Here is a 115,343-nt window from a genome sequence, read left to right as displayed (position 1 = left end):
CAATCGCCGCCAGCAGTTCTTCCAGATCGTTAAAGTTGTAACGCGGCAGTAGCTGTTTTTCCGCCTCTTTCAGGCTGATACCGAGATGTGCCAGTTCGTCATCAAGGATCTGACGACCTGCGAGGACGTTTTTATCCCGATCCTGCTTACGGAACCAGGCGTGGATTTTGGAACGGCCACGGCTGGTAGTAACGTACCCCAGGTTCGGGTTCAGCCAGTCACGACTCGGGTTCGGCTGCTTCTGGGTGATGATTTCTATCTGATCGCCCATCTGCAACTGGTAGGTGAACGGTACGATACGTCCGCTGATTTTCGCCCCAATGCAACGGTGCCCCACATCGCTGTGGATATGGTAAGCGAAGTCGAGCGGCGTGGAGCCGGCAGGCAAGTCCACCACATCGCCTTTCGGCGTAAACACATAGACCCGATCATCGAACACCTGGCTGCGTACCTCGTCGAGCATTTCGCCCGAATCGGCCATCTCTTCTTGCCAGGCAATCAGTTTACGCAGCCACGCGATGCGGTCTTCATAACCACGCCCGCCGCTGTTGGTGCCTGTCGTTGCGCCCTCTTTGTACTTCCAGTGCGCGGCCACGCCCAGCTCGGCGTCTTCATGCATCTGCCGGGTACGAATCTGGATTTCTACGGTTTTGCCCCCCGGCCCTAAAACTACCGTGTGGATAGACTGGTAGCCGTTCGGTTTCGGATTCGCGACATAATCATCGAACTCATCCGGCAGGTGGCGATAATGGGTGTGGACGATACCGAGCGCGGCATAGCAATCCTGCAGACGCTCGGCAACGATGCGCACCGCCCGGACATCAAACAGTTCATCGAAGGCGAGATGCTTCTTCTGCATTTTGCGCCAGATGCTGTAAATATGCTTAGGACGGCCATAAACCTCAGCTTTTACGCCCTCTTCTTTCATTTCTGAACGCAGGTGCCCAACAAACTCTTCGATGTAGTGTTCGCGGTCGATACGGCGTTCATGCAGCAATTTGGCGATGCGTTTGTATTCCGCCGGATGCAGATAGCGGAAGCAGTAATCTTCCAGTTCCCATTTGAGCTGACCGATCCCTAAGCGGTTCGCCAGCGGCGCGTAGATGTTTGTACACTCTTTCGCCGCCAGCACGCGTTCGTCTTCCGGCGCTTCTTTCACTTCACGCAGATGGGCAATACGTTCGGCAATCTTGATGACGACACAGCGGAAATCGTCCACCATCGCCAGCAGCATACGCCGCACGTTATCCACCTGCTCAGAGGAGACGGAATCGGTATGGGTGGCTTTCAACTGCCGAATAGCCGCCATATCCCGGACGCCATGAATAAGCTCGACAATCGATTTGCCCACGCTTTCACGCAGGGTATCTTCACTGACGACATCGGCATCTGCCAGCGGGAACAGCAGCGCCGCTCGCAGCGTATCGAGATCCATACTAAGCATGGAGAGAATTTCCACCATCTCAACACCGCGCCATAACAGCAGATCGGCGTGAGGATGTCCCTGTGTTTGTCGCAGACAATATTCCCAGGTTTCGGCTAAGCGTTCACACGACGGCTGGCTGGAGATACCCAGACTGGCGATCCACTTCTTAGGATCGAATTCACCCGCTTTGTTCAAATGCGCACTTCTTACCGCAACCATTGTCCTCTCCTTTAAGGGACCGAGCCTGTCGAACTCGACAAGCCGAAATTAATCACTTGTGCTCGAATAACACCATGGATTCCAGATGCCCAGTGTGCGGGAACATATCCAGCATCGCCAGCCGCTTAATCTGGTAACCCGCATTGACTAACGCTTCGCTGTCACGCGCGAGCGTCGCCGGATTACAGGAAACATACACTACTTTGCCGGGCGCTAATTTTACAATGTATTGCATAACACCAGCGGCACCCGCACGCGCGGGATCAAGAAGTATTTTATCAAAACCCTGACGCGCCCACGGCTGCTTTGTGACATCTTCTTCCAGATTTTCGTGAAAAAAGGTCACGTTCTGCAAACCATTTTGTCGGGCATTTTCACGCCCTTTCGCGACCAGTTCGCCAACCCCTTCAACGCCCACCACGCTTGCCGCCCTTTTTGCCAACGGCAAGGTAAAGTTGCCCATTCCACAGAAAAGATCCAGTACGCGATCGTCCGGCTGCACATCCAGCCATGCCAGCGCACGGGCAACCATTTGCTGATTTACGCCGTCATTGACCTGAATAAAATCCCGCGGGCTGAACGTTAAGCGTAGCCCGTCAGAGTTATACCAGGGAGATTCTCCTGTAACCTGTTCAAGTATCTCGCTTTCGGGCGCCAGAAAAAGCGCCAGTCCCTCGGAATGCGAAAAGCGTTCCAGTTTTTCCCGGTCAGCAGCACTCAGCGGCGCGGTATGGCGCAAAACCATCAGCGGACCATTATCCGCCAACACCAGTTCAACATGCCCCAAATGGCGCACCGCTTTCAGGCTCGCCAGACAGGTGTGCAGGGGCGCAAGTAATGCCTCAAGACGGGGCACCAGGACCGGGCAACGTGAGACGTTAATGATGTCGCTGGCATTTGCCTTACGAAACCCCATCTCCAGACGCTGAGTTTTAGGCTGCCAGCTTAGACTCAGGCGCGCCCGACGCCGATAGGCCCAGGGCGACGCGCAGATAACCTCTTCGACATCGTGCTTCATTAAACGGGCAAGGGCGGCGCTTTTGCTGCGCTGTTGCAGGGCCACGCTCGCATGCTGCTGCTGGCAGCCGCCGCAGACCCCGAAATGAGGACATACCGGCGCAACACGGTCAGGACTGTCGTTCAGACGACGTTTTACTTCACCGCGTGCAAACTGTCGCTTGTCTTCAATCAGAGTAATTTCCGCCGTTTCTTGCGGCAACAATCCGGGGATAAACAACGCCTTACCATTATGTCGCGCAACCCCCTGCCCAAAGGGATCGAGGTCGTTTACTGTGACAGTTATGATCTGACGCGTCGTCACGCGCCGTTTTGCAGAGTAGAATTGCGCCATTGCCGAGAATTTTCTCAATTACAGATAATGACCACATTCTCCCATAACGGAACCCCATGACCAACTACAGCCTGCGTGCGCGCATGATGATCCTGATCCTCGCCCCGACCGTATTGATCGGTGTGCTGTTGAGTATCTTCTTCGTCGTTCACCGCTATAACGACTTACAGCGTCAACTGGAAGACGCAGGTGCCAGTATCATTGAACCGCTCGCCGTCTCCAGCGAATACAGCATGACGTTGCAGGACCGTGAGGCTATTGGGCAACTGATTAGCGTATTGCACCGTCGCCATTCCGAAATCGTGCGCGGCATTTCCATTTACGATGAGCAAAATCATCTGTTCGTCACCTCAAATTTTCAGCTCGATCCGGGTGAGTTACGCCTCGCAGACGGGTCTGCACTCCCCCGGCGATTAAGCGTAACGCGTAAGGGAGACCTGATGATCCTGCGCACGCCAATCATCTCGGAGGGTTACTCGCCGGATGAGTCCGCCATATCCGACGCCAAGCCCGCCGGTAATATGCTGGGGTATGTGGCACTGGAACTGGATCTCAAATCCGTTCGTCTGCAACAGTACAAAGAAATTTTCATCTCAAGCCTGATGATTTTGTTCTGTATCGGTATTGCGCTCATTTTCGGCTGGCGACTCATGCGCGATGTCACCGGGCCGATTCGCAATATGGTTAACACGGTTGACCGTATCCGCCGCGGCCAACTGGACAGCCGGGTGGAGGGGTTTATGCTCGGCGAGCTGGACATGCTTAAGAACGGTATTAATTCGATGGCAATGTCGCTGGCGGCCTATCACGAAGAGATGCAGCACAATATCGATCAGTCCACCTCGGATCTGCGCGAAACCCTGGAGCAGATGGAGATCCAGAACGTTGAACTGGACCTGGCGAAAAAGCGCGCCCAGGAAGCGGCGCGTATTAAATCTGAGTTTCTGGCTAATATGTCGCACGAGCTGCGTACGCCGCTTAACGGGGTTATCGGTTTTACCCGCCTGACGCTGAAATCGGAGCTGAATCCCACACAGCGCGACCACATGCTGACCATTGAACGCTCGGCCAACAACCTGCTGGCTATCATCAACGATGTGCTCGATTTTTCGAAACTTGAAGCCGGGAAACTGATTCTGGAGAGTATCCCGTTCCCGTTACGCAGCGCGCTGGATGATGTGGTGACGTTGCTGGCGCACTCCGCCCATGATAAGGGACTGGAGCTGACGCTAAATATCAAAAATGATGTGCCGGATAACGTCATTGGCGACCCGCTGCGCCTGCAACAGGTGATCACCAATCTGGTGGGCAATGCCATCAAATTCACCGAAAACGGTAATATCGATATCCACGTTGAACGGCGCTCGATTAGTAACAATAAAGTGCAAATTGAGGTGCAAATCCGCGATACCGGGATTGGTATTCCGGAGCGGGATCAGTCGCGCCTGTTCCAGGCATTCCGCCAGGCCGATGCCAGTATTTCACGTCGCCACGGCGGTACCGGCCTGGGGCTGGTTATCACCCAACGGCTGGTCAACGAAATGGGCGGCGACATCTCCTTCCACAGCCAGCCTAATCGCGGCTCCACCTTCTGGTTCCACATCAACCTGGACCTGAACCCGAATGCGGTTTCCGAAGGCCCTGTTACCGGTTGTCTGGCGGGTAAACGCCTTGCCTATATCGAACCGAACGCCGCCGCGGCACAAAGCACGCTGGATGTACTGAGCACCACACCGCTCGAGGTGATTTACAGTCCGTCGTTCTCAGCGCTGCCGCCGGATCACTATGACATTCTGCTGTTGTCTGTTCCGGTCACCTTCCATGAACCGCTGACCATGCAGCATGAGAAACTCGCTGCCGCCGCGGCGATGACCGATCATCTGCTGCTGGCGCTGCCCTGCCACGCCCAGATTAACGCCGAAGCGCTGAAACAAGATGGCGCGGCGGCTTGTCTGCTCAAACCGTTAACCTCAACGCGACTGCTGCCCGCCCTGACAGAGTATTGCTGTTCAACCCGTCAGATGGACTCGATAGATATGAGCAAGCTGCCGATGACGGTGATGGCGGTGGATGACAACCCTGCCAACCTGAAATTGATCGGCGCGCTGCTGGAAGACCAGGTGCAACAGGTTGAATTGTGTGACAGCGGACCTCAGGCGGTGGAAAGGGCCAGGCAGATGCAGTTCGATCTCATTTTGATGGATATTCAGATGCCAGGCATGGACGGTATCCGCGCCTGTGAGTTGATTCACCAGCTTCCGCATCAACAGCAAACGCCGGTGATTGCGGTGACCGCCCATGCTATGGCGGGGCAGAAAGAGAAGCTGCTGAGCGCAGGCATGAATGACTATTTGGCAAAGCCGATTGAAGAAGACAAGCTTTACAATTTGCTGCTGCGCTACAAGCCCGGCGCGCTGGCCAGTAATGTTGTTGCAGCGCCGGAGCCTGTCGAACCCGACGTGCCGGCGAACGTGACGCTGGACTGGCAACTGGCGCTGCGTCAGGCGGCGGGAAAACCGGATCTGGCGCGCGAGATGCTGCAAATGCTGGTGGCTTTCCTGCCTGAGATTCGCAACAAAGTGGAAGAACAACTGGTTGGCGAGGCGCCAGAAGGGTTGCTGGATCTGATTCACAAGCTACACGGAAGCTGTGGTTACAGCGGCGTACCGCGGCTGAAAAACCTCTGTCAGCTTATTGAGCATCAGTTACGCAGCGGTGTGCCTGCTGAGGAACTGGAACCGGAGTTTCTGGAACTGCTTGATGAGATGGACAACGTCACCCGCGATGCCCGTAAAATGATGGGATAATCCTGATACCCTCTCCCACAAGAGAGGGTAATAACCAGGACAAAGCGTTTTATCTGCCCTGCCCAATTTTCAGTACAGCCGCCACGTTACGCGCGGTCATACGCACGTTTTCACCGGCGTTGGCCAGCGCATCTTCCAGCGTACAAATCTTATAAATCACGCTGAAAACCGCATCAATACCGTGATCGTGCACAACACCCACATCCGCCGTCAAACTACCCGCAATGCCAATAACCGGCACGTTATAGCGTTTCGCCACTTTCGCAACGCCGACCGGCACTTTGCCGTGCACCGTCTGGCTATCAATACGACCTTCGCCAGTGATCACCAGGTCGGCATCAGCAACATGTTTATCCAGCGCTAACGCATCGGTCACGATTTCAATGCCCTGACGCAGTTCCGCGCCGCAGAATGCGTACAGCGCAGCACCCATTCCCCCTGCCGCGCCACCACCTGCAAGGTTCAGCACATCCTGATCCAGATCGCGGGCAATGATCTTCGCATAGTGCCCCAGCGCCTGATCCAGCCGGGCGATCATTTTCGGTGTCGCGCCTTTTTGCGGACCGAAGATTGCCGAAGCACCCTCTTTACCCGTCAGCGGGTTCGTCACATCGCAGGCCACTTCAATGCGGCACTGCGCAAGACGTTTGTCCAGCTCACGAATATCGATCCTGGCGAGCGTTTCCAGTGCCGCACCGCCCGGGCCAATCTGCTGGTCTTCGTTATCCAGCAATTTCGCCCCCAGCGCCTGCACCATCCCCGCTCCACCGTCGTTGGTGGCGCTGCCGCCAATCCCGATGATGATATGCTTTACGCCTGCGTCCAGCGCATGGCGAATCAGCTCGCCGGTTCCCCATGAGGTGGTGACAAGCGGATCGCGTTGCGCGGGTGGCACCAGTTCAAGGCCGCTGGCCGCCGCCATCTCGATAAATGCACATTTTTCGTCGCCTGACAGGCCATAAAATCCGTCGACGTGTTCGCCAAGCGGGCCTTTGACTGTAACCGAAACGATGCGCCCGCAGGTCGCGGCAACCATGGCTTCAACCGTCCCTTCTCCGCCATCCGCAACCGGCAATTTTACATATTCAGCCGTCGGGAAAATTTCGCGAAACCCGCTTTCAATCGCGGTCGCCACATCCAGAGCACTCAAACTTTCTTTATAAGAGTCAGGTGCGATAACTATTTTCATAAGCCATCCTTACGCATATTCACTGCCGCAAGCATATACCCGGAAGCTTCTGGAAAATGCCAGCCCGGGCATGGGCTGGCAATTCCATTAACGCACCATGCAAGGACGTTTGTTGTCGAACGTCCAGCCGGGGATAAGGTACTGCATCCCCATTGCATCGTCGCGCGCGCCCAGACCGTGTTTCTGATACAGCTCGTGCGCCTTCATCACCTGATCCATATCCAGCTCCACGCCCAGACCCGGCGTTGTCGGCACCTGCACCATCCCGCCTTTAATCTCAAACGGCTCTCGGGTCAGACGCTGGTTGCCCTCCTGCCAGATCCAGTGGGTGTCGATGGCGGTGATTTTACCCGGCGCCGCGGCCGCCACGTGGGTGAACATCGCCAGCGAGATGTCGAAGTGGTTGTTGGAGTGGGAGCCCCAGGTCAGGCCGAACTCGTGGCACATCTGCGCCACACGCACGGAGCCCTGCATGGTCCAGAAGTGCGGGTCCGCCAGCGGGATATCCACCGACTGCAGGGAGAGGGTGTGCCCCATCTGACGCCAGTCGGTGGCAATCATGTTGGTGGCGGTCGGCAGGCCGGTGGCACGGCGGAACTCCGCCATCACTTCACGCCCGGAGAAGCCCTGCTCCGCGCCACACGGGTCTTCCGCATAGGCCAGCGAGCCTTTCAGGTACTTACCGATGCTGATGGCTTCGTTCAGGGACCAGGCGCCGTTCGGGTCGAGGGTGACGCGGGCCTGCGGGAAGCGCTTCGCCAGGGCGACAATGGATTCCGCCTCTTCTTCACCGGCCAGCACGCCGCCTTTCAGTTTGAAGTCATTGAAGCCGTATTTTTCATACGCGGCTTCCGCCAGACGTACCACGGCATCCGGGGTCATCGCCTCGTCATGACGCAGACGGTACCAGTCGCATTTGTCATCCGGCTGGCTCTGATAAGGCAGCGGCGTCGCCTTACGGTTGCCGACGAAGAACAGGTAGCCGAGCATTTCCACTTCGCTGCGCTGCTGGCCGTCACCAAGCAGGGAGGCGACGTTGACGCCCAGGTGTTTGCCCAGCAGGTCGAGCATCGCGGCTTCAATGGCGGTAACCACGTGGATGGTGGTGCGCAGGTCAAAAGTCTGCAGGCCGCGGCCCGCGGCGTCGCGGTCAGCAAAGGCGCTGCGCACCTCATTGAGGACATTTTTGTAGGCGCCGAGGGTTTTGCCGATAATCAGCGGCGTCGCGTCTTCCAGAGTCTGGCGGATTTTTTCGCCGCCGGGGACTTCGCCGACGCCGGTGTTGCCGGCGTTGTCGGTGATGATAACGATGTTACGGGTGAAGAACGGCGCATGCGCACCGCTCAGGTTCATCAGCATGCTGTCATGCCCGGCGACCGGGATGACCTTCACTGACGTAACAACAGGAGTCGAACTTTGAGCGCTCATATTTTATCCTTTTACTCTGTCACTGACGTCCAAATACCGGGCGTTTTCTGTCAAATTTCCAGCCGGGGATCAGGTACTGCATCGGACCTGCGTCGTTACGCGCACCGCCTGGCAGGCTTTTGTAGATGGCATGGGCTTTTTCAATCTGCGCCCAGTCAATCTCCACGCCGAGCCCCGGGGCATCCGGTACCGCAATCTGCCCGCCTTTGATTTCCAGCGGCTGTTTCGTCAGGCGCGCCTCGCCTTCCTGCCAGATCCAGTGGGTGTCGATGGCCGTCGGATTACCCGGCGCCGCCGCGCCAACGTGGGTGAACATCGCCAGTGAAATATCGAAGTGGTTATTGGAGTGGCAACCCCAGGTCAGACCCCAGTCATCACACAGTTGCGCCACACGTACCGCCCCGGAGAGCGTCCAGAAGTGCGGGTCCGCAAGAGGGATGTCTACCGCATTCAGCATTACAGAGTGGCCCATTTCACGCCAGTTAGTGGCGATCATATTGGTGGCAACGGGCAGACCGGTGGCGCGACGGAATTCCGCCATCACTTCACGCCCGGAGAAGCCCTGCTCTGCGCCACACGGATCTTCCGCGTAGGTCAATACATCCTGGAGGTCTTTGCACAGTTCAATGGCTTCATCAAGCAGCCATGCGCCATTCGGGTCCACGGTGATACGCGCATCCGGGAAGCGTTTTTTCAGGGCGCGGGCCGCGTCAATTTCCTGCTCGCCCGGCAGCACGCCGCCTTTCAGTTTGAAGTCTTTAAAACCGTAACGGTCCTGAGACGCCTCGGCCAGACGCACAACCGCGTCGCTGTTCATCGCTTCCTGATGACGCAGACGGTACCAGTCGTGATTGCCATCGGTTTTATCAAGGTATGGCAGGTCGGTTTTGGTGCGGTCACCGATATAGAACAGATACCCCAGGACGGTTACGGCATCACGCTGTTTGCCCGGCCCCAGCAGCTCGCAGACCGGCACGTTCAGCGCTTTACCTAACAGATCGAGCAGTGCGGCTTCAAGTGCGGCCACGGCATTAACGCGCAGTTCAAACGTCCATGCGCCTTTGCCAAAATTATCGAAATCGCTCGCCTGATTACCCTTATGAACGCGCTGAACCACTTTGTTCAGCCGCGCCACCTCCTGCCCCAGCACCATCGGAATAGCATCCACCAGCGTCTGGTAAATCACTTCCCCACCCGGTGCTTCGCCAACGCCGGTGTTACCGGCGTTGTCTGTCAGTACCACGATGTTACGTGTGAAATAAGCGTTATGCGCACCGCCAATGTTCAATAACATGCTGTCATGACCGGCAACCGGAATGACTTTCATATCTGTAATGACGGGGCTTGCTTGCGTACTCATAATTATCGTCCTGTGACAGGTTTCAATTCGATACGTTTGATATCTCCCACCAATACCAGGTAGCTCAGTACTGCCACCAGGGCATGGATACCAACGTAGATCAGCGCGCCGTTAAACGAGCCTGTAGTCCCAACGATGTAACCGATAGCAATCGGGGTAACGATACCGGAGATGTTACCGAACATATTGAACAGACCACCGCTCAGACCGCTGATTTCCTTCGGCGCCGTGTCGGCCATAACAGCCCAGCCCAACGCACCGATGCCTTTACCGAAGAACGCCATGGACATGAAACCGATAATCATCCATTCAACGTCGGTGTAGTTACAGAACACCATCACCATAGAGAGCAACATGCCAAGTACGATGGGGGTTTTACGTGCAATATTCAGAGAGCCCGTACGACGCATTAACCAGTCAGAGATAATCCCGCCGAGCACACCACCCGCAAATCCACAAATTGCCGGGATGGACGCGATAAAACCCGCTTTCAAAATAGACATACCGCGAGCCTGAACCAGGTAAACCGGGAACCAGGTGATAAAGAAGTATGTCAGGGCATTGATGCAATACTGACCCAGGTAAACACCAATCATCATACGGGAGCCAAGCAGTTGCTTGATTTGACCCCATTTTTCGCTGAACGGGACTTTCGCTTTCCCGCTTTTCTGATCCATGTTGATCAGTGCGCCGCCTTCTGCGATGTATTCGAGCTCTTTCTTGTTCACCTTCGGATGCTGGTTCGGTTCGTAAATCACTTTCAGCCAAATGAAGCTGATAACGATACCCAGACCACCCATAAAGAAGAACACGTGCGACCAACCCACCTCATGGGTTAACCAACCCATAATCGGGGCGAAAATTACCGTTGCGAAGTACTGTGCGGAGTTGAAAATCGCGACTGCCGTCCCCCTTTCCTGTGCCGGGAACCAGGCCGCGACGATGCGACTGTTACCAGGGAAGGATGGCGATTCGGCCAGCCCTACCAGGAAGCGCAGGGTGAACAGCGCAACGATGATACCGAAGCCACTGAATACATCGACAAACCCTTGCAGCAGGGTAAACAGGGACCAAATGAAAATGGACCAGAAATAAACACGTTTGGAACCGAAGCGGTCAAGCAGCCAGCCACCCGGAATCTGCCCTATAACATAGGCCCAGGAAAACGCGGAGAAAACATAACCCATACCGATTGGATCAAGGCCGATATCTTTGGCCATTTCTGACCCGGCGATTGACAGCGTGGCGCGGTCACCGTAGTTGAAGGATGTGACGATAAACAACATCACCACTATCCAGTAGCGAGCATTGGTACGCTTTTCAGCGCTGCTCGCTGCTTGGCTTAATGTACTCATTGTTGTACTCCCGAAGCATAAATGTTCATGTACATTCATCCGGAACAGGACAACCTGTAGGGGTGAACCGAATGATGTATTTGTGTTTTTTGCAGTTTTACTGCCGGGTCGCTATTCCCTGCGTACTGCGTTTTTTTAACTTGCGGGAAAAGTATAAAAAGGGGTACCTGAACACTCACCGTGCAACAACACAACATTGTGTGGTCACGGCATGAAGGTTTCTTGCAAAAGCCCAGGGGGATGGGGACTAACTCACGGAAATGAAAAGTTGAGGCGCTAACATTTGGTTAAAAGTCAGCCTGTTTTGAATAATGTGAAACGCATCGCTTGACGCAGTGTAAATGCACTTTTTACCCCTCAGGAGAAGAGGGTTTTTACTGGCAAACGCCCAATGCTTACTCGATTCAGTTGCCGCATAATGTGCCGCGTCGCTATTTTACCGCTTACCGCCAGATAAGGGGGTTGCCCTCCTGTAGGGGGAGGGCAAAACCTCATTTTAACAATGTCGCCCAGTGTTCCACCCACGGGTTAGAAACCGACTCAGGCTCGGGATCCTCGCTGGCATCGATCAGCAAAACGTCTCCCACGCGCTGCGCACTTTGTTCCTGCAATAACGCGTCAAACTGTTTTCCGCCACCGCAGAAATTTGTATAGGTGCTGTCGCCCAGGGCAATCACACAATAACGCAGCGCTGGCTGATAGCCGATTTTGTCACGAATGTACTGAAACAACGGCACAATACTGTCCGGCAAATCACCCTGCCCGGTCGTTGATGTCACCACCAGCGCATACTTATCTTTATAAGCATCCCAGTCCGCAGGTTCCGGATCTTCAAATACCGTAGCGCTGTGCCCATGTTCGCCCAGAATCGTTTGTGCCTCTTCGGCCACCAGCAACGCATTGCCGTACATGGTGCCAACGAAAATTCCGACTTCCGCCATGGTGCTCACTCCTTGCGTTAAATGTGAATCCCGCCATCCTGACCGCACGGCGAGACAAACTCAACCCTTTCATTGTCAGGGAGAAGCCCCTGCCAGCCAAACTGCGACAACGCCCGCATCCAGACATCATCCAGCCCGGCATGCAGCGTCAGCGGTTCGCCGGTAAAGGGGTGAGTGAGCGTTAACTGACTGGCATGGAGCATCAGTCGGTTACAGCCAAAATGTTCTGCCGCACTGCGGTTCTGACGCAAATCACCGTGTTTGCTGTCGCCGATAATCGGATGGCGTAAATGGGCGAGATGGCGACGGAGCTGATGCTTACGCCCGGTTTGTGGGAGCAGTTCCACCAGGCCGTAACGTGTGGTCGGAAATTTACTGGTCGCCACCGGCATTTCGGTCGCCGCCATCCCGCGATAATGCGTCACCGCTGGCTGAGGGCCTTTATCTTCCCGGGCAAATTTGTCCGCGATTTTATCCAGCTCTTCAACCAGCGGATAATCCAGCACCGCCTCGTCCATCAGCCAGCCGCGCACGATCGCATGGTAGCGCTTCTGAATTTGGTGCTGCTCAAATTGCTGCGCCAGAAGACGCCCCGCCTCGCTCGACAGCCCCATCAGCAATACACCGGAGGTTGGTCTGTCGAGACGATGCGCAGTAAAGACATGCTGGCCTATCTGGTCGCGGACGGTTTGCATCACCACCACTTTTTCATCCCGATCAAGCCAGCTTCGATGTACCAACCAGCCTGAGGGTTTATTCACCGCAACCAGCCATTCGTCCTGATAGATAATCTCAAGCATCAGGCATCATCATTTGAGAAGAGCGCGTCGAGCTCTTGCAATTGCACAAGAATGACATCACGCGCGGGATGCGTCGCCTCGAGCGCAATTTCATAGTAAGGCGCAATGGCGAAGGATTCAGGCAGCGGATGCTCACCGTCCAGCAAGGCGTGCATGCGGGGAATCAACACCCATTGCAGCCACTCGTACGGTTCGAGGGTATCCATACAGAAAGGTTGAGTACTGTTGAACACGCTGGCATCCGGCGCAACGGACTGCCATTGGTTATGCTCACGTAACAGCGCCTCGATAAGCTGTAATTGCTGGCGCACGCGGGAAGGAAGCGTCATGAAAACCTCGATAACAAACGAACTGGCGCGCAGGATAGCATCTGTAGCGAGAAATAAAAAAAGGGAGCACTGTAAAAACAGTGCTCCCGGTTCGTTTCGCAGCAATCCAGCTACTTTTCGTGCTCCCTGCTCATCCTTGACAACTTTTCCTGCGGGTCTCCTGACCCTTGTTCATCCTTAAACTAGCGCATCCTGCCCACACCACCCCGATGTGGATTAGCCTCATCCGTAAAGCGTGTCCTTGATCTTCCTGATCCACCGAACATCCTGACCGGCTCTCGTTCTCCCTCCTGGAGGTGTCCTTTAATGCGTTCCTGCATTTTCCCTTTTACTTCATCCAGAAGCCTGTCCGTGAAGCACCATCCTGGTGTATCCCGTCTCGAAACAACATCATCCTGATGTTCGTTTCAGTGTGCGACTCCTTGTCGACGCAGATAGAATTACCCATTCCTCTTCGTCTTACAAGTGCGCCTAAGGCAAATATTTCCCCTGCTAACTATAATTTAACTAAGGTTATTATTTTCAATTTATTGATTTTATTATCAAAAACTAACAAAGAGACGTAGACCATAGGAAAGCAAGCAGGCGATCTCTCACAAGCTTTGTAAGAGATCTCTCACAAGAGGAATAGCAATAAAGATTACAGAACAGGCTCAAGTTGATTGAGGAAGTCCGCAAGATCTGAGGAAAGAACCGTACGCTGGCGGGTGCCCAATGTTTCTTTAATGACTTCACCGCTCAAGTTACACAGCGAAATCACATCAATGTCGCTGTCCAGAGTAGCAATAAAAAGTGTAGGCGAAAGCTTAAGTCTTTTCTGGGTGACCAGGTGGCCAATCAGGTTCTCCTGAACTCGCTGGAAATCGTCAGCGCTCCAGGTTTGCAGTAGTGTAAGCGTTTCCCCACGGAATGTCGCTTGCATATCCCCGGCAAATTGTGTGGTGTAAAACACGCGAAGCGCAGGTTGTACCATAATATCCAGCGCGCGTTCAATCGCGTTTACATTTTGCTCCGGTAAAAACGGCTGCGGCTGCCACGTGACGAGGGTATCGGTCGAGGAGATAATGCACGGTGAAGGCACGCCATACAGCTCTTCACTTTGCGGCCAGGTACCGTATGACTGCTGCCATGCATCGCAATAGCGCGTAGTAAACGCTTTCAGGGCAAGGGCTATCTCTTTTTCCACCGCTTTCTCTCTTTATCTAAGCCAGGATACACTTTGCCTATTAGTGTACCCGTAAATATGGCGATGAAACATGTCTTCCTATGATAACCACCAGGCGCTGTCTGGCCTGACGCTTGGCAAAACCACCGACTACCGCGATCGCTACGACGCCAGCCTGCTGCAAGGTGTTCCCCGCAGCCTGAACCGCGATCCGCTGGGATTAAAAGCAGAGAATCTCCCCTTCCAGGGCGCAGATATCTGGACGCTCTATGAACTCTCCTGGCTTAACGCCAACGGTCTGCCGCAGGTGGCGGTCGGCCATGTGGAGTTAAACTACGCCAGCATCAATCTGGTGGAGTCAAAAAGCTTTAAGCTTTACCTTAACAGTTTTAATCAGACCCGCTTCGCGAGCTGGGATGAGGTACGTGAGACGCTTGAGCGCGATCTTAGCGCCTGCGCGCAAGGCGAGGTTTCCGTCGCGCTATACCGGCTCGATGAAATTGAAGGCCAGCCTATTGCCCACTTCCACGGCACCTGCATCGATGACCAGGATATCGTGATTGATAACTACGACTTCGACGCGGCACTGTTGACTGACGCGGCGAGCGGCAAAGTGGTGGAAGAGACGCTGGTTAGCCATCTGCTCAAATCGAACTGTCTTATCACCCACCAACCCGACTGGGGCTCCGTGCAAATCCAGTATCGTGGTCCGAAAATCGACCGGGAAAAGCTGCTGCGTTATCTGGTCTCCTTCCGTCATCATAATGAATTTCATGAGCAGTGCGTCGAGCGCATCTTTACCGACATTCAGCGTTTTTGTCAGCCAGAAAGCTTAAGCGTTTACGCCCGTTACACCCGACGTGGTGGGCTGGATATCAACCCGTGGCGCACAAATACCCGGTTTATTCCCGCAACCGGGCGTCTGGTTCGCCAGTAAACACACAATTTTTTGCTATCTGCGAGGGAGATTCATCGCGGCAGGTTGTTAAACGTCATAACCCGAGGCTATTGTAATCATCAGGGAAGATACAATTTTCATCCCGTAAGGAGTTCACTTGATTACACATATTAGCCCGCTTGGCTCGATGGATATGTTGTCGCAACTGGAAGTCGACATGCTGAAACGCACGGCCAGTAGCGACCTGTATCAACTGTTTCGTAACTGTTCACTCGCAGTACTTAACTCCGGAAGTCTGACTGATAACAGCAAAGAGCTGCTCTCTCGTTATGAAAGTTTTGATATCAACGTCTTACGCCGTGAACGCGGCGTAAAACTGGAGCTTATTAACCCGCCAGAAGATGCGTTTGTCGACGGGCGTATTATTCGCGCGTTGCAGGCAAACCTCTTCGCCGTCCTGCGCGATATTTTGTTTGTGAATGGACAAATTCACAGCGCCGGGCGACTCCAGCATCTGAATCTTGAAGATTCAATTCATATAACCAACCTGGTCTTCTCCATTTTGCGCAATGCCCGCGCGCTGCACGTTGGTGAAGCGCCGAACATGGTCGTGTGCTGGGGCGGTCACTCCATCAACGAAACGGAATACCTGTATGCGCGCCGCGTCGGCACCCAGTTGGGCTTGCGCGAACTGAACATCTGCACCGGTTGCGGTCCAGGTGCGATGGAAGCGCCGATGAAAGGCGCGGCGGTGGGGCACGCGCAGCAACGCTATAAAGATGGGCGTTTTATCGGGATGACCGAACCCTCGATCATTGCTGCTGAGCCGCCTAACCCGCTGGTCAACGAACTGATCATCATGCCGGACATTGAAAAACGTCTGGAAGCCTTTGTCCGCATCGCCCACGGCATCATTATCTTCCCGGGTGGGGTGGGTACAGCAGAAGAGCTGCTTTATCTGCTGGGTATTTTGATGAACCCGGCCAACAAAGATCAGGTGTTGCCGCTGATCCTTACCGGGCCGAAAGAAAGCGCAGACTATTTCCGCGTGCTGGATGAGTTTATCGTCAATACGCTGGGAGAAAGCGCACGTCGCCACTATCGCATCGTCATTAACGACGCTGCCGAAGTAGCCCGCCTGATGAAAAAAGCCATGCCGCAGGTGAAAGAGAATCGTCGCGAAACCGGCGATGCTTACAGCTTCAACTGGTCAATTCGTATTGCGCCGGATCTGCAGGTACCGTTCGAACCGACGCACGAAAACATGGCGAACCTGAAACTGTATCCTGACCAACCCGTGGAAGTTCTGGCAGCCGATCTGCGCAGGGCCTTCTCGGGCATCGTCACCGGTAACGTGAAGGAAATGGGTATCCAGGCCATTGAAAAATACGGACCGTACAAAATTCATGGCGACCGCGACATGATGCGTCGTATGGATGATTTACTGCAAGGCTTCGTCGCTCAGCACCGTATGAAGCTGCCGGGCTCGGCCTACATTCCTTGCTACGAAATCTGCACCTGAACCATAAGGGCGGCCTATGTCGCCCTCTCTTTTTCCTGGCCAGCCAATCGTTTGCGTCGCTCTGACGCCACATATAAATATTCATAAAACCTATATTAATGCTGATAAAACGCTAAAACACGCAAATCAGGCAGGCCTTTTATCGCGTTTTAACTTACATACTTTGCTTGTGAATCCCGCCAATGATAGCCTTCGCGCCCATAAATTTCATGCGGCGATCTGTTCGCAGAGCTTTACCCCAACAATAACCGTATAAAAAGTGGATTATTGCATTTGCGATCGGGATCACTGATCCATCCATAACATAAATGTATCGTGCCGCCCGCCAATAGTTACGAGATGAAATTATAAAAAAACCGTAAAAGCGCAGAATTTCGTATTACCGCCGTGTTCTTTGGCATTGGATTTGACCAAAAAGCGGCATTTACTTTCCCTGGAGATATTAGATGGAAACGACTCAAACCGGCACCGTTGCTTCAATCGAGACCCGAAGCGCATGGCGTAAAACGGACACCATGTGGATGCTCGGACTGTATGGCACCGCCATTGGCGCAGGGGTTCTGTTCCTGCCGATTAACGCGGGCGTAGGTGGGATGATCCCGCTGATTATTATGGCGATTCTCGCCTTCCCAATGACCTTCTTCGCCCACCGCGGCCTGACCCGTTTCGTCCTCTCAGGTAAAAACCCAGGGGAAGACATCACCGAAGTTGTAGAAGAACATTTCGGTAAAGGCGCCGGTAAGCTGATTACCCTGCTCTATTTCTTTGCTATCTACCCAATCCTGTTGGTCTACAGCGTGGCGATTACCAATACGGTGGAAAGCTTTATGACCCACCAGTTGGCCTTAACCCCGCCGCCGCGCGCAATCCTGTCGCTGATTCTGATCGTCGGCATGATGACCATCGTACGTTTCGGTGAGCAAATGATCGTCAAAGCGATGAGTATTCTGGTGTTCCCGTTCGTGGTGGCACTGATGATGCTGGCGCTGTACCTGATTCCACAGTGGAGCACCAGCGCGCTGGATACTCTCTCTTTGAGCAGCGCAAGTGCATCAGGCAATGGGCTGTGGATGACGCTGTGGCTGGCGATTCCGGTGATGGTCTTCTCCTTTAACCATTCGCCGATTATCTCCTCTTTCGCAGTCGCAAAACGCGAAGAGTATGGCGTGGAAGCCGAACGTAAATGTTCGCGCATTCTCTCTTACGCGCACATCATGATGGTACTGACCGTGATGTTCTTCGTGTTCAGTTGTGTACTGAGCCTCTCCCCGGCAGACCTGGCGGCGGCAAAAGCACAGAACATCTCCATTCTGTCGTACCTGGCAAACCACTTTAACGCACCGATCATCGCCTGGATGGCACCGATTATCGCGATTATCGCCATTACCAAATCCTTCCTCGGCCACTATCTGGGTGCGCGTGAAGGCTTTAACGGGATGGTGATTAAATCCCTGCGCGGTAAAGGTAAATCCATCGAAATCAACAAACTGAACAAAATTACCGCGCTGTTTATGCTGGTAACCACCTGGGCCGTTGCGACGCTGAACCCGAGCATTCTCGGCATGATCGAAACCCTGGGCGGCCCGATTATCGCGATGATTCTGTTCCTGATGCCGATGTACGCCATTCATAAAGTACCGGCCATGCGTAAATACAGCGGCCATATCAGCAACATCTTTGTTGTTGTAATGGGTCTTATCGCTATCTCCGCCATCTTCTTCTCTCTGTTCAGCTAATCCCTTAGCGCCGTCAGCACGGCGGCGCTTTTCCCTGATCTTTTTAGCCATGGATACTGCATCATGATCAGCGTATTCGATATTTTTAAAATCGGTATTGGCCCTTCCAGCTCCCACACCGTTGGGCCAATGAAAGCCGGTAAGCAGTTCACGGACGACCTGATCGCACGCGACATGCTGCAAAACGTCACCCGCGTTGTGGTGGATGTTTACGGTTCCCTCTCACTGACCGGGAAAGGTCACCATACGGATATCGCCATCATTATGGGGCTGGCGGGAAATCTGCCGGACACGGTGGATATCGACGCCATTCCTGACTTTATTCAGGACGTTAATACCCACGGACGGCTGCTACTGGCAAACGGCGCCCATGAAGTGGAGTTCCCGGTTGATAAGTGCATGAATTTCCATGCAGATAATTTATCGTTGCATGAAAACGGGATGCGCATCACCGCCCTGAACGGTGAAAACGTGCTGTACAGCCAGACTTATTACTCTATCGGCGGCGGCTTTATTGTTGATGAAACTCACTTTGGTCAGAGCAGTGACGCCCCTGTCGCCGTACCTTACCCGTACAAATCGGCTGCGGACCTCCAACAACACTGCCGCGAAAGCGGACTCTCTCTTTCCGGCCTGATGATGCAAAACGAGCTGGCGCTGCACGGCAAGGCAGAGCTGGAGGCGCATCTTTCCGCCGTCTGGGACGTCATGCGCGGTGGAATTGAACGCGGCATCACCACCGAAGGTGTGCTGCCAGGCAAACTGCGTGTTCCGCGCCGGGCGGCGGCATTGCGCCGTCTGCTGGTAAGCAGCGATAAAACCACCAGCGACCCGATGGCGGTGGTCGACTGGATTAACATGTTCGCGCTGGCTGTTAATGAAGAAAACGCGGCAGGCGGGCGCGTGGTGACGGCCCCAACCAACGGTGCCTGCGGCATTGTCCCGGCGGTACTGGCCTACTACGACAAGTTTATCCGTGAGGTCAACGCCAATTCGCTGGCGCGCTATCTGCTGACCGCCAGTGCCATTGGCTCGCTCTATAAAATGAACGCCTCAATTTCCGGCGCGGAAGTGGGTTGCCAGGGCGAAGTTGGCGTCGCCTGCTCCATGGCCGCCGCCGGGCTGGCTGAACTGCTCGGTGGAAGCCCTGCCCAGGTATGTATCGCCGCAGAAATCGGCATGGAGCATAACCTTGGCCTGACCTGCGATCCTGTGGCCGGACAAGTGCAGGTGCCCTGCATCGAGCGTAACGCCATCGCCTCGGTAAAAGCGGTCAACGCCGCGCGGATGGCGCTACGCCGGACCAGCGAGCCGCGTGTTTGCCTGGATAAAGTTATCGAGACAATGTACGAAACGGGCAAGGATATGAATGCCAAATATCGCGAAACCTCGCGTGGTGGTCTGGCGATGAAAATCGTCGCCTGCGATTAATCATCCGGCGCCTCGTTTTGCGAGGCGTCTTCCCGAATCCCCTGCTGCGGATAGTCTCCCGGCCCCGTCAATGTTACCCTGAACGCCTGTATCATGGCCTGGAGGGAACGGTGGCTATCCATCTGCTTATTGTTGACGCACTCAACCTTATTCGACGTATTCACGCGGTTCAGGGTTCGCCCTGCGTCAACACCTGCCAGCACGCGCTGGATCAGCTGATACTCCACAGCCAGCCTACCCACGCGGTCGCCGTGTTTGACGATGAGGCCCGCAACCAAAGCTGGCGGCACCAGATGCTGCCCGATTACAAAGCCGGAAGGCCGCCAATGCCGGAAACCCTGCATGATGAGATGCCGGACCTGCGTGCCGCTTTTGCTCAGCGCGGCGTACAAAGTTGGGTGTCGCCGGGTAACGAAGCCGACGATCTGGCCGCTACGCTCGCCTGCAAAGTAGCAAATGCAGGACATCAGGCCACCATTGTCTCCACGGATAAAGGCTACTGCCAGCTTCTGGAGCCGGGCATCCGCATTCGCGATTACTTTCAGAAACGCTGGCTGGATGCCCCCTTTATCGCCAGCGAGTTCGGCGTTTCACCCCAACAACTCCCCGACTACTGGGGCCTTGCGGGTATCAGCAGTTCAAAAATACCGGGGGTCGCGGGGATTGGCCCGAAAAGCGCGGCACAATTGCTGACCGACTTTCAGGATCTGGAGGGTCTGTATGCCCGTCTGGATGAGGTGCCAGAGAAGTGGCGCAAGAAGCTCGAAGAGCATAAAGAGATGGCCTTTGTCTGCCGCGATATCTCGCGCTTGCAAACGGATATTCATATTGATGGCAATTTACAGCAGTTGCGTCTTTCCCGGTAGCCACCAACCGGCGTTTAGTCTGTAAAAGCGGGAAAGTAAACTGACCTGCCAGGCAGGTCAGTTATATGGGAAACGCTTAGCGCTCGTCGCGACGCCCACCCACCGCAGCCCACCAGCGACGGACGTGAACCGTCACCTCTTCGCGGTCATGGTAAAGCTGGCGCGCCTGGATCTCGGCATTGATGCCGTGCGCCTGAAGCTGTTCCTGAATATACGCCAGGTTCTGCTGCACCTCTTCGTAGCGCTTTTTCATCGGCAACTTGAGGTTAAAAATGGTTTCACGACACCAGCCGTTAACCAGCCATTGCGCCATCAGCGCGGCCACTTTAGCTGGTTTTTCCACCATGTCGCAGACCATCCACGAAATGTTATTGCGGTTTGGACGGTAGCGGAAGCCATCTTCCGGCAGCCAGGTCACCTGGCCGGTATCCATCAGGCTTTGCGCCATCGGACCATTATCCACGGAGACAACCCACATATTGCGTTTGACCAGTTGATAGGTCCAGCCGCCAGGGCAAGCCCCCAGATCCACAGCGTGCATACCGTTCGCCAGGCGCTCGTCCCACTCATCGGCCGGGATAAACACATGGAAAGCTTCTTCCAGTTTCAGCGTTGAGCGGCTCGGCGCATCAGAAGGGAACTTGAGACGCGGGATGCCCATATAAAACGGTGAATTATTGGTGGTGTAAGAGTACCCGGTATAGCAACAGCCCGGCGCGATAAAGAACACATGCACCACCGGGCGCTTCGGCGTCTCGTAGTTCACCAGAATGCCCGCCTCACGCAGCGCCGCACGCAGCGGCACGGTGAATTTGCGGCAGAACTTCATCAGCTCTTTGCTTTCGTTGGTGTCAGCCACTTCAACGCGTAAGTCACCGCCTTTCTCCACGACACCCTGCAACATCCCCACGATCGGAGTAATGCGATCTTCTGGCGGCAGATTCTGTAATAACTCGCCGACCACAAACATCTGACGGGCGAAGATGAGCGAGCTGAACGGCAGTTCACGCGCCAGCTTGTCTGCGTCTTCAGGCTGATAACATTCGAAAATGACATAGCCCGCGTTCTCTTTGACGCGGGCAAAACCAAACACCTCGCGGCGCCCGGCTTTGTCGGTAATTTCTGCGGCACACTCTTTCTCGAAACCAGGGCGGCACAGTAAAACAACTTTATTCATGAACAACGCCCTTACGTTTCAGACGGATTGCACCAATAAACATTAACACCCATCCTGCCAGGAAGCAGACGCCGCCAACAGGGGTGACAAACGCCCACAGGCGCAGATGCGAAAGCGCCAGGCAATACAGACTGCCGCTAAATAACACCGTGCCCAGGGCCAGAAATACACTACTCCAGTAAAACCAGATGCTGATACGACGCTGCATCGCCACCGCCAGCCCCAGAACCGCCAGCGTATGGAATGCCTGATAGTTGAGGCCGGTTTGGATCCAGCCCATCTCAACAACGCCCATCGATTTACTTAAAACATGTGCGCCGAATGCTCCCAGCGCAACATAAACAAAACCGCTCACTGCGGCGAAAATCAACATGAAACGGCTGGTCATGTGCGTACCCTAAAGTCATGCGCTTACCGCGCGTACAATTATTGTTCGTAGCGGAAACGAAATTTTTCCTGCTCGCTTGCCGCTTTTGCCAGGATCCACTGTCGAAAGGCGGCTATTTTACCCAGTTCTGCCTGGCTGTCATGACAAACCAGATAAAACGCGTTCTTACTGACCAGAACATCATTAAAAGGGCAGACCAGACGGCCTGCTTCAATTTCGGACTGTGCCATCACATTGTTGGCCAGTGCGATCCCCTGTCCATGGATTGCCGCCTGTAGCACCATCGCGCTATGGCTAAAAATAGGTCCCTGCTGAACGTTAAGATTAAGACCCAATTGCCGCGTATAAGTTTGCCAGTCCCGGCGAGACGCATCGTGCAACAGGGTGTGCTGAGCCAAATCCGCTGGCGTTTTCAAGGGCTTATCACCGGTTAATAATAACGGTGAACAGACCGGCAACAGATATTCCGCGTACAATTTTTCAACACGCAATCCCGGCCAGTTGCCGCGACCATAAAAAATGGCCACGTCGACGTCATCCGCCAGTTTGTCTTCCTGGCGATCTACAGCCTGGATTCGAACGTCGATTCCCGGATAAGCTGAGTTAAAGCTAGAGAGGCGGGGTACCATCCATTGAATGGCAAAACTGGGCAGCAAACTGACCGTCAACGCCCCTTTAGCACTGCGGGCCTGGAGTTTACGCGTCGCTTCGGTCAGTTGGGAAAATATCTCTTTAATATCCTGAAAATAACTCTGCCCTTCCTCGGTTAATAGCAGAGAACGATTACGCCGACGAAACAATTTGAGCCCCAGAAAATCCTCGAGAGACTTGATTTGGTGGCTTACTGCGGCCTGCGTCACAAATAACTCATCTGCCGCGCGCGTGAAACTTAAATGGCGCGCCGCAGCATCAAAAACACGTAATGCATTAAGGGGTGGTAATCGCTTGGACATGGTTATCAGGCTTAGATGTTAAGGCGTTTTAACAAACAGGAAACAATGCGTAACCTATTAGTTTTTTTTATCTGAGCCATTATAATTTGTCCGTTGAGCTTCTACCAGCAAATACCTATAGTGGCGGCACTTCCTGAGCCGGAACGAGAAGCTTTTTTTGGAATGCGTGTTCTGAAGGGCTTTTGGCTTACGGTTGTGATGTTGTGTTGTTGTGTTTGCAATTGGTCTGAAATTCAGGCCACGGTAGCGAGACTACCCTTTTTCACTTCCTGTACATTTACCCTGTCTGTCCATAGTGATTAATGTAGCACCGCAAGATTGCGGTGCTTTTTTTTGCCCGAAAAACGGCGTTATTTCTTCTCCAGCGCAACCATCTCTTTCACATCGCTACGGTTGATTTGCTGTTCATTGCCGTTGGCATCTTTATACGAAATCATACCGGTTTGATCGTCAGTTTTCGGTTTCCCGTCGGAGACAATCGTACGCCCGTCATTGGTATGTAAGGCGTAGTTAGGACCGGAACAGGCGCTCAGTGCAAAAGTAAACAAACAGGCAGAAATAATTGCAGCAGTCTTTTTCATCTTCTTTCTCCTCATAGCAATTAATGCTAAATAAACCTCAATAACTGACAGGCTTAAACATCCATCTAACAGTAATTAGCATAACCTGCTTACAGAAGGTTGCCTGGACAAACAGACAATTCCGATGGTTATCAACCTCCTTGCTCCGGGGATGAATTTGCGCGACGATCAACAGATTGATACGAGGAATACCATGAACGCTTTCAACCCGGCGCAGTTTCGCGCCCAGTTTCCCGCGCTCGCCGATGCCGGTATTTATCTGGACAGCGCCGCCACAGCGTTAAAACCGCAGGCGGTCATCGATGCAACGCAGCAATTTTATAGCCTGAGCGCCGGTAACGTTCACCGCAGCCAGTTTGCCGAAGCGCAAAAACTGACAGCGCGTTACGAGTCTGCCCGCGATCAGGTGGCGACGCTGCTTAATGCTCCGTCGGGTAAGAACATCGTCTGGACGCGCGGCACCACCGAAGCCATCAATATGGTGGCGCAAAGCTATGCACGCCCTCGCCTGAATGCCGGGGATGAAATCATCGTCAGCGAAGCCGAGCATCATGCCAACCTGGTTCCGTGGCTGATGGTCGCAGAACAGACCGGCGCACGCGTGATTAAGCTGCCGCTGGGAGTGGATAACCTGCCGGATATCAGTCAATTACTACAGCTTATTACTCCACGAAGCCGCATTCTCGCTCTGGGGCAGATGTCGAACGTCACCGGCGGGTGTCCGAACCTGGAGCAGGCTATCGCTATTGCGCATGAGGCTGGCATGGTCGTGGTGGTGGATGGCGCACAGGGGGTCGTGCATTTCCCGGCTGATGTTCAGCGTCTGGACATCGACTTTTATGCCTTTTCCGGCCATAAGCTGTATGGCCCAACGGGCATCGGCGTGCTGTACGGTAAATCGCATCTGCTGGATGTCATGTCACCGTGGTTAGGCGGCGGCAAAATGATTACCGAAGTGACATTTGACGGTTTTCAGACGCAGCCTGTGCCGTACAAACTTGAGGCGGGTACGCCAAACGTGGCCGGGGTGATTGGCCTCGGCGCGGCGCTGGAGTGGCTTAACGGTGTTGATATCGCCCAGGCGGAAAGCTACAGCCGTGGCCTGGCGACGCTTGCCGAAGACGCGCTCGCAAAACGGGCGGGCTTTCGCTCTTTCCGCTGCCAGGATTCCAGCCTGCTGGCCTTCGATTTTGAAGGTGTACACCACAGCGATATGGTCACTCTGTTGGCGGGTTATGGCATTGCCCTGCGGGCCGGGCAACATTGCGCACAACCGCTGCTGGCGGCGCTTGGGGTAAAAGGGACGCTTCGCGCCTCTTTTGCACCCTATAATACCCAACATGATGTGGACGCGCTGGTTGACGCCGTTGACCGCGCCTTAGATTTACTGGTGGATTGATGATTAATGCCGCATTTGCCGGGCATCCCTTTGGCCATTCCATTACCGAAGAGACGCTACGCCAGACCTTTCTTCCTCTTAAACAGTGGGAAGATAAATACCGTCAGCTAATTTTGCTGGGCAAACAGTTACCCTCGCTTTCCGACGAACTGAAAGCGCAGGCGCGAGAAATCGCAGGCTGTGAAAACCGTGTCTGGCTGGGGTGTACAGCCGCAGAAAACGGCGCGCTGCACTTTTTTGGCGACAGCGAGGGTCGAATCGTTCGCGGTATGCTGGCCGTGCTGCTGACGGCCATCGAAGGCAAGCTGCCACAGGTCTTGCTGGCAGGCGATCCGCTGGCACTCTTTGACGAACTGGGATTGCGCGCGGAGCTAAGTGCTTCACGTAATCAGGGGCTGGCGGCCCTGGCGGCCGCCGTGCAGGATGCCGCACGTCAGGCGCTTGCCTGACGCTCCGCTTTTGCCATCATTTTTTTCAGTGCATGGGACACCGCCACAAAACCAAAGGTGGCGGTCACCATGGTCGCGGCGCCAAAACCTGACGCACAATCCATCCGTTTTGGCCCTTCTGCCGTGCTTTTCATCGCGCACACTGAGCCATCTGCCTGCGGGTAAACCAGCGCTTCGGTGGAAAAAACACAATCCACGCCCAGTTTGCCTTTGCTGTTTTTGACCACGCCAAAATCGCTTTTGAGGCGCTCACGCAGTTTTGCCGCCAGCGGATCCTGAATGGTTTTTGCCAGATCGGCCACCTGGATTTGCGTCGGATCGATCTGTCCGCCTGCACCGCCTGTGGTCACCAACGGGATTTTATTGCGGCGGCACCAGGCGATCAGCGCCGCTTTCGGGCGCACGCTGTCGATGGCGTCAATCACGTAGCTGTAACCGGCCGCCATGTACTGGGCGACGTTATCGGCCGTCACGAAATCGTCAATCACGGTGACGCGACACTCCGGGTTAATCAGCGAAATACGCTGCGCCATCACTTCCGCTTTTGCCAGACCAACGTTGTCACGCAGGGCGTGAATCTGCCGGTTGGTATTGGTCACGCAGACATCATCCATATCGATCAATGTAATAGCGCCAATTCCTGTTCGCGCCAGCGCTTCGGCAACCCATGAACCGACTCCGCCGATGCCAACGACGCAGATATGCGAATCGGCAAACAGTTGTAGCACTTTTTCACCGTATAAACGCGCCGTGCCGCCAAAACGCTGGCGCCAGGCATCGCTGATTACCACAGACATAAGACCTCAGATGTAAAAAGGGTGAGGTTTATCCCTCACCCATGATGTTGCTGACAACCCTGGAGCGATGAAGTTAAGGGAACTCCCGGTGGCGCTTCGCTTACCGGGGCTACGTCATGCCATAAATCCGTTATTCTTGAAAACCAATTTTAGCGTATCACACTCAACCGCTAAAGACGTTACCCGTCCCCGGCGCGGTTTTCAGCACCCACACGCGACCATAATGGTTGTACCACCCGGCACGGTGACCGGCATCCGGGCCAATCCCCTGATAGATATCGAAGTGCTGCCCTTTAATGGCGCCCCCAACATCCAGCGCCACCATCAGCCGTAACTCATACTGACCGGTAAATTTGCCATTCGCATCAAGCAGCGGCACTTCTGCCAACAGCGTGGTGCCCGCCGGGATAATACTGCGGTCAGACGCAACGGATGCGCGGCCAATCAGCGGTACCGCACTCGCCCCTTTCACCGGTGCGTAGGATTGCGGTTTAAAGAAGACAAATGACGGGTTTTCTTCCAGTAAGGCACGCACTTCCGCTTCACTGTGTGTTTCACCCCAGTGGCGGATTGCCTGCATCGACATGTCTTCTTTTTTATACTCGCCCCGGTCGATCAGCACTTTACCGATACTGCGATAGGGATGACCATTTTTGCCAGCGTAGCTAAAGAAGTTCAGCGGGCTACCGTCGCCAAAATCAATATAGCCGCTCCCCTGAACGTCCATGATGAAGTTATCCATCAGCGAGTTGCTATAGGCCAGCACGTAGCTGTCGCTCAATGCGCCCGCGTAAATCTCGGCGCGGGAAGGCAGACGCCCACGTTTGGGCGGCATGCGATAAATCGGATACTGGAACTCGCCCTGGCGGGTATGGCGCGCCTGCACAACCGGCGTGTAATAACCGGTGAACTGGACGTTACCGTAGTTATCCGCCCCTTCCATCTGCCAGGCATCAATACCGTACTGGCGCATCGTGCGGGTATCGCCTCCGGCACGCAGCCACTGCTGTACCGCGTTATAAACGTTGCTCTGTCCTGAATAGAGGCGCGGAGAAGCGCTGCGGATTTGATTTACCTGCTCGGCAAAGTCGCCCGCGTTAATCGGCGCGCCAGTCGCATCAGGCTGGTTTACCAGAGAGAAAGGCTGGGAGAATTTCCCGTCCTTATATTGTTGACCGCGATCGGTCGGCTTTGAAGTACAGGCGGCGAGAAGTGCTGCCATTGCGCCTGCGAGTAGATATTTTGCCCAACGTCCTTTCATTTCTCTCATCTTCTGGTTAATCCGGAGCGTGATGAAGATAACAAACCGCCCCTGCGAATGAAATGCGATTGCGCAACCTGCCGCAAATGCAGTACAAAAAACACCCTTATCGTACTGTTTTTATACAAATGTCGCGCTAATAAGCTATTCCGTTAAAAAAGGGTTGCATCAAAATGTTAGCGGAGTATAGTGCGCATCCACGGACGCGGGGTGGAGCAGCCTGGTAGCTCGTCGGGCTCATAACCCGAAGGTCGTCGGTTCAAATCCGGCCCCCGCAACCAACATCATAAGCACCCTCAAGGGTGTTTTTTTGTTTTTATTCTTCACCCTTCAGGCTGTGCCATTGTTGGCTGCCCTCATTCACCCCAGTCACGTACCCTTGTACGCTCCGGGGGATTCATTCCGTTGCCGCCTCGAATAAAATACTGACTAAAACACTAGCCTCTTCTTGCCAGCGTTGCGCCATCGGCAAAGTACGCCTTAATCCCTGCAAGAATCGACTCCGCCACCTCTTGCTGGAATTTCGCCGTCTTAAGCTTACGCTCTTCTTCCACGTTACTGATAAACGCCGTTTCGACCAGAATCGACGGAATATCCGGTGCTTTCAGTACCGCGAACCCGGCCTGCTCGACACTGTTTTTATGCAGGTTGTTAACATTACCCAGCTTGTTAAGCACCGCTTTGCCAAATTTCAGGCTGTCGTTAATGGTTAGTGACTGCACCATATCGAACATCGTATGGTCGAGATAACGATCGCCGCTCTTGCTAACCCCACCGATTAAGTCGGAGGCATTCTGCGTTTCCGCAAGGTATTTCGCCGCCGTACTGGTCGCCCCTTTGGTTGAGAGGGCAAAGACCGACGAACCGCTAGGCTGGCGGCTGCTAAAGGCATCCGCATGAATGGAAACAAACAGGTCGGCGCGCTGCTTTTGCGCTTTGGCGACACGCACTTTCAAGGGGATAAACACATCCTCATTGCGCGTCATGTAAGCTTTCATATTGCCTTCCTGCTCAATCAGCGCGCGCAGGCGACGGGCGATTTGCAGCACCACATCTTTTTCGCGGGTCCGGTATTTCCCGATGGCGCCCGGATCCTCACCGCCATGGCCAGGATCCAGCATAATAACGATCGGCCGATCCCGCCCCGCTTTGCCCGGTTGTGGCCCGCTTTGCGCTGGCGGCACCTGTTTTTCCAGGTCGCCCTGGTTGTACTCTTCCAGAAGCGCGAGCAGCGGATCCTGAACATCTTTCGCATTCGCCGGATAAAGATCCATTACCAGACGTTCTTTAAACCCTGCCACCGGCGCAAGGGCGAAGAGCTGCGGTTTAATATCCTGCTTAAGCTCAAACACCATACGCACCGTTTTTGGATCAAACTGCCCAACGCGCGCAGATTTGATAAAAGGATCATCGCCGCGAATTTGACTCCCCATCCCTTTCAAAACGGAGTTCAGGTTAACGTCTTCAATATCAACAACCAGCCGATCCGGATTGCTGAGCGCAAACTGGCGATATTTCAGCACACGGTTAGACTCAACGGTCACGCGAGTATAGGTTGACGCAGGCCAGACGCGCACCGCCACCACCTGACTGACGGCGGCAAGACCGACCTGACTCACGCTCAATAACCACATAGCGCCCGCCCCTTGTAACAATCGGCGGCGGCTCAGCCTTGATTGACTTCCCGACATGCTTCTCCCGAGCAAAAAAGATGAAATACTAAGTAAACGTCAGATTTGACCGAAAACTTTAACGAATGACGCATAAACTGTCATCTATAAAAGGGTAAACATACACAATCCATGCAATGGCACGCAGGAATTATTCTTTGTCTAAGGCGAATTTATGGCTTGCACCCAGCGCCATAAAAGAATAAAAATACACAATTTACGAATAATCATGCAGTGAGGGTTGGCCGTGGTAAAGGAACGCAGAACCGAACTGGTACAGGGATTTCGCCATTCTGTTCCCTATATTAATACCCATCGGGGAAAAACGTTTGTCATCATGTTGGGTGGCGAAGCCATTGAACATGAAAACTTTTCCAGCATTGTCAGCGACATAGGCTTACTCCACAGCCTCGGCATTCGCCTGGTGGTGGTGTATGGCGCACGTCCGCAGATTGATGCCAATCTTGCTGCGCATAATCACGAACCGGTGTATCACAAACATACCCGTGTGACCGATGCCAAAACGCTTGAACTGGTGAAACAGGCCGCCGGTCTGCTGCAACTGGATATTACCGCTCGCCTCTCCATGAGTCTGAACAATACGCCATTGCAGGGCGCGCACATTAACGTGGTGAGCGGCAACTTCATCATCGCCCAGCCGCTGGGCGTGGACGATGGCGTTGACTATTGCCATAGCGGACGTATCCGTCGTATCGATGAAGAAGCCATCCACCGCCAGTTAGACAGCGGCGCTATTGTGCTGCTCGGCCCCGTTGCGGTGTCTGTCACTGGCGAAAGCTTTAACCTCACCTCGGAAGAGATTGCGACACAACTGGCCATCAAACTGAAAGCAGAAAAGATGATTGGCTTTTGTTCATCGCAGGGTGTCTACAACGAAGATGGACAGATTGTCTCCGAGATGTTCCCGAACGAAGCCCAGTCGCGGGTCGAATCGCTGGAAGAGCAAGGCGATTACCACTCCGGAACAGTACGTTTCCTGCGTGGCGCGATGAAAGCCTGTCGCAGTGGCGTTCGCCGCAGCCACCTGATCAGTTATCAGGAAGATGGCGCCTTATTGCAGGAGCTATTCTCTCGCGACGGTATCGGTACGCAGATTGTAATGGAGAGCGCGGAACAGATCCGTCGTGCCACCATTAACGATATCGGCGGCATTCTTGAGCTGATTCGTCCACTGGAGCAGCAAGGTATCCTGGTGCGTCGTTCGCGTGAACAACTGGAGATGGAGATCGATAAATTCACTATCATTCAGCGCGATAACCTGACCATCGCTTGTGCGGCGCTCTATCCGTTCCAGGAAGAAAAAATCGGCGAAATGGCCTGCGTAGCGGTACATCCGGACTATCGCAGTTCATCGCGCGGCGAGGTGTTGCTTGAGCGCATTGCGGCCCAGGCAAGACAGATGGGTCTGAGCAAACTCTTTGTCCTCACCACCCGCAGCATCCACTGGTTCCAGGAACGCGGCTTTACCCCGGTGGATATCGATTCCCTGCCGGAAAGTAAAAAAGAGATGTACAACTATCAGCGGCGTTCAAAAGTGCTGATGGCAGATTTGGGCTAAGTTGCCCCACAGCCCTCACCGCCGGGTGAGGGCTATGTTCTACAGCGTTTCAAAAATGGCGTTTAGCCCGCTTCGCCGTTCGGTACGCGTGGCAATGGCCTGCGCCAGTATGCGTTCATCGGCATACAGCGACAGGCGTTTTTTCGCACGGGTAATCGCGGTATAAACCAACTCTCTTGTTACCACTGGCACAATCTGGCCTGGCAAAATCAGTGCCGCATGATCAAACTCCGAGCCCTGCGATTTATGCACCGTCATCGCCCAGGCGGTATCATGTTCCGGTAAACGACTGGGCTGTACCGATTTCAGACTACCGTCAGGTAACGGGAACCAGACACGAATGCCCTGCCCCTGATCGAGCGCAATACCAATATCGCCGTTAAACAACCCCAGCGAGGCGTCATTACGCGTGATCATGACCGGCCTGCCGTGATACCAGCGCGCATGCGCCGGGCGGGTAATCCGTCGCTGCCGGACCAGCGCCTGCTCAACACGATCGTTCAGCCCACTCACGCCAAATGGCCCTTCACGCAATGCGCACAGCAGTTGATATTCGCCAAAAGCGGCGAGGACCTCTTGCGGCTGCGCGCCATCGCGTACCAGCCCAAGAAAATGACCATAGCCTGCCAGCGCATCATCAATCATGCTCTGATAGTCTTCTGCGCTTTGCAGGTGCTTGTTTTCGATATCGCTAAAGCCCTGGCTCAGCACCGCGCTTGCCGCCGTTTTATCACCACGGTTAACCGCCGCCGCCAGTTGCCCGATACCCGAATCGCTGCCGAAGCGGTAACTTTTTTGCAGCAGGCACAGGCTGTCACGTAGCGCACTGGCCGAAGTGCCTTCTCCTGCGGGTACGGTTGTTCCTGTTATCCGCGAGAGCTGCGCGGCACGCTCTGGCGTAAACCCTTTATTGACCCAGGCGCAAATGTCTCCGAGTACCGCACCGGCTTCTACGGACGCCAACTGGTCTCGGTCCCCGAGGAATATCACCCGGGCATGTTGCGGCAGTGCATCAATCAGCCGCGACATCATCGGCAGGTCAATCATCGAAGCTTCATCCACCACCAGCACATCCAGATGCAGTGGATTGCCAGCGTGATAACGCAGCCGTTGGCTACCGGGCAGCGCGCCCAGAAGACGATGCAGGGTACTGGCTTCATCAGGTAGCGTCGCCTTTTGTTTGTCAGTCAACGGCAACTGGCGAAGCGCCGCTCCCAAAGATTCCGTCAGGCGAGCGGCTGCTTTTCCGGTTGGTGCGGCAAGACAAATGCGACAGCGTGCGCCATCAGCCATTTGCACCAGCGCGGCAAGCAGCTTCGCCACCGTCGTGGTTTTCCCGGTGCCAGGGCCGCCCGAGATCACCGATACGCGGCGGGTAAGCGCAACCGCCGCTGCCACCTTCTGCCAGTTAATGTCATCCGAAGGCTGAAACAGGTCGTCCAGCGCCTGCCGCAGACGGTTTTCATCTACCTCCAACGGTTGATTAACCCTGGCAAAAAAGTCGGCAATACTGCATTCGTTGCACCACATACGGTTCAGATACAGTCGCTCACCCACGAGGATCATCGGCGTTGCCACCTCCCCCTCACTCACCGCAGGCGAGGCCAGTAACGTTTTTCGCCAGTCCGCCGGATAACCGGCTTCTTCATAAAGAGAAGCCAACAGCGGATGCGCTCTGGCGGGCAGGTTTTCCGGCGCTAAACGGGAAAGAGGCAGGCAGACATGCCCTTCTCCGGCATCAAAGCTCAGCATTGCCGCTGCCAGCATTACCGCCGGTTCATCATCGCTTGCCACGGTCAGGGCGAATTGCACATCCAGCGGACGCAAGATTTTTAGCTCTACGGCGTGTTGCAGTAACGTACGCAGTCTCATTGCGCCACCTCCAGTGTTTCCCCGGCAAACAGGGCATCCATCTGGCTTATCAGTGCCGCGTCAGGCCGGGTGGTAAAGATCCCCTGCTGCGAATTATCGGCCTCGACGCCACGCAGGAAGAGGTAAATAACACCACCAAAGTGGCGCTCATAATCGTACCCGGCGATGCGGTGGCGCAGGTAACGATGAAGGGCAAGTGTATAAAGTTGATACTGCAAATCGTAACGGTGAGATTGCATGGCGGTAGCCATTGCCTCACGGGTATAGGCCTCGGCGGATTCTCCCAGCCAGTTCGATTTATAATCCAACAGGTAGTAACGCCCTTCGTGGCGGAATACCAGGTCAATAAACCCTTTTAGCATGCCGCGCACCTCGCGAAAATCCAGCGGCGGACAGCCGGCAGACAACGGATCGTACTGGCGTATCAGCGCATCGAGCGTCCCGGCGCGCAGATTTTGGGCAATCGGGATATAGAACTCCATCTCTACCTGCTTTTCCTTTGCCGTTAACTGATGCAACGACGCCCCCGTATCGGCCAGGGGAACGTGAAGGATCGTGTCGATCCATTCGCTAATAACCGGCTGCCAGTGCTCTTCAAAACCGCCGCGCTGGAGTTTCTCTGCCACCCAGGCTGGGGCAATCGGCTGGGTGAAATCCAGATCTTCAAACAGGCTGTGTAAGAACGTCCCCGGCGAGGCACCACGTGGGAACTGATGCGGCGTCAGCATTGGCTCAGCCAGCAGATCTCGCTCCCCGGCGGCATCAAGGTCCAGACGCGGCAATAAATCCTGCGCAATGCCATGCGCACGCTGTTGCAGCCCGGAATAACTGGTCACGCGCCAGTCATCACGTATGGTTCGCGTCATCTGGCGGGCTGTTAACGCCTGCACGACGTCTTGCGGCGCCTGCCAGCGAACGTTGTCCGGCACATCGGGCATACAAAGGGCGATATTATCGTTACACAGCGCCTCGACGCAGGCCCGAAGCCCCTGCGCATCGCGAGGTTGTCCCTGCTGAATAAGCCGCCCCAATGCGTTGAGATGGAAATCGCTGTCACCCGTTTTCTCGCCGCGACGACGAGAAATAGGGGCAATTCCCAGACTGCAATGCCAGACCGAGCGCGTCAGCGCCACATACAGCAGACGCAGATCTTCCGCCAGGCGTTCCGTCTCCGCCAGTTCAATGCTCTCCTCGGCTTTGCTGAGGTCCAGCACTGGCGCAAACGACGTGCGGTCGTGGTAAAACGCCTGATCCTGAACGCGGAAATTGGCGATAAAAGGCAGCCAGACCAGCGGGTATTCCAGCCCTTTCGATTTATGGATGGTGACGATTTTCACCAGATGTTTGTCGCTTTCCAGACGCAACTGTTCACTCGACGAATTCGCATCCGGTTCGGCGATATGCTGTGCCAGCCAACGCACCAGCGCATGTTCGCTCTCTACCTGTGTGCCTGCTTCCTGCAGTAATTCACTCAAGTGCAAAATGTCCGTCAGACGGCGTTCGCCACCCGGCGTCGCCAGCAGGTTTTCCGCCACGTGGCGCGCACTCATCAATGCATGCAGCATTGGCATAACGCCGCGCTTAAGCCACATGTCCCGCCAGCCAGCAAACTCTTCTACTATCGCATCCCAGGCGGCTTCGTCCTGGTTAAGCGTTTCGATATCCAGCGCACTCAAACCGAGCATGGAGGTCGCCAGCGCGCTACGTAACGTGTTTTCACGTTCCGGCGCCAGCACCGCCTGTAATAGCCAGAGCAGCTCCTGCGCCTCCGGGGTATCAAACACGCTGTCACGGTTAGAAAGATAAACCGAGGGAATATTAAGAAGACCCAACGCATCGCGAATCAGTGACGCCTCATGGCGGCTACGAATCAGCACGGTAATATCAGAAGCTTTTACAGGACGAGTCGTTTTTCCCTCATGCAGCAACGCCTCCCCCTTCTGCCCGGCTATCAGCCAGTCGCGGATTTGCGTCGCGCAGAGTTCAGCCATAAAGGTTTGATAATCCCCGACGCCGACACCCTCGCTTTTCATCAGCCACATCGCCATTGCTGGCTGTTTTTCTCCTTTTATCGTAAACCGCAGCGACTGGTTCTTCGCCGCTGATTTCACTGGCTGGAAAGGGATTTGCCGAAACATAAAGGCGTTGTCGGTCTGGCTGAAAAGCTGATTAACACTCTCCACCATTCCCGGCGCGGAACGCCAGTTGGTATCAAGCGTATAGCGGGCGTTTACTTCATCGCGCGCTTTCATGTAGGTAAAAATATCGGCCCCGCGAAACGCGTAAATAGCCTGTTTCGGATCGCCTATCAGAAGTAGCCCGCTTTCCGGCTGGTGGTGCCAGATACGACGGAAAATACGATACTGCTGGGGGTCGGTATCCTGAAATTCATCAATCATGGCGACCGGGAAACGGGTGCGGATCGCCGTTGCCAGCGCCTCGCCACTCGCGCTTTGCAAGGCGCTGTCCAGCCGACTCAACATGTCGTCAAAACCGAGTTCGCCACGGCGACGCTTTTCTCTGGCCACCGCTTCACGGATTTCGCGCATCGCGCTTGTTAGCATCAAATCGTTGAGCGTCAGCGGTGCATTCAGTAAGGTTTCAATCGCCTCGAAAACCGCATGTTCCGGTACCACACCGCCCTCTTTGGTCCGCTCACGCAGGAACGATTGCGCAAACTTTTCCAGCGCTTCCGGTAACTGATAACTACAGGTCGTCTCATTGGCCCAGGCGCTGATCTTCTCGATCCAGCGGGCCTGGTTGGTACGATTGAATTTTTGCCGCATGATCCCGGAGCCTTCAATTAGCGGCCCCAGTTCGTCCACGGACGCAACCCACTGCTGCTTAACGCTATCGATCTGCTCAATGATTTTCTGATGGCGACTCTCCAGCGTTTCATCCGCTGGCGGTGCGGCTTTGATTTGCGGCGCTTCACCCTGCAAATAGCGGTCGATGGCTTTGAGCAAATCATGCGGGCCTTTCCACGACTCGTGAACCACCTGCGCCAGATCACGCGGCAAGGGGTAACAGTGGCGACGCCAGAAGTCTGCGCAGGCCTGGTAGCGCAGCAGTGACTCGTCTTCGATCAGTTGCTGTTCAAACAGCATGCCGGATTCAAAGGCGTTGAGGCTAAGCATGCGCTGGCAAAAACCGTGGATAGTAAAGACGGCCGCTTCATCCATCTGCCGTTCAGCGAGCATTAGCCACTGCGCGGCCTGTTGCTTATCGGTGATCTCGCGCAACAGGCTGGCATATAACGGGTTGTCCGTTGTTTCGCGCAAACAGGCGATGCGAAGTTCATGGATATTGCTGCGAATGCGACCGCGAAGTTCTTCGGTGGCGGCCTCGGTAAAGGTCACCACCAACAGCTCTTCGACGTTTAAAGGGCGTGGAAAGGCGGCATTGCCGCCTAAACCAAGTAACAGCCGCAGGTAAAGTGCGGCGATGGTGAAGGTCTTACCGGTGCCCGCAGAGGCTTCAATCAGGCGCTCGCCGGTTAGCGGCAAGCGGAGTGGATCAAGGGTCTCAGCGGTTTCACTCATTTTTCTCGCTCATCAGGGGTAAAGATTGCTGCAACGCGCTGACGCTGTCCCAGACTTTCCACCCTTCGGGCTGCGCATACTCCGCTTTCCCACTTTGGCTTCCGGAAATCTGTGACAATACCGCCATGCCCTGCGGCTCAACCACCGCCTGATGGAAGAAATCGGCAAGTTTCTGCGGCGTCAGCAGTTTTATCTGAGCCACTACTTTATCACGTGAATCGAAGCGCATATTGCCCCGATCAAAATCTTTACTGAGTTTTGAGGCTTCTTCGCCCAGCGTCTGCGGCGCCTGCTGGATTTGCGCGATAACCCCTTGTTGGATTTGCGCAAATTCTTCCGGCTTCATGGCACGCAGCTTCGCTTCCGCAGTTGGGAAGAAGGCCTTATAACGCTCCCACAACCAGGCAGGCTGCTTGCTGTTGCTCTGTAATAAGAAACCCATCCCCCACTGACGGCCAATGCTCATTGGGAAGGCGAAAACCGCATAACCAAGCTGCTCTTCGGTACGCAATTGGTTATAAAACCACGGCTGGATGATCTGCCCGAGCATTGCGCTATAAGCCGAGCTGGTATACTCATCGACCCCTGACGGAACAAACACGGCGGCCAACGCGGAATCGGTGCTGTTGCCTGCTTTTTCGAATATCACCGACTGCGGTTTGTCGATCAGTACCTCTTTGTTGCGACACCATTCGCTACCTTTCGCGCTCAATTGCTCCTGAACGCCGTGCGCCAGGTCTTTAGCCTGCTGGTCGGTAAGGTTCCCCACTACCAGAAATTCAGGACGCGCATTGGTTTTCAGTGCATCACGATAAGCAAGAATGTCATCCAGTGTGATTGACGGCAGCAGCGCACGACGGTCTTCTCGCTGGAAGTAAGGCACCTGAGAGAGCATCTGGACTGGCATGATAGCCTGATCAAATGCTTTGCCTTTATCCGCGGAGTCCATCATTTGCGCATACCAGGATTTCGCCTGTTCAAGTTGCTCTGCGGTCGGCGTATAGCTGAAATATCCCGCCAGCAACGCCTGGAACAACTGTGGCAAACGCTGGGTATACCCGTTGGCGTTGAGCATCAGACCATTATTGGCATTGGTCGAGAAACTGATGCCGCCTGCCGCCGCCTGATTACTTAACTGGTCCAGCGCGATCCCCGCCAGATAGTCGTTCAGGGCGAACATTACCTGGTTTTTCGCGCTATCCATCGCTTTTGGATTACGCAGCACCACGCTCACATCCGCTTTCGGTTCGTTCGCGAAATAGCGGCTCGGCATGTAGACCACCCGCAGATTTGGCTCGTCAACGATCAGCTCCGGATTAGTGTACTCTTTCGCCGGTTTGATCAGCGTAAAGTCATCCGGAATATACGGATTAAGTTCGGGAGTTTTCAGCGTAATTTCGGCCGACTGCTGCTGCCACTGTGCAAACAGTTGTGGGGTGATTTTATTCACCTGATACGGCGCGTCGACAAAATATGCTGTTTTGTCATGTGGCTCAGTAGGGCTGATATACCAGATACGGGCATTTTGCGGCGTCATTTCATCCAGACGTGCCTGCACGGCTTTGGCGTCGTACTGGTCGGCAATATTTACCGAATCCAGCGTATGCGCCACCGGCACGCGGATCATGGTGTCCGCCAGCCATTCAACGTATCCCATATCACGCGTAATCGACGGGTAGCGAAAATCGAGATCCAGAATGTGCGCCAGTTCGTCAAAATAGCGCTTATCCACGCCCTTCTCGCGCAGCATGGTGAGATAGCTAAAAATAGCCGCCACCACCTTATCACGGTTGGCCTGGCCTTTATCCGTCAGAGTGGCAGAGATAGCCAGCACACCGCTATTTCCGTTCACGACCGGGTCAGAATCTGCCCGGATACCTTCTGCCAGCCCCTGTTTTTGCAGCCAGTCAGAAAGCGTTCCCGGGCTACGGTTACCGATAAGATAGGTGATCAGCTCATCCGTTTTGCTACGAAATTGCGCGGTGTTGTTATCAATGCGAAATTCAACGCGCAGCACCTTGCGCGGCACCGCCGGAACGTAGTGAATAATGATGCCTTTTTGCGCATCGGTAACTACCGGAACGTCGATAGCTGGACGTTCAATGTTTTTATTCGGCACCCGGCCAAAGGTATCAACCGCAATTTTCGCCAGCTCAGGCAAAGGGCGATTACTGTAAATCACCGCTTTCATCAGATTGGCAGAATAGTATTTTTCGTGAAACGCGAGCAGCGCTTCGTGCACCGGACTACCGGGCTTATCACTCAGCGTTTCGAGGTTACCACCAGAGAAGCGTGCGCCAGGGTGCGCCGGGTTGATGGTCTCCGCGCTCACCTGCGCCATACGCATCCCGTCACGGGTACGCGCCATGGTCAACTCTGCATTGACAGCGTTACGCTCGCGATCGGCATATTTTTTCTCAAGCAACGGTGCGGCAATCGCATCAGCCAGTCGGTCAACGGCCCCTTCCAGCGCGTTGTTTTCCACTTCCAGATAAAACGCGGTGCGATAGGGCGCGGTGCTGGCGTTATGGCTACCACCGTGCATTTTCAGAAATTCGGAGAGGCTATCCGGCTGCGGGTATTTTTTCGAGCCCATCAGAGACATATGCTCAAGATAATGGGCAAGGCCGGGATGCGCGGCAGGGTCTTCAAGGGAACCTACCGGGACGACAATTGCAGAAAGGGATTTTACCGCCTGGGAATCGGAAACCAGCAGTACTACCATGCCGTTGTCGAGACGAATCGCCTGATACTGGCGGGTATCTTTATCGCTCTTACGGATAGTTTCTTGTATCGGCTGCCAACCATTATCTGCCTGACTGTACGACGCCCAGAGGGCAAAGAACACAACGAAAGCTTTTAACCAGGTGCTGCGGGGCATTCACGAACCTCATCATTAACAATCCCCTCGCTTTCCAGCCTTGCTGAAACTTTCGGGGCAAAACGTGCGTCGGCAGCATGCCGAACTCTTGGTATATCAGTCCGTGACCCGTCGCGCATAATAAAGGATGGCTCTTATTTGCGCAATTTTTATACAGTCATTTGGACTGATTAAATCGATACAGCGGTAACAGGTAACGCTGCGAAAGTGTCGTTATCTGCAGGTAATGCTCAGGGGTGAGGGTTCTCCACAGCCTCTGATACCAGATATCTTCACCTTCGCCGCTTGAAAACAAACCGCCTTCATACGCTTGCAAGAATTTACTTTGCGCTTTTTGCAGCGTTGTCTCATCCGATAACATGGCATCAATTGCTGCGTCGTAACAGGCTTTTATCCATGCGCCACCGCTTTCTGGTAGCAGCAGCAATGGTTTTGCCATCCCTTCGCGATAGCCTTCAATCATGAGCGCCAAATGTTGCAATGCGTCGTCCGGCTTCATCGCAGGGAAACGCCATTCGCCACCACTGCGGACAAATAAACGACTCTCCCCAACCCCGCCGCTAGCACAGTAGACAAGATGCTCAAGCCAAAGTTGCAAGCCCTGGGTAACGCTGAGTTTCGATGGTCGCCAGCGTAACAGGCCATCGGACTGTACATGCGCCAGCCATCCGCTCAGATGCACGCCTGCGCATTCCAGATCGACCTCCATGCTTTGACCGGGCTGGCGCTGCGCGATCACCCGGTCTGCCAACTCCTGCATTTCAAGCTGCTGGGCTTCCCAGATAATCTCGCCAAACGCGCCATAGGGCAATGCTCCTGCCGCACGATAGTGACGAAAAAGCTTTTCAACGTCCTGTTGGTCCACCAGCGCATTGAGCAGTTCCTGGTTGAGCTGGTAGCGACTTAGCCCTTCCAGAATAAAAGGTTCGGCATCGGGGATATCGCTCTCTTCCGCACGGAAATTGACGCGCAGTCGCATCTGGAAGAAGGCGCGTACCGGGTGTGCCCAGAAACGCAACAGTTGCTCAAGCGTCAGCGATTCCAGCGCAAGCGGGGAAAGTTGCTGAATAAATTCAGGGTGCGCCGCGCCCTGTTGGCTTGCCGCGGGCAACCAGTCGCTGGCAAAACTTTGCCATTCGCCAGGGCGGAAATTGGCAGCATCAAACGGCATACGAGGGTGTAGATAGCAAATATGTTCTTTAACGCGCTTTTCACTCTCATCGCAATTTAGCGCTTCATCACCCGGCAGGCAGTGGCTTTGCCCAATATAATCAAGTAACTCCTGCACGAGCACAGACGGAAAACGTTCGCTGTTATCCTGAATCGAGCGACCGATATAGCTGATGTAGAGTTTTTCCTGCGCGGAAATCAACGCCTCAAGGAACAGGTAGCGGTCATCATCACGACGGCTACGGTCGCCGCGCTGGGATTGATGGCTCATCAGGTCGAACCCCAGCGGTGCAAGGGTTCGCGGGTAGACGCCGTCATTCATACCCAACAGGCATACCACTTTAAAAGGGATAGAACGCATTGGCATCAGGGTACAGATATTCACCGGACCGGCCAGAAAGCGCTGGCTGATGCGCTCCTGATCGAGACGCTGCGCCAGTTCGTCGCGTAAGACGGAAAGTGGGATATCTTCGCCGTACGCTGCATCAATACCCTGTGCAATTATCGCCTGCCACTGCTGTTCGATGAGCGCCAGCGCGGCTTCTGTGTCCTGATCGGGCAGGAAAAAGTCATTGAGCATCTCCCGACAGACCGGCAGCCACTCTTCAAGCGGACGCGCCTGCGCCAGTCCCTGCCGCCAGGTATTAAGCTGCATGAGCAAGGAAGCGAGATGACCGACCAGCTCAGCAATCAGCCCGCTGGATTCATCATAAGGCAGAATGGATTGCCATTCCCCCTGACGACTTTCCATCGCGTATCCCAGCAGCATGCGGGTTAAACCAAATTGCCAGGTATGTTGTCCGGTCGCCGGGAGTTCCAGTTCACGGACATTATCGTCATCCATTCCCCAGCGAATGCCCGACTCATTGACCCACTGGCGCAGGTAACGCAATCCCTCTTCATCAATATTGAAACGCGCCGCCAGCACGGGGACATCCAGCAGCGCCAGTACGTCTTCCGAAACAAAGCGGCTATCGGGTAACGACAGCAAACTAATAAATGCCTGTAGCGCCGGATGCGCCTGACGTGCACGGCGGTCAGAAATGGCGTAAGGAATGTAACGCTCACCCACAGCGCTACCAAAAACAGACTGGATATACGGACTGTAGCTGTCGATATCAGCCACCATCACCACAATGTCTCTTGGCGTTAGCGACGGATCGGCCTCCAGCATCGCCAGCAGATTGTCATGTAATACTTCAACTTCCCGCTGTGGGCTATGACAGATATGAACCGTCACACTACGGTCGTCGGGCTCAAGCAGGCGCTTTTTATCGCTGCGCTCATACTCTTCGGCATTCACTCCTGCGACGGCGCTATTTTGCAGTTCCAACATGTCGTATTGCAGGTTCTGTAAAATGTGCCCAGGCGTAACATCGACAAACGCATCCAGGTCCTGGTAATTCTCCAGCCCGGCAAGCAGGTGCACATAATCGCGCCCCAGTTTGCCCCATGAGGCAAGCAGTGGGTTCGGTAAATTTTGCTCACCATCGCTGTTAAACAAGCCTTGTACAGCACTCGCATCACGAAAAAGAGGCAGCGTTCGCTCGTCGCGATGATGTCGGCGCTGGCGGGTCAGCAGTTTGGCTAAAAATGCCGGGTCTTTAATATCACCCCAGTAGTAGCGGCAAGGGTTGGTAAAGAGCAGGTGTACATCAATATGCTTACCCAGCGCCTGTAACGCCTGTAGGTAGACTGGCGGCAGCGCTGAAATGCCACATATAAATACACGCGACGGTAACCCAGGCGGGCACTGCTCAGCCGATTCAAGCACATTGATAAAGCGCTGATAAAGATTGGCACGGTGCCAGTGCGGCTGTCCAAGCTCGGCTGTATGCTCCACCAGACGACGCCATAGCGGCGCCTGCCAGATTTGCGCCTCATCAAGACCATCCACTTTTTTCCCGGCTTCCCAGAGGGTGAGCCACTCCGGGCGATAGACAAGGTATTGGTCGAAAAGATCCGCAATACGGGAGGAAAGCTGAAACAGCTTGCGCTTGTCGTCGTCATCGCTCAGGTAGTGGCGCAACATGACAAATTCGTCCTGCTCCAGCATCTCTGGTAGCAGCGACATCAGTTTCCAGCTCATACTCTGTTTATTAAATGCGCTCTCTTTTGGGATGTCCGGCAGGACACGCACAAACATATCCCAGATAAAACTGGCAGGGAGCGGAAAGTCGATATTGGCGGCAATGCCAAACTTCTGCGCCAGCGTCATTTGCAGCCATTGCGCCATACCCGTGCTCTGAACCAGCACCACTTCGGGTTCAAAAGGATCGCTGAGGTGGTCGCGTTCAACGATAAACTCCATCAATGCTTCCAGCACATCCAAATGATTGGAGTGATAAACCCTTAGCATACGTGCTCCTGACTACTGGCTGTTTGGGCAAAATGTTCGCGTCATTTGCCCTTTTCTGCCCACTGGCGAAATGATAATAACCCTGATGCTGACACATCCCTGGTCGCTTGTCTGCTCCTTCTGTACCTGCCACCCTGCGGGTAGCGGCGGCGGATACATTTGCGCCTGCTGCCAGGCGTGGCGCCACAAAAGTCGGTACTGGCTCCATGCGTGAAAACCGGAGGCAAGCGCCCGATGATAGCCTCCCAGCGCGGTAACCACCATCACCAGCAAAACCATAGCCAGCAGCACTTCGGGCAGGCTAAATCCGCGCTGTCTTATGGAATCTGACATAGCGCCGTTTCCTTACGTGGGCAAAAATCACTCCAGCCGTGTGCGGAAAACACCACATTGTTACGCTCAATATACCCGCCTCGCCATAAACGCTGTTTGCCACTTTCCACGGTTAATAACACAGCCTGGTCTGTGAACACACGCAGGCATGCCTGCCAGGGTTCAGTGGGGTGTTGCAGACATTGCAATGCGGGCTCCCTGAGCCAGGGGTGCCTTTGCGCCCACATCATCGCCGACTGCACCTGCGCATACTGGCGAAGGTGCTCGCTCTCCGTGCTCACCCGGCGTATATGGGTCTTCAATTGCTGATTTAACCCATTAAGCATCAGGCTACCGAGTATGAGCATAAGCAGCACCAGTGCCAGTGAAGACATCCCGCGCTCACGGTTCACAAGTTAAAACCACTCACGCTAAAGGCAGCCGAAATATGTTGCGTGTTCTGCTCTTTGATTTGGCCTGCAAGACTGATGGTAAAGACAGGCGCCAAGCCAGTGGTTTGCTGCCGGGTTACCGTAAACAGGGTGATATCTACCGTATTGGGATCCGTCATTTTATCCCAGCCCTTTCCCTCGCAGGATGTTGCGCCGCGCAAGGTTTCCAGCACGCCGTTTTGCAGACGAAACCCCGTCTGGTCGGCATCGCTGGCCGGCGATGTTTCCCATCGTCCGTTGCTGTTAGCATCCCATTGCACCACCACGCAACTCCCATTACGCCCGATAGTCAACGCTTGCCCCACACATTCACCGTTGCAATATCCGGCACGCTGAATGTGCCTGGCAACGGTATACAGGCGCTGCCAGAGTTCATCTTCAAGCATCTGATGACGAGTCTGTTGCAGCACAGCAAACTGTAACGCGGGAAGAAAGCGCGCCGCCGCCAGCAGAATAACGCTCCCTATCGCCATCGCCAGCAAGGTCTCCAGCAAGGAAAACCCCTGTTGCCGGTCTAACATGATTCGTCCGCCGCACGTTGACACATCCGTATCCTCCCCCAGCCCGACACCACGATCCGCCACTCACCCGCATCACTTGCGACCCGAATATGCCCTCCCCATGCCGTATTACGCAGGCCATAGAAACCTAATGAAGGTGTAATTTCCACGAGGTTAACCTCAGGCCACACAGGGCGAATAAGATACGGGGAATCGATCGAGCAGCCTGTTTGCAGCTCCTGGGTATGCAGGCACCAGGCATCCTCAGAACGGGATGCCAGAATAAGCCGCTCCTGGTTATGCCAGTTGGCATCATCGCGCAGCATCTCCAGGAAATGCCGCACCTGTAACGCGGTTTGCCATAAGCGCTGCTGGGCCTGCCAGGTACGCCAGCCGGTAATCCCGATGCCGCTCAGAATAACGATCAGCGCCACCGCAACCATCGTCTCAATCAGAGTAAATCCGTGTTCGTTTTTCATGGCGGCAGTCTGGCGCAGCATCGTCATAATGGCGAGCGGCCGGTACCCGTTTTACGAGACGTCACGAAACAAACTGGCGGGTTTGCAGCGGGTTACAAACGGTCTGGAAGATATGCCGAAGAATACGTAATGAGGATAAAAAAACCGGCGCTCTGTGGCGCCGGTTATGCGATGCTGCGTTCGGTCAGATAGCGACCGGGGCTTTAATCGCCGGGTGCGGATCGTAGCCTTCGATTTCAAAATCATCGAAGCGGTAATCAAACAGCGATGCGGGCTTACGCTTGATTTTGAGCGTAGGCAGCGCACGCGGTTCGCGGCTCAGTTGCAGGCGCGTTTGCTCCAGGTGGTTGCTGTACAGGTGAGTATCGCCACCGGTCCAGACAAAATCTCCAGGTTCCAGGTCACACTGTTGCGCCATCATATGCACCAGTAATGCGTAGCTGGCGATATTAAAAGGCAGACCAAGGAAGATATCGCAAGAGCGCTGGTAGAGCTGGCAGGAGAGCTTGCCGTCCGCGACATAGAACTGGAAAAACGCGTGGCACGGCGCAAGAGCCATTTTATCCAGTTCGCCCACGTTCCAGGCTGACACGATGATACGGCGTGAATCCGGATCGTTTTTCAACTGGTTCAGTACGGTCGAGATCTGGTCAATATGACGACCATCCGGCGTTGGCCAGGCGCGCCACTGTTTGCCATAAACCGGCCCGAGGTTGCCCTGCTCATCAGCCCATTCATCCCAGATAGAGACCTTGTTCTCTTTCAGGTAAGCGATGTTGGTATCGCCCTGCAGGAACCACAGCAGCTCATGAATAATGGAGCGCAAATGGCAACGCTTGGTGGTCACCAGCGGAAAACCGTCCTGCAGATTAAAGCGCATCTGATGGCCAAAAATAGAGAGCGTGCCCGTCCCTGTACGGTCGTTTTTCGGGGTGCCCTCATTGAGCACCTTTTGCATCAGTTCTAAATACTGTTTCATGGTTCCTCAGGAAACGTGTTGCGGCGCACGACGACGATACGCCCAAACCATCATGATAATACCCGCAACAATCATCGGGATGGAGAGGATCTGCCCCATGCTGATGTATTGCACCCACGTCCCCGTAAATTGTGCATCCGGCTGGCGGAAGAACTCAACGATGATACGGAACGCGCCATAGCCAATCAGGAACAGGCCAGACACAGCCCCCATCGGGCGAGGTTTGCGGATATAGAGATTCAGGATAATGAATAACACGATGCCTTCCAGCACCAGCTCATACAACTGGGAAGGATGACGAGGCAGAACGCCGTAAGTGTCAAAAATGGATTGCCACTGCGGATGAGACGGCAGTAATGCGGCATCTTCTGCGCGCGACCCCGGGAAGAGCATTGCCAGCGGGAAGCTCGGATCGACACGGCCCCACAGTTCGCCGTTGATAAAGTTACCCAGACGTCCGGCCCCCAGACCAAAAGGAATCAGCGGGGCAATAAAATCTGCAACCTGGAAAAAGTTACGTTTGGTGCGTTTGGCAAAGACGATCATCACGACGATAACGCCGATCAAGCCGCCGTGGAAAGACATGCCGCCGTCCCAGACGCGGAACAAATACAGCGGATCGTTGAGGAAGATCGGGAAATTATAGAACAGAACGTAGCCAATACGCCCGCCCAGGAACACCCCAAGAAAGCCTGCGTAGAGCAGATTTTCAACTTCATTTTTCGTCCAGCCACTGCCTGGACGGCCAGCACGACGGGTTGCGAGCCACATGGCAAAGACAAAGCCAACAAGGTACATCAACCCGTACCAGTGAAGAGAAACCGGCCCAATGGAAAAAATTACTGGATCAAATTCAGGAAAACGCAGATAGCCACTATTCATCTGTCACCACAACATGTTGTTATTCCGCCGAAAGTGGACAGCGGTATAGATGCGCGCCCGTTCTGGCGGGCGCTCCAAAGGCGCGAATGATAGCATAAGGAGGTCAGGCTGGATGCGGCGAAGTTGTAAAAGATATGTATACCCGTCATCCTTTACGCCGCAGGTGCGTTGGCTTCCTGCAACGCAAATGATTTAGGGTATTACCCGCCATCCTTCACGCCGCAGACACGCTAGCTCCCCCACCGCGCCCCGGTCACAGAGTTGTCTGTGCTCCCGGGAACTTGCCTCTACAACCCACCGCGAATAAGACCACCCAGACCGCGTCGCTCCATAAATGCCGCGACCTGATGTCGTACTTCGGTCGCCAGTTGCGCCTCAAGCGTACGGTTGGCCAGCGTTTGCGCCTCAGCAAAATCAATACGCCGTAGCAGATATTTAATACGCGCTACCGACTTACCGTTCATCGACAGATGGCTAAAGCCAAGGCCAATCAGCACCGCCACACACATGGGATCTCCCGCCATTTCACCGCACAGACGCAGATCGACGCCCGCCTGTTCGGCTTCTCTGGCAATCATCGCCAGCGCGCGCAACACGGCAGGATGCAGGCTGTCATACATACTGGCCACACGCGTATTGTTACGATCAACCGCCAGAATATACTGAGTAAGGTCATTAGTGCCGATAGAGATAAAGTCGACCCGATTCGCCAGGTGCGAGAGCATAAACACCATTGATGGTACTTCAATCATCACGCCAATACGCGGTTTCGGAATGGCGTAACCAATCATCTCTTCGACTTCACGCCCGGCACGTTCAATCAGCCGTTTTGCTTCATCCACCTCATCAATACTGGTGATCATCGGCAGCAGGATGCTGAGATTTCCGGTAGCCGCGTTCGCACGCAGCATTGCGCGTACCTGCACAAGGAAGATTTCCGGCTGATCGAGTGTAATCCGGATGCCACGCCAGCCCAGGCACGGGTTCTCTTCGCTTATCGGCATATACGGCAACTGTTTATCCGCGCCGATATCCAGCGTACGCAGGGTCACCGGCTTATCGTTAAACATCTGCAGCATGCCCTGATACTGCGCAACCTGCTCTTCCTCCGACGGAAAACCACTTTGCAACATAAAGGGAATTTCGGTGCGATAAAGCCCGATGCCGTCAATACGACTACCGAGCTTCTCTTCATGCTCCGGACTGAGCCCCGCGTTGAGCATCACCCTGATGCGCTCACCGCTTTTAAGCTGCGCGGCGAGGTTCACATCATCTTCGGCAAGCCGGGTTAATTCATTCTCTTCGGTGATAAGTCGCTGGTATTCCTGCAACAGAACGGGCTCTGGATCCACCAGCAGCTCACCGCGATAGCCGTCCACCACCAGCGTGCGACGATGCAGCACAGAAGGCTGAATATCCGCCCCCATAACCGTCGGGATCCCGAGCGCACGAACCATGATTGCCGCATGGGAGTTGGATGCGCCATCGCGGACTACAACACCCGCGAGCCTGTCATGCGGAAGCTCCGCCAGCGTTGTCGCAGATAATTCATCGGCAACAAGAATAAAGCGTTCCGGCCAGGTATTGGGGCCTTGAATATTATCATCGAGATGGAACAGTAAGCGCTGGCCGAGCGTGCGTAAATCGCCAGAGCGTTCTTTCAGATAACCGTCACTCAATGCCGCAAACTGCTCGGCGAATCGTTCAATAACCGTTTTGACCGCCCATTCAGCGACCAGACCTTTATCTACCTCGGCAAACAGCTCACGACGCAGACGCGCATCGGAAAGCAGATGCGAGTAAAGATCGAAAATCGCCGCCGTCTCTTTTTGCGCACCCGCAGAAAAGCGCTTGCTATAACGACGAAACTCGCCCGCCGCCTCTTCCAGCGCGCTGGTCAGCCTTTCCCGTTCAAGCGTTGTGTTGAGGGTCGAGGCTTCATAAACCTGTTCCATCAACGGCAGCGTTTCATCCATCCAGCCTTCGGCAATGGCCACGCCGGATGACGCAGGAAGCGCGCGAATACGTGTCTGGCGATACTGACCAAACAGCGCGGTTAGTTGCGACTGAGAGAGAATGGCCGCCATTTGGGTAGCCAGCGTCACCAGGAAGGATTCTTCGCTTTCATCGTACTGGCGCAGTTCACGTTGCTGAACAACCAAAACACCGAGAAGCTGACGACGCTGAATAATCGGCACGCCGAGAAAAGCGCGAAAACGCTCTTCTTTTACGGCAGGGATGTATTTAAAACTGGGGTGTTTTTGCGCATCAGCAAGGTTAATAGGTTCCGCCAGCCTGCCTACCAGGCCGACGATACCTTGATCAAATGCGAGAGTGACCGTACGCCCGCGCGGCTTTTTTAAACCGCGAGTCGCCATTAAGTAATAACAACGCCGGTCATGGTCTGCGAGGTAGACGGAGCAAACTTCCGTCTCCATCGCCTCGCAAATATCTGTGACCAGTATTTCCAGCGCTTCATTCAGTCGCGGCGCGCTGGCAACTTTTTCAACGATTTCTCGCAAGCGGGTGAGCATAATGTGCGTGGCTTAACCTCTTTTACGTCGCCAGGCAGGTGCACTTTGTGGCTTAGGCGGAATCTCCTGAAGCGCCATCACGGCCCCTGCAAACTCTTTCATCACCCGTCGGTAGACATCGCGTTTGAACGACACTACCTGACGAACAGGATACCAGTAGCTCACCCAGCGCCAGCCATCAAACTCAGGGGTACTACTGGTTTGCATATTGACATCAGCATCACTGCTGACCAATTGCAGAAGAAACCATTTTTGTTTCTGGCCGATACAGACCGGCTTTGTATCCCAACGCACCAAACGTTTCGGTAACTTGTAACGCAACCAGTTACGGGTAGAAGCAAGGATTCGAACATCTTTACGATTTAAGCCTACTTCCTCGAACAGCTCCCTGAACATCGCCTGCTCCGGAGACTCGCCTGGGTTGATTCCCCCCTGGGGAAACTGCCAGGAGTGCTGCCCGAAGCGTCTGGCCCACATGACCTGGCCCTGTCGATTACAGATTACGATACCCACATTTGGGCGGTAGCCATCGTCATCAATCACCGGACTACCTCAAAATAAACCTGAATTAATCGATTGTTTCACACTCGTGGAAAACGGTAAACCACTCAATTACGACGGAACAAACGGATAACATTTGAATAACTCACAATTATCGGCAAAGTTATAAACAGACGCCCCCTCGCCTGCCCGGTTTTATTCACCTTTTCTGTGGATAGACTTGTGAAGAACCGGAGATTTAACATTGGAAAACCCGGAGTAGTCTGAATATGCAAATAATCGACCCAGTGAATAATTACCTTAAATTCATTGAGTTAATAGGTTTATTTCTGTATTTGCATCACATAATGTGATGATCGTCACTATAGTGATCCTTGTACTGATGAAAGATCGAACAACGTCGTTTTTATCCACAGATTATGCCAATAACTTAGGCACATTTTGTGCAGAAATTCGATTTTCGTCGCACGTCAAGGCTGTAAATCGAAACAGTAGTGACACTTTTACCCAGTTATCCCATTTTTCTGTGGATAACATGGTGTAAGATCCTGTTCATTGTCAGTGACCAGATTTGAACAACCGCGTAGCGAGTTGCGCAACACCACCTTTTTCACGGAAAATTATCTTATGAATCAGTCCTTTTACCAGGGCGGGTGGAAAAAGATCGCAGCCAGCGACGGTGTGCATAATTGCAGTTCATTTTTTAATCAAGGTTTTAGCATGTCCGCCATACAACCTTTACTAACGTCTCCTGAGTCTGAAATTCAGTTGCTTACCCAGGCGCAACATCTCGCAGGCTACACCCTGGGTGAACTTGCCCGGCTTGCCGGATTACCCATTCCTCGCGATCTGAAACGCGATAAAGGCTGGACGGGTATCCTGCTGGAGCAGTGGCTCGGCGCCAGTGCAGGCAGTAAACCGGAGCAGGATTTCGCAGCGCTGGGCGTAGAGCTGAAAACGATCCCCATCGATAGCGCGGGCCGGCCGCTGGAGACGACGTTTGTCTGCGTCGCCCCGCTAACAGGCAATACAGGGGTGGTGTGGGAAACCAGTCATGTACGTCATAAATTGCGCCGCGTGTTATGGATCCCCATCGAAGGTTCGCGCGACATTCCCCTTGCCGAGCGCCGCGTAGGCTCGCCGCTGCTCTGGAGTCCCAGTGAAGAGGAAGAAACCCAGTTGCGCATGGACTGGGAAGAGTTGATGGACTTGATTGTGCTTGGCCAGGTTGAGCGTATTACAGCGCGTCACGGGGAGGTGTTGCAGTTGCGCCCGAAAGCGGCAAACAGCAAAGCGCTGACCGAAGCCGTCGGCGCACATGGAGAACCTATCCTGACGCTGCCGCGTGGTTTCTATCTGAAAAAGAATTTCACCGGCGCGCTGCTCGCCCGCCATTTCCTGGTGCCAGGGGATTAACTTTTACCTCCGCGCGGCTGGCGCTTATAATCAGCCTTTCTTTTTTGGCAGGACTTTATAGATGTTATTTGCATGGATTACCGATCCCAATGCCTGGCTTGCCCTTGGCACGCTAACGCTGTTGGAGATTGTGCTTGGGATCGACAATATTATTTTCCTCTCACTGGTTGTGGCGAAGCTGCCCACCGCGCAGCGTAACCACGCCCGAAGGCTCGGTCTGGCTGCCGCGATGGTCATGCGATTGCTGCTGCTGGCTTCAATCGCCTGGCTGACAAAACTGACCACCCCGCTGTTTAGCGTATTGGATCATGCGGTATCTGCGCGCGATCTGATCCTGTTTTGTGGCGGTGTGTTCTTAATATGGAAAGCCAGTAAAGAGATCCACGAAACGATCGAAGGTGATGAAGAGGATCTGAAAACCAATGTCCACTCGTTTCTCGGGGCAATCGTACAGATTATGCTGCTGGACATTATTTTCAGTCTCGATTCCGTCATTACTGCAGTTGGCCTGTCCGACCATTTGTTTATTATGATGGCGGCAGTGGTGATTTCGGTTGGCGTGATGATGTTTGCCGCACGCCCTATTGGTGAGTTTGTGAATCGCCATCCTTCGGTGAAAATGCTGGCGTTATCCTTCCTGATTCTGGTGGGCTTTACCCTGATTTTGGAAAGCGTCTCGATTCATGTACCGAAAGGGTATATCTACTTCGCGATGTTCTTCTCTATCACAGTTGAGACGCTCAACTTGATGCGCGGTAAGAAAAACCCGTCGTAATACAAGGCTTCCCCGCAAGGGGAAGCTATTTTCCCCGTCTTTTTGTCCCTACCCACACTTTAAGATTTTCCCCCTTTTTTGCACTGATACATCAGGTTATTACTAGAATGATGTGAGACACGAGCCAAATGAGGACAGAACGATGAAAAAATGGGCAGTGATTATCTCTGCAGTTGGATTGGCATTTGCAGTTTCAGGTTGTAGTAGTGATTACGTTATGGCAACCAAAGATGGCAGGATGATCCTGACTGACGGTAAGCCAGAAATTGACGATGAAACCGGCCTGGTTAGTTACCATGACCAGCAAGGCAATAAGATGCAGATCAACCGTGATGATGTTTCTCAGATCCTCGAGCGCTAAAAATCTTTAAAAAGGTCAGTCACCTGCTGACCTTTTTTGGTCTCCCCTCTTTCCCTTTGTTCTGCCCTCTGCCATGTTTATATTCCTTTGTCAGGACAACTGACGCAGTAAAGTAAGTTAAAGGAAGCCGGCTATGCACTATCACCGTATCCCCCACAGTTCACTTGAGATAAGTACCCTGGGGCTGGGCACAATGACGTTTGGTGAACAGAACAGCGAAGCCGACGCCCACGCACAGCTTGATTACGCCATCAGCCAGGGGATCAACCTGATTGATGTCGCAGAGATGTATCCCGTCCCACCGCGCCCGGAAACACAAGGGCTGACGGAGACCTATGTCGGTAACTGGCTGGCGAAGCGCGGCAATCGTGAGAAAGTGGTCCTCGCCTCGAAGGTTAGCGGCCCCTCGCGCAATAATGACAATAGCATTCGACCAAACCAGGCGCTGGATCGTAAAAATATCCGCCTCGCGCTTGAAGCGAGCCTGAAACGCCTGCAAACCGATCATCTCGATCTCTATCAGGTGCACTGGCCGCAGCGTCCTACCAACTGTTTTGGCACACTGGGCTATAAGTGGACGGAATCCGCCCCTGTCGTCACGCTACTGGAAACGCTGGAGGCGCTGACCGAGTTCCAGCGCGCGGGCAAAATTCGCTATATCGGCGTGTCGAATGAAACGGCCTTTGGCGTGATGCGCTATCTGCAACTGGCGGAAAAACACGAATTACCGCGCATCGTCACCATTCAAAACCCCTACAGCCTGCTTAACCGTAGCTATGAAGTGGGTCTGGCTGAGGTGACGCAATATGAAGGGGTTGAGCTGCTGGCTTACTCCTGCCTGGCGTTCGGCACCCTCACCGGGAAATACCTGAACGGTGCGAAACCCGCAGGTGCCCGCAACACCCTGTTCAGCCGCTTTACCCGTTACAGTGGCGAGCAGGCGCAAAAAGCGGTTGCTGCCTACGTGGATATCGCCAAACGCCACAATCTGGATCCGGCGCAGATGGCGCTGGCATTTGTGCGTCGTCAGCCGTTCGTTGCCAGCACCCTTCTGGGCGCAACAACAATGGAACAGCTAAAAACGAATGTGGAAAGTCTGCATCTTACGCTCAGCGAAGAGGTGCTCGCCGAAATTGAAGCGGTGCATCAGGTCTATACCTACCCGGCACCCTAATATGAATCAGGCCGGGTAACCCGGCCTGTCTCTTAGCGGCGGCGTTGCCAAATCCACAGTGCCGCGATTGCCAGCGCAAACAGTACGCCGAACCCGACACCGACACCAACCACCGGCACACCCACTTTGACCGCCAGGGAGTAGAGTCCCAGCATCAACAGCATGGCGGTGTTCTCGCCGAGATTCTGTACCGCAATAGCGTTTCCTGCGCCAACAGAACGCTTACCCCGCTCCTGCAACAGCGCATTAAGTGGCACTACGAAAAAACCACCCAGCATGCCGATAAGCATTAAGATTCCATAAGCCGGAAGTACTGCATGTTGTAACGAAAAGAAGGTTACTGCCACGCCAATCAAAATCCCGGCAGGCATACAACGCGCCACCGTCTCAAGCGTAACCAGTTTTGCGGCAAGCCCGGCTCCCACCACAATGCCCACCGCCACCATGGCATTGAGATAAGTCGGCGTGGCGTTATCCGTAATGCCCAGCGCAACGGGCACCCACAGTACCAGCAGAAAACGCAGCGTTACACCCGCGCCCCAGAACAGGCTGGTACCAACCAGTGAAAAACGCGTCTCGCCATTGCGCCACAACAATGAACAGGCAGAGAAAAAACTGCGCGTCATCGGGGTGAAACGCCAGGACTGTCCCGGACGCGCAGCCACCAGGAGTGGAATCATCAGGTTTGCCGCCACCGCGCCTGCGTAGACCAGCGCACAGACGCCCAGCGAAGCCAGCACGTGCCAGTCAGCCAGAATACCGCCCGCCATGGAACCCAACAGGATTGCGGCAATCGTTGAGGACTCCATCAGTCCGTTCGCTTTGACCAGTTTGTCGCCGGTTGTCAGTTCACCCAGGATACCGTATTTCGCCGGGGAATAGGCCGCCGCTCCCACGCCCACCAGGGTATAGCCGATGAAAGGGTTGATGCCGATGCAAATGCTGGCCGCCCCCAACAGCTTGAGGCCGTTGGCGACCATCATCACGCGCCCTTTGGGGAAGCTGTCGGCGATCTGCCCGACAAAGGGGGCAAAAAGGATGTAAGCGCCCACAAACACCATCTGCAGGATCGGTTGACTCCAGTCGGGGTAGAACTCCGCTTTCAACAGCGCCAGGGTGGCAAACAGCAGCGCATTATCACCAAAGGCCGACAGGAACTGGGCGACAATGACCGCTTTCATCCCCTTCGACCACAGTGAAGTGTTAGTGGGTACTGACTCATGCATTTTGGGTTTCCGCCTCTTCAACCATGCCTTTTAACGTCACAAAGTCAGGCTTCCCGCTGCCCAGTAACGGCAACTGTTTGAGGAAGCGTATATCGCGCGGAACCGCCAGTTCCGGCACGCCTTGCGCACGCGCCTGTTGCTGGAGTTTCTCGCGCGTCAGTTGTTCATCGGTGGTGAACAGGACCAGCGCCTCGCCTTTGCTGGCGTCGGATTTGATCGCCGTGGCATGCATCTTCTCAGGCGATACTGCCAGCGCCAGTTGCTCCACCATCTCCAGCGAAATCATCTCACCGGCAATTTTGGCAAAGCGTTTGGCACGGCCCTGAATCTGCACGAAGCCTTGCTCATCAAAGCGCACAATATCGCCCGTATCATACCAGCCGCTTTCCAGCTCACCCTGGGCATTTTCTGCCGCAGGCGCTTCCAGCACGCCGGGGTTCTCCACGCGCAGATAACCGTTCATGATGTTCGGTCCTTTCAGTTGCAGCCGGCCACCGTCATCAATACCCGGCACTTCAAGCAGGCGCGCGTCCATACCGGGCAGAATACGCCCAACGGTACCGGGCTTCGCCGCCATCGGCACGTTGATTGACACCACTGGCGCGCACTCTGTTACCCCGTAGCCCTCCAGAATGCGCAGACCAAATTTGTCCTGCCAAAGCTGACGGGTGCTGTCCTGGAGCTTTTCAGCCCCTGCTACCACATAACGCAGGCGGAAAAAGTCATACGGATTGGCGAAGCGGGCGTAATTCCCCAGGAATGTCGATGTGCCGAACAGCACGGTACAGTTCCGGTCGTACACCAGCTCCGGCACAATGCGATAGTGCAGCGGGCTTGGGTAGAGGAACACTTCTGCCCCGGTCAACAGTGGCGTAAACAGCCCCACCGTCAGACCAAAAGAGTGGAACAGCGGCAGCGCCGACATAAAGCGATCATTGGCGGTGAAATCGGCAATGGTGCGGATTTGCTCGACGTTCGCCAGAATACTTTTATGACTATGGACAACCCCTTTCGGATTGCCCTCAGAACCGGAGGTAAAAAGTATGATCGCCGCATCTTCGGGTTTTTGCGGCACCTGCGCCAGACGTGGCATCAGCACGCGGCTAAAGATCCACAGCTTATCTTCCAGCGTGACGCTGCCTTTTAAATCTTCCAGATAGACCCAGCGCACCTGGGTTAGCTGTTCCGGCAGATGCCAGAGCTTCCCTTTGTCCATAAAGGTACGCGAGGTAAATACCGTTTTGATTTCCGCCGCGGTAATGGCGCTGGTCAGCCCTTTAACACCGGCGGTGTAGTTCATCATCGCCGGAACGCGCCCGCGGGCGATGGCGCCAAAAATCACCGCGGCGCTGATACCGGCGTTCGGCAACATCAGGCCGATTTTCTCACCCTGTGCCGTGTATTTGTCGAGAATACGGGCGACAAAGAGTGTCTTGGTCAGCAGCTTACGGTAAGTGTCCGGGGTGAAATTAATGTCTTCTACGCAGTGCTTGCCTGCGCCGTAACGATATTGTGCGGCAAGGAAGGCGTCGAATAAGGTTTCGCGCGGACGCACCGCCATGCGGGCTTCCATCATAATCTGATGCAGCATCTCACCGGCAATTTTACGGCGGTCGCGGGCGCGCGGCGCTTCCGGCATTGGCAGTTGCGTTGGCGGCAGAACATGCAGATGAATCTGTGGGAATAACCGCTGTTTAACCAGCCCTTTCAGACGGCTGAAAAAGGTCAGCTCCGCCCCCTCTATACGCAGCGGTACGACGGTTGCCGCCGACTTCGCCGCCACAAATCCCGCACCATCGTAGATTTTCATCAGCGAGCCGGACACCGAAATGCGCCCTTCCGGGAAAATCACTACCGGACGCCCTTCGCCAATCAGGCGGACAAGGTGTTTGACGGACATCGGCTTCGTCGGATCCAGCGGCACAAAATCGATGATCGGTTTAAGCCAGCGCATGTACCACTGCTGGCTAATGGAGGTATAAACCGCAAAGACCGGGCGAACAGGAAGAAAAAGCGCCAGCAAAATCCCATCGATAAAGGAGACATGGTTGGGGACAATCAGCACGCGCTCGCCGTGCAACGCCTGTGTATTGCCCGTGAGTCGCACACGGAACAGGACGCGAAAAAGGCCACGAAAAAAGCCAAATAACATTTCAACTCCTTTTGTTAGTCAATTCGACAGGTTATGAATAAATTGTGGCAGATTACACGAGAAGTGGGGGACGGCGAAATGCGGGCGAAAAAAAACCTGCGCATCCGCGCAGGTTGGTGCAAGAAATTAAGTACGAAATGCGTACCGAAATAATCACCAATCAATACCTCTGGGATCTTGATTGTGGCTGGCGGCGCGTTAGCTCGCCAGCAGTAAAAAGCAAGCGAATGAGCCTAAGTGCAACGAGGTGTTTCTAATCATCCAGCTTGTTACACATTGACTTAATGGCAAAAAAAAACCTGCACATCTGCGCAGGTTGGTGTAATTCAAGTGTTCAACCCTCAGGTTGACTTCACCTATCAATACCTCTGGGATTGCTACTGTAGCAATCCGGCCAAATGCTCCTCCAGCAGACAATAGAAACAGCCTTTCGCAAAGTGTAACTAAAGGTTCGAACTGTATATTTCCGGATATATTTTCCATGTAACGTTTTCACGTCATTTCGCCGCGTCAGTTCACGTTTGCGGAAAGTGCCCTGGCGACAACCTTGATTAGCCAGCGCATTCCCGTAACATAAGTGGGTGTGTAAACGCTTACCCCTAAATGAAGGTGCTCAATGGCGACAATAAAAGATGTAGCCCGGCTTGCAGGTGTCTCTGTCGCTACAGTCTCTCGCGTAATTAACGACTCCCCAAAAGCCAGCGAAGCCTCACGGCTGGCGGTCCAGACCGCCATGGAGAGTCTGAGCTATCACCCCAACGCCAATGCCCGAGCGCTGGCGCAGCAGTCGACGGAAACGGTCGGTCTGGTGGTCGGAGATGTCTCTGACCCTTTTTTTGGCGCCATGGTAAAAGCGGTTGAACAGGTCGCCTCCAGCACTGGCAACTTCCTGCTCATTGGCAACGGTTATCACAATGAGCAAAAAGAACGTAATGCGATTGAACAACTGATTCGCCACCGCTGTGCGGCACTGGTTGTCCACGCCAAAATGGTGCCGGATGCTGAACTCATTGCGTTGATGAAACAGATCCCCGGCATGGTACTGATTAACCGCATTCTGCCCGGTTTCGAACAGCGCTGCGTGTCGCTGGATGACCGCTACGGTGCCTGGCTGGCAACGCGCCACCTCATACAACAGGGCCATACCCGGATAGGCTATTTGTGTTCCAACCACGCGATTTCCGATGCCGAAGACCGCCTGCAGGGTTATTACGACGCCCTCAAAGAAAACGGCCTGCCGTGTAATGAGCGTCTGGTCACCTTCGGCGAACCGGACGAGAGCGGCGGTGAACAGGCAATGACCGAACTGCTCGGGCGCGGCAAGAATTTTACGGCGATCGCCTGCTATAACGACTCGATGGCAGCGGGCGCAATGGGAGTGCTTAACGATAATGGCATTGCTGTGCCAGATGAGATCTCGCTGATTGGCTTTGACGATGTGCTGATATCACGCTATGTCCGCCCGCGTCTGACCACGGTGCGCTATCCCATCGTGACGATGGCGACACAGGCAGCGGAACTGGCACTGGCGTTGGCAGAAAACCGTCCGCTCCCGGATGTCACGCATGTGTTTAACCCGACGCTGGTAAGACGCCACTCGGTCGTGACGCCGCAGGACAACTAGAGGGTAAAGCGATAGAGGTGGACGGTCGTGTCCGGGTAATCGAGGCCGTCGCCGATATACTGCCAGCCAAAGCGCTCATAAAAATCACGGCAGGCGGAGTAAAGATGAAGCTCGCTAAACCCCATTTCCCGTGCAGACTCAATCACATGCTGCTGTAAAGTACGCGCCAGCCCCTGCCCGCGTACGGACTCATCAACATAGAGCGCCGCCAGCCAGGGGAACAGATCCTGGCGGCTTATCAAATCGCAACGCCACAACCCTACGGTGCCAAGCAGTGTATCGTCATCCACCAGCACAAAGGTCAGCGGCAGATTGCCCGGCGTCTGGCTGTGGTCAATAATGCTTTCGAAGAACGCGCGCGGCAGCGAGTCACCAAACTCGCGCCAGAGCCACTCGGTCACCTGTTCGGCATGCTGTGGCGCGTCGTATAACGGAACCACTTTCACATTAATTTCCCCTGAAAAATCGGTACGGATTCAAACAGATAGCCGTCAAAATCCGGGGCATCCTCGTCCGAGAGCTCCAGCAAACTCTTTTTTACGTTTTCAAGATGCTGCCACATGGCCTGCCAGGCGCCCATCACATCGCGACGACGCAGGGCAGCGAGCAGTGTCTGCCTGTCGCCAAGCCATTTCAGGCGATAAGGACGGCTGGTAATGTGCACGTTGAACTGCTGCCACAGCGGGCTGCTGTCCATGTGGTGCCAGACGCTTTCTACTGTTGCCAGTAGCATCTGGTTTTGCGAAGCGCCCGCCAGAACCAGATGAAACATTTTGCTGTTGTCCTGGCTGGTGTCGTTCAGGGCAATCGCGCGCTGTTCCTGTTCGAGGATGCGGCGCAGGTTATCGATATCCGCCCGCGTCGCCATTTTAGCGGCAAAGGCGGCGATGTTGCTCTCCAGCAACTGACGAGCCTGCAATATTTCAAACGGGCCGACATCACTGCTGAGAAAGCGCTCTTCTTCGTTTTCATGCTCCTGAGGAATACGCATCACATAGACGCCGGAGCCCTGGCGAATATCGACAGTGCCCTGGAGTTCAAGCATTAAGAGAGCTTCACGGACAATAGTACGGCTGACGCCATACTTTTCGGCAATATTGCGCTCAGGCGGAAGGCGGGATCCCACGGGGTAATGCCCCTGGATTATTTGCGCGCGTAAATCTTCGCCAATCTCCTGGTACTGTTTTTTTTCCGGCGGGATTACAGCTTTTTCCACAATATCACCATCACCTGTACAGACCTTTAGTTGAAGCTCAGGCCGGAGAACCCCGGCCTTTGGGCGCGCTATCTTACCAAATTTAGTGCCTGATCGAGAACTTTCGCGCCATTTAAGGTGCCATATGCCACCGGATCGATCACATCAATAGGGATAGCGTATTGGTCGGTAAGTTTCTTATTTTCCGCGAGCTTAAAGCGCACCTGCGGCCCCAACAGTACAGCGATAATCTCGCCGCTGTGGTTGTCTAATTCATCGCGTAACGCCTGCTCAGCGATGGCATAGATTTTCAGTTCAAGACCGCGCTCGGCGGCGTTTTTTTCCATCTTAGTGACCACCAGTGATGTAGACATCCCGGCAGAACAACACAGGACAATACGTTTCATCACAGCTCCTTATTTCCATTCATCATCAAAAGAGATCGTAAGCTGGCGCTCGTCGCTTAACCGGCGATACCAGGAGAGCGACTTTTTCGGCCGCCGGTCACGGTTGTGGTCCAAATCGATCTCCACCAGCCCGTAGCGATTTTTAAAGGCATTCATTGGCGATACGTTGTCCGTAAACGCCCAGAGCATATAACCGTGACAGTTGGCGCCATCCTCCCGCGCGCGCAACGTCTGGTACAGATGCTCACCAATAAATGCAATGCGGTAATCGTCTTCAATCACCCCATCGGCATTGCGGAACTGCCCTTCGTTCTCAACCCCCATCCCGCTTTCCGCCACAAACCAGGGGATGTTGCCGTACTCGTTTTTAATCCGCATCGCCATGTCATAAATGATAAACGGCCCAATTTCCCAGCCGCGCGACTTATTCATGCGCCGCCCCGGTAGCTCAAAGGGTTCGTAGTAATAAGCCGGGTGGAACGGCGTGTCGGGGTGCCAGGCGCGGGAAGGAGCTTTTACCCGATGCGGGTAATAGAGGTTAATGCCTAATTCATCCACGGTATTTTCACGAATGATCGTCAGTTCGTCGTCGGTGTAGTCCCAGCTCACCTGATGCTTCTCAAGCAGGGTAAACAGCTCTGGCGGGTATGCCCCTTTTACCATTGGGTCGAGGAAGACACGGTTATAAAAGAGATCATACATGGCTGCCGCATGGACATCGTGCGGCGCACGGGAGCGCGGATAGGTCACTTCCGGGTTCAGAATGCACCCCACCGTTCCCGCGTACCCTTTCTCGCGAAACAGTTTCACCACTTTCGCCGTGGCTAGATTTTTATGGTGATTCCACTGCATCCAGGTGCTGGTGTTCTGCTCATACGGCCAGCGCAGCGCATCCAGATAGACTCTGGTTTGCACCACGATGGGCTCGTTAAAAGTGAACCAGCGCGTCACTTTTTGGTGAAAACGTTCAAAGACCTTTTCGACGTAAAGCAGATAGAGTTCGACCACTTTTTTCGATGCCCAGCCGCCGTAGGTTTCCAGCAGGTAACCGGGCAATTCGTAATGTTCAAGGCAGATCATCGGCACAATGCGGTTACGCGCCATCTCGTCAAAGAGCTGGTCGTAATAGGCCGCATACTCTTCATCCACGACGCCATTTTCATAGTCGGTCAGAAAGCGCGACCAGTTAATGGAGGTGCGGTAGTGGGTCAGGCCAGCCTGCTTCATCAACTGTACGTCTTCGCGAAAACGGTGATAAAAGTCAGTCGCCACCGCCGGGCCATAGCCCTCATGCCAGACCTGCCTGTCGTTTTTGTACCAAAGATCGGGCCATGAATCCTGCCCCTCTTTTTTGCCGCTCCAGCCCTCGGTCTGCCAGGCTGACGCCGCCGCACCAAGCATAAACGACGGCGGGATGGTGAGTGTTTTCGTGCTCACGTCAGGCTCCTTTAGGCATTTTTCGCCATGTCAGTGGATTCAGCCTGCAGTTGCGCCTGCTCCGCGCGGCGGGATGCAATCTTCACAAAAGGCAGGTAAATAAGGATCGAGGCCAGGATACACACCAGTTGTGTCACTACCGCCCCCATCGAACCGGCGGTGGAAAGCCAGGCGTTAATCAGCGGCGGCGTGGTCCAGGGCACCATCACCACGGCCTTGCCCGCAAAGCCGGTAACCGTAGCAAAGTAACCGATTGAGCCGGTCACCAGCGGGGTGATGATAAAGGGGATCGCGAGGATCGGATTGAGCATGATCGGCATGCCGAATATCACCGGTTCATTGATATTGAAGATGCCAGGGCCGATGGAGAGCTTGGCGATCTCTTTCATCTCTTTGCGTTTGGTGGCAATCATCACCGCGATCAGCAGGCCAATGGTCAGACCGGAGCCGCCGATACTCATATACACATCCCAGAACGGCATGGTGATGATATTCGGTACCTCTTTACCCTGCTCAAATGCGCTCATGTTGACCGTGATCGCACCGAGCAGCAGGGGTTCGCGGATCGGCTTGATCATCTGGTTGCCATGAATGCCGATAACCCAAAACAACTGAGCGACAAACATCAACAGCAGGATACCCGGCAGGCTTTGCACCACGCGCTCTAACGGCTGTTGCACCACCTGATAAACGGCATCATAGAGGTACATGCCGGTGATCTGATGGAAGACAAAACCAAAAGTCGCGATAACCGTGGTGGTGATAATGGCGGGGATCAATGCAGAGAACGAGGCCGAGACGTTAGGTGGCACTGTATCCGGCATTTTGATTTTCAGCCCTTCACGGTTTTCCAGCCAGCAGTAAATCTCAACGGAGAGAATCGCGATAAACATGCCGAGGAACAGGCTCCGGGTATCCGAGAACTGGCGCAGCAGCACATCTTTCACCACGTGCATTTGGCCATCGACCAGCATTTCCACCGTGGTTGGCGTCACGCAAATAAAGCAGATGACCGCCAGCAAACCGGGGAACAGGGTTTTGATGCCGTTAATACGCCCAAGCTCAATACCAATCAGGAATACCGCGCCGATATTCAAAAAGTTGAGCGTGGCGTAGTTGATAGCGCTGGTAATTGGCTTGAGCGCGGCCAGGAACGATAGCGCGTCAAAGCTGGCGAGGCCGTTTTTCGGATCCAGCACCATATTGGAGATAAGCACGGAGAAGGCGCCGACGATGATGACCGGCATCAAGGTAATAAACGAAGCCTTGATCGCCATAATGTAGCGATAGCTGTTGAATTTGGTCGCGAAGCTACCCAGAGAATCGATTAACTTTTCCTGTAGAGCCATTAGAGGTACCTCAGTAAAAGGGCTTTTTATCGTGTCAGGTATACAGCTCAATACCTTTTGGCATACCAAAAATAGCTATCGCTGGAAAATAGTTCTGTGATTAAGGTCGCAACGCGGCATCTGGTATTCCAGATTTGCCATATTTAGCAAATTTGGCATACCACCCTAAATAAACCAAGGTTTTCTTCCCGTTGCATCAAAAGCGTGATCGGCCCGGTTATTGTCTCTCCCTTGCCCCGCTGCGCTTTGATGAATGTGATAAAATAGCGGCCTTCATGTGATACAGGATCAGGTCATGGCGACAATGCTGGATGTCTCACTGCGCGCGGGTGTCTCCAAGGCTACGGTATCGCGCGTGTTGAACGACACAGGTCAGGTAAAAGAGAGCACCCGTAAACGGGTTTTTCAGGCGATGGAAGAGCTGGGCTATCGGCCTAATTTTCTTGCCCAGTCGCTGGCAACCCGCACCAGTAATAACATTGGCCTGGTGGTTTCCAGTTTTAACGGTTTCTATTTTGGCCGCCTGTTACAGCAGGCATCGCGCCAGGCGGAAGCCTATGGCAAACAGCTCATTGTGACTGACGGGCACGATGCCCCGGAACGCGAAGAGTTAGCGGTGCAAATGCTGGCCGACAGACGCTGCGACGCCATTATTCTTTACACCCGCTTTATGAGCGAGAAAGCGATCATCCGCCTGATCGATACCACCCCAATGCCGCTTATCGTCATTAACCGCGAAGTGTTTCAGGCCCACGATAAATGCGTTTTTTTTGAACAGCAGGATGCGGCGTTTCAGGCGGTGGATTATCTGATAAATCAGGGTCATCACGATATTGCCTGTATCACCGCCCCTATCCACACGCCAACCGGCAAAGCCCGCCTGATGGGATATCGCAAGGCGCTGGAAAAACACGGTATTCGCTGGGATCCGGACAAAGTGAAATACGGCGATTCAACCATGTCGCGCGGCTATGAACTGTGCCAGGAGATCTTACAAGAGGGCATTAAAGTCAGCGCGCTGTTTGCCTGTAATGACGATATGGCGCTGGGTGCGTCTAAGGCGCTGCATCAGGCGGGGTTACGTATTCCGCAGGATATTTCACTGTTTGGCTTCGATGATGCCCCCAGTGCCCGTTGGCTGGAGCCGGGTCTGTCGACGGTCTATCTACCGATTGACACCATGATCACCACCGCCATCGATCAGGCTATGCGGCTGGCGAATAAAGAATCGATCGAAGCGATCCCGCCGTTTACCGGCACCCTGGTGCTGCGCGATTCAGTCGCCCCCGGACCCTTTTTCCCGGATGCCGCGGTGCCTGATCCGGGCGACCGATCGCACCAACCGTAGCCCCGGTAAGCGTCCGCGCCACCGGGGTTATTCCCGGATGCGCCTTATTCGGGTTACGTTTTTGAAAACCGTTGACACCCTCGCCCCTCGGGGCGAGGCAGGACTTATACCTGCTCCAGCGCCAGCAGTTCTTCAATGGTCTGACGGCGACGAATCAGCCGTGCAACGCCCTTATCAAACAGCACCTCCGGCAGCAGCGGACGACTATTATAGTTCGACGACATCGAGGCACCATAAGCCCCGGTATCATGCAGCACAAGGTAATCCCCTGGTGTCACGGCAGGCAGTGCGCGGGTTTCGACTTTACCGCCCTCCTGCTGGGTAAACACATCGCCAGACTCGCACAGCGGCCCAGCCACCACGGTATCGATACGCGGCACGGTGGTTAAATCACGCCCGTCCGCCGCCAGTGCGGTAATGTGGTGATAGCTGCCGTACATGGACGGGCGCATCAGATCGTTAAAACCAGCGTCAATCAGTACAAAGTGGCGGCTGCCCATCTCTTTCACGCTGCGCACCTGTGCCACCAGCACCCCGGATTCCGCCACCAGGAAGCGTCCCGGTTCGATCTCCAGTTTTACCGGATGACCCAGATGTTTCGCCACCTGTTCACGTGCGGCATTCCACAGGCTGTAATAGTGGTCCGTATCCACCCCTTCCTCCCCTTCATGATAAGGAATGGAGAGACCGCCGCCTGCCGAAATAGCCTGCAGATCCTGGCCAAATTCCACCACCTGGCGCACCATCGCACCGCACACCTGTTCAAGGTGGCCGTAATCCACCCCGGAACCAATATGCATATGAATGCCGATCAGTTTGAGGTTAAAACGCTGCATCACTTCCAGCGCGGCAGGCAGGTCGCTATACCAGATGCCGTGCTTGCTGTTTTCGCCACCGGTATTGGTTTTCTGGCTATGGCCATGACCGAAGCCGGGGTTAACGCGCAGCCAGACCGGGTGACCGGGCGAAACCTGCCCCAGTTGTGCCAGCATATCCACTGACCCGGCATTAACCGGAATGCGCAGCTCGCTCACGCGGACCAGCGTCGCGTCATCAATCACGTCCGCCGTGAAAACAATATCCTCCGGATGCGTTTTCGGGTCGTAACCTGCGGCCAGCGCACGTTCAATTTCCCCTAACGACACGGAATCCACCTTCACACCCTGCTCACGCATCAGGCGCAGGATATGAATGTTCGAGCAGGCTTTTTGCGCGAAACGGATCACATCAAACTGCGTCAGGCGGGCAATCTGATCGCGAATAATTTGCGCGTCATAAACCCAGACCGGGCAGCCAAATTCAGCAGGCAACCGAAGAAGATTAGCGGCATTAAGGTCGGTTGTGGTTTGTGTCAGTGGGCGTGGCATAACAGACTCCGAAAACGTTTTTTTATGATTACGCCACAGGCCAGTAGGAATAAAAAATATCGTTTTATCGTGAGTCTATGCAAAAATGATATGGATTCTCTTACCAGGATGCCGCCATGCCCGCCGTAAACTTACGCCACATTGAAATTTTTCATGCCGTGATGACCACCGGGAATCTGACGGAAGCCGCTCAGTTGCTGCATACCTCGCAGCCTACCGTCAGCCGGGAGCTGGCGCGCTTTGAAAAAGTACTGGGGTTGAAGTTATTTGAACGCACGCGCGGGCGTCTGCATCCTACGGTGCAAGGGTTACGTCTTTTTGAGGAAGTACAGCGCTCCTGGTACGGGCTGGATCGCATTGTCAGCGCCGCCGAAAGCCTGCGTGAATTCCGCCAGGGTGAGCTGTCGATTGCCTGCCTGCCAGTCTTTTCCCAGTCATTTTTACCGCTACTGTTGCAGCCTTTTCTGGCCCGCTACCCGGACGTTAGCCTCAATATCGTGCCGCAAGAGTCGCCGCTGCTGGAAGAGTGGCTCTCCGCCCAGCGTCATGACCTGGGACTTACGGAAACAATCAGCACGCCTGCGGGGACGGAGCGCACGCCACTGCTGACTTTTAACGAAGTGTGTGTCCTGCCGGAAAACCACCGACTGGCGCATAAAGCACAGCTTACGCCAGGAGATTTTCATGGCGAGAATTACATTAGCCTGTCGCGCACCGACAGCTACCGGCAATTACTCGATGCTTTGTTCAACGAACATCAGGTGAAACGCCGTATGGTGCTGGAAACGCACAGCGCGGCGTCAGTCTGCGCGATGGTTCGCGCCGGGGTGGGAATTTCGGTGGTCAACCCGCTGACCGCGCTCGATTACGCCGCCAGCGGGGTGGTAGTGCGCCGTTTTAGTATTGATGTTCCCTTCACGGTGAGCCTGATCCGCCCGTTGCATCGCCCCTCTTCGGCGCTGGTCGAGGCATTCAGTCGCCATTTACAAGAGGCGATGCCGTTGATTACCGGTCCACTGAACGCAGTGCTGAACGCCGTTTAAGAGAGCATAAACGTTACGGCATCGGCGGCATGCAGGGCAGCCGTATCAAATACCGGGATCGGCGACTGATCTTGTGAAACCAGCAGGCCAATTTCAGTGCAACCGAAAATCACCCCCTGCGCCCCCTGCTCCGCCAGTTGTGCAATCAGACTGACATAATAGGCACGCGAAACATCGCTAAACGTACCGAGGCAAAGTTCGTCAAAAATAACCTGATTGACCCGCACGCGGTCTGACTCCCCTGGAATCAGCGTTTCAATACCAAACGCGTCACTCAGACGACCACGATAAAAATCCTGCTCCATGGTGTAGCGGGTGCCAAGCAGCGCCACTTTGGATTGTTTCTGCGCCACGATCGCCCGCCCGGTGGCATCGGCAATATGTAAGAAAGGCACATCGCAGCGTGCTTCAATCTGCCCGGCGATTTTGTGCATCGTGTTCGTACACAGCACAATACCCTGCGCACCGGCGTTTTGTAGCCCGACGGCCGCATCGGCCAGGATATCCCCGGCCTTTTCCCATTCGCCGCTGCGCTGGCACTCTTCAATCTCATGAAAATCTACGCTGTGCAGCAGCAGGCTGGCAGAGTGCAGACCACCCAATTGCGCCTTCACCCCTTCATTAATCAGGCGGTAATACGGAATGGTAGATTCCCAGCTCATGCCACCCAACAGTCCAATCGTTTTCATCATTCATCTCCCTCTGAGTAAGCACACAGTCAAGCAAACTCAGGGGGGAGTTTCAACCTGTCATGTCGAATTGCCGTCATGCCGCAACCAGACACTCATTCTTTATGAACTCTTAGTTTTCCTTTGTTGCACATCAAATCTCTTCCTGGGCACAGCGCAATCTGTAATCATCAATTTTTTAGTAAAAATTTTCGTATTTAAAACATTATCAGCCCCGACATCATTTTGTTATTTATAATAAGGATATTTTTAATGCCACAGCTTGAAAATTTTACAGTCGCAAAACCAAAACGTATAAAAGAAGGCGAAGAACCCTATGTTCATCATGTAATAATAAGTAGAACAAAAAGATATGATGCGATGATTGCCTACGGCGGACATGGCGGCGCGGAAATGCTGAAAGCCGCAGAGTTTAAAAGAAAGCGACTTCTGGAGAAAGACCCTGAGAGTGTGATCCCGGCACCTAAGATATTCAGAAGCCAACAGGAATTTAAAGATATCTGGACAAGTATCTTTAATGACCTGCAATTACGGAATAAATCGGGAATGTACACCTATGAGCTGTATGAAATCCATATTTTTGCGCATAGTAATTCTGATTTCATCATCATCAAAGAGGGCGAACATATTACAGAAGAAGTAGTAAAAACACTGGAGAAACTTAGGTGGCATCCACAAAATGGTTACCTGGTACTGCATAGCTGCCGGTCCGGGCGTTTTGAAGATGATGATATCATCGAACGAAATAGCAAAGAATGTATCGCCCGCTCGTTCTCCAAATTCCATGAAACTAACGTTATTGGACAAATGGTGTTTGCTTCTTACAATTCCATCATCCATTCGAGTGAAATCAGATATAGAGAGATGGCCAATGATTATGTCGAAGTCGACATTCTGGGAAGTAAAAACCTTGTACTTTGGGGGTATAAATCAGGAAACAAAATCAAAAAGCATTATTCGAAACAAGAAGAGTTCTCAGCATTAAACGATGGGCAAATCTGGCCGTGTAGGAAATTTCGCAATGGAGAAGAGTATAATCGTCATGTTGCACCAGAAAAGTTTAACTTTGATGATTTAACCTTTATATAAAATGAAGTTTCAATAACAGGCCGCAATCCATGACATTAATACGTTCATTATTTCTGATGGTTATGACGCTACTTACTAACTCTGCGCATGATGGTACAATTGATATGGCTTTTTCTATAACACCATCACTACTTCCCAAGTCTGAGTTATGGACAGTGAAACAGTCATGGGTAATGCAACGAAAAGCCATAACGCCAGAAACGCATATAATTGAAAGTGATGAAAATCTGATAAACCTCATTATACATGCCTGGCAGGGTGATAAAAATGCGATGATTCAATATGCACGCATTCAGTTTCTCGTTGACGACAACGTTTTTCTTGAAGATTTTTATAAAAAAAATGCGCACCGTATTGTCAATCGCTATGGGCATCGTCTTAAACGCCCTGACGTATTTAATATGGATTACAGCGAATTTATTACTACACTGGCTGAAATGCGTTATCCGCTGGCTGCCAGACTAGCTACCGGAAGACTTAAATGGACAGCAGGTACAACCTACACAAAATTTAATCCATTAACACATGAAAACCGAAATAAGCTTATCCGGTATATGCGATATGCCATTGAGGGTGGGTATCATGAATATTCATCATTAGCAGATTATATACTCTTCCCATCAGGATTCGCATTCAAGAACAGCTACTTTAGCGAAGTAAATTCACTATTAGACAGAATTACCAACTTGTCTAAAGAAGAACTGATGGAAAGTTTTTCTGCCTATAAAATGAGCGCGCTCCATGGTTCACAATATGCCCAGATAAGAATAAGTGAATTTTATCTTTATGGTGCTGGTATAGAACAGAATCTGGAACAGGCATATGCATGGTCTTTAGTCGCTCAAATGAATTATCGTAATTATCAACAGAAATACGCTGACCAATACCGTTCTGAATCAGAAAATGAAGAAATCTTCGACAATTTTAATAAAACTATACGTGTCAAACTCAAAGAAAAAGGGCTTAGCCCCGAACAAAAAGAAAAAGGCTTGAAGATTGCTCTACAAATTAAAGATAACATATTAGAATGGAATTACTATACGTGGCGATCCGAGCATGATCCTATAATGCCAGAACCTTGAATTATCGATGTTTAAGTGATAAACAAAAAAACGCTGAATATAATACGCTATTTGGCGGTCAACTCTGGCCATGTAAAAAGTACAGAAATGGAAAGAAGACAAACAGAAAAGTGGCTTAGGATCAGTTTAATGACGATGTTCTTAATTTTATGTGAGAGAACAAGCATAAAATCGTTGACCTGCATGGCAGGCATCTCAGACGGCCGGATATCCTGGATTTACATTACCAAGATCTTATTCTCAAACTGGCAGATATGCAGTATCCCATGGCAGCGGCGTTGGTTTTAGGACGATTCCGGTGGAGTGCTGAGAGAACAGGTTTAATTCATAATCCATTGACACAGGAAAATCGTAAAAAGTTAATACACTATACTCGTTATACCATAAAAGGCGGGTTTCCTTATCATTTATCACTTGCCAGTGCGCTACTTTTTGCCAGTGGTTTTGACTATTAAAGACAATAATCACATACAGATTAATATCTTACAGGAAAGAATTCCCAACCTATCACCAATAGTGCTGGAGGAGAGTTTCCTTGCATATAAAAAGTGTGCACTACAAGACTCGCTTTATACCCAGATTAAAATGATTGAATACCACTACCATGGTTTTAGCGTAGCCCGGGACGTGGTGCAGGCTGGGCCTGGTCATTAATAGCCAGAAAAAACTTTCTCAATTTCATCAAAATCAATCACCACCTCCCCAGGAGGTGGTTTAGGGGTGACAATAAAAAGCCAGTCAGCTTACCACTGACTAGCTTTTTTATTACCCTTCAAAGAAGAACGGTATCAGGCGAATTAACGCGCCAGCCAGCCGCCGTCGACCGCGATGGTATAGCCGTTAATGTAATCAGATGCACTGGAGGAGAGGAAAACAATCGGCCCCATCAGGTCACTCGGTAAACCCCAGCGCCCCGCCGGAATACGGTCGAGAATAGCCGCGCTACGCTCTTCGTCAGCACGTAATTGCTGGGTGTTATTGGTCGCCATATAGCCCGGCGCGATGGCGTTGACGTTGATGTTGTGTTTCGCCCATTCGTTCGCCAGCAGACGGGTCACGCCCATCACGCCGCTTTTAGAAGCGGTATAAGACGGCACGCGGATACCGCCCTGGAACGAGAGCATAGAGGCGATATTAATGATCTTGCCGCCATTGCCCTGAGCGATGAAGTGTTTCGCCGCTGCCTGGGACATAAAAAAGACGCTTTTAATATTCAGGTTCATCACGTCATCCCAGTCCTGCTCGCTGAAATTGATCGCGTCTTCGCGACGGATCAGGCCAGCGTTATTGACAAGAATGTCGATTTTGCCGAACTCGGCCACCGCACGATCCAGCAGTGCCGGGATACCGTCGATTTTACGCAGGTCAGCCGTCAGGCTCAGGAAACGACGGCCCAGCGCCGTAACGCGCTCGATGGTTTCGGTCGGTTCAACAATGTTGATACCCACGATATCGCAACCCGCTTCCGCCAGACCCAGCGCCATGCCCTGGCCCAGACCTGTATCACACCCGGAAACGACAGCCACTTTACCTTGAAGAGAGAATGCATCCAGAATCATGTTGGTTCCTTAATCTTTCAACGCCTGCACCCGCAGGCATATTTTTGTTATGCCTTTGGTGCTTAGCGCAGATCTTTAACCGCGACGTGGTCCATATCATCAAAGACCTGGTTTTCACCGACCATACCCCAGATAAAGGTATACGCCTTCGTCCCCACACCTGAGTGAATAGACCAGCTCGGCGAAATCACCGCTTGTTCGTTATGCATCACAATATGGCGGGTCTCCTGCGGCTGCCCCATCATGTGGAACACGCATGCGTCCTCATCCATATTGAAGTAGAAGTAGACTTCCATGCGGCGCTCGTGGGTATGGCACGGCATAGTGTTCCACAGGTTACCCGGTGCGAGTTCGGTCAGCCCCATGCTCAACTGGCAGGTTTCCAGCACGTCCGGCACGAAGTATTTATTGATGGTGCGACGGTTGCTGGTGAGGTTGTCACCCAGCGTGACCGGAGAAACATCCGCAGGCGTCACTTTTTTGGTCGGGTAAGTGGTATGTGCCGGTGCGCAGTTGTAGTAGAACTTCGCGGGTGTCGCGGTATCGACGCTGGCGAACACCACTTCTTTCGCCCCTTTGCCGACATATAACGCGTCGCGATGGCCGATTTCATAGCACTGACCATCAACGGTAATGGTGCCCGGGCCGCCGATATTGATAACGCCCAATTCACGGCGTTCCAGGAAGTAGCTTACGCCCAGTTGTTTGCCCACTTCGCCGCCAACAGAGACGGTTTTGGCGACCGGCTTAATGCCACCGACGATAATACGGTCGATGTGGCTATAGACCATGGTGTATTCGTCATCCACGAATACCTCTTCAACCAAAAATTCATTGCGCAGTCCCTGGGTATCCAGCGTTTTCGCATGCGCACTGTGGATGCTTTGTCTTACGTCCACATTTACCTCCGCAGTCAATGTTTCATTCGAATCGCACGTAACGGAGCGAATAAAAAACGTTCCGTTTTGCAGTATGGGCACATCTTATCCCGGCTAAAACACGTTTTCAATGTTATATAAAACAACGTTTCATTTTTTTCGTAATATATTTCTAAAACTGTAGTTGCGATCACGAACGTCTGGCATTTACACGAAGAAGAGGTGCGGTTCATTGGGCATGAGAACAGAATTTAATGATAACAAACAAATAGTTAATAACATCTTGAAGTTTTAACAGTCTGCAGGCATTTTTACTGCGCGAAATCTAAGATCCTTTTTGATATCGCAACGTTATCGCGTTTTTCAGGATGCGAAGCGCTACGTTTTCTTTTAAACTGCGCAGGTTGTCACACAAAGTAAAACGATGTTTTGATAAATTAACACCGAATTTTTGAAATGTTGATGGCGTGTATAGCGGCACAAAAATGAATGCGTATACACCAGGGAAGTATCGACAAAGAAACAACAGGGTAGCGCGGCGCGTTGCCCGGGGACGTTTGAGTTAGTGTTTCTGTAACTGGCCTTGCCCTCCTTAACGGAGGGCTTTTTTTTTAGGGGGAAAGGACGTTATCTGCAAGAAGGACTCAGTCGCGCTCTATCGCCAGCGCCACACCCTGCCCGCCACCGATACATAAGGTTGCCAGCCCTTTACGGGCATTACGTTTTTTCATTTCATGCACCAGCGAGACCAGAATACGGCAGCCGGATGCACCGATAGGATGGCCAAGCGCAATGGCGCCGCCGTTCACATTTACCCGCTTTTCATCCCACTCCAGCACTTTACCGACAGACAACGCCTGGGCGGCATAGGCTTCATTGGCCTCAATCAGATCGACGTCATCCAGGTGCCAGCCCACGCGCTCAAGGCAGCGACGGGTGGCATAAACCGGTGCGATGCCCATCAGTGCAGGATCGACGCCTACGCTGGCAAAAGCACGAATACGGGCCATCACCGGTAAATTCAGCTCCTGCGCTTTGGCTTCACTCATCATCATCACAGCGGCGGCGCCGTCATTAATGGACGAGGCGTTACCCGCCGTAACCGACCCCGTCAGTTCAAATGCCGGGGAGAGTTTCGCAAGCCCTTCTGCGCTGGCGTCGGTGCGCGGTTGCTCATCGGTATCAACCAGTAATGGTCGCCCGTCGGTGGACAGCGCTTTCACCGGCACGATTTCATCGCGAAAACGTCCGGAATCAATAGCGGCGCGCGCTTTTTGCTGCGAACGGAGCGCCCAGTCATCCTGGTTGGCACGGCTGATGCCGTACTCCCGCGCGAGGTTTTCTGCGGTTACGCCCATATGGTAATCGTTGAAGGCATCCCATAATCCGTCATGAACCAGGCTGTCGATAAGTTGGCTATTACCCAGTCGCGCCCCGGTACGGCTGTCAGTCAGCACATGGGGGGCACGGCTCATATTCTCCTGGCCGCCCGCAATGACCACATCGGCTTCACCGCACTGAATCGCCTGCGACGCCAGATGCAGCGCTTTCAGCCCTGACCCGCACACATCATTAATAGTGATAGCCGAAACCGTCATGGGCAGCCCGCCTTTAATCGCCGACTGGCGGGCAGGGTTTTGCCCGGCGCCTGCGGTAAGCACCTGGCCTAAAATGACTTCATCAACGGTCTGGGGGTGAATCCCGCTGCGATCGAGAAGCGCCTGAACGACATAACTTCCCAGCTCAACGGCAGAATGGTGCGATAGCGCCCCCTGAAAACAGCCGATAGGCGTGCGAACCGCAGCCACGATAACGACATCTTTCATTTCTACCTCAGCGCAAATTGACCCAGGCAATAGTAGTACGTTGTTATCAAGTATTATCGCAATTGTTTAAAATCGGTGAGATTCATCACACAGGCGGGCAGGAACAGGTTCGGGAAAGGAGGTGCGACGGGCAAGCCCGTCGCACAGAAGCAGCAGTAATCAGTTGTTTACCGGGATTACCGCACCTTTGTATTTGGTGCGGATCCAATCCTGAATCTCTTTAGAGTGCAGCACGTTTACCAGCGCTACGATGTCTTTTTTCTTCTCATCGCCACGGTGTACGGTAATGATGTTGGCGTACGGGTTGTTTTCGCCGCTTTCAACCGCGATCGGATCGTGTACCGGGTCCAGGCCTGCGTCAATGGCGTAGTTGGCGTTGATCACCACCGCGTCACCTTCGTCGTTGTTATACATCTGCGGCAGCAGCGCCGCTTCTACGTTCGGCTGGAACTGCAGTTTTTTCGGGTTTTCAACGATATCGCTGATACGCGCAGAGACTTTATCCACGCCCGGTTTCAGCTTGATCACGCCCTCTTTTTCAAAGATAGAGAGGATACGGCCTTCTTCGGATACCGCATCACGCATGATGATTTTGCCACCCTGCGGCAGGTCTTTCAGCGACTTGTATTTTTTGGAGTAGATACCAATCGGCTCAATGTGGATTGCGCCTGCGCTGACGAAATCATAGGTTTTATCGCCCGCGTGATCTTTCAGTACGCTGTTCAGGTACGGAATGTGCTGGAAGTAGTTGGCGTCGATTTCACGGCCAGCCAGCGCGGTGTTCGGCAGAATGTAATCCTGGAACGGTTTGATCTCCAGATCGATACCTTGTTTTGCGAGAATCGGTTTCGCCTGCTCCAGAATTTCAGCGTGCGGCACGTTAGAAGCGCCCACGGTCAGTTTGTCGGCCCAGGAGGAGAAGCTCATTGCACCCAAAGTCATGGCGGCAATCAGTGTCAGTGTTTTTTTCATGATGTGTTTCCCTAATTTTATTAGCGTTTATCTAACAGAGAAGTCAGTGCGTCGCCACAGAACTGGATGATGAAGACAATAATCAAAATGGTCACTGTCGCCACCAGCGTGACGTCGCCATGGTTGCGCTGGAATCCTTCCAGATAAGCCAGATTTCCTAAGCCACCCGCACCGATAACCCCGGCCATAGCGCTGTAGCTCACCAGAGCAATCAGCGTCACCGTGATACCGGAAACCAGTGCAGGCGATGATTCAGGCAGTAAAACCCGAAAAATCAGTGTGCTAAGGCGTGCCCCCATCGAACGGGTCGCCTCGATAACCCCTTTGTCCACCTCACGCAGGGCGATCTCCACCAGGCGGGCATAAAACGGCGCGGCACCGACAATCAGCGCGGGCAGCGCGGCGTTCGCCCCGAGGATGGTGCCGACAATCGTTTTGGTAAACGGAATCAACAGAACAATCAGAATGATGAACGGGATCGAGCGGAACACGTTCACCACAATCGAAATCAGGCTATAGAGCACGCGGTTTTGAAATAATCCGCCGCGGGCGGTCAAAAACAGCGCCAGTCCAAGAATGATCCCCAGCACAAAAGTCGCCGCGCCAGAGAGTGCCGTCATGTAGAGCGTCTCCTGCGTGGCCGCCCACAGTTGGGCCAGTTTCAGGTGCGGAAATAGTGTCTCAAGCATGTTTAATCACCTCGCCTTCAATATCGCTATGGCGTAAATCCGCGAGGATATTGTTTACCTGTTCCTCTGTGGCGACGACATGCACCCACAGTTGACCAAACACGCCATGAGCGGTTTGGGTCATTTTTCCATGCAAAATGTTGAAAGGCAGGCCGTAGCGCAACGTCAGTTCACCGACGACAGGCTGATGCGTGTTATGCCCGGTAAAGGTCAGCTTGATAACCGTACCGTCGAGACCCGCATTCAGCTCAGGGTTAAACTCTGCTTCTTCATACTGACTAATCTGGCGCACAAACTGGCGGGTGATCGGCTGCTGAGGATGCGTAAAGACGCTGATCACATCCCCCTCTTCCACCACGCTGCCGTTTTCCATCACCGCCACGCGGTCACAGATTTTGCGCACCACATGCATTTCATGGGTGATGAGCACAATCGTCAGTTGGAAACGACGGTTAATGTCCAGCAACAGATCGAGGATCTGATCGGTGGTTTGCGGATCCAGCGCCGATGTCGCCTCATCACACAGCAGCACATCCGGGTTGTTTGCCAGCGCACGGGCAATCCCCACGCGCTGCTTTTGTCCACCGCTCAATTGCGACGGGTAAGCATTTTCACGGCCTTTCAGCCCCACCAGCTCAATCAACTCCGCCACGCGGGCATTGATTTTCGCTTTTGGCGCACCGGCAATCTGCATGGAAAAGGCGATGTTTTCTGCCACCGTGCGTGACCACAACAGGTTGAAGTGCTGGAAGACCATGCTGATTTTCAGCCGGGCCTGGCGCAACTGCTCGCCCTTTGCCGCAGAGATGTCCTGACCGTTTATCACTACGCTGCCGGAGGTCGGCTTTTCCAGACCGTTCAGCAGACGAATCAGCGTACTTTTTCCGGCGCCGCTGTAGCCGATAATCCCGTAAATTTGCCCCTGCTCAACCGACAGATTGACGCTGTCTACGGCGGTAATCGACGCCTTTCCCTGGTCGAAAATCTTAGAAATATTCCTGAGAACGATCATTGCATTACTTTTCCGTTTGGCGGTTTAGCAGTATGGAAGTCCAAACGATAATAATCAGTCATGAATATAATTCAAATAACTAAATAGACATTAGATATAACTTTCGGCGCTAAGAGGCGGCGATTCTCGCTATTCTGTCTAATGACTAAATTCAGCAATGGTTATCTGCTAAACGCATAATACGCAGGAAGATTGCTGGCAAAGTGGCTAAAAACACAGCAAAAATGCCAAATTCTGGCAATCGACACATCCGGACGGCTAACCACCTTTCCCTCCTGATGTCTAAATAGCACTTCATATTTCTTTTTGTTCTAATCGCCGGATAAACGTTCTTTAAACAGGCAAATTGACAGACCTATCATCCGCTCATCACGTTTATCTGTGGGTGATTAACCATGTCAGTATTGCATTCGATTAGTGAACTTATCGGCCAGACTCCGCTCCTCCAGTTGCATAAGCTGGAGACTGGCCCCTGCAGCCTGTTTCTGAAGCTGGAAAACCAGAACCCTGGCGGTTCTATCAAAGACCGCGTTGCGCTGTCGATGATTAACGAAGCCGAACGGCTGGGCCATTTACAGCCAGGCGGAACGATCATAGAGGCGACGGCGGGCAATACTGGCCTTGGTCTGGCGCTGATTGCCGCGCAAAAAGGCTATTCATTGATTCTGGTGGTGCCAGACAAAATGAGCCGGGAGAAGATCTTCCACCTGCGGGCGTTGGGGGCGAAAGTGGTTTTAACGCGCTCTGATGTCAACAAAGGGCACCCGGCCTATTATCAGGATTATGCCCGCCGCCTGGCGCAAGAGACGCCGGGTGCGTTTTACATTGACCAGTTTAATAACGAAGCCAATCCGCTGGCGCACTTTAGTACCACCGCGCCGGAAATTTACGCCCAGCTTGACGGTGATATCGACGCGATTGTCGTTGGCGTCGGTTCCGGCGGCACGCTGGGGGGGTTGCAGGCATGGTTTGCCGAACACTCGCCGAAAACCGAATTTATCCTCGCCGACCCGGCAGGTTCCATTCTGGCCGATCAGGTTGAAACCGGGCAATACGGTGAGCCCGGCTCCTGGCTGGTCGAAGGCATCGGTGAGGATTTTATCCCACCGCTGGCGCATATCGACGGCGTGCATAAGGCCTACCGGGTTACCGATGCTGAAGCGTTTGCCGCCGCGCGAGCTCTGCTACAAACCGAAGGCGTGCTGGCCGGTTCTTCAACCGGTACGCTGCTCAGCGCCGCGCTGCGTTATTGCCAGACGCAGACCACCGCCAAACGTGTGGTAACGCTCGCCTGCGACAGCGGCAATAAGTACCTCTCCAAAATGTTTAATGATGACTGGATGCGCCAGCAAGGCTTGTTAAGCCGCCCGACGCGCGGCGACCTGACCGATTTCATTGCCCTGCGCCACGACGAAGGGGCCACCGTCACCGCCGCGCCGGATGACACCCTGGCCGCCGTGCTGGCGCGCATGCGTCTGTATGATTTCTCGCAGCTTCCCGTGCTGGAAAACGGCCGGGTCGTCGGCATTGTCGATGAGTGGGATCTGATAAGCCACGTACAGGGTGATAGCGCGCGTTTTTCATCACCGGTGAAAGAGGCGATGACCCGCAACGTGGAAACCCTCGACAAGCACGCGCCGGAAAGTGCGCTGAAAGCCATTTTTGACCGGGGCCTGGTGGCTGTGATTGCCGACAATGACCGCTTTCTTGGCCTGATTACCCGCAGCGATGTTCTGACCACCTGGCGTAACCGCCTGGAACAATAAAGGAGTACAGATGAAAACGTTGAATACGTTGAGCGTGCACAGTGGCACCTTTACCGACCAGCACGGCGCGGTGATGCCGCCGATTTATGCCACGTCCACCTTTGCACAGCCTGCGCCCGGTCAGCATACCGGTTATGAATATTCCCGTAGCGGTAACCCGACTCGTCACGCGCTGGAAACCGCGATTGCCGAACTCGAAGGCGGCACACGTGGTTATGCCTTTGCCTCCGGGCTGGCGGCGATTTCCACGGTGCTGGAATTGCTGGATAAGGATAGCCATATTGTCGCGGTTGATGATGTATACGGCGGCACTTACCGGCTTATCGAAAATGTGCGTAAGCGCAGCACTGGTCTGCGGGTGAGCTGGGTGAAGCCCGACGATCTGGCAGGGCTGGAAGCCGCCATCCGCCCGGACACGCGGATGATTTGGGTTGAAACACCGACAAACCCATTGCTTAAGCTGGCGGATCTGGAAGCGATTGCGACCATCGCGCAACGGCATAAGATCCTGAGCGTGGCGGATAACACCTTTGCCTCGCCGGTGATTCATCGCCCGATTGAACTGGGTTTCGATATTGTGGTGCACTCCGCCACCAAATACCTGAACGGGCACTCTGACGTGGTGGCCGGGCTGGCGGTGGTGGGTGATAACCCGGCGCTGGCAGAAAAACTGGGCTATTTGCAAAATGCCGTAGGCGGCGTGCTTGACCCGTTCAGCAGTTTCCTGACGCTACGCGGAATCCGCACGCTGTCGCTACGTATTGAGCGCCACAGCAGTAACGCGCTGGCCCTCGCCCAGTGGCTGGAGCAGCAGCCGCAGGTGGAAAAAGTGTGGTTCCCGTGGTTGCCGTCGCATCCGCATCATGCGCTGGCGCGTAAGCAGATGGCGCTGCCCGGCGGGATGATTTCGGTGGTAGTGAAAGGCAATGACCAGTACGCCACTGAGATTATCAGTAAGCTAAAACTGTTTACGCTTGCCGAGAGTCTGGGCGGTGTGGAGAGTCTGGTGAGCCAGCCCTACAGCATGACGCACGCCTCTATTCCGCTTGAGCAGCGGCTGGCGAATGGCATTACGCCGCAGTTGATTCGGTTATCAGTGGGCATCGAAGGGGCGGATGATTTGATTGCCGACTGGCAGCAGGCGCTGGCGTAACGGCATTGACCTTCCCCGGTGGCGCTGCGCTGACCGGGGCTACAACGCCTCTCCCTTGAGGGAGAGGCTCAGGGTGAGGGGAATACGACTTAGCGCTTATCGATACCGTTGAGGATATCCAGCACATCATCTGGCAGTGTCAGTTGCGCGCTGGCCAGGTTTTCCTGCAGATGCGCAGGCGACGAGGTGCCCGGAATCAGCAGGATATGGGGCGAACGTTGCAGCAGCCATGCCAGCGCAACCTGCATTGGTGTGGCATTTAAACGTTGCGCCACCGCGTTCAGTTCCCCGGATTGCAGCGGCGTAAAGCCACCCAGCGGGAAGAACGGCACATAGGCAATGCCCTGTGCGTTCAGCACATCAATCAGCGCATCATCTTCACGGTTTGCCACGTTATACATATTCTGAACGCAGACAATCGGCGTCATCGCCTGCGCATCGGCGACCTGCTTCGCCGTCACATTACTCAGCCCGATATGCCGGATCAGTCCGCGCTCTTTAAGGGTAATCAGTGTTTCCAGTTCAGCTTCCAGCGAACCTTCCGCAGGCCCGTGCACACCATGCATACTGCGCAAGTTGACCACTTCTATAGCGTCGAGGCCAAGATTACGCAGGTTATCTTCTACCGCGCGCGTCAGTTCTTCGGCGCTAAACGCAGGCAGCCAGTTGGCTTTGTCATCCCGACGCGCCCCAACTTTAGTCACGATGCACAGATCGGCCGGATACGGGTGCAGCGCTTTTTTGATTATCTGGTTAGTGATATGCGGACCATAGAAGTCGCTGGTGTCGATATGATTAACACCAGCCGACACGGCGTCACGAAGCACCTGAATCGCCTTCGCTTCGTCAGCCGGCGGCCCGAACACGCCGGGGCCGGCCAGTTGCATTGCGCCATAGCCAAGACGACCAACTTCGCGGTCGCCAAGACGATAAGTAAGCGTGGGTTGAGACATGGAATACCTCCTGGGTGATAAGTGAACACATTGTAGGACGGCGCCGACAGAGGCAACAGCGTAATCTGTGCCATGCTACACGAGGAGAATATTTCTCATACAACGTAAAGGTGAGTCTTGAGGCGCTACCTAAATAAGAAACCTCTGATATAGTAAATCTATAGCTAATGAGGCCTCACTATGAAATTTCCTGAAATACCAGAAAACGAAACCGAGCGTCTTAAATCTCTTTATATGATGGACCTGCTCGATAAAAAGGATGACGAGCGCTTAGATCGCCTGACTCGTCTGGCAAAAACGGCATTTGACGTTCCAATAGGCATAATCAGCTTGTTAGATCGCGATCGGCAATGGCTGGTTTCCTGCAGCGGCGAAGTGAAAGTCCGTGAGACATCTCGCAATATATCCTTCTGTGCACATGCGATCCTGGCACAGGGGATTTTTATTGTGAAAGATACCAGCGTGGATGAGCGTTTTCACGATAACCCATTTGTTATTGGTGAGCCGCATATACGTTTTTACGCGGGCTGCCCGGTCCGCCTGCCAGATGGCTCGATCGCCGGAACAATATGTATTATTGATGACAAACCGCGCGACTTTACCCCGGAAAATATCAACGCGTTGCTCGATCTGGGTGCCATTGTCGAGGACGAATTTCATATCATCAGCATGGCGATGACGGACACATTGACCGAATTACCCAATAAGCGTGGTTTTTACAAACTGGGTGATAAACGCTTCTCATGGTTAACTGATAATAAACGATCGTTTAGCCTCATTTACTTAGATGTTGAAAACATCACCGCTATTAATGAATTCTTCGGACATAACGAAGGCGACAATACGCTCAAAAAATTTGCCTCGGTGCTTCTGCGCTGCCTGAAAAAGAATGACGTTGCCGCACGTCTGGAAGGAGGCAAATTTGTCATCCTGCTGGGCCATGACGATGATCGGGATGTGGACACCTTCCTGTTCAGCTTGCAGTCAAAAATTGATGATCTCAATGAAAAATCAATGAAAAAGTTCCGGCTACACTATTCTTACGGCATCGTGGAGTACGATCCGGACAGACACGGCAACCTGCTGGAGATGATGAACAACAGCGAGCACGTGATGTATCTGGAAAGAAAAAAACCGCCGCTAAACCCGACGCAGGCGCATAAATCCAGCGAAAACTCATAGCTCGCCGGAGTATAAGCTCTTATCACGAGGGTAAATGAAAATTTACCCTCTTTTTTTGAATGAATACCACCACCAATTCAACTATTATTTTATGGCCTCTCTTATTCAGCCATCAATTTATTTATACAAACCTACCCACCTCTTTATTTATGATAGATAGCATCTATTTATATAAATAAATTTAAAGCACATTCTTTTTTCTCATGGATTTTTCGATTTCAACGGTTATTATCCAGTTTAGGTTTAGTCAACATTCTGTATTTAGACAGTCGAACATTCAGAGAAAGACGTTTTGTTGATTAACCCACCCGGTATCCACAGTGGATTTATATTCCTATCCGTTCTTTTGGCTCACCGCAAACCCTTGCGGTGGTTACGATTTATTAACGCTAATCTGAAAGTAAATTCTAATGGGTATCGAGAATAGTCAAAGTAAAACCACCAGCACGAATCCTGTATATCGTTCTGGTCGTCATATGTCCTGGGGTGTGCTGGGATTTTGTTTGCTATTACTGATACTGAAATACATCAGTTGATCTTGCTTTTAATAACGGCATAAAAATAAACACCACCAGGTGATATATCCTGATGGTGTTTATTCACAGGCGAAACAGACTGAGCGTAAACGCTAAGCTATTACTCAAGCACAATTTCGCTACGCAGACGATTTTTCACCCATCCTGCTAGTGCCGAGGCATTTAGCGCCCGTGAATAGAGATACCCCTGAGCAATATCACACTGCAATTCCCGCAGTTCATTACGCTGCTGTTCCGTTTCGACGCCTTCAGCCACGACAGTTTGATGCAGGCTCTGTCCAATCCTCACCACCGTTGTGGCAATGGCTTTCATCTTGCTACCTTCCCGCAGGTCGCGCATAAAGCTTTGATCGATTTTCAGCTCGGTCATTGGCAAATGCGCCAGCCGGGACAAGCAGGAAAACCCGGTACCAAAATCATCCATCGACAGCCCCACCCCCAACTCACGTACCGCACAAATGACTTCCATGGTTTCCGGTCGCTTATCCATCATGACGCCTTCGGTAATCTCAATGGTCAGGCAGTGTGCTGGGATGCGGTATTGGCGTAGCAGATAAGAGATATACTGCGGCAAGCTGCTGTTATAAAAGTTAATCGGCGAAAGATTTACCGACACCACGGGCACATGAATGTCATTACTACGCCACTCCGCCATCTGGCGGCAAGCTTCATGGAGCGTCCAGCGACCAATGCCTTCGATTTCACCGGTCTCCTCAGCAAGTGCGATAAATTTACCTGGGGGAATATCGCCCAATACCGGGTCGGACCAGCGCGCCAGCGCCTCAACCCCATAAAGCTCGCCATTTTTGAGCCAAATCTGCGGCTGGTAGTGCAGGTGTAAATGGTTGCTGGCAATAGCGAGTTTCAGTGCCGCCGCCAGCTTTAACCGCTCCTGATCCACCTGGTTCATTTCACTACTGAAAAAAAGATAGCCGCCCGACGCCGCCCCTTTTGCCAGATGTGAGGCGTGATTAGCCTGTTTTAGTAATACATCGCGGGATATCCCGTGATCGGGATAGAGGCTGATGCCGGTACTTACCGTCACGTTCAGTGCAAGCTCAGCCACATTAAACGGCAGACGGAATAGCGCCTGAATACGCTGCGCAATCGTGGTTGCCTTCGCGGCATCGCAATCCGGGAAGACCAGAACAAAGGTGTCGCTGTCAGGATGGCTGACAAACGCCTGGCGGGAAAATTCCGCCGTCAGCCGCTGGGCAATGGCGGCCAGTACGCTGTCCCCGGCGGCATAGCCCAGAGCATCGTTAACATCTTTAAAATGGTCGAGGTCAAGGAAAAAGAGCGCGGCACACGCACAGGCGCCCTGCTGAAAAAGCGCATCAATATGACGATGCAGCGCGCTACGCTTTGGCAGACCGGTCAGCAGATTAAAGGTCGACAGTTGCGTAATCTTTTGCTGATCGATATGCACGACCACCATGCAGGGTGCGCCCGCACGCGCCGCCCCGTCATAGCGCACTGTGGCAGAAAGCGTGGTTTCTTCCCCGGTTGCCGACACAATCGTAAGCGACGTTTCCTCGCCGGGCGCCTCCGGGGAGGTGAACAGGGGAATATCCGCTGCTTTTCTGCCCAGCACCTGGCTTCGCGAATAACGCCATAGCGTCTCGGCCGCTTTATTAAAGAAAAAAACATTTTCCGCGCCGTCGATAAGAACAACAGCATCATGAACATATTCCAGCGCGGCAAGCATTGACTGCGAGCCGAAAATATCATTGTCAAAAGGCATGATAGTTTTTCTATACCAGGGAGGTCGGGGCAATACTAATAGAAAGCAGCCATCGGTTCAATATCAGCCAATAGCGATATTGGCAGGAAACTGCATTTATAGAGAAATTAAATAAATGGATAATTATTTATTGATAAAGTTTTAGCAAAAGATGCCGATAGGGTAAATAATAAAAACATGAATCAAATATGAAGAAATTGAGGAGATTGAGGTTTACTGCAATTATTATTGAAAACTATCGTCTACGCTAAATACATCATCTTTTCATCTTGCCACCACGCAAGCCTGACGCCGCGCGGCCTCCCGCCATACAACGCAATGAACAACAGATAGATTAATAGACACCTTAAATAAGTGAATTTCTATTTATTGATAGCGTCACTTGACCTGCCACTTTGCCCACCTCAGTATATAAGGAAATTCTCAATTAAAGCGGACATCAACAATAAATGATGATCCACTTAACGTATTCAATGATTGATGGTAATACGTTCCGCAGCAATAAGGAGCCAGCGGTAATAGAGAAAGAGGCAGATAACATTGCTTAAATTTAGTGCGTGTTTAACACATCGAGGACAGGCAAATACTATGTATGACGATTTAAGTTCTTTGACTGCAAAACTGAAGATGTCCGGTGTCTCTTTCCAGAAAATAAACGACGAAGATGGTGCAACGATGCAAACAGCAGTAACAGTCACAACGCCCGATGTTAATGGTGATGTTAAAGAAACCATTGTTGAAACCGTGCCTGCGGATATTCACCTGGAAAGCTCTCAACCGGCACCCAACGTCAATACCCTCTCCTGGCCGAAAGCAAAACCTGCGCTGGTACAAAACGCGTTTTCCTCTCCGACCGGTGGCATTCTGGAAAGTGTTGCGGCCATGTCCCGCCAGACGTCCGAACCGGAAATTCGCGAACGCAACCCGGTACGTCTGGACGTGTTATTTACCGTCATTGGCAGATAACCCCGCCCAATTACCGGGTTGGCGCCCAGTTTTTCTCATAAGCGTGTCCTGACTCAGGTGAGGAAATTAGCCGCTCGTTGTGCTTTTCGACAGGGGCTATTCAGTCTGACAAGTCATGATTTTTAACAGGGTTACCGGAACGGAAACAGACCGGTCGGCCTTACTGTTTTCCGTACAGATTATTAAACATGCAAAAAATCATCGGAATTATTCTCACGCTGACGCTGCTTTTATTATCGTTGTTGGTGGTAGTCACCCCAATGAGCAGCGATAAACAATACCTTTTCGGCCTATCAGTGATTGTGGCCGTTTTTATTCTTGGTCGATTTAAAAGCAAAAAATCGGTCCTGGCTATGCTGGTATTTTCGCTGCTGATGTCCACACGTTATATCTGGTGGCGCGCAACGACGACGCTGCATTTCGACTCCACGCTGGAGATGGTACTCGGCGGTTTGCTTTTTGCGGCTGAAATCTATTCCTGGACTATTCTGGTGCTCGGCTATGTACAAATGGCCTGGCCGCTGGAGCGCCCCATTGCCCCGATGCCGAAAGATCACAATACCTGGCCGACCGTCGATATCTATGTGCCTTCATATAATGAAAGCCTCGACGTGGTTCGCGATACGGTGCTGGCGGCGCAGTGCATCGAATATCCACAGGATAAAGTGAAGGTCTATATTCTGGACGACGGCAAGCGGGATGAGTTCCGGGATTTCGCTGCGCAAGCAGGTGTAGGCTATCTGACTCGCCCGGATAACAGCCATGCGAAGGCCGGTAACCTCAACCACGCGATGACCCTCACCGAAGGTGAGCTTATCTGCGTATTCGACTGCGACCACGTGGCGACCCGCGTGTTCCTGCAGGCGACTGTAGGTGAGTTCTTCCGTGATGACAAACTGGCGCTAATTCAGACACCACACCACTTTTATTCCCCGGATCCGTTTGAACGTAACCTGACGGCAGCAAAGAAAGTGCCCCATGAAGGCGCACTCTTCTACGGCCCGGTTCAGCAGGGGAACGACAACTGGAATGCGACCTTCTTCTGCGGCTCCTGTGCAGTTATCCGGCGCTCCGCGCTGGAGGAAGTGGGCGGTTTTGCGGTCGAAACGGTCACCGAAGATGCTCATACCGCGCTGAAACTACAGCGTCGCGGCTGGAATACGGCGTTCCTTGATATCCCTCTGGCGGCAGGCCTGGCGACCGAACGTCTGGCGCTGCATGTGAACCAGCGTATCCGCTGGGCGCGCGGCATGACGCAGATTTTCCGTATCGATAATCCGCTGCTCGGGCGCGGCCTCAAGCTGACCCAGCGTTTGTGCTACCTCAATGCGATGCTGCACTTTCAGTATGGGTTGCCGCGAGTGGTATTCCTTACCTCACCGCTGGTCTTTATGCTGTTTAACCTGAACATTATCTCTTCGTCCGCGACGCTGATTTTCTCCTATGTGTTGCCGCACCTGGTGCTTTCCACCCTCGTGAACTCGCGCATCACAGGCAGGTATCGCTACGCGTTCTGGGGGGAAATCTATGAGACGGTGATGGCCTTCCATCTGATTCTCCCGACGCTGCTCAGCCTTATCTCACCGCGCCTTGGGAAATTTAACGTGACGGATAAAGGCGATCTGACCGATCGCGATTACTTTGATGCCTATACCGTGCGCCCGCTGATTATCACTGTGCTGCTGATGGTCGGCAGTATGATCTGGGTCGGCGTGCGTTATTACATGAATGACTACGCTGGCATCGACCCCCGCGTCATCCTTTTTAACATTGCCTGGGGCTGCTTTAGCACCATCATTTTATTGGCCTCAATCGCCGTGGCGAAAGAGAGTAAGCAGATCCGCAAAACGATCCGCATCTACGCCAGTCTGCCGACAAAAGTACTTTTCTCTGACGGCTCACACATGCTCACCCGCACCTTTGATATCTCCATGGGCGGTGCGCGCGTGGCGCTACAGAAAGGGGAAGACCTGCGCTACAAAGCCCCGGTACAGATTGAACTGGGGCTGGGGAATGAAATTGCCCATGTGCCGCTGCGTGCCGCTGGCGTGGGAAACAACGATATTCGCGTAGAGTTCGACAACCTGCCCCTCAACGAACGCCGCAAACTGGTACGCGTAGTGCTCTCTCGCGCCGATGCCTGGTACAAACCGCCCCATGCCCCGGACCGCCCGCTGGCCTCTTTTGCAGGCATTTTGCAGTGTGTATGGGAACTGTTCTTTGGCCGTAAAAAAAGCGGTGCAACGGTGAAATGCAAAATGGCCACCGTGGCGAAAAACCAGGAAGAGGTTAAACATGCGCTGTAATCCTCTGCTGTTAGCCACGGTCTTGCTGTGTGGCACCAGCGGTATCGCCTGGGCGGCACTGTCGACCAACAATGAAGCTCTGCCGGAACTGCCACCGCTGCAAGGGGTAAAAAGCACTCAGGCAACCCCCGCTGCGGTTGTCGCCGCCGCGCCAAATGCCAGCAATCAGAACATCTCCAGTTCGTTGAGCTTTGGCGATATGGGGGCCGCAGGCGGCCTGACCCTTTCCGGCCAACAGTTGCAGAATGGCGTGAGTTTTACGCTGCCGGGCGATCTGGTGATTACCGATGCAAATATCAGTCTGAATGTGGAGGTGAACCGCACGGATGTGCCAGGCGAAAACCTGCAACTGATGCTTAACGGGCAACCTCTGGGTGCCATTCCGCTCGATCAGGTCCAGCAGGAGAAAGGCTTCTGGAATCTGGATGTTCCGGCATCAATGATTGCCTCGGGTAATAACCTGAGTTTCCAGTTAAAAACCAGCGACGACATTATCAATAATGGCTGGAGCTGTCAGCGCACGCTGCCGGAAGATTACCGCGTGACGTTAACACCAACATCGACGCTCAATTATCAGGGGCTGTGGCTGAACGTGCGCAAAACGCTCAGCACCTTCCCTCGCCCGTTCTTTGATACGAAGCAGACTAAAGATCAGGCGCTGAGCATCGCCTTTTCCACCAGCCCCGACGCGGATGTCCTTACCGCAGCCGCCATTGTCACCTCACACTTTGGCGTGATGAGTGCCGGTAAGCCCAGCCGTTTCGATGTGCAGTACAACACGTTGCCTGCGGGTAACGGTATTTTACTGGGCAAACCTGGCGATCATATCGGTGAGGTGACCCTCGGCGAAAACCCAGGGGCGGCGTTGCAGGTGATTGATAACCCGCTGAACCCGGCTTACAAGCTGCTGGTGATAAGCGGCCACAACGAGACAGAACTGCGCCAGGCCGCCTGGCGTCTTACCCAACCGGCCCTGCCAGACAGCGACACTCTGCAAGTGACGGCGGTAAAAATGACGCAACGTAGCGAATACGACGCCCCACGCTGGGTCAACACCAGCCATCCGGTTGCGCTTCGCAGCTTACAGGCTGATGACGGCAGTCTGGTGGCGCACGGTGTCTGGCATGGGGAAAACCAGCTCCCCTTCGTCACAGCGCCGGATCTGTTTATGTGGGATGGCAATGCCGTACCGCTGCGTCTCACTTACAGTTTTGCGCAGAAAGTCTGGATCGATGACAGCAACTCGTTCCTCAATGTCAGCCTGAACGGTGAGTTCCTTAAGCGCCTGCCGGTGAGCAAAGACGGCATTTTCGCACCGGTAATGAATATGCTCGGTCTGACCCTGCGCCAACAAAGCGCGGTGGTGAATATTGACCCACGCGCCATTCTCGGTAGTAACCAACTGGGTTTCTGGTTTGGTATCAAGCCGCAGAAAAATGCCCCCTGTAATGCGCTGGGCGATGACAACGTTCAGAGCCGCATTGATGGCAACTCAACGCTGGATTTCTCCCATTCGTGGCACTTTGGGCAGTTGCCAAATCTGAACTGGTTCAGCAATGCCATGTTCCCATTCACCCGCAACGCTGACCTGGCGAACACCAGTGTTCTGATGTCTGCGCACCCGAACCTGGAAGAGACCTCTGTGCTACTGAACCTGATGGCGAAATCCGGGCGTGATACGGGTGTTAGCGCCAGCTACCTGCATCTGTTCACCGGAATGCCGCAACAGGAGAGCGGGCAGCAACAGTTAGCCAGTAGCGACGTGCTCGCCATTGGCAGCCTGCGTAATGGTGAACTGCTCAAACCACTGTTACAGGGCAGCGCCTTCTCACTTAATGAAAACACGCTAGAAGTGAGTACCGCCAGCGTCTTAAGCCGCCTGACATCACTGTTCAGCGGCGAGCAGGCACGGACAGATATCGATGCCGCAAGTTACCTCAGCGACACCAGCCAGTGGCGTGGCCTGGTGAGCGTTCGTTCGCCCTGGAACGCCGGGCGTGTGGTGGTGATTGCCACCGGCACTGACGATCATCAGTTGCAGCAACTGCCGGATGATATGACGAAACCGACGTTTAAAAACAATGCGAACGGCGATTTTGTGGCGACCGGAGATGCTGGCGATGTGCGTAGCTGGCGCGTTGGCGAGCAATTTACCCGCGGCGACCTGCCGGGTTATCTGATGATTTTGTGGTTCGCCAGCCAACACATTTTCTGGCTGTCGCTTCTCGCGTGCCTGATTGCCGCTATTGCCAGCCCCATGTTGTACCGCACGTTGAAGCGACACGCTCAGCAACGCCTGCAGGATAAGACCGAACATGAATAAGCGTATTATTGGCAAACCACTGACGCACGCCTTTTACCTGCTGTGTCTGATTGGCACGAGCCACCCGGCATCTGCCGCCGACACAACGGATGCCAGCCAGAGCGCCAATGATGCGGCGGTAAAAAAACTGCTGACCCAGGCAAGCTACTGGCACAGTAAAGCACATGATGATATGGCGCTCGAAGCGCTGCAAAAAGTGCTGGCAGTGGATGAGCACAACGTCGACGCGATGTACCTGACGGCGCTTTATCAGCTCCAGCGGGGTAACACCCAGCAGGCAGACATCTGGCGCAAAAAAATGGCTGAGATAGCCCCGCAGGACCCGCGCCTGTCGGCGCTGAACAGTGCCAACTCGATGCAGTCCATTTCACCCTCTCAGCTCAATGCGGCGCGTAACCTGGCACAGCACGGGCAAACCAAAGAGGCGGTTGCAGCCTATCGCGCGCTGTTTAAAGGCAACCCGCCGGATGAACTCGCGCTGGAGTATTACCAGACGATGGCGGGCGACAGCGCCACCTGGCCAGAAGGGGTGGCCGCCCTGCGTCAGCGCGTGAAAATGATGCCGGATGACAACGCCAGCAAGCAGGCGCTGGCGATGGCGCTGACCTGGCAGCAAGAGACCCGTCGCGAAGGGATAGCACAACTGTCGGCCATCGCCGCAGATGACAAAAGCGCCGATAAAGCGCTGCAACAGGCGCTGCTGTGGCTGGAACCTAAAGCATCGGATCTGCCCGTTTATACCAGTTATGCTCAGCGTCACCCGGAAGATAACGCGCCGATGGATCACTACCGCAAGAGCGTGGAAGGGGATGCGACCAAATCCGGTTTTGATGCGTTGAACAGCGGCGATCTCGACTCAGCGAAGGACAAATTCGCCCAGGTTTTGCAGGGGCAGGCCAGCAATGGCAACGCGCTCGCCGGAATGGGCTATGTGGCGCTGCGCCAGAGCCGCTTTGCGGATGCCCAAAAGTATCTGCGCCGCGCATCACAGGAAAATAGCAACAACGAGAACAGCCTGCAGTGGGCGAAGGATGCCGACAATGCGCGGTTCTACGCCTCGCTAAACGAGGCCCGCAGCCTGAATCAGAAAGGACGCTATGCCGACGCACTCGCCAGCCTGGATACCAGCGCCAGCAGCGACTCCCGCCAGCGTCAGGCAGCAGATATGCTACGCGCCGACATCTTGCGCCGTCAGGGTAAACCAGCGGAATCGGAGCAGGTCTACCGCCAGTTGCTGGCGGATAACCCGCAAAATACCGATGTCCGCACCGGCCTGATGTGGGTACTGCGTCAGCAAAACAAACAGACCGAAGCCGAGCAGATCCTACGCACGCTGCCCGCCAGTCTGCGAACCCGCTACGCCACCTTTGGCGATAACGGTGATGACGAGCGTAAAGCCGCGCAGGCTGCATTGCAGTCGGGTAATGGCTCGAAAGCCATGCAGATCCTGCAGGCTGCCTGCGGCAAATACCCGCAAAACGTCTGGCTGCAACTCGATTATGCCCGTCAGTTGCGTAAAGCCGGGCAGAAACAGCAGGCCGCCACGCTGATGGCAAGCGTGGCGCAACATGCCGACAAGCGTAATGAAGCGCTGTATGCCGCCGCGGTATATGCCGCCGAGGATAACGACTGGTCGAAAAGCCAGAGTCTCCTTTTGCAGGTCCCACGTGTGACATTCAGCGCTGACATGACGGCGCTCAACAGCCGCGTCCAGAGCAACCTGCAAATGGATATCGCCCAGAACTATCTGCGTCAGGGTAATACACAGGCCGCCCGCAACTCCCTGCGATCGCTGGAACGTACGCCGCCGCAAACGCCTGTCGATCTTGGCCGTTACGCTCAGTTGATGATGCAGGCCGGGGATACGCCGCTTGCCCTGCAACTGGTTCGTGAAAACCAGGCTCAGGGGCTGCATGGGACCCTGGCCGACTATGCCGGGCAAATCCGCGTGCTGAACCAGGCCGGACGCTTTGCGGAAGCAGAAAGCGTGCTTAACTCGCCGGTGCTGCAAAACAGCGCCAGCCAGCAAGAGATCGACAATATTCGTATCGCCAGCGTCATTGCCCGCGCCGACCGGTTACGCGAAAAAGGCAAACCCGATGCCGCCTGGAACCTGGTGATGCCCGCCCTGCGCGCCAACCCGGCTAATACCGATTTGTTACTGGCGATGGCGCGGGTGTATCAGTCCGATCATATGGACGATAAAGCCGATGAGATTTACACGTTCGTGCTGCGCAAATCGCCACGCGACAAGCAGGCGTTAACCGGGATCGTCAACCTGGCGCTGGCACGTAATGACCATGATGCCGCCCGCCGTGCGTTTAGCGTGCTGGAACCATCGCAGGATGCGGATTACATGATGCTGGCCGCGAGAGTGGCAGCCGCAAACGGTGAAAATCAACGGGCAATGTCGCTGTTGCGTACCGCACAGTGGCGTCTGCAACAGGGTACAGAGGAAGATGAAAGCGACGTGATAAGCGACGTGGTCTCCCTCCCCTCCCCCACGCAGCAGGCACAACAGACCGCAATGACCAGCATTAATAACATGATGCAGGATCTACAGGACAAGACCGCGACCTGGACAGGTGGCGGTGTGTCACTGCGCACCCGTAGCGGTGAGTCTGGCCTTGGCGCACTGGACGAGGTGAAAGCGCCGCTAACGATTTCCGGCACGATAACCGATAGCGCCCGTCTGAGCCTGAACGTCTCGCCGGTCTCATTGAATGCCGGAGAGATGTCCGGCAACTCGGCAAACCGCTTTGGTTCGGGTCAGATCACGCATGCCACCAAACTGGCTGCCGCCGCAAGTACAACCACGACCACCACATCAACCGATGCGGACGCCCAGAGCGGCCAACAGGCAAACGGTATGGAGACCAACCTGAGCCTGACCGGCGACAGCTACAAACTGGATATCGGCAATACGCCAACCGGCGGTGAGTTCACCCGCCTAGTCGGCGGTGTCGAGTGGATGCCGAAACTGTCGCGCAACAGCTCACTCGATTTGAAAGCTGAGCGCCGTGCGGTCACCGATAGCCTGCTCTCGTATGTCGGTGCGAAAGATAAAACCACCGGCGAAAGCTGGGGGGCGGTCACCCGTAACGGCGTCTCGGCCCAGTACGCGTGGGATAACGATCTTGTGGGTTTATATGCCCGTCTGGGCTTTGATACCTGGATTGGCGAAAACGTGCCAACCAACCACTCGGTCAACGCGCTGGCAGGCAGCTATTTACGCCTGTTCCGCACCACAGAAAGCGAACTCAAGATGGGCGTCAACGTCAATTACATGGACTTTGACCGCAACCTGAGTAACTACAGCCTCGGTCAGGGCGGCTATTTCAGTCCGCAAAACTATATGGCGGTCTCGCTGCCCGTCACCCTGACACGCAAGATAGATAAATGGGACCTGACGCTGAATGGCGCGGTGGGGTATCAATCCTGGCGACAGGATCAGAGTGACTACTTCCCCGGCCACAGCAGTTTGCAGTCACAACTGAATAGCCTGGCCAGTACCGTCGACAACGTGGATTCGGTGTACAAAGCCTCCGCGAAAAACGGTGTGGGCTATACGTTGGGCGTCGACGCACGCTATCGCCTGAGCGACAACGTGGCGCTCGGCGCCAACCTGGGATATGACACTTTCGGCAGTTATAACGAAGGTAAAGCGTTGTTTTATTTTAAATATTTTGTCGACCAAAACAAATAACCCGTGGGATGAATGATGTTTAGTAACCAAGACACCTATTTGCAACGCAACTATCAGGCAGGCTGGCATGACCTGGTGTATCTGTTTTTCAATGAGTTTTCAGACGGGCAGTCGGATAAAGACCCGGAAGCGCTGAGACGTATTGGACAGATGATGGCCCAGTGGTATCCCATCGATCGTGCCACTACGGTGAGCGAACTGGAGAGCAGCATCAACCGCGTACTGGAGCTGTTTAACTGGGGATTCGTCAAGATGGCCCCGGCACAGCGTGAACTTATTCTGATGCATTGCGCCTGGCCGCACGCGCCGGAGCATCGCGATGAAGCGGGCTGGCGCCGCGCCAGTGCTACCGTACTGGAAGGGGCCTATTCGCAGTGGCTGGTTTCTCAGGGGGCGGGTAACCATGTTCCGGTTCGCTGGAAAGATAACGCCACCGAAGATGTATTGATTTTCCGTTACGCCATCAGCGAATAACGCCGCAAAGGCATTTCCATCCTGAACAGAGACAGTCAGGTGACCATTATGTTGAATGAAATTATTGTTGCTGGAAAAAAACTCGAGCTCGAAGATGTTCACTTTATGGAGGAAAATGCCTTTGTTTCACTGGTCTTTGATACCGCCGGGCGTATTATTTTTGCCAATCGCTATTTCTGCCAGTTAAGCGGTTTTAGTAGTGATGAAATTAAGGGCAAAGTATTATTCCAGGCCACGGATGAAGCATCATTCTCGTCAGTACTCACGGCGATAAATATTATCCTGCTTACTGGTGAAACCTGGCACGGTGAAATTTATCAGCCAACAAAGAATGGCGAACAACTATGGATTGATGCCCGATTAACGCCGCGCAAAGATGAACAGGGCGAAGTGTTCGCCTTCGTGATGCTGGGCTTTGATATTACGCGGCATATGACCATACGCGAGAAGTTACACTATCGCGCGCACAATGACGCCCTGACCAGGACATTGAATCGACAAGGCTATTTTATCCGTAGCCGCAAAAAAATCCGTGCCGCCAGAGCGCATGGCGCCCACACATTCGTGGCGATTCTTGATCTGGATAACTTCAAAAATATCAATGACGATCTGGGACATGCTGCCGGCGATGAGGTGCTGCGCTGCTTTATTAGCCGGGTGAAAAACTGTATTTCGCAAGATACCCTGTTAGGTCGACTTGGGGGAGATGAATTTGCCCTGACCTTTATCGAAGGTATTGATGAGCCCGACGGACGACAATTATTACAGCACATTGTCGAGGAAACTCGCCAGCCCATGACCATAACCTCTCAGGCTCAGCCGGTCGGGTTATCGGTCAGTATTGGCGTAGCCAGATATCCCGAACATGGGCCAAATTTTTCATCGGTATTAAAAGCCGCCGACACCGCGCTTTATAAAGTTAAAGCACAAGGCGGAGACGATTTTATTAATTATCAGGTGACCGGAGTAACCGAGCCTGGCGGAATTATCAGTACCCTCGAGTGCTGATATTTAAGTTCACACAAAAACAGAGTTTGTCTCCAGAGGAAATAAGAATGTTAAAGGCTGTCATCCCGGTCGCAGGCCTCGGTACGCGTATGCTGCCCGCCACCAAAGCTATCCCCAAAGAGATGTTACCCGTGGTGGATAAGCCACTGATCCAGTATATCGTGCAGGAGTGTTATGCCAGCGGTGTCCGGGAAATCGTGCTGGTGACCCACTCCTCAAAGAATGCTATCGAAAACCATTTCGATACCTCCTTTGAGCTGGAGTCTCTTCTGGAATCACGTGTGAAAAACCAACTGCTGGAAGAAGTAAGAACCATTTGCCCGGCAGGTATGAAGATTATGCATGTCCGTCAGGGGCATTCGAAAGGTCTGGGTCACGCCGTGCTGTGTGCTGAATCGCTGATAGGCGACAACGATTTTATCGTGGTCCTGCCGGATGTGCTCATTGACGACAGCCGGTGCAACATCGCACAGGACAATCTTGCCGCGATGATCAACCGCTTCACCAGCACCGGCGCGAGCCAGCTAATGATTGAGCGCGTGGCACATGAAGATGTCTCGCGTTATGGCGTGGTCGACTGTGGCGGTTACAACCTGCCAGAAGGTGGCTTTGGCCTTGTGCGTGGCATGGTGGAGAAACCTAAAGTGGCGGATGCGCCGTCGGATATGGCCGTTGTGGGGCGCTATGCGTTGTCGAAGGCCATCTGGCCGCTGTTGCACAAAACTCCTGTCGGGGCAGGCGGTGAAATTCAGTTAACCGATGCCATTGCCATGCTGCTTGAGCAATCCCCGGTTGAAGCTTACTGCCTGACCGGTAAATCCCATGACTGTGGCGATAAAATTGGCTACATGAAAGCCTTTGTTGAGTACGGTTTGCGACATGGCGCGACCGGCGAAACTTTCCGCCACTGGCTGCGTGATGAGCTTGTGCTGGCCCGCGCTGAGGCCGAAGCCGCACTGTAATTCGTTCCACAACCGGTAACGCCGTAGATCTTTTCTTTCACGGGTAGCCTCATTCAATAACAGGAAATCTCATGTTAAGAACTGCCTGGTTAATGACCTGTTTATCCCTTTCATTAGCCATTATGTCATTCTCAACACAGGCGCAGGATAATAACTGGACGCTGTTTAAGCATAATTATCTCAACGAAGATGGCCGCATTGTTGATCATGAGAATGGGGATATCAGCCACTCTGAGGGGCAGGGTTATGGCATGTTACTGGCGGTAATGAATAACGACCCGGCGACGTTCGAACAAGTGTGGCGCTGGACGCGCAACACGCTGCTTCGACCGTCGCTTTGGCTTTTCGCCTGGCGCTATGATCCCATCGAAAAGCGAGTGACCGATGAAAATAACGCCAGCGATGGCGATACGTTAATCGCCTGGGCATTATTACTGGCCGGGAAAAAATGGCATGACCAAAGTTATCTCACCGCCTCGGAGAATATTCAGGACGCACTAATCAACTGCCTGATTATTGAGCAGGACAACCAGACATTACTTTTGCCTGGCTTATCAGGGTTCACCCGCGATGAAGGTTACGTGATTAATCCTTCATATTTTATCTTTCCGGCGTGGGAAAGTTTCTGGCAGCAACGACACAATGATATTTGGTTAAAACTCAGTAAATCGAGCGTTGCATTACTCGGCAAAGCCCGTTTTGGAAAAACTCAGTTACCCAGCGACTGGATTTTTGTCAAAAATGGTGGTGAAGTCGAGCCTGCCGATAACTGGCCCGCCCGATTCAGTTATGATGCCATCCGTATCCCGCTTTATTTAAGTTTGAGCGAGACACAGCCGCACTCAATGGACAACTTTCGGCATTTCTGGGCAAATTACAGCCGCAACGCTACCCCCGCCTGGGTGGATGTTTCCGGTGACGGGCAGGCGAATTATGACATGTCCGGTGGTATTCTGGCGGTGCGTGATTTAACGATGGGCGATTATCAACGAATGGATAAATCCCTGCATCCGGGAGAAGGTTATTATTTATCCGCTCTGCATATGCTTTCGTTATTCGCCGCGTCATTAAAAGGGTATTAAACCTGTTTTGGCAATTTGCCGCACTCCCTCGCGACAGGCACGAGGGCAGCATTAGATTCTGGCAGGACGCCTCAAAGAATAAACACTTATCGACCAGGAAAGCGCCTGTGCTGGTCGATGCGTTGTGTGGCGATCCGGGTGGCAAGACAAAGGCCAACCGCTAACGAATAATAAAAAAACAATCACATCTCATGTGCAGGCATGAGGGAGAGACTTAATGGCAAAGTTGAAAATAATAAGATGTCATATGCAAATCACAGGGGTGTTTGTACGTCCACAACAGAGTGGGAATCTGCGGGCCGGGGAAATCAATGAACATCCGTAACCTTGAATATCTTGTCGCACTGGCAAAATACCGCCATTTTCAGCGCGCAGCGGAAGCATGTAATGTCAGCCAGCCGACGTTAAGTGCCCAATTGCGTAAGCTTGAAAACGAACTGGGCCTGCAACTGCTGGAGCGCACCACCCGAAAAATCCGCTTCACACAGACGGGATTGCGCCTGGTCGAACAGACCCAGGTCGTACTCCGGGAAATTGAAGCGCTGAAAAATATGGCCAGCAGCAGCTATCATCAGAGTCTGTCGCAAACGCTGGATATCGGCATTATTCCAACCCTGGCGCCTTACATGTTTTCCCACATGAACGCCGTGTGCCACGAGAATTTCCCGGAGATCGAGCTGGAAATTCATGAGGCGCAAACCAACCAATTGCTGAATATGCTGGAGTCAGACGCCATAAAATGCGCCATTATGACGTCCAATAAAGACACCAGCAAATACGTGGAACTGCCTTTATTTGATGAGCCTTTAATGCTCGGCGTCAGTCACCAACACCCCTGGGCGCGTCTTAATGATATTAATATGGGGCATCTGAAAAACAGTAAAATTCTGATGATTGATGATGGCAACTGCCTGCACAGCCAGGTGCTGCGTTATTGCTATCAGTTTGAGCTGGAACCCGATACGCGCTTCGTGGCAATGCACCTGGAGACATTACGTCGCGGTGTGGCATTCAACCGCGGCGTCTCCTTCTTCCCGCTGCTGTCCACCCAGCATGGTAATAATGAGAACATTAAATATCTGCGCTGTATCGCGCCGGAACCAAAACGCAAAGTGGTGCTGATTTTTCATCGCAGCGATCCGATGCGTAAGAAATACGAAATACTGCGCAACGCAATTGCACGATATATGGAACGCTACTTTATCGATTTCAATGTGATGGCGTAGCAGAACTCAGCATTATGGATGCTGACACATATCGCCGTGTTCCCGATTCTCTTCGCGACAATCATGCGCCCGCATGGTTGTCGCTTTTTCCATTAGCCCCTGCATAATCTGCTCCGGCAATACCACTCCGCGATGGTACAACTCTTCAATATTTAACCAGACCGTCACCAACAGAATGGTGTAATCCGCAACCGCTAAGGAAGGTGCGAACAAGTTCCTGATATGAGATCATCATATTCATCCGGAGCGCATCCCAGAGGGACATCATGAGCCATCAACTCACCTTCGCCGATAGTGAATTCAGCACTAAGCGCCGTCAGACCCGAAAAGAGATTTTCCTCTCCCGCATGGAGCAGATTCTGCCATGGCAGAATATGACCGCTGTCATCGAGCCGTTTTATCCCAAGGCGGGCAATGGCCGACGGCCCTATCCGCTGGAGACCATGCTGCGTATTCACTGCATGCAGCATTGGTACAACCTGAGCGACGGTGCCATGGAAGATGCCCTGTACGAAATCGCCTCCATGCGCCTGTTTGCCCGATTATCCCTGGATAGCGCCCTGCCGGATCGCACCACCATCATGAATTTCCGCCACCTGCTCGAGCAGCATCAACTGGCCCGTCAATTGTTCAAGACCATCAATCGCTGGCTGGCCGAAGCAGGCGTCATGATGACCCAAGGCACTTTGGTGGATGCCACCATCATTGAGGCACCCAGCTCTACCAAGAACAAAGAGCAGCAACGCGATCCGGAGATGCATCAGACCAAGAAAGGCAATCAGTGGCACTTTGGCATGAAGGCCCACATTGGTGTCGATGCCAAGAGTGGCCTGACCCACAGCCTAGTCACCACCGCGGCCAACGAGCATGACCTCAATCAGCTGGGTAATCTGCTTCATGGAGAGGAGCAATTTGTCTCAGCCGATGCCGGCTACCAAGGAGCGCCACAGCGCGAGGAGCTGGCCGAGGTGGATGTGGACTGGCTGATCGCCGAGCGTCCCGGCAAGGTAAAAACCTTGAAGCAGCATCCGCGCAAGAACAAAACGGCCATCAACATCGAATACATGAAAGCCAGCATCCGTGCCAAGGTGGAGCACCCGTTTCGCATCATCAAGCGGCAGTTCGGCTTCGTGAAAGCCAGATACAAGGGGCTGCTGAAAAACGATAACCAACTGGCGATGTTATTCACCCTGGCCAACCTGTTTCGGGTGGACCAAATGATACGTCAGTGGGAGAGATCTCAGTAAAAACCGGAAATAACGCCAGAAATGGTGGAAAAAATAGCCTAAATAGGCTGATTCGATGTGTTTGCGGGAAAAAAATCGGCCCAGATCCGCGAAATTTTAATCAGCGAGTCAGCTTGGGAAGAAATGACCTGCTTATTCGCACCTTCCCTAAGGGTGCCTGCTGCGAAGCGATAAACGGCAGACGTGCGCTAAGCCGGGCAAAATGTTCAGTGCTGACCTCATCCTGATAATAAGGCCGTGATAAAAGTTGATAGAGCTCGCTCTCATCGCCAGCGGCTACCCAGGACAGCCGCACCGCAATAGTTTTTACAAATGGCGGAACCAGGACATTTTCATCGGATAGCGGATCCAGATGTAAAGGGTGGCCTTGACTTTGCGGTTCAGCTTTCATCGTTTCCTCGATACCGGGTGTAATTATCCGTGGTCATTCTTATATTCATCGACCTGCCCGGGAATTTCTTTAGTGTTTTATATAAAATAGATAATAATTGCGTAATGATCCATGCTCATTTTCCTAAAACACGAATAAAAACCAATAAAAGCAAAAGCTTAAATACTGATCAATTATTGATAAAATCGTTCTAAGTTTCCTCTATTTATATACGGCGTTTATTAAAGTGCCGATTATTCCGTTTTTAATAGGCAAACAAGGGAGATTGAAGGACTTATTTTAAAAAGGTGGCGTAAGAAAATTCCCATTTCGGGAATAATGATAAAGGAAATGTGATGGAGAAAGTGCCGGACATCAAACACAGTTTATGGAACTGATGGACAGGGACAGCAGCCAGGAGGGGGTATTAAGCCCGACAGTGTGTGCCGGGCGGCTGTCATTTACGGTCTTGAGGACGTACCGTCAGGGGTACGCGCCATCGTCCAGGAAGGTATTCCCCCCTCGCATGGATATTTCGCCGCTTTGGCTTCGTCAATGTCGATACCCAGACCCGGCTTGTCGTTCAGGTAGGCATAGCCGTGATCGATCTCCGGACATCCCGGGAAGACATCACGCAACGCGTCATTCATGGGGGTGTATTCCTGAATACCAAAGTTCGGCGAGCTCAAATCAAGGTGCATGTTGGCGCAAACCCCGACCGGAGAAATGTCGCCCGGCCCATGCCATGCGGTACGCACACCGTTCAGTTCACTGTAGACGGCGAGCTTCTTCGCTGGCGTAATGCCGCCGATGGTGCTCACGTGGCAGCGAATGTAATCGATCAGTTTGTTATCGATAAGCGGCTTCCACTCATTCACATTCACAAACAACTCACCCATGGAAATGGGGGTAGAAGACTGCTGACGCAGCATTTTCAGCCAGTCAATGTTTTCCGGCGCCACCGGATCTTCAAGATAAAAGAGCTGATACTGTTCGAGCGTTTTGGCCAGATTAATGGCGGTCACCGGGGTCACGCGCTCATGCACGTCATGAATAAATTCGATACCAAAACCGAGCTTGTTACGCAGGTGGTCGAACAGACGTGGAACGCTTTTCGCGTAGGCATCAGGATCAAAATAGATACCGGGCGTTTTGCTGCGCGGAGAACGCTTCGGCTGAATGTTCTTCGCGCGAGCCAATTGCGTGGCGATCAGTTTGAGGTCATCGGTCCCCGCGCCGCCATACATCCCCATCTGGCAGCGAACATACTGGTAGCCCTCTTCCATTCTGGCGCGGATATTATCTTCCACTTCCACTTCATCGCCACCGTCAGTGTGACAATACAGTGGGATCCCATCACGGCATTTTCCGCCCAGCAGATCATAAACCGGCATCCCCGCCAGCTTACCTTTGATATCCCACAACGCCATGTCCACACCGGACAACGCATTGTTCATAACAGGGCCATTGCGCCAGTAGCCGCTCACCGCGCCCGATTGCCAGATATCCTCAATACGCGTTGGATCTTTGCCAATCAGGAATGGCGCCATGTACTCATCGATCGCGCTTTTTACCGCGAAGATACGTTGGGTAAATGTTGCACATCCCAACCCATATAGCCCCGGCTCGTTGGTCTCAACCTTAACAACCGCCAAATCAATGCCACCTGGCGCCGTCAGAATCGTTTTCACGTTGGTGATTTTCAGATTACTCACTTTCACTCCTCAACTCAGCGAATTTACCGCATGTCATACCGTTGTGGATGACATGACGCATATTTGTAAGTTGTCCTACAACTTGGCATTGTTATATCACGCTTCTTTTACAGAGGAACATTGTGAGTTCCATTCTGTGACAGCGATCAAATCGCATTTAGTAGAATGCAAATAAATAATTTAAATTCAATTATTTAATATCATTTAAACGATCGTCATACGGAACTGTTTGTGATCCTTGTTGCAAATTTATAGGTGAACTGTTGATTTTATCAGGGTGAAAATTCAACCTCTAAAAAGATAGTCGTCATACAAATTAAACGAGAGAGGAAACAACATGACCGCTTTATTTGATTTAACCGGGAAAACGGCACTGGTAACGGGCTCTGCGCGTGGACTGGGCTTTGCCTACGCAGAGGGCCTTGCCGCTGCGGGCGCGCGGGTTATCCTCAATGATATTCGCGACACGCTGCTTGCCGAATCCGTGGATACGCTGACAAGCAAAGGCTACGACGCACACGGTGTGGCTTTCGACGTCACCGATGAACAGGCCATTGAGGCGGCTTTTAGCAAGCTCGATGCAGAAGGGATCAGCGTTGATATCCTGATCAATAATGCCGGTATTCAGTACCGCAAACCGATGGTCGAACTGGAACTGGAAAACTGGCAAAAGGTGATCGACACCAACCTCACCAGCGCTTTTCTGGTCTCCCGCGCAGCAGCAAAACGGATGATTGCGCGCAACAGCGGCGGTAAAATCATTAATATCGGTTCGCTCACCAGCCAGGCGGCCCGCCCTACCGTTGCCCCGTACACGGCGGCAAAAGGTGGCATCAAAATGCTCACCTGCTCGATGGCCGCAGAATGGGCGCAGTTTAATATCCAGACCAATGCCATTGGGCCCGGCTACATCCTTACCGACATGAACACCGCGCTTATCGAAGACAAGCAGTTCGACAGTTGGGTGAAAAGCAGCAACCCTTCTCAGCGTTGGGGTCGTCCGGAAGAGCTCATCGGCACCGCCGTCTTCTTATCATCCAAAGCATCAGATTATATCAACGGGCAAATTATTTACGTCGATGGTGGCTGGCTCGCAGTGTTGTAAGTCGCCCGTACTCTACCTACTCGCCTTTAAAATTGACGGCATGTGTTCACCCGATGCATGCCGATATAACACAGGTATTATTATGAAGGCTTCAAGACAACGACTCTTTATTCTCACATTGCTGTTTATTGTGACTGCAATTAATTATATGGATCGCGCCAACCTTGCCGTTGCTGGTTCGAATATCCAGAATGATTTCAGTCTGACGCCAACACAACTGGGATTGCTTTTCTCCATGTTTACCTGGGCCTATGCTGCCAGTCAAATCCCGGTCGGCTATGTCCTTGATCGCATTGGTTCTCGTATTCTTTATGGAGGTGCGATTATTCTTTGGAGTATTTTTACTTTTATGATGGGGTTCGCCTCACACCATTTATTCGCAACGGCAACCGCTTCATTTGCGATGCTTCTGGCCTGCCGTGCATTAATTGGTGTTGCCGAAGCGCCCTCCTTTCCCTCTAACACAAAAATCATCGCCACCTGGTTCCCGGACCATGAGCGTGCGCGTGCAACCGCAATTTATTCCAGTGCGCAATATCTTGGTCTCGCACTGCTGACCCCTGCCCTCGCCTTTATTGTGGCTAGCTACGGTTGGGAAATGTCGTTTTATCTGTCCGGTGGCGCAGGGATTCTGTTTGGCATCTACTGGCTTATATATTATCGCGATCCACAGCACAGCACTGCTGTGAACCAGGCCGAACTGGATTACATCAAAGCGGGCGGTGGCTATGGCTCAGCCAACCAGTCTGCGGTTAGCGAGAAAATTAGCTGGCAAGACATTAAATTCTTCCTCAGTAAAAAAACGATTTGGGGTCTGTTCATCACCCAGTTTGCCTGCTCGTCTACGCTCTATTTTTTCCTGACCTGGTTTATTGTTTACCTGGAAAAAGGGCTGCACCTCTCTATTTCCAAAGCCGGTATTGGTGCCATGCTGCCCTATATTATGGCGATGTTTGGTGTGCTCTGTGGCGGTACGTTAAGCGACATGCTACTGAAAAAAGGAAAATCCCGAACACTGGCACGGAAATTACCCGTTATGGCTGGCCTGTGCGTCACCATGATTATTGGTCTGGTGAACTTCTTTGAAAACCAGCCGGTTATTGCAATTGTGATTCTTTCGGTCGCGTTCTTCGCTAACGCTTTCTCAAACCTGGGTTGGGTAGTCTGGAGCGATGTGATTCCCCGTAATTTCCTCGGCACCATGGGAGGATTTTTAAATATTTGCGGCAACCTTTCTGGGATTGTTAGCCCAATTGTTATTGGGGTTATTCTCCAGCGCACGCAAAACTTCCAGTATGCCATGTGGTATATCGCAGGCGTCGCCGGGCTGGGCTTATTAGCCTACATCTTCCTGGTGGGCAAAATTGAAGTCATTCTGCCTGAAAAAAAGAATGCCAACACCGTGGATAAGAATGCCATTAATCCGGCAACTGCCAACAAATAATGAGGTCATTATCAAAATGGAAAAAATAACCTGTAACGCCTGTCTGGCCCATGCGGAAAAAGACATACGCTTTGAATCACGTGAAATCGAACACGGTGAACATGACGTAGTCGTTAAAGTCGCCTGTGGCGGTATCTGTGGCTCTGATATTCACTACTATCAGCATGGACGGGCGGGAATGTCTGTCCTCAAACATCCGATGGTGATTGGCCATGAGTTTGTCGGCGTGATTAGCAAAGTGCCCGCAAACAGCGAATTGAAAGTGGGTCAGACGGTTGCGGTGAACCCGTCCTGCCCCTGCAATCAGTGCGAGATGTGCCTTTCCGGCCATCAAAACCTGTGTGGCTCCATGCGTTTTATGGGCAGCGCGCAGTTTAATCCGCACGTGAATGGCGGCTTTTCTGAATATGCGGTGGTAAAACCGGAGCAATGTATTCCTTACGATAGCCGCGTGCCCGCAAACGTGATGGCCTTTTCGGAACCGCTGGCGGTCGCCATTCATGCAGTAAAAAAGGCGGGCCAGTTAACCGGCAAACGCGTTCTCGTGATTGGCGCAGGTCCCATTGGTTGTCTGATCCTCGCGGCGGCGCGCAGTGCCGGAGCATCTGAACTGGTGGCTTCCGATCTCAGCCCGCGCTGCCTGGAGCTGGCCCGCCAGATGGGGGCCACGGCGGTGATGGATCCGCGCGATGAAGAACAGGTTGTCCGTTATCAGCAGCATAAAGGCTATTTTGACGTCGTGTTTGAGGCCTCCGGCGCGCCGATCGCCGTGGCATCCACCGTCGATTTCACCCGCCCTGCAGGTACGATTGTCCAGGTAGGCATGGGGGCCAGCCCGGTAAGCTGGCCGGTATCGCCGATGCTGGTTAAAGAACTCAACTGGGTCGGTTCATTCCGCTTTATCGGTGAGTTCATCACCGCGGTACGCTGGCTGGAAGATGGGCGCGTCGATCCTCGCCCGCTTATCAGCGCCGAGTTTCCCCCCCAACAAATTGAAGACGCGTTGATTACCGCCACAGACAAAAATGTCTCTGCTAAGGTACTCATTCGTTTCGATTAACGGTGAGAAGCGCCCGGCCGGGCGCTTTGTTCTTAAAAGTGAATTGTTATACAATAAATCACTTCAGCAACACCTTAACGGACACCCATCTTGAGCATAAAATCCATTCAAAAACAGAATGTTGTAAATGAAATTTATGATCAGATAAGCGCAAAACTGCTGGATGGCAGTTGGGCGCCGGGTAGCCGTTTGCCTTCAGAAGCGGAGCTGACCACTTCATTTAATGTCAGCCGGGTCAGCGTACGCAGCGCGGTTCAGCGCTTTCGCGATCTTGGGATTGTGGTGACACGCCAGGGTAGTGGCAGTTACGTGAGCGAAAATTTCACCCCGCAAATGTTGAGTAACGATCCGCGCCCAATCATGCACCTCAGCCGCGAAGAGTTTCACGATATGATGATTTTCCGTCAGACCGTGGAGTTCAAATGCGTGGAGCTCGCGGTCACACACGCGACTGATGACGACATCCGCCAGCTTGAAGAAGCGCTTAATAATATGCTGATCAACAAGGGCGACTACAAAAAGTACTCGGCAGCGGACTACGAGTTCCATCTTGCGATTGTCAGGGCATCACACAACAGCGTGTTTTATAACGTGATGAACTCTATTAAAGATATCTATTACTACTATCTTGAAGAGCTTAACCGTGCGCTGGGGATCACTCTAGAAAGTGTGGAAGCCCATATCAAAGTTTATATGTCGATCAAAAACCGCGATGCCACCACGGCGGTTGAAGTTCTTAACGAGGCGATGTCAGAAAATATTACTGCTATCGAAAAGATCAAATCGACGGACAGCGCTAAGAAATAGATAAGGCTCGCCAGTAGCAGTCGCGAGGTGAAAGGGATTACCGGGTAGACTACCGCTCCCCATGTATACCTTTCCGGGCAACCAGCCTCCCAAAACGAAAAATTCGTGACTCCTTTCGCATTTGTTTTCCAAAATGGCAGCTTTTATAAGCCCTGCTATTTTGGCCATGTACACGGCGGGAAAGCTCTGCTTTCAGATTTTCATCAAGAAGATAACCCAAAGCATCTATGACCATTTGTGAATGACCTGAGGGGCTCACCAGCGCCTGTTTTAACGCAAATGTTACTTTGGCGTTGTATTTCGTGAATACCGTCGCGCTAAACTGGGCAAATGACAGAAAAACACCTTTATTCCAGGGTAGAAAAACAGGCAAAAGCACAGCGAAAAAGCGCATAAAAATACCTATAATTTGGTTAATTTGCCGATGTTTTACGGCAAATTTTATCCCCTCAACCACGTTCATTTTCAGTTATTTTCCTGCCTGCACATGATCACATTTTAATGACGCCACATAGTTTGAAAAATAACATAACCCTTTAATAATTAAAGAATTACTTCATTTTTATTGATTCAATTATTGAATTAATAAAGCACTCATTCAGTCTGTTTTTGTTGGAATGAAAGTCATAGAATCCTGGCAACACGCAATTCAGCGCCACGTTTTATATCCATGGCAGATGACCGTTTATGACGTCGGTATTCGGTTACCATCTATCCGCAGGAGGAATTATGTCAGGCCAGTCTTCTACTCCAGTCGTAACATCCGTCAAAGTGATCCCGGTCGCCGGGCATGACAGCATGCTGATGAACCTGAGCGGTGCGCATGCGCCGTTCTTCACCCGTAACATCGTTATCATCACCGACAACGCCGGCAACACCGGCGTCGGCGAAGTCCCCGGCGGCGAAAAAATCCGCCAGACTCTGGAAGACGCGACGCCGCTGATTGTCGGCAAAACCCTCGGCGCCTACAAAAATGTCCTCAATGAGGTGCGCAGCGCCTTTGCTGACCGTGACGCCGCGGGCCGCGGCCTGCAGACTTTTGACCTGCGCACCACCATCCACGTGGTTACCGCCATTGAAGCCGCGATGCTCGACCTGCTGGGCAAACACCTGGGCGTCAACGTCGCCTCCCTGCTTGGTGACGGCCAGCAGCGCAGCGAAGTGGAAATGCTCGGCTACCTGTTTTTCGTCGGCAACCGTAAGGCGACGCCGCTGCCCTATCAGAGCCAGCCGGATGACAAATGCGACTGGTACCGCCTGCGTCATGACGAGGCGATGACCCCGGATGCCGTGGTGCGTCTGGCGGAAGCCGCGTATGAAAAATACGGCTTCAATGACTTCAAACTGAAAGGCGGCGTGCTGGCCGGTGAAGAAGAAGCGGAATCCATTGTCGCCCTGGCGAAGCGCTTCCCGCAGGCCCGCGTCACCCTCGACCCGAACGGCGCCTGGTCCCTGAACGAAGCCATCAGCATCGGTAAGTACCTGAAAGGCTCGCTGGCCTATGCGGAAGACCCGTGTGGCGCGGAGCAGGGCTTCTCCGGGCGTGAAGTGATGGCGGAGTTCCGCCGTGCCACCGGCCTGCCGACCGCCACCAACATGATTGCCACCGACTGGCGTCAGATGGGGCACACGCTGTCGCTGCAGTCGGTGGATATCCCGCTGGCGGACCCGCACTTCTGGACCATGCAGGGCTCCGTGCGTGTGGCGCAGATGTGCCACGAGTTTGGCCTGACCTGGGGCTCCCACTCCAACAACCACTTCGACATCTCGCTGGCGATGTTCACCCACGTGGCGGCCGCGGCGCCGGGTAAAATCACCGCCATCGACACCCACTGGATCTGGCAGGAAGGCAACCAGCGTCTGACCCGAGAGCCGTTTGAGATTAAAGGCGGGATGGTGCAGGTGCCGACAACGCCGGGTCTGGGCGTGGAGCTGGATGTGGATCAGGTGATGAAGGCGCACGAGCTGTATCAGAAACACGGTCTGGGCGCGCGCGACGATGCAATGGGGATGCAGTACCTTATCCCCGGCTGGACGTTCGACAACAAACGTCCTTGCATGGTGCGTTAATCCATAGTGATTCATACAAGGCCCGCAGGCGTAAACCTGCGGGCTTTTTTACAGCATGTTGATGACAAAGAAGCCCAGTGCGGTCATCAACAATGAGCCAAACACATGCACCATCACCGACGTGATGGCCCACAGATAATTGCCCATCTGTAGCTGGGAAAAAATTTCCACTGAAAACGTTGAAAACGTGGTCATTCCCCCGCACAGCCCGGTGGTAATCAGTAATCGCCAGGTCGGATCCAGATGTGGCTGTCGCGTAAAGAACGCCAGCGCCCCGCCAATAATAAACCCGCCAGTCAGGTTCACCAGCAACGTGCCAGGCGGTAGATTCGGAAAGAGCGCATTCAGGCGCACTGAGAGCAGCCAGCGGATCACGCAGCCAGCCGAACCACCGACAATGACGGCAATGAGAGATTTCAGCATGTTTTCCTCAACAACAATAAAAGTGTCCGAGGCATGCAGGAGGGAAAAAGATAAGCGCCCGACATGCCTCCATTAAAAGAGTCATACCAGGCGTCATCAGCTTCGCTGGGAAGCGGTTGGGTAAGGTGGAACGCCATCACCTTGCATGCATTGTTCAACGTTTTTTGCCGGGAGGCAAGAAAGGAACATTCACATCCCGAATACATCCACATAAACGCAGCGGCACGACATCACAAGCTTACGTCACGTCAGCCCAGCGCAACGCCTTCATTCTGCAACGATAAAACCAAACATAGCCAGTGCAATAAAACATAGCCAATACTATATATTATTGATTTATAAGATGTTTTTTGCATTTATGATATTTACATGGCAGCATGACACTCTCTGATATTTGATGCATTTGACCCGTTTCGACACAGACGGGTATTGAAAGGTACGCACATGAGTTTCTACGCACTCCTCATTCTGGCATTTGGGATGTCTATGGATGCCTTCGCGGCATCCATCGGTAAAGGGGCGGCACTTTATCGCCCGCCGCTGAGAGAAGCGCTGCGCACTGGCATCATCTTTGGCGTGGTCGAAGCCATCACTCCGGTGATTGGCTGGGGGATTGGCCTGGCCGCCAGCCAGTATGTTCTGCGCTGGGATCACTGGATTGCCTTTGCTCTGCTGATGCTGCTCGGCGTCCGTATGGTAGTTGAGGGGATAAAAAAAGACGGGCAGGAACCGGTAAATGCGCCCAGACGGCACGGCTTTTGGTTACTGGTCACCACCGCTATCGCCACCAGCCTGGACGCAATGGCTGTCGGCGTAGGGCTGGCTTTTCTGGAGGTGAACATTGTCACCACCGCCTTGCTGATAGGTCTCGCCACCACCATTATGGCCACGACAGGGATGCTGCTGGGCCGTTTTCTGGGTGCCGCGATGGGTAAATGGGCCGAAGTGATGGGTGGCGTAGTGCTGATCGGCATCGGCTGCACCATTTTGCTGGAACATCTGGCAGTCTTTGCCTGACCTCTGTCGCAAAGGTGGCGTAGAAGGATAGCGCCCCTTGCGGCAGATGACCTTCTCCGTCTCTGAGTTTCCCTGGGTCTTTAATACTTATCCCGTTAATGCGCTAGCAAATTTTTATAACGTCGCTGTATGAAATGTTTAATGCGGCAACACAATCCTGATCATCACAACAGAACGCTCAGCGGCCCGTTCGTTACGCTAATTTCGACAGATGAGTGCCAGTTTTGATCTTGCGTTTAAAAGCCCCGCCTCACCTGACGGGGCGACTTTGTGGTTATTAGCGGAATACAGAAATGGCTTCCGCGAGGCGTGTCACCTGACTGTTCAACCGATCTGACGCTTCTGCGCCCTCCTGAACACGGTCGGCATTTTGGTGGGTGAGTTTATCGAGCTCTTCTACCGCCAGGCTCATTTGGCTTATTGCCGACGCCTGTTCAGATGTCGCCTGACTGATATGCTCGATCAACTGGGTGACATGTTTAACCTTACCGACAATCTCCTGCATTGCTTTCCCTGCGTCATCGGCCAATTGGCTACCGGAGCGAACCTGCGTCACGCTGGACTCTATCAGCGCTTTGATTTCGCTGGCTGCGCTGGCGCTACGCTGGGCGAGAATACGTACTTCACCGGCCACCACCGCGAAACCTTTTCCCTGCTCCCCCGCGCGGGCGGCTTCCACTGCGGCATTCAGTGCGAGGATGTTGGTCTGGAAGGCGATACTGTCGATGATGCTGGTAATACTGGCGATTTGATCGGAGCTGGAGCCAATGTTGCCCATCATTTCTATCATGCCGCTCATCACTTTGCCGCCCTGCTCCGCCGCTTCACGCGCCCCCTGCGATAAGGCACTGGCTTCTGCGGCGGTAAGGGTATTGCTTTTTACGGTGGCCGCCAGTTCGTTCATTGTCGCGGCTGTTTGCTGCACATTCGCCGCCGCCTGATCCGTCTGGCGACTCAGGCTATCGTTTCCTTTACATAAGGCATCCGCTGCATTCAGCACGCTCACGGCCTGACTACTGACATCGTTGATCAGCCATCGGAACATCAGCCCAAGCTGGCCAATGGCCCGCAGAGTAACGCCGACTTCGTCGATGCGTTTCGGTTGTTCAACCTGCTGCGTTTCCCCCGTTGCCACCTGCAGGGCCTGATGACACAAACGCTCGACGGGGCGCACAATTTGCATTTCCAGCCATGCCATCAACGCCAGAAGCAGGACGGCCATCACCCCGGTAAACATGCCCATTTGTCCAGGCGCTAACTGACATAACATCCCGACGAGAATACTCAATAAAAAGGTCGTCATTAACGCCGATCGAAGCCGCCAGCGTAATGGCATAGTGACAAACAACGAGCGCCAGCGCATAAATCCTTTACGAATGATCAACCCTTTGAAAAGGCGCTTACTGTTTGTCCCGCTCTCACGAAACTGACGATACAGCGTTTCTGCACTGGCGACTTCGTCGGCATCAGGCCTGGTGCGTACCGACATATATCCCTTCACATTCCCTTTGCGGATGATCGGGATTGCGTTGGCGCGAACCCAATAATGATCGCCATTTTTGCAGCGGTTTTTTACCAGTCCGCTCCATGGTTCTCCCTGCTTCAGGGTAAACCACATATCTGCGAATGCGTGCGGCGGCATATCAGGATGACGAACCAGATTATGCGGTTGCCCCTCAAGTTCACTGAGCGAAAAACCAGACACCTCAATAAAGGCATCATTAGCGTAATTAATATAACTCTCAGGATCTGTTGTAGACATTAACGTCGCATCATTATCAAAAATGCGTTCTTGCTGTGTTACAGGGTGATTCTCACGCATAGAATGTATTCCCCATAAAGCTTAAGAGAGTTTAATTTATATTGAAGGCCTGTCGTTATGTTGAAAGAATCGAGATAAACGCAATAAAATTATGCTATTGAAATAAAATAGCCATTGATCTCAGCATAGTTCACAAACAGATTTTATCACCACAAAACGCCACTTCTATAATCTACGACAATTATTTTCATTTAAAAAAACTAAGCTTGCTTATCATTCTTAGCATCAATTAATAGAAGCACCCAGACCTGAAGAAAATAAAATCAAACCTTAATGCAAATTATAATGCTTATTTTAAATTGATATTTTAGAGAGGCTGAATTGCATTTTTATATACGTTTCAATTAACGGTGGGTTATTTTGGTTAAGTAAGGGGGCTATTGCTCCCTTACTTATAAGGCAGGCGGCGAGATAAACCAGTTTTACCCGGCATGATCCTCATGGGAGGATTCGCTATTGGCTTGATTTATAATAGCTTTAGCCATCCATTGCACGTTATCAATGACTTGTTGATTGTCCATGCCCCAGATATCTTTCATCACCAGAAAGACTTCCGAACCGTACAATAACGAAAAGGCGGCAATAACTTTGCGATACATCTCGGGGGAATATTTGTCCTTCACCGGTTCCATTACGCGAGCGAGCGTCGCTTTACGATTACCACGGACCAGCTTTTTTTCCATTTTATCCGGGGAGTGACGCTCAAGCGCCCATTGCTGCAATGAAACAAGCAGCGCAGCGCGCAAGGCACCTTCATGGCGAAACATTTCCGGGAACGCGAAATCAAACAACTCGGCAATACGCTCACCGACTTTATCATCGCTTTTGGGTTTCCATTCCCGAATAGTTTCCAGGCTCGCACCAACGGCAGCGGCAATAAGATCGCTTTGCGTGGGGAAGTAACGGTAAGCCGTCGCCCGTGAAACACCTGCTTCGGTGGCTAGTCTTGAAATGGAGGGGATCTCCCCTTTTTCAAACAAAAATAACGCCTTATTCATTAGCAAATCATACGTTTTCTTGCGTGTTACAGATGGCTCCAAAGCTTCCTCTCCATACATCATGACTTTCCCAACCACACCCGTTGTAACACAAACATAGCAAATCAACACTCGCCCATCCAGGCGGTGCGAAATGCAAAATCATGATCGGCTAAGAAATTAATTACCTTTAAAAACATGTGGTTAATTTTAACACTGAAAATTATTTGAGACAACCGTCTCATTTATGCTAGTTTTTTTGAGACGACCGTCTCAATCACTGCTACATTTTTTGAGACGGCAGTCTCAATCGTTGTCACACCAAATGCATTTCACTCTTCCGAATCTGAAATACTCGTTCGTTACAAAAGTGAGTTTAGTTAAGGAGAACACGTGAGCAAAGACAATGGCTACATATACGTCGTAACAACTCTTGACACGAAAAGCACGGAAGCTTTTTACGTTAAGTCGTTAATAAAAAAAACAGGCGCCGATGCCCTTATCGTTGACCTGACGACAGTGGCTGATAGCTCCGCAAGGGGTGCGGATATTTCAGCAACAACCGTGGCCCGCTTTCACCCTGAGGGAGAAAGTGCTGTCTTTTGTGGTGACAGAGGAAAAGCTATCACCGCAATGTCTCTCGCCTTTGAACTGTTCTTAAAAAGCCGTGAAGATGTGCTTGGGATAATCGGCTTAGGAGGGTCTGGCAATACCGCGTTAATTACGCCAGCCATGCAGGCCCTGCCAATTGGCGTTCCCAAACTGATGGTGTCAACTATGGCATCCGGAGACGTGTCCGGTTATATCGGTGCCAGCGATATCGCCATTACGAACTCCGTCACCGATATTTCAGGCTTAAACCGAATTTCCCGCAAAGTATTAAAAAGCGCAGCTAACCAGATTGCCGGTGCGGTGGTGTTCTATCAGGACGACAGCGAAGCCGTCACGGATAAACCCGCCATTGGTCTGACGATGTTCGGCGTCACCACGCCCTGCGTACAGCAAATCACACAAAAATTAGAAAACGATTATGACTGTCTGGTTTTCCATGCCACCGGTAGCGGGGGTAAGGCAATGGAAAAGCTGGCAGATAGCCACTTATTACACAGCGTACTGGATATCAGCACCACCGAAGTATGCGACTTCTTATTTGGCGGCGTTCTGGCCTGTAGTGATGACCGCTTCGGCGCGATCGCCCGCTCTAAAATCCCGTATATCGGCTCTTGCGGGGCACTTGATATGGTTAATTTTGGGTCCCGATCTTCGGTACCCGAGCACTATCGGGGTCGTCGGCTTTATCAGCACAACCCACAAGTAACATTGATGCGCACAACACCAGAGGAAAACGGCAAGATGGGGACATGGATTGCCGAGCGTTTAAATCGATGTGAGGGAGAAGTCAGATTTGCTATCCCCATGGGCGGTTTTTCTGCCCTGGACAACGTTGGCGGGGATTTCTGGGATCCAGAAGCAGATCGGGCTTTTCTCGATGCGTTTAAGGCAACATTTATCGAAACGCCGCACCGTAAACTGATCGTCAGCCCACACCACATCAATTCTGCCGAATTTAATCAGCTACTTATAAATTTACATAAAGAATTAATCCACTAAAGACGGAATTAAAGCCATGAAACATACGCGTGAAGGATTATTGCAAAAATTTCATCAGATGATTGCCCGGGGGGAACCCATCATCGGCGGCGGAGCGGGCACAGGTTTGTCGGCAAAATGCGAAGAGGCCGGGGGCATCGATCTGATTGTTATCTATAACTCTGGTCGTTATCGCATGGCGGGCCGTGGTTCATTAGCCGGTCTGCTGGCTTACGGCAACGCCAATGAAATTGTTATGGATATGGCAAAAGAAGTGCTGCCGGTCACCAAGAAAACGCCAGTCCTGGCGGGTGTGAACGGTACCGATCCCTTCTGCCAGTTTGATAAGTTTCTGGATGATATTAAAGCGATTGGCTTTGCAGGCGTACAAAACTTCCCAACCGTGGGGCTGATCGACGGTAATTTCCGTGCCAACCTCGAAGAGACCGGAATGGGATACGCTTTAGAAGTGGATATGATTCGTCTGGCGCATGAAAAAGGCCTGTTCACGACGCCTTATGTCTTTAGCCGCGATGATGCCATTGCGATGACCGAAGCTGGTGCAGACATTATTGTGCCGCATATGGGGTTAACCACCGGAGGGAATATCGGCGCGGAAACGGCTCTCACCCTGAAAGACTGCGTGCCATTAATTAATGACTGGGCGAAAGCGGCAAAAGCAGTGCGTCCGGATGTTATCGTCCTTTGTCACGGCGGCCCTATTGCGACACCGGAAGATGCGAAATTCATTTTAGAGAACTGCCCGGAATGTAACGGCTTCTATGGCGCCAGCTCTATGGAGCGCCTGCCGACTGAAATAGCATTAACTGAGACCACAAGGCAATTTAAAGCAATAAGAAACTGATCGGGAGCACGTGTAGCCTGATAATCGATCCACCTTTTACCGGGGTTTGTATATGCACCCCGGTTTTTTATTGCCTGTTATTTCCACGGCCCGACATCACGCTACATTCAACGGACCATGTTTCTCATGCACCGGCGACAGCAGACTTGCCAGAATAAACGCCGGGTAATATCACGTCAGGAAGCGGGGGGTGTAAGTGGCTGAATCTCCTTATTGTTAACCCAGCCGCGAATCGTTTTCCCTGTTCCACTAATAAACTCAATTTGCGTCCAGCCCGCTTGCGACCGCATAGTCAGGTTGCGTATCAAAAGGGAAATAGACGGAGCAGGCAAGATAGCGGAAGACAGTAAAACAGAAAGAGATTCAAGGATTAGCTGCGCTTGAGCAAACTGAAAGTGTAATTGCAACTTATGGAGCGGGTGAAGGGAATCGAACCCTCGTATAGAGCTTGGGAAGCTCTCGTTCTACCATTGAACTACACCCGCCTTATGGTGTGACAGGCATTATAAACCTTAAACACCGACTGGCAAGACGCTAAACGACTAACTGACCATAAATTAATCGCTTAGCGCAAATCTTAACACTTAGGTGGGCTACCCTGTGGCGGCAGATAACGCAGCGGATCAATAGCTGTTGCCTTATAACGGATCTGGAAGTGCAACTGTACTCCGTCTGCATCAGTGCTGCCCATCGTGGCAATTTTTTGCCCAATCTTCACACTCTGCCCGTTATTAACGAGGATAGTGTCGTTGTGCGCATAGGCCGTGATGTACTCGTCGCTGTGCTTAATCATGATCAGGTTGCCATAACCGCGCAATTGGTTCCCGGCATAGACCACCTTCCCTGCTCCGGCGGCGTAAACCGCCTGCCCGCGAGAGCCTGCGATATCAATCCCCTTGTTACCGCCTTCGGATGTGGAATAGGGTCTGATCACCTTGCCAGTGGTCGGCCAGCGCCAGCAGCGCTGCCCAACGGGCGGCCAGGAAGAGAGCGGCACAGCCGATGATGGCACGACTTTAGCCGTTTGGGCGCCGCCTTTTGCAGAGGACGATTTCGACGCGCCATTCAGTTTCAGACGTTGACCGACCTCAATGGTGTACGGCGGGGAAATCCCGTTAAGCCGGGCAAGGTCATTCACGCTGGTGCCGGTCTGGCGCGAAATTTTGTATAGCGTATCCCCACGTTTTACCGTGTAAACATTGCCGCTCTCAGACGATTTGCTGCCAGAACACCC

Annotated in this window: 93 protein-coding genes, 2 tRNA genes, 1 pseudogene and 1 riboswitch (2 of these 97 only partly in view); of the genes and pseudogenes, 42 read left to right on the top strand and 54 right to left on the bottom strand. The window is 53.1% G+C overall.

Going from position 1 to position 115,343, the window contains the following annotated elements; all coding sequences use genetic code 11:
• Positions 1–1,645, bottom strand: the 5' portion of a protein-coding gene (gene relA / locus MRY16398_RS05195) for a GTP diphosphokinase (RefSeq protein WP_039077703.1). The gene continues 596 nt to the left of window position 1, outside the view; only the first 1,645 of its 2,241 coding nucleotides appear in the window; the start codon lies at positions 1,643–1,645; its stop codon lies off the left edge, out of view.
• Between the two features lie 52 nt (positions 1,646–1,697).
• Entirely contained in the window at positions 1,698–2,996 is a 1,299-nt protein-coding gene (rlmD, locus tag MRY16398_RS05190) for a 23S rRNA (uracil(1939)-C(5))-methyltransferase RlmD (protein WP_125123935.1), read from the bottom strand.
• A gap of 56 nt (positions 2,997–3,052) precedes the next feature.
• Here rlmD and barA point away from each other — a divergent pair, with 56 nt between their 5' ends.
• On the top strand, positions 3,053–5,803 hold the full coding sequence (gene barA, locus MRY16398_RS05185) for a two-component sensor histidine kinase BarA (RefSeq protein WP_125123934.1): 2,751 nt from the start codon (positions 3,053–3,055) through the stop codon (positions 5,801–5,803).
• Positions 5,804–5,852: 49 nt separating this feature from the next.
• On the opposite strand, the gene MRY16398_RS05180 is transcribed toward barA, so the two are convergent.
• From MRY16398_RS05180 to syd, 8 genes are all read right to left on the bottom strand, one after another.
• Positions 5,853–6,992 (bottom strand): glycerate kinase, encoded by a 1,140-nt coding sequence (locus MRY16398_RS05180; protein ID WP_071193826.1) that lies wholly within the window; start codon positions 6,990–6,992, stop codon positions 5,853–5,855.
• An 87-nt stretch (positions 6,993–7,079) separates the two neighbouring features.
• On the bottom strand, positions 7,080–8,420 hold the full coding sequence (gudD, locus tag MRY16398_RS05175) for a glucarate dehydratase (protein WP_125123933.1): 1,341 nt from the start codon (positions 8,418–8,420) through the stop codon (positions 7,080–7,082).
• Positions 8,421–8,439: 19 nt separating this feature from the next.
• Positions 8,440–9,780 (bottom strand): enolase C-terminal domain-like protein, encoded by a 1,341-nt coding sequence (locus MRY16398_RS05170; RefSeq protein WP_071194388.1) that lies wholly within the window; start codon positions 9,778–9,780, stop codon positions 8,440–8,442.
• Positions 9,781–9,782: 2 nt separating this feature from the next.
• The gene (locus tag MRY16398_RS05165) at positions 9,783–11,135 is read right to left on the bottom strand and encodes an MFS transporter (protein ID WP_039077080.1); all 1,353 of its coding nucleotides are present in this window, start codon (positions 11,133–11,135) and stop codon (positions 9,783–9,785) included.
• A 491-nt stretch (positions 11,136–11,626) separates the two neighbouring features.
• Complete coding sequence (locus MRY16398_RS05160) at positions 11,627–12,076, bottom strand: flavodoxin (RefSeq protein WP_125123932.1); 450 nt, start codon at positions 12,074–12,076, stop codon at positions 11,627–11,629.
• A gap of 17 nt (positions 12,077–12,093) precedes the next feature.
• Entirely contained in the window at positions 12,094–12,876 is a 783-nt protein-coding gene (gene truC, locus MRY16398_RS05155; protein WP_039077082.1) for a tRNA pseudouridine(65) synthase TruC, read from the bottom strand.
• Positions 12,876–13,205, bottom strand: coding sequence for a YqcC family protein (locus tag MRY16398_RS05150; RefSeq protein WP_039077097.1), 330 nt, complete (start codon positions 13,203–13,205; stop codon positions 12,876–12,878). Before MRY16398_RS05150 ends, truC begins: the two co-directional genes overlap by 1 nt.
• Before the next feature lie 640 nt (positions 13,206–13,845).
• On the bottom strand, positions 13,846–14,391 hold the full coding sequence (syd, locus tag MRY16398_RS05140) for a SecY-interacting protein (RefSeq protein WP_039077083.1): 546 nt from the start codon (positions 14,389–14,391) through the stop codon (positions 13,846–13,848).
• A 70-nt stretch (positions 14,392–14,461) separates the two neighbouring features.
• On the opposite strand from syd, the gene queF reads away from it, so the two are divergent.
• From queF to xni, 5 genes are all read left to right on the top strand, one after another.
• Complete coding sequence (gene queF / locus MRY16398_RS05135; RefSeq protein ID WP_079498496.1) at positions 14,462–15,307, top strand: NADPH-dependent 7-cyano-7-deazaguanine reductase QueF; 846 nt, start codon at positions 14,462–14,464, stop codon at positions 15,305–15,307.
• Positions 15,308–15,425: 118 nt separating this feature from the next.
• Entirely contained in the window at positions 15,426–16,790 is a 1,365-nt protein-coding gene (gene ppnN / locus MRY16398_RS05130) for a nucleotide 5'-monophosphate nucleosidase PpnN (protein WP_039077085.1), read from the top strand.
• Between the two features lie 446 nt (positions 16,791–17,236).
• Complete coding sequence (locus MRY16398_RS05125; RefSeq protein ID WP_039077086.1) at positions 17,237–18,526, top strand: HAAAP family serine/threonine permease; 1,290 nt, start codon at positions 17,237–17,239, stop codon at positions 18,524–18,526.
• Between the two features lie 63 nt (positions 18,527–18,589).
• Positions 18,590–19,957: an L-serine ammonia-lyase gene (locus MRY16398_RS05120; protein ID WP_125123931.1), complete on the top strand. Its 1,368-nt coding sequence runs from the start codon at positions 18,590–18,592 to the stop codon at positions 19,955–19,957.
• A 110-nt stretch (positions 19,958–20,067) separates the two neighbouring features.
• Positions 20,068–20,823 carry a flap endonuclease Xni gene (gene xni / locus MRY16398_RS05115; RefSeq protein ID WP_039077088.1) on the top strand — a complete coding sequence of 252 codons (756 nt, stop codon included), beginning with the start codon at positions 20,068–20,070 and terminating at the stop codon, positions 20,821–20,823.
• Between the two features lie 76 nt (positions 20,824–20,899).
• Here xni and rlmM read toward each other — a convergent pair whose 3' ends face one another.
• The 4 genes from rlmM to MRY16398_RS05095 all read right to left on the bottom strand — a co-directional run bounded on the left by rlmM (position 20,900) and on the right by MRY16398_RS05095 (position 23,922).
• The gene (gene rlmM, locus MRY16398_RS05110; RefSeq protein ID WP_079498499.1) at positions 20,900–22,000 is read right to left on the bottom strand and encodes a 23S rRNA (cytidine(2498)-2'-O)-methyltransferase RlmM; all 1,101 of its coding nucleotides are present in this window, start codon (positions 21,998–22,000) and stop codon (positions 20,900–20,902) included.
• On the bottom strand, positions 21,993–22,388 hold the full coding sequence (locus MRY16398_RS05105) for a DUF423 domain-containing protein (RefSeq protein WP_039077090.1): 396 nt from the start codon (positions 22,386–22,388) through the stop codon (positions 21,993–21,995). The genes rlmM and MRY16398_RS05105 overlap by 8 nt, the downstream gene beginning before the upstream one ends.
• A gap of 38 nt (positions 22,389–22,426) precedes the next feature.
• Positions 22,427–23,341 (bottom strand): glycine cleavage system transcriptional regulator GcvA, encoded by a 915-nt coding sequence (gene gcvA, locus MRY16398_RS05100; protein WP_039077091.1) that lies wholly within the window; start codon positions 23,339–23,341, stop codon positions 22,427–22,429.
• A gap of 350 nt (positions 23,342–23,691) precedes the next feature.
• Positions 23,692–23,922 carry a YgdI/YgdR family lipoprotein gene (locus tag MRY16398_RS05095; protein WP_039077092.1) on the bottom strand — a complete coding sequence of 77 codons (231 nt, stop codon included), beginning with the start codon at positions 23,920–23,922 and terminating at the stop codon, positions 23,692–23,694.
• A gap of 193 nt (positions 23,923–24,115) precedes the next feature.
• On the opposite strand from MRY16398_RS05095, the gene csdA reads away from it, so the two are divergent.
• Positions 24,116–25,321 carry a cysteine desulfurase CsdA gene (gene csdA, locus MRY16398_RS05090; protein ID WP_108700701.1) on the top strand — a complete coding sequence of 402 codons (1,206 nt, stop codon included), beginning with the start codon at positions 24,116–24,118 and terminating at the stop codon, positions 25,319–25,321.
• Positions 25,321–25,770, top strand: coding sequence for a cysteine desulfurase sulfur acceptor subunit CsdE (gene csdE, locus MRY16398_RS05085; RefSeq protein WP_039077094.1), 450 nt, complete (start codon positions 25,321–25,323; stop codon positions 25,768–25,770). The genes csdA and csdE overlap by 1 nt, the downstream gene beginning before the upstream one ends.
• Here the strand turns inward: csdE and tcdA are convergent.
• Together tcdA and mltA are read right to left on the bottom strand one after the other, a co-directional pair.
• Positions 25,755–26,567 carry a tRNA cyclic N6-threonylcarbamoyladenosine(37) synthase TcdA gene (gene tcdA, locus MRY16398_RS05080; protein WP_125123930.1) on the bottom strand — a complete coding sequence of 271 codons (813 nt, stop codon included), beginning with the start codon at positions 26,565–26,567 and terminating at the stop codon, positions 25,755–25,757. The two genes, csdE and tcdA, sit on opposite strands and share 16 nt — an antisense overlap.
• A 163-nt stretch (positions 26,568–26,730) precedes the next feature.
• Positions 26,731–27,828 (bottom strand): murein transglycosylase A, encoded by a 1,098-nt coding sequence (mltA, locus tag MRY16398_RS05075; protein WP_039077096.1) that lies wholly within the window; start codon positions 27,826–27,828, stop codon positions 26,731–26,733.
• Between the two features lie 204 nt (positions 27,829–28,032).
• Between mltA and MRY16398_RS05070 the strand changes: the two genes are divergently transcribed.
• Positions 28,033–28,109: transfer RNA gene (locus MRY16398_RS05070), tRNA-Met, on the top strand.
• 156 nt (positions 28,110–28,265) lie between these two features.
• Here MRY16398_RS05070 and amiC read toward each other — a convergent pair.
• The gene (amiC, locus tag MRY16398_RS05065; protein ID WP_072039691.1) at positions 28,266–29,519 is read right to left on the bottom strand and encodes an N-acetylmuramoyl-L-alanine amidase AmiC; all 1,254 of its coding nucleotides are present in this window, start codon (positions 29,517–29,519) and stop codon (positions 28,266–28,268) included.
• A 226-nt stretch (positions 29,520–29,745) separates the two neighbouring features.
• Here amiC and argA point away from each other — a divergent pair, with 226 nt between their 5' ends.
• On the top strand, positions 29,746–31,077 hold the full coding sequence (gene argA / locus MRY16398_RS05060; protein WP_039077099.1) for an amino-acid N-acetyltransferase: 1,332 nt from the start codon (positions 29,746–29,748) through the stop codon (positions 31,075–31,077).
• 39 nt (positions 31,078–31,116) lie between these two features.
• On the opposite strand, the gene recD is transcribed toward argA, so the two are convergent.
• The 12 genes from recD to rppH all read right to left on the bottom strand — a co-directional run bounded on the left by recD (position 31,117) and on the right by rppH (position 49,582).
• Positions 31,117–32,949: an exodeoxyribonuclease V subunit alpha gene (recD, locus tag MRY16398_RS05055; RefSeq protein ID WP_125123929.1), complete on the bottom strand. Its 1,833-nt coding sequence runs from the start codon at positions 32,947–32,949 to the stop codon at positions 31,117–31,119.
• On the bottom strand, positions 32,946–36,491 hold the full coding sequence (recB, locus tag MRY16398_RS05050) for an exodeoxyribonuclease V subunit beta (protein WP_125123928.1): 3,546 nt from the start codon (positions 36,489–36,491) through the stop codon (positions 32,946–32,948). Before recB ends, recD begins: the two co-directional genes overlap by 4 nt.
• A complete protein-coding gene (ptrA, locus tag MRY16398_RS05045) occupies positions 36,484–39,372 on the bottom strand; it encodes a pitrilysin (RefSeq protein WP_125123927.1) in 2,889 nt (962 codons plus the stop codon). Before ptrA ends, recB begins: the two co-directional genes overlap by 8 nt.
• 157 nt (positions 39,373–39,529) lie before the next feature.
• A complete protein-coding gene (gene recC, locus MRY16398_RS05040; RefSeq protein ID WP_125123926.1) occupies positions 39,530–42,901 on the bottom strand; it encodes an exodeoxyribonuclease V subunit gamma in 3,372 nt (1,123 codons plus the stop codon).
• A gap of 12 nt (positions 42,902–42,913) precedes the next feature.
• The gene (locus MRY16398_RS05035) at positions 42,914–43,234 is read right to left on the bottom strand and encodes a prepilin-type N-terminal cleavage/methylation domain-containing protein (protein WP_039077104.1); all 321 of its coding nucleotides are present in this window, start codon (positions 43,232–43,234) and stop codon (positions 42,914–42,916) included.
• A complete protein-coding gene (locus MRY16398_RS05030; RefSeq protein WP_079498506.1) occupies positions 43,219–43,626 on the bottom strand; it encodes a DUF2509 family protein in 408 nt (135 codons plus the stop codon). Before MRY16398_RS05030 ends, MRY16398_RS05035 begins: the two co-directional genes overlap by 16 nt.
• Positions 43,623–44,186, bottom strand: a complete 564-nt coding sequence (locus MRY16398_RS05025; protein ID WP_125123925.1) for a prepilin peptidase-dependent protein — start codon at positions 44,184–44,186, stop codon at positions 43,623–43,625. The genes MRY16398_RS05030 and MRY16398_RS05025 overlap by 4 nt, the downstream gene beginning before the upstream one ends.
• The gene (locus MRY16398_RS05020; RefSeq protein WP_039077153.1) at positions 44,180–44,644 is read right to left on the bottom strand and encodes a prepilin peptidase-dependent protein; all 465 of its coding nucleotides are present in this window, start codon (positions 44,642–44,644) and stop codon (positions 44,180–44,182) included. Before MRY16398_RS05020 ends, MRY16398_RS05025 begins: the two co-directional genes overlap by 7 nt.
• A 184-nt stretch (positions 44,645–44,828) precedes the next feature.
• Positions 44,829–45,623, bottom strand: coding sequence for a thymidylate synthase (gene thyA, locus MRY16398_RS05015; protein ID WP_039077107.1), 795 nt, complete (start codon positions 45,621–45,623; stop codon positions 44,829–44,831).
• 6 nt (positions 45,624–45,629) lie between these two features.
• Positions 45,630–46,505, bottom strand: coding sequence for a prolipoprotein diacylglyceryl transferase (gene lgt / locus MRY16398_RS05010; RefSeq protein WP_039077108.1), 876 nt, complete (start codon positions 46,503–46,505; stop codon positions 45,630–45,632).
• A gap of 287 nt (positions 46,506–46,792) precedes the next feature.
• Positions 46,793–49,039: a phosphoenolpyruvate--protein phosphotransferase gene (ptsP, locus tag MRY16398_RS05005; RefSeq protein WP_039077109.1), complete on the bottom strand. Its 2,247-nt coding sequence runs from the start codon at positions 49,037–49,039 to the stop codon at positions 46,793–46,795.
• A 12-nt stretch (positions 49,040–49,051) separates the two neighbouring features.
• Positions 49,052–49,582: an RNA pyrophosphohydrolase gene (gene rppH, locus MRY16398_RS05000; RefSeq protein WP_039077110.1), complete on the bottom strand. Its 531-nt coding sequence runs from the start codon at positions 49,580–49,582 to the stop codon at positions 49,052–49,054.
• A gap of 452 nt (positions 49,583–50,034) precedes the next feature.
• Between rppH and MRY16398_RS30845 the strand changes: the two are divergent.
• From MRY16398_RS30845 to MRY16398_RS04980, 5 genes and pseudogenes are all read left to right on the top strand, one after another.
• Positions 50,035–50,109, top strand: a pseudogene (locus tag MRY16398_RS30845) (hypothetical protein); the annotation flags it as partial.
• Positions 50,110–50,260: 151 nt separating this feature from the next.
• Entirely contained in the window at positions 50,261–50,956 is a 696-nt protein-coding gene (mutH, locus tag MRY16398_RS04995; protein ID WP_079498541.1) for a DNA mismatch repair endonuclease MutH, read from the top strand.
• A 61-nt stretch (positions 50,957–51,017) separates the two neighbouring features.
• On the top strand, positions 51,018–51,731 hold the full coding sequence (locus tag MRY16398_RS04990) for a TerC family protein (RefSeq protein WP_039077111.1): 714 nt from the start codon (positions 51,018–51,020) through the stop codon (positions 51,729–51,731).
• A 142-nt stretch (positions 51,732–51,873) separates the two neighbouring features.
• Positions 51,874–52,092: a lipoprotein YgdR gene (gene ygdR / locus MRY16398_RS04985; protein ID WP_039077112.1), complete on the top strand. Its 219-nt coding sequence runs from the start codon at positions 51,874–51,876 to the stop codon at positions 52,090–52,092.
• Between the two features lie 133 nt (positions 52,093–52,225).
• Positions 52,226–53,266 carry an NADP(H)-dependent aldo-keto reductase gene (locus MRY16398_RS04980; protein WP_039077113.1) on the top strand — a complete coding sequence of 347 codons (1,041 nt, stop codon included), beginning with the start codon at positions 52,226–52,228 and terminating at the stop codon, positions 53,264–53,266.
• A gap of 32 nt (positions 53,267–53,298) precedes the next feature.
• Here the strand turns inward: MRY16398_RS04980 and lplT are convergent, their stop codons facing one another.
• Both lplT and aas read right to left on the bottom strand, forming a co-directional pair.
• Positions 53,299–54,492, bottom strand: a complete 1,194-nt coding sequence (gene lplT, locus MRY16398_RS04975) for a lysophospholipid transporter LplT (protein WP_125123924.1) — start codon at positions 54,490–54,492, stop codon at positions 53,299–53,301.
• Positions 54,485–56,644 carry a bifunctional acyl-ACP--phospholipid O-acyltransferase/long-chain-fatty-acid--ACP ligase gene (gene aas, locus MRY16398_RS04970; RefSeq protein ID WP_071193777.1) on the bottom strand — a complete coding sequence of 720 codons (2,160 nt, stop codon included), beginning with the start codon at positions 56,642–56,644 and terminating at the stop codon, positions 54,485–54,487. Before aas ends, lplT begins: the two co-directional genes overlap by 8 nt.
• Before the next feature lie 616 nt (positions 56,645–57,260).
• Here aas and galR point away from each other — a divergent pair.
• Complete coding sequence (gene galR, locus MRY16398_RS04960; RefSeq protein ID WP_039077116.1) at positions 57,261–58,268, top strand: HTH-type transcriptional regulator GalR; 1,008 nt, start codon at positions 57,261–57,263, stop codon at positions 58,266–58,268.
• Here the strand turns inward: galR and MRY16398_RS04955 are convergent.
• The 5 genes from MRY16398_RS04955 to MRY16398_RS04935 all read right to left on the bottom strand — a co-directional run bounded on the left by MRY16398_RS04955 (position 58,265) and on the right by MRY16398_RS04935 (position 62,656).
• On the bottom strand, positions 58,265–58,714 hold the full coding sequence (locus tag MRY16398_RS04955; RefSeq protein ID WP_071193775.1) for a GNAT family N-acetyltransferase: 450 nt from the start codon (positions 58,712–58,714) through the stop codon (positions 58,265–58,267). The two genes, galR and MRY16398_RS04955, sit on opposite strands and share 4 nt — an antisense overlap.
• Complete coding sequence (locus MRY16398_RS04950; protein ID WP_039077118.1) at positions 58,711–59,484, bottom strand: GntR family transcriptional regulator; 774 nt, start codon at positions 59,482–59,484, stop codon at positions 58,711–58,713. The genes MRY16398_RS04955 and MRY16398_RS04950 overlap by 4 nt, the downstream gene beginning before the upstream one ends.
• 68 nt (positions 59,485–59,552) lie before the next feature.
• Positions 59,553–59,870 (bottom strand): PTS sugar transporter subunit IIB, encoded by a 318-nt coding sequence (locus MRY16398_RS04945; RefSeq protein ID WP_071193774.1) that lies wholly within the window; start codon positions 59,868–59,870, stop codon positions 59,553–59,555.
• A gap of 9 nt (positions 59,871–59,879) precedes the next feature.
• Positions 59,880–61,307 carry a glycoside hydrolase family 1 protein gene (locus MRY16398_RS04940; RefSeq protein ID WP_125123923.1) on the bottom strand — a complete coding sequence of 476 codons (1,428 nt, stop codon included), beginning with the start codon at positions 61,305–61,307 and terminating at the stop codon, positions 59,880–59,882.
• A gap of 11 nt (positions 61,308–61,318) precedes the next feature.
• Positions 61,319–62,656 carry a PTS sugar transporter subunit IIC gene (locus MRY16398_RS04935; RefSeq protein WP_039077121.1) on the bottom strand — a complete coding sequence of 446 codons (1,338 nt, stop codon included), beginning with the start codon at positions 62,654–62,656 and terminating at the stop codon, positions 61,319–61,321.
• Between the two features lie 295 nt (positions 62,657–62,951).
• On the opposite strand from MRY16398_RS04935, the gene MRY16398_RS04930 reads away from it, so the two are divergent.
• A complete protein-coding gene (locus MRY16398_RS04930; protein WP_125123922.1) occupies positions 62,952–64,004 on the top strand; it encodes a LacI family DNA-binding transcriptional regulator in 1,053 nt (350 codons plus the stop codon).
• A gap of 104 nt (positions 64,005–64,108) precedes the next feature.
• Here MRY16398_RS04930 and lysA read toward each other — a convergent pair whose 3' ends face one another.
• Positions 64,109–65,371 carry a diaminopimelate decarboxylase gene (gene lysA, locus MRY16398_RS04925; protein ID WP_125123921.1) on the bottom strand — a complete coding sequence of 421 codons (1,263 nt, stop codon included), beginning with the start codon at positions 65,369–65,371 and terminating at the stop codon, positions 64,109–64,111.
• 116 nt (positions 65,372–65,487) lie between these two features.
• Here lysA and MRY16398_RS04920 point away from each other — a divergent pair, with 116 nt between their 5' ends.
• On the top strand, positions 65,488–66,414 hold the full coding sequence (locus MRY16398_RS04920; protein WP_039077124.1) for a LysR family transcriptional regulator: 927 nt from the start codon (positions 65,488–65,490) through the stop codon (positions 66,412–66,414).
• Here the strand turns inward: MRY16398_RS04920 and MRY16398_RS04915 are convergent.
• On the bottom strand, positions 66,411–67,103 hold the full coding sequence (locus MRY16398_RS04915) for an aspartate/glutamate racemase (RefSeq protein WP_039077155.1): 693 nt from the start codon (positions 67,101–67,103) through the stop codon (positions 66,411–66,413). The two genes, MRY16398_RS04920 and MRY16398_RS04915, sit on opposite strands and share 4 nt — an antisense overlap.
• A gap of 252 nt (positions 67,104–67,355) precedes the next feature.
• On the opposite strand from MRY16398_RS04915, the gene MRY16398_RS04910 reads away from it, so the two are divergent.
• The gene (locus MRY16398_RS04910; protein ID WP_071193769.1) at positions 67,356–68,192 is read left to right on the top strand and encodes a hypothetical protein; all 837 of its coding nucleotides are present in this window, start codon (positions 67,356–67,358) and stop codon (positions 68,190–68,192) included.
• A 29-nt stretch (positions 68,193–68,221) separates the two neighbouring features.
• A complete protein-coding gene (locus MRY16398_RS04905; RefSeq protein ID WP_125123920.1) occupies positions 68,222–69,274 on the top strand; it encodes an SEL1-like repeat protein in 1,053 nt (350 codons plus the stop codon).
• Between the two features lie 797 nt (positions 69,275–70,071).
• Here the strand turns inward: MRY16398_RS04905 and kduD are convergent.
• The 6 genes from kduD to MRY16398_RS04870 form a co-directional block, all read right to left on the bottom strand.
• Positions 70,072–70,833, bottom strand: a complete 762-nt coding sequence (gene kduD, locus MRY16398_RS04900) for a 2-dehydro-3-deoxy-D-gluconate 5-dehydrogenase KduD (RefSeq protein WP_039077128.1) — start codon at positions 70,831–70,833, stop codon at positions 70,072–70,074.
• A 62-nt stretch (positions 70,834–70,895) separates the two neighbouring features.
• The gene (kduI, locus tag MRY16398_RS04895; RefSeq protein WP_039077129.1) at positions 70,896–71,732 is read right to left on the bottom strand and encodes a 5-dehydro-4-deoxy-D-glucuronate isomerase; all 837 of its coding nucleotides are present in this window, start codon (positions 71,730–71,732) and stop codon (positions 70,896–70,898) included.
• Between the two features lie 623 nt (positions 71,733–72,355).
• Positions 72,356–73,537, bottom strand: a complete 1,182-nt coding sequence (locus MRY16398_RS04885; RefSeq protein WP_039077130.1) for an acetyl-CoA C-acetyltransferase — start codon at positions 73,535–73,537, stop codon at positions 72,356–72,358.
• 159 nt (positions 73,538–73,696) lie between these two features.
• On the bottom strand, positions 73,697–74,509 hold the full coding sequence (locus MRY16398_RS04880; protein ID WP_039077131.1) for a MetQ/NlpA family ABC transporter substrate-binding protein: 813 nt from the start codon (positions 74,507–74,509) through the stop codon (positions 73,697–73,699).
• A 20-nt stretch (positions 74,510–74,529) separates the two neighbouring features.
• Positions 74,530–75,198, bottom strand: a complete 669-nt coding sequence (locus MRY16398_RS04875; RefSeq protein WP_071193766.1) for a methionine ABC transporter permease — start codon at positions 75,196–75,198, stop codon at positions 74,530–74,532.
• Complete coding sequence (locus tag MRY16398_RS04870; protein ID WP_039077133.1) at positions 75,191–76,210, bottom strand: methionine ABC transporter ATP-binding protein; 1,020 nt, start codon at positions 76,208–76,210, stop codon at positions 75,191–75,193. The genes MRY16398_RS04875 and MRY16398_RS04870 overlap by 8 nt, the downstream gene beginning before the upstream one ends.
• A 395-nt stretch (positions 76,211–76,605) precedes the next feature.
• Here MRY16398_RS04870 and MRY16398_RS04865 point away from each other — a divergent pair, with 395 nt between their 5' ends.
• Both MRY16398_RS04865 and MRY16398_RS04860 read left to right on the top strand, forming a co-directional pair.
• A complete protein-coding gene (locus tag MRY16398_RS04865; protein WP_071193765.1) occupies positions 76,606–77,976 on the top strand; it encodes a pyridoxal-phosphate dependent enzyme in 1,371 nt (456 codons plus the stop codon).
• Between the two features lie 10 nt (positions 77,977–77,986).
• Positions 77,987–79,129: a trans-sulfuration enzyme family protein gene (locus MRY16398_RS04860; RefSeq protein ID WP_125123919.1), complete on the top strand. Its 1,143-nt coding sequence runs from the start codon at positions 77,987–77,989 to the stop codon at positions 79,127–79,129.
• Between the two features lie 89 nt (positions 79,130–79,218).
• Here the strand turns inward: MRY16398_RS04860 and MRY16398_RS04855 are convergent, their stop codons facing one another.
• Complete coding sequence (locus MRY16398_RS04855; RefSeq protein WP_125123918.1) at positions 79,219–80,082, bottom strand: aldo/keto reductase family oxidoreductase; 864 nt, start codon at positions 80,080–80,082, stop codon at positions 79,219–79,221.
• A gap of 180 nt (positions 80,083–80,262) precedes the next feature.
• On the opposite strand from MRY16398_RS04855, the gene MRY16398_RS04850 reads away from it, so the two are divergent.
• Positions 80,263–81,264 (top strand): sensor domain-containing diguanylate cyclase, encoded by a 1,002-nt coding sequence (locus MRY16398_RS04850; protein WP_052249186.1) that lies wholly within the window; start codon positions 80,263–80,265, stop codon positions 81,262–81,264.
• 636 nt (positions 81,265–81,900) lie between these two features.
• Here the strand turns inward: MRY16398_RS04850 and MRY16398_RS04845 are convergent.
• Complete coding sequence (locus MRY16398_RS04845; RefSeq protein ID WP_125123917.1) at positions 81,901–83,544, bottom strand: EAL domain-containing protein; 1,644 nt, start codon at positions 83,542–83,544, stop codon at positions 81,901–81,903.
• A 588-nt stretch (positions 83,545–84,132) separates the two neighbouring features.
• On the opposite strand from MRY16398_RS04845, the gene MRY16398_RS04840 reads away from it, so the two are divergent.
• The 9 genes from MRY16398_RS04840 (at position 84,133) to oxyR (ending at position 97,597) form a co-directional block, all read left to right on the top strand.
• Entirely contained in the window at positions 84,133–84,510 is a 378-nt protein-coding gene (locus MRY16398_RS04840) for a hypothetical protein (RefSeq protein ID WP_039077138.1), read from the top strand.
• A gap of 188 nt (positions 84,511–84,698) precedes the next feature.
• Positions 84,699–86,816, top strand: coding sequence for a UDP-forming cellulose synthase catalytic subunit (gene bcsA, locus MRY16398_RS04835; RefSeq protein ID WP_052249187.1), 2,118 nt, complete (start codon positions 84,699–84,701; stop codon positions 86,814–86,816).
• Entirely contained in the window at positions 86,806–89,139 is a 2,334-nt protein-coding gene (locus MRY16398_RS04830) for a cellulose biosynthesis cyclic di-GMP-binding regulatory protein BcsB (protein WP_125123916.1), read from the top strand. The genes bcsA and MRY16398_RS04830 overlap by 11 nt, the downstream gene beginning before the upstream one ends.
• Positions 89,132–92,845: a cellulose biosynthesis protein BcsC gene (locus tag MRY16398_RS04825; RefSeq protein WP_125123915.1), complete on the top strand. Its 3,714-nt coding sequence runs from the start codon at positions 89,132–89,134 to the stop codon at positions 92,843–92,845. Before MRY16398_RS04830 ends, MRY16398_RS04825 begins: the two co-directional genes overlap by 8 nt.
• Positions 92,846–92,857: 12 nt before the next feature.
• Entirely contained in the window at positions 92,858–93,319 is a 462-nt protein-coding gene (bcsD, locus tag MRY16398_RS04820) for a cellulose biosynthesis protein BcsD (protein ID WP_039077141.1), read from the top strand.
• 48 nt (positions 93,320–93,367) lie between these two features.
• A complete protein-coding gene (locus tag MRY16398_RS04815) occupies positions 93,368–94,327 on the top strand; it encodes a GGDEF domain-containing protein (protein ID WP_108700682.1) in 960 nt (319 codons plus the stop codon).
• Positions 94,328–94,368: 41 nt separating this feature from the next.
• The gene (gene galU / locus MRY16398_RS04810) at positions 94,369–95,289 is read left to right on the top strand and encodes a UTP--glucose-1-phosphate uridylyltransferase GalU (protein WP_172600697.1); all 921 of its coding nucleotides are present in this window, start codon (positions 94,369–94,371) and stop codon (positions 95,287–95,289) included.
• 71 nt (positions 95,290–95,360) lie between these two features.
• On the top strand, positions 95,361–96,371 hold the full coding sequence (locus MRY16398_RS04805; protein ID WP_107223935.1) for a glycosyl hydrolase family 8: 1,011 nt from the start codon (positions 95,361–95,363) through the stop codon (positions 96,369–96,371).
• A gap of 311 nt (positions 96,372–96,682) precedes the next feature.
• Complete coding sequence (gene oxyR / locus MRY16398_RS04800) at positions 96,683–97,597, top strand: DNA-binding transcriptional regulator OxyR (RefSeq protein ID WP_039077145.1); 915 nt, start codon at positions 96,683–96,685, stop codon at positions 97,595–97,597.
• A gap of 12 nt (positions 97,598–97,609) precedes the next feature.
• On the opposite strand, the gene MRY16398_RS30450 is transcribed toward oxyR, so the two are convergent.
• Positions 97,610–97,810: a hypothetical protein gene (locus MRY16398_RS30450; protein ID WP_145986166.1), complete on the bottom strand. Its 201-nt coding sequence runs from the start codon at positions 97,808–97,810 to the stop codon at positions 97,610–97,612.
• A 53-nt stretch (positions 97,811–97,863) separates the two neighbouring features.
• On the opposite strand from MRY16398_RS30450, the gene MRY16398_RS04795 reads away from it, so the two are divergent.
• Complete coding sequence (locus tag MRY16398_RS04795) at positions 97,864–98,844, top strand: IS5-like element ISKpn26 family transposase (protein ID WP_000019441.1); 981 nt, start codon at positions 97,864–97,866, stop codon at positions 98,842–98,844.
• Positions 98,826–99,071: a hypothetical protein gene (locus tag MRY16398_RS31230; protein WP_350354096.1), complete on the top strand. Its 246-nt coding sequence runs from the start codon at positions 98,826–98,828 to the stop codon at positions 99,069–99,071. Before MRY16398_RS04795 ends, MRY16398_RS31230 begins: the two co-directional genes overlap by 19 nt.
• Positions 99,072–99,675: 604 nt before the next feature.
• On the opposite strand, the gene MRY16398_RS04790 is transcribed toward MRY16398_RS31230, so the two are convergent.
• Entirely contained in the window at positions 99,676–100,929 is a 1,254-nt protein-coding gene (locus MRY16398_RS04790) for an enolase C-terminal domain-like protein (protein ID WP_039077147.1), read from the bottom strand.
• A gap of 337 nt (positions 100,930–101,266) precedes the next feature.
• On the opposite strand from MRY16398_RS04790, the gene MRY16398_RS04785 reads away from it, so the two are divergent.
• The 4 genes from MRY16398_RS04785 (at position 101,267) to MRY16398_RS04770 (ending at position 105,345) form a co-directional block, all read left to right on the top strand.
• Positions 101,267–102,034: an SDR family oxidoreductase gene (locus MRY16398_RS04785; protein ID WP_039077148.1), complete on the top strand. Its 768-nt coding sequence runs from the start codon at positions 101,267–101,269 to the stop codon at positions 102,032–102,034.
• A gap of 82 nt (positions 102,035–102,116) precedes the next feature.
• Positions 102,117–103,478, top strand: a complete 1,362-nt coding sequence (locus MRY16398_RS04780; RefSeq protein WP_039077149.1) for an MFS transporter — start codon at positions 102,117–102,119, stop codon at positions 103,476–103,478.
• Entirely contained in the window at positions 103,447–104,538 is a 1,092-nt protein-coding gene (gene idnD / locus MRY16398_RS04775; protein WP_125123913.1) for an L-idonate 5-dehydrogenase, read from the top strand. Before MRY16398_RS04780 ends, idnD begins: the two co-directional genes overlap by 32 nt.
• A gap of 90 nt (positions 104,539–104,628) precedes the next feature.
• On the top strand, positions 104,629–105,345 hold the full coding sequence (locus tag MRY16398_RS04770; protein WP_039077150.1) for a FadR/GntR family transcriptional regulator: 717 nt from the start codon (positions 104,629–104,631) through the stop codon (positions 105,343–105,345).
• A 49-nt stretch (positions 105,346–105,394) separates the two neighbouring features.
• Here the strand turns inward: MRY16398_RS04770 and MRY16398_RS04765 are convergent, their stop codons facing one another.
• Entirely contained in the window at positions 105,395–105,808 is a 414-nt protein-coding gene (locus MRY16398_RS04765) for a hypothetical protein (protein WP_125123912.1), read from the bottom strand.
• A 266-nt stretch (positions 105,809–106,074) separates the two neighbouring features.
• Here MRY16398_RS04765 and gudD (MRY16398_RS04760) point away from each other — a divergent pair, with 266 nt between their 5' ends.
• On the top strand, positions 106,075–107,415 hold the full coding sequence (gene gudD / locus MRY16398_RS04760; RefSeq protein WP_125123911.1) for a glucarate dehydratase: 1,341 nt from the start codon (positions 106,075–106,077) through the stop codon (positions 107,413–107,415).
• A gap of 48 nt (positions 107,416–107,463) precedes the next feature.
• On the opposite strand, the gene crcB is transcribed toward gudD (MRY16398_RS04760), so the two are convergent.
• Positions 107,464–107,838, bottom strand: a complete 375-nt coding sequence (gene crcB / locus MRY16398_RS04755) for a fluoride efflux transporter CrcB (protein ID WP_079497191.1) — start codon at positions 107,836–107,838, stop codon at positions 107,464–107,466.
• Between the two features lie 80 nt (positions 107,839–107,918).
• Positions 107,919–107,988, bottom strand: a riboswitch (Fluoride riboswitch).
• 294 nt (positions 107,989–108,282) lie between these two features.
• Between crcB and mntP the strand changes: the two genes are divergently transcribed.
• Positions 108,283–108,855, top strand: coding sequence for a manganese efflux pump MntP (mntP, locus tag MRY16398_RS04750; protein ID WP_107223431.1), 573 nt, complete (start codon positions 108,283–108,285; stop codon positions 108,853–108,855).
• Positions 108,856–109,132: 277 nt separating this feature from the next.
• On the opposite strand, the gene MRY16398_RS04745 is transcribed toward mntP, so the two are convergent.
• Together MRY16398_RS04745 and MRY16398_RS04740 are read right to left on the bottom strand one after the other, a co-directional pair.
• Positions 109,133–110,677 (bottom strand): methyl-accepting chemotaxis protein, encoded by a 1,545-nt coding sequence (locus tag MRY16398_RS04745; protein ID WP_039077960.1) that lies wholly within the window; start codon positions 110,675–110,677, stop codon positions 109,133–109,135.
• Positions 110,678–111,099: 422 nt separating this feature from the next.
• Positions 111,100–111,738: a TetR/AcrR family transcriptional regulator gene (locus MRY16398_RS04740; protein WP_052249207.1), complete on the bottom strand. Its 639-nt coding sequence runs from the start codon at positions 111,736–111,738 to the stop codon at positions 111,100–111,102.
• A gap of 309 nt (positions 111,739–112,047) precedes the next feature.
• Between MRY16398_RS04740 and MRY16398_RS04735 the strand changes: the two genes are divergently transcribed.
• The gene (locus tag MRY16398_RS04735) at positions 112,048–113,265 is read left to right on the top strand and encodes a Tm-1-like ATP-binding domain-containing protein (protein ID WP_125123910.1); all 1,218 of its coding nucleotides are present in this window, start codon (positions 112,048–112,050) and stop codon (positions 113,263–113,265) included.
• A 16-nt stretch (positions 113,266–113,281) separates the two neighbouring features.
• Complete coding sequence (locus MRY16398_RS04730; RefSeq protein ID WP_039077962.1) at positions 113,282–114,109, top strand: phosphoenolpyruvate hydrolase family protein; 828 nt, start codon at positions 113,282–113,284, stop codon at positions 114,107–114,109.
• Between the two features lie 411 nt (positions 114,110–114,520).
• Here the strand turns inward: MRY16398_RS04730 and MRY16398_RS04725 are convergent.
• Both MRY16398_RS04725 and actS read right to left on the bottom strand, forming a co-directional pair.
• Positions 114,521–114,594, bottom strand: a tRNA-Gly gene (locus tag MRY16398_RS04725).
• A 92-nt stretch (positions 114,595–114,686) separates the two neighbouring features.
• Positions 114,687–115,343 carry the 3' portion of an amidase activator ActS gene (gene actS / locus MRY16398_RS04720; RefSeq protein ID WP_125123909.1) on the bottom strand. It continues 72 nt past the right edge of the window, so the window shows 657 of its 729 coding nt (coding positions 73–729); its start codon lies beyond the right edge, outside the window — the gene reads right to left on this strand; it ends in the stop codon at positions 114,687–114,689.

Source organism: Phytobacter sp. MRY16-398, assembly GCF_003925915.1.
Taxonomy (GTDB): domain Bacteria; phylum Pseudomonadota; class Gammaproteobacteria; order Enterobacterales; family Enterobacteriaceae; genus Phytobacter; species Phytobacter diazotrophicus.
The sequence above is the reverse complement of the archived record's forward strand: the minus strand, read 5'-3'. Positions and strand labels throughout refer to the sequence as shown.

Bases quoted from the DNA above. Each gene is read 5' to 3' on its own strand.
- rlmD (WP_125123935.1), bottom strand. From the start codon at position 2,996: ATGGCGCAATTCTACTCTGCAAAACGGCGCGTGACGACGCGTCAGATC.
- barA (WP_125123934.1), top strand. From the start codon at position 3,053: ATGACCAACTACAGCCTGCGTGCGCGCATGATGATCCTGATCCTCGCC.
- MRY16398_RS05180 (WP_071193826.1), bottom strand. From the start codon at position 6,992: ATGAAAATAGTTATCGCACCTGACTCTTATAAAGAAAGTTTGAGTGCT.
- gudD (WP_125123933.1), bottom strand. From the start codon at position 8,420: ATGAGCGCTCAAAGTTCGACTCCTGTTGTTACGTCAGTGAAGGTCATC.
- MRY16398_RS05170 (WP_071194388.1), bottom strand. From the start codon at position 9,780: ATGAGTACGCAAGCAAGCCCCGTCATTACAGATATGAAAGTCATTCCG.
- MRY16398_RS05165 (WP_039077080.1), bottom strand. From the start codon at position 11,135: ATGAGTACATTAAGCCAAGCAGCGAGCAGCGCTGAAAAGCGTACCAAT.
- MRY16398_RS05160 (WP_125123932.1), bottom strand. From the start codon at position 12,076: ATGGCGGAAGTCGGAATTTTCGTTGGCACCATGTACGGCAATGCGTTG.
- truC (WP_039077082.1), bottom strand. From the start codon at position 12,876: ATGCTTGAGATTATCTATCAGGACGAATGGCTGGTTGCGGTGAATAAA.
- MRY16398_RS05150 (WP_039077097.1), bottom strand. From the start codon at position 13,205: ATGACGCTTCCTTCCCGCGTGCGCCAGCAATTACAGCTTATCGAGGCG.
- queF (WP_079498496.1), top strand. From the start codon at position 14,462: ATGTCTTCCTATGATAACCACCAGGCGCTGTCTGGCCTGACGCTTGGC.
- MRY16398_RS05125 (WP_039077086.1), top strand. From the start codon at position 17,237: ATGGAAACGACTCAAACCGGCACCGTTGCTTCAATCGAGACCCGAAGC.
- MRY16398_RS05120 (WP_125123931.1), top strand. From the start codon at position 18,590: ATGATCAGCGTATTCGATATTTTTAAAATCGGTATTGGCCCTTCCAGC.
- rlmM (WP_079498499.1), bottom strand. From the start codon at position 22,000: ATGAATAAAGTTGTTTTACTGTGCCGCCCTGGTTTCGAGAAAGAGTGT.
- MRY16398_RS05105 (WP_039077090.1), bottom strand. From the start codon at position 22,388: ATGACCAGCCGTTTCATGTTGATTTTCGCCGCAGTGAGCGGTTTTGTT.
- gcvA (WP_039077091.1), bottom strand. From the start codon at position 23,341: ATGTCCAAGCGATTACCACCCCTTAATGCATTACGTGTTTTTGATGCT.
- MRY16398_RS05095 (WP_039077092.1), bottom strand. From the start codon at position 23,922: ATGAAAAAGACTGCTGCAATTATTTCTGCCTGTTTGTTTACTTTTGCA.
- csdA (WP_108700701.1), top strand. From the start codon at position 24,116: ATGAACGCTTTCAACCCGGCGCAGTTTCGCGCCCAGTTTCCCGCGCTC.
- csdE (WP_039077094.1), top strand. From the start codon at position 25,321: ATGATTAATGCCGCATTTGCCGGGCATCCCTTTGGCCATTCCATTACC.
- tcdA (WP_125123930.1), bottom strand. From the start codon at position 26,567: ATGTCTGTGGTAATCAGCGATGCCTGGCGCCAGCGTTTTGGCGGCACG.
- mltA (WP_039077096.1), bottom strand. From the start codon at position 27,828: ATGAAAGGACGTTGGGCAAAATATCTACTCGCAGGCGCAATGGCAGCA.
- amiC (WP_072039691.1), bottom strand. From the start codon at position 29,519: ATGTCGGGAAGTCAATCAAGGCTGAGCCGCCGCCGATTGTTACAAGGG.
- recD (WP_125123929.1), bottom strand. From the start codon at position 32,949: ATGAGACTGCGTACGTTACTGCAACACGCCGTAGAGCTAAAAATCTTG.
- recB (WP_125123928.1), bottom strand. From the start codon at position 36,491: ATGAGTGAAACCGCTGAGACCCTTGATCCACTCCGCTTGCCGCTAACC.
- ptrA (WP_125123927.1), bottom strand. From the start codon at position 39,372: ATGCCCCGCAGCACCTGGTTAAAAGCTTTCGTTGTGTTCTTTGCCCTC.
- recC (WP_125123926.1), bottom strand. From the start codon at position 42,901: ATGCTAAGGGTTTATCACTCCAATCATTTGGATGTGCTGGAAGCATTG.
- MRY16398_RS05035 (WP_039077104.1), bottom strand. From the start codon at position 43,234: ATGTCAGATTCCATAAGACAGCGCGGATTTAGCCTGCCCGAAGTGCTG.
- MRY16398_RS05025 (WP_125123925.1), bottom strand. From the start codon at position 44,186: ATGTTAGACCGGCAACAGGGGTTTTCCTTGCTGGAGACCTTGCTGGCG.
- MRY16398_RS05020 (WP_039077153.1), bottom strand. From the start codon at position 44,644: ATGAAAAACGAACACGGATTTACTCTGATTGAGACGATGGTTGCGGTG.
- thyA (WP_039077107.1), bottom strand. From the start codon at position 45,623: ATGAAACAGTATTTAGAACTGATGCAAAAGGTGCTCAATGAGGGCACC.
- lgt (WP_039077108.1), bottom strand. From the start codon at position 46,505: ATGAATAGTGGCTATCTGCGTTTTCCTGAATTTGATCCAGTAATTTTT.
- ptsP (WP_039077109.1), bottom strand. From the start codon at position 49,039: ATGCTCACCCGCTTGCGAGAAATCGTTGAAAAAGTTGCCAGCGCGCCG.
- mutH (WP_079498541.1), top strand. From the start codon at position 50,261: ATGTCCGCCATACAACCTTTACTAACGTCTCCTGAGTCTGAAATTCAG.
- MRY16398_RS04990 (WP_039077111.1), top strand. From the start codon at position 51,018: ATGTTATTTGCATGGATTACCGATCCCAATGCCTGGCTTGCCCTTGGC.
- ygdR (WP_039077112.1), top strand. From the start codon at position 51,874: ATGAAAAAATGGGCAGTGATTATCTCTGCAGTTGGATTGGCATTTGCA.
- MRY16398_RS04980 (WP_039077113.1), top strand. From the start codon at position 52,226: ATGCACTATCACCGTATCCCCCACAGTTCACTTGAGATAAGTACCCTG.
- lplT (WP_125123924.1), bottom strand. From the start codon at position 54,492: ATGCATGAGTCAGTACCCACTAACACTTCACTGTGGTCGAAGGGGATG.
- aas (WP_071193777.1), bottom strand. From the start codon at position 56,644: ATGTTATTTGGCTTTTTTCGTGGCCTTTTTCGCGTCCTGTTCCGTGTG.
- galR (WP_039077116.1), top strand. From the start codon at position 57,261: ATGGCGACAATAAAAGATGTAGCCCGGCTTGCAGGTGTCTCTGTCGCT.
- MRY16398_RS04945 (WP_071193774.1), bottom strand. From the start codon at position 59,870: ATGAAACGTATTGTCCTGTGTTGTTCTGCCGGGATGTCTACATCACTG.
- MRY16398_RS04935 (WP_039077121.1), bottom strand. From the start codon at position 62,656: ATGGCTCTACAGGAAAAGTTAATCGATTCTCTGGGTAGCTTCGCGACC.
- MRY16398_RS04930 (WP_125123922.1), top strand. From the start codon at position 62,952: ATGGCGACAATGCTGGATGTCTCACTGCGCGCGGGTGTCTCCAAGGCT.
- lysA (WP_125123921.1), bottom strand. From the start codon at position 65,371: ATGCCACGCCCACTGACACAAACCACAACCGACCTTAATGCCGCTAAT.
- MRY16398_RS04920 (WP_039077124.1), top strand. From the start codon at position 65,488: ATGCCCGCCGTAAACTTACGCCACATTGAAATTTTTCATGCCGTGATG.
- MRY16398_RS04915 (WP_039077155.1), bottom strand. From the start codon at position 67,103: ATGAAAACGATTGGACTGTTGGGTGGCATGAGCTGGGAATCTACCATT.
- MRY16398_RS04910 (WP_071193769.1), top strand. From the start codon at position 67,356: ATGCCACAGCTTGAAAATTTTACAGTCGCAAAACCAAAACGTATAAAA.
- MRY16398_RS04905 (WP_125123920.1), top strand. From the start codon at position 68,222: ATGACATTAATACGTTCATTATTTCTGATGGTTATGACGCTACTTACT.
- kduD (WP_039077128.1), bottom strand. From the start codon at position 70,833: ATGATTCTGGATGCATTCTCTCTTCAAGGTAAAGTGGCTGTCGTTTCC.
- MRY16398_RS04885 (WP_039077130.1), bottom strand. From the start codon at position 73,537: ATGAAAGATGTCGTTATCGTGGCTGCGGTTCGCACGCCTATCGGCTGT.
- MRY16398_RS04880 (WP_039077131.1), bottom strand. From the start codon at position 74,509: ATGAAAAAAACACTGACACTGATTGCCGCCATGACTTTGGGTGCAATG.
- MRY16398_RS04875 (WP_071193766.1), bottom strand. From the start codon at position 75,198: ATGCTTGAGACACTATTTCCGCACCTGAAACTGGCCCAACTGTGGGCG.
- MRY16398_RS04870 (WP_039077133.1), bottom strand. From the start codon at position 76,210: ATGATCGTTCTCAGGAATATTTCTAAGATTTTCGACCAGGGAAAGGCG.
- MRY16398_RS04865 (WP_071193765.1), top strand. From the start codon at position 76,606: ATGTCAGTATTGCATTCGATTAGTGAACTTATCGGCCAGACTCCGCTC.
- MRY16398_RS04860 (WP_125123919.1), top strand. From the start codon at position 77,987: ATGAAAACGTTGAATACGTTGAGCGTGCACAGTGGCACCTTTACCGAC.
- MRY16398_RS04855 (WP_125123918.1), bottom strand. From the start codon at position 80,082: ATGTCTCAACCCACGCTTACTTATCGTCTTGGCGACCGCGAAGTTGGT.
- MRY16398_RS04850 (WP_052249186.1), top strand. From the start codon at position 80,263: ATGAAATTTCCTGAAATACCAGAAAACGAAACCGAGCGTCTTAAATCT.
- MRY16398_RS04845 (WP_125123917.1), bottom strand. From the start codon at position 83,544: ATGCCTTTTGACAATGATATTTTCGGCTCGCAGTCAATGCTTGCCGCG.
- MRY16398_RS04840 (WP_039077138.1), top strand. From the start codon at position 84,133: ATGTATGACGATTTAAGTTCTTTGACTGCAAAACTGAAGATGTCCGGT.
- bcsA (WP_052249187.1), top strand. From the start codon at position 84,699: ATGCAAAAAATCATCGGAATTATTCTCACGCTGACGCTGCTTTTATTA.
- MRY16398_RS04830 (WP_125123916.1), top strand. From the start codon at position 86,806: ATGCGCTGTAATCCTCTGCTGTTAGCCACGGTCTTGCTGTGTGGCACC.
- MRY16398_RS04825 (WP_125123915.1), top strand. From the start codon at position 89,132: ATGAATAAGCGTATTATTGGCAAACCACTGACGCACGCCTTTTACCTG.
- bcsD (WP_039077141.1), top strand. From the start codon at position 92,858: ATGATGTTTAGTAACCAAGACACCTATTTGCAACGCAACTATCAGGCA.
- MRY16398_RS04815 (WP_108700682.1), top strand. From the start codon at position 93,368: ATGTTGAATGAAATTATTGTTGCTGGAAAAAAACTCGAGCTCGAAGAT.
- MRY16398_RS04805 (WP_107223935.1), top strand. From the start codon at position 95,361: ATGTTAAGAACTGCCTGGTTAATGACCTGTTTATCCCTTTCATTAGCC.
- oxyR (WP_039077145.1), top strand. From the start codon at position 96,683: ATGAACATCCGTAACCTTGAATATCTTGTCGCACTGGCAAAATACCGC.
- MRY16398_RS04795 (WP_000019441.1), top strand. From the start codon at position 97,864: ATGAGCCATCAACTCACCTTCGCCGATAGTGAATTCAGCACTAAGCGC.
- MRY16398_RS04785 (WP_039077148.1), top strand. From the start codon at position 101,267: ATGACCGCTTTATTTGATTTAACCGGGAAAACGGCACTGGTAACGGGC.
- MRY16398_RS04780 (WP_039077149.1), top strand. From the start codon at position 102,117: ATGAAGGCTTCAAGACAACGACTCTTTATTCTCACATTGCTGTTTATT.
- idnD (WP_125123913.1), top strand. From the start codon at position 103,447: ATGCCATTAATCCGGCAACTGCCAACAAATAATGAGGTCATTATCAAA.
- MRY16398_RS04765 (WP_125123912.1), bottom strand. From the start codon at position 105,808: ATGAACGTGGTTGAGGGGATAAAATTTGCCGTAAAACATCGGCAAATT.
- gudD (WP_125123911.1), top strand. From the start codon at position 106,075: ATGTCAGGCCAGTCTTCTACTCCAGTCGTAACATCCGTCAAAGTGATC.
- crcB (WP_079497191.1), bottom strand. From the start codon at position 107,838: ATGCTGAAATCTCTCATTGCCGTCATTGTCGGTGGTTCGGCTGGCTGC.
- mntP (WP_107223431.1), top strand. From the start codon at position 108,283: ATGAGTTTCTACGCACTCCTCATTCTGGCATTTGGGATGTCTATGGAT.
- MRY16398_RS04745 (WP_039077960.1), bottom strand. From the start codon at position 110,677: ATGCGTGAGAATCACCCTGTAACACAGCAAGAACGCATTTTTGATAAT.
- MRY16398_RS04740 (WP_052249207.1), bottom strand. From the start codon at position 111,738: ATGATGTATGGAGAGGAAGCTTTGGAGCCATCTGTAACACGCAAGAAA.
- MRY16398_RS04730 (WP_039077962.1), top strand. From the start codon at position 113,282: ATGAAACATACGCGTGAAGGATTATTGCAAAAATTTCATCAGATGATT.